Origin of the sequence: Allorhodopirellula heiligendammensis, assembly GCF_007860105.1 — a bacterium.
In the GTDB taxonomy this organism is placed as follows: Bacteria; Planctomycetota; Planctomycetia; order Pirellulales; family Pirellulaceae; genus Rhodopirellula; species Rhodopirellula heiligendammensis.
The window spans coordinates 1-115,343 of sequence record NZ_SJPU01000004.1 but is presented as its reverse complement, the minus strand read 5'-3'; the positions used below and the strand labels follow the sequence as shown (position 1 = coordinate 115,343).

Here is a 115,343-nt window from a genome sequence, read left to right as displayed (position 1 = left end):
CATCCTGCGGGCCCACGCGGACGCTCCCATGCATCACCCACAAACCAAACCCGTGCCTGCGGTCCGCGTTGGCGGTGCTGTACGGGGTGAGTATGTCGCGTTTCAACCAATACTTTCTAGGTGTTCAACCAGGAGTCAACTTCCGCTCGGTCGCAACATGCACCTTGACGTGCAGGACAGAACGTGTACCTTTGTGTGCAGATATGCGGTTTCACTACATTTCAGGTACAAGGACACTGGACGCAATGCTGAGCGAAAAAACTATCCAAATTGTTAAGGAAATCACCCCGGTAGTGGCCGCGAACGCGGAGGCCATCACGACGCGGTTTTATCTGCGGATGTTTGAAGGCGACCCCGACGTGCAGTCATTCTTCAATCAAGCCCACCAACACTCCGGTGGGCAGCAGAAGGCATTGGCCGGTGCAATTTGTGCTTACTTTACCCATATCGACAATCCTGCCGTGCTGATGCCAGCGGTGGAGTTGATCGCGCAGAAGCATTGCTCGCTCGGCATCAAGCCAGAGCATTACCCGATCGTGGGCAAGCACCTACTGGCGGCGATCAAGGACGTGATGGGCGATGCAGCGACCGATGAGATTATCGCAGCAGTCGCGGAGGCCTATGGTTTTCTGGCCGATATTTTTATTGGGCGAGAGGGTTCGATCTACGAAGAACAAGAATCCGCCCCTGGAGGCTGGAATGGCTACCGCACCTTCGTGGTCGATCGCAAGATTCCCGAGAGCGATGTTGTGACTTCGTTCTATTTGCGTCCTGAGGACCAAGGGCCACTGCCACCCTTTCGACCGGGGCAATACATTACGGTTCACATCGACCATCCTGTCACACCCACGTCTCCTCGCAACTACAGCCTGTCGGATCGGCCAGGCGTCGATCACTTTCGGATCAGTGTCAAACGTGAAACGAGGCTACATCCTGAGGCGCCCGATGGTTTAATTTCCAGTCATCTGCATGATGAGGTTGAAGAAGGTCATCGACTGAAAGTCGGGCCACCTTGCGGCGAATTTACTGTGGATCTGGAGAAATCCAATGGACGCCCCATCGTGCTACTCGCCGGAGGAATTGGAGTAACACCGCTGCTGTCGATGGCCAAGTCGATTGTGCACGCCCATCCAGATTCTCCGGTGTACTTCCTCCAAGCTGCTCGCAATAGCACTGTGCATGCCTTTGCCGACGAGATCAAGAGCTTGCAGTCACTCAGTTCGAACATGCACACTAAGGTGCTCTACGACGCGCCCCTCGACGGTGATCTGGAGAATGGCCGATGCGACGGGACTGGTTTTGTCACCACGGACCTGCTGCGTCAATGGACGCCCTACGCTGAGGCGGAGTTTTATTTCTGTGGACCCAAACCGTTCATGCAGAACATCCATGCTTGCTTACGCGAACTCGGGGTCGACGAGCATCGCGTTCGTTACGAGTTCTTCGGACCGAAAGAAGAACTATCGTGTCCTGTTTGAGTTCGCGGCGGCGACATCAGAATCGCTATACTTCGGTTCGCTTGCTACAGAATTACCTAGCCCGGTGTCGCAATTGAGCTTCAAACATCTCGCGCCGACTACCCGAGTGACGTAGACTGCCAGGGGGTACCGGTGCTGCAACAGGCCTCAATTTTCGAGTGACCTAATATTAACGGTAAGGGAGCACGAGTTGAGGAAACGAGAAATCGACCAAAAGGCGGCAATCATGATCGTCATTGAACACTTCGGAGACGTTTTGCCTGGCACCAAATGTTCCGCGGTGTTCTTTGACGAGGAGAAGATTCGCCGGGAGAGAGAGTTTTATTCAAAGCTTTACAGCGAAAACGGTGTCCACGATCTCGATGTCCTTCGATCAATGGTAGCCGCCAATGTGCCTGCTGATCCTTACTGGTTAGTGTCTCTGAAATCGGGTGGTGGCGCCCTCGGAGAAGTCACTCGCCTCCACCGCGTGGACGATCGCACCGGTAAGGTGCTGGCCGATGACTTGTCCAGGCCAAGACGAAACGATTTCTGACTGGTGGTGGTTTGCGGGCATCTTCCCGTAGGCCCGTTCGATGCCCACTTGGCGCAGCGGTTCCAGTCTTCCGAGTACCTCGTTCTCGGTTGCCAACCCATGGTGTCCCATGAATCGGTAAACGGTTGGTCCAGCTCCGCCCGTGCCGCCGACCGAGTGCCTGGCCCACGTTAGACTTTGGCGGAAGTATCAGAGTGCAGTTACAACACATACGGCCACCAACGGACGGAAGTGTGGACGGACTTCGCCAAGCTAATTCTCGACGCCGCTTACGAAGCCACGCTGCTCGCCGCAGTCCTCAATGCATCCCGCACCGGCGTCAACGTTATCTACCTCACCATGCTCGGCGGCGGTGTGTTCGGCAATGAGGATGCTTGGATCCTCCAATGGCTCGCTTAAAAAGAAAGTTGTGGTGGAGTTCACTGGTGATCGTTGCGACGCTGTTCAGCGGCTTGATAGAGCTTTGCTAATTGGATCATCACCGGTTCGAGTTTGGCTCGGTAGGCGGCGGCGTCGAGAGTGAGTTTTTGTTGACGTAGCTGCTCAAGTTGAGCCTCCAGGTCGTCGCGCTGCGCTAATTCGGACTGGGTAAAGGGGAGTCTGGTGTTGGAGGGGGCAAGGGTTTGGCGAGATGCGGCGCGGCCATCCAGAGGTGTATTGTCTTTGGCTTTGGCGATGGGGCGGGTGCCGCGGAACATCGTAGCGGGCGTGCCACGGGCGTCGGCGTTGTCATCGATCAGGGCGTGTTCAGTGCTGATTCGGCCAGCGGTTTTATAGAACTGTTGGGTTTCGGCACTCGCTCTTAGAAACGCTTCTTGGATTGATACCTCGTCGTCATGGTCCAAGTCGGAGTCTGGTGAAGCAATCGCTTTGGCAATGAATTCGCCGAAGCGAGCAAAGTTCTGCTCGGTGCCGCTCTTGGTCGCGGTGACGATGATCCGGTTCGGACCTGAAAGTTGATTGATAAACGGACCACTGGACGACGCGCAGTTGATAATGACCACGGGGCGTTGGGCGTCTTGCAGCCACAAGGCAAAATCAGCGGCGGACACATCGGGGCCGCGGAGGTTGAACTTGGCAGTGTTCTGCGAGAACGTTCCGTGACCGATGAGTACTACCCAGAGGGGTTGATCCGATTGAGTGGACGCGGTTTTCATCGTTTCATGCAATAAAGTTCGGTCGTCCGAATCATCAAAACCGGATTCACCGATCGTGATTGTCGATGCGGCCGCGTTCTCGGATACTTCACGCCAGGTGGCGGCCCAATCGGAAAATTGTTCGCCGTATTCAGGCGTGCCGGATGCGCCCACGACGATGACCATGTCGGCTTGGGGTACGGCTGGCGTTTGTTCCGTTTCAGCGGCATCAGCTCGGTAAGTAAATGTGAGTAGGCAGAACGTAGTGAGCAGCGTGAGGCTGTGTATGGAGATGGCACGGCGCATGGCGGGGTGGTGGGCGGCGGGTTTGGTATGCATGAATCGAGTGTCCAAGTATTAGTCGATCATGGGCGTCGAGGAGTGAATAATTGCAACGCTGATGAAGGAAATATGATGGGTATCAATCAACTAGCCGGTTAACGGCCGCCTCAGGTTTTTTCCTCGGGACGAGAAGTATCCACAGGACTGGAGGTAAAACCTGCCGACTCTTTCGACGTGCCGTGGGTTTGTGGGAAGATTGCGGTATTTCGACCCTGATTGGCTGGGCGGGTGAAGTACGGAGATCATGCCAATCCCTTCCATCGCCGGAGGCCCCATTCGCAGCACAAGCACAGCATCGCGACTAGCATGACCCAAGGGTGGTGCCATATGGGGTAGACGATGGCCTCGGTTACAGGGACTTTTTTCTCGGGTAGCTCGCTGGCGAACTGGTCCAGACGGTCATCGCGTATGATTTCCCCACCGGATTGGCTCGTTATCCTCTCCAGCAATTCGCGATTGAGCTGCAAGTCGCGGAATTCGGCCGCATTGGACTGAGCCGTCCAACCTGCAGTTGCGGAGCCGATGGGGCTCCCATCCGCAGCTTTCAGATTTGCGACGACGCGATAACCGCCTGGTTCGCGCGACCAATACGTCGCGGTGTATTCACCAGCCGCCGAGTCGTTGGCTCGCGCTGCGATCTTGAATGGATCGCCATTAAGGGGCGTGATCTCTAGCTCCACCGTCGCATTGTCTAGCGGGAGATAGTGTTCGTCGCGGGCGGTGGCAATGATCCTCACCGGCTGACTGGGGTCGCGGCTTGCCTCAATGCGGACTTCTGCACGCTTAGGAACTTCATTGACGAGCCAGTGCGTGATCTGTCGCCAGGCTTGCGCGGGGTCATCGCGGTCGCGAGCTTCGCGGTGCATTGACCATCGCCACAGGTCCGCAACGGGAATGGCGGCAGCGCGACCTTTCCCGAAACGGTGAGCGACTAGGGCTGGAGCCGATTGCCCGTCGGTGGATTCGACTGTCGCGAGTGCGGAGGCGCCGGGCTTCACGTCCCCGACCAAATTAAGTGTCGTAAATGGCGGCATCGCTTCGATCCGTTGTCGCTCGGCGGACTCGTTGTCACGAAGGCGAACCCACGGTTGCAACATGCCTTCACGCGTGAAGGCGAGCCGAAAGGCGCCCGAGCGTCCACGCGTCGTACCGCGGGCAGCGTAGACCGGTGACAACTCGCCCAATGGCGTGTCACCGAATCGCTTGTCAGCAAACATCTCTTGTCCGCCCAACATCAACAGCCCGCCACCTCGAGTCGCAACGAATTGACGCAGCAGCAACATCTGATCTTGCGTGAAGAATTCCGGGTCGATGTCGTCCAAGATCACACCGTGATAGGCGAATAACTCTTCTGCGGACTCAGGAAACCCATCGCTGAGTTCCTCGGATTCGTTGACGCCCAATCGCAAGATGACCGGTTCGTCGTACTGAGCCGCAGCGTCTTCGGCGTCGGAGCCCAGGCCCGCAAACAGTGGATTGGTTTCGTTCACGCCACGATCGCGAAAGCTAAATTTGGCTTCCCTGTTCGCAATCCGTAGTAAACCAACGAGCTGGACCTCAGCGTCTTCTTGGAGAGCGCGGCGGATGAATTTGAACTCCCAATTGGGACGGCCGGCAACATACAGGACGCGGTAGGGGCCTGATGCGCGATTCACGGCTACAATTTGCCGGTTGTTAACAAGCGTTGCCTCATCAGAGTCGATCGCTGAGAGTTGGGCAGGGACGCGTTTGTCCGGCTGAGTTCCGTCCTCACGCGGCAGCTCGGCGTCCACCGCAGATTCTGGATTGCCCGACGGAGGGGAAATGGGCTGCTCAAGCGTTCCTCGATCCGACTCGCGAAAAACGTTGACCGTAAAAAACTGCAGTCCGCTCGACTCGGGGCGAAACCGGAAGCGGACTTCCTGCGTTTCGACCTCGGTCGTCGTAGTGACAGTCTGTTCTTCAATCACTTTGTTCGTCGTAGCGTCCCGGAGCTGGACGATGGCTTCGCTTGCACCAAACGCTGAGGCATCAACGTCAACTCGCACTGTCAGCGGGGCCGATTCAAAATCGGTCTGCGCGGCACTGACGTTCGCGATCCGCAAGTCGCGTACTTCCTCGTCCTGCTTGGGAAGCACGGCGTAGATTGGGAACCCCAGTTGACTCCAGTCAAAGTCAGGCGGTGGAGCATCCGTCATGTTCCCATCGGTGAACAGCAGCACGCCGCCGACCGGCCGATCCGCAAACCGTTCGGACAGGTTATTGAGACTGCCGAAAAGCGACGACACATAGCCATCGGCCGCCAATTCGGAGGGGTGATCGATCGCCTCCAACCGGGCGTCGAAAGCGTACGTGCGGACATCGAACGTCTGCGCAAGCCGGACCCGCCACGGAGCATCATCGTGGAGCAAGTCTGCCACCTTCTCGCTACGTGTTTGATTGCTGCCGGTTGGTTTCAGCCGCATGCTTTGGCTATTGTCAACCAGAACTGGTAGGACATTGGCGTGCGGTCGCGGCCGTGTGCCGCTACGCAGCGGCTGTAGCAAACACACCGCCAACAAAATGACTGCCGCCAGCTTGAGCAACCCGGCGACTACACGAATGGATGCCGTGGTATTCCGGTGAGCGTAATTCCAGAGGATCAACGACGCGAGCACCGCGACAATCGCGGCTGCCGGGACAGCCCACCCTGGTGCCCCCCATAGCAGTTGGCCCGGTTCGGCTTCCGCAGTGGCAGCCAGGGCAGTCGTGACCCAAGTCGAGAACGGCACGGCCATTAGTTCCCGCTCCCCAGGCTCTCGTAGTACTGCCGCACCGCTTCGGTAAACTCGGCGGGCACGGGATCCCGATCAATCGGGACTGGCGCGTGTTTCTCTGCCGAACGCCGGACCAATTCCTCGGCGACATCTCGCTTCAGTTCCCGCAGCGGTTCAGCAATCATTTTCTCGACGGTGGACCACTGCGGCTCTTGGGAATGTCGACGAAAATCGAGACGAACCTCTCGCGCTCGATCACGAATGCGAGCCGCCTGCGAACGGAGCTCTGGATCATCAACCATCTCCTCGACGTCCCGTAAGCGATCAGACCAGTCTTGGAATCCATCTCCCGTTAGCGGCGACCCGCCCGGCGTGTTGGCTGCGTACTGGCTCAACGCTCCACCTTCGCCACGACCTTCGGAGTTAGGGCGTGCCTCGTTTTCTCCCTGGGATCGATTTTCACTGCCCCCACCATTTCCGCGCTGCGCCGCCGGCGATGTTTCGGCGGGGTCGCCAGGCGTCTGACCGCTTCCTTGCCCTTGCTCTTGCCCTCGAGCTTGACCCGGTGGTTGGTTATCGCCTGGCGGTTGTCGCTCACCGCTGTCCGAGGCTTCACCTGGCTGAGGCTGTTGCCCCGCAGTGGCCTGACGCTGTCCAGCCTCGCTGGGTTGGCCCGACGGCTCACCCCCTGGCTGCGTCGCCCCGTCGTCGCTGGGTTGTCCGTTCTGTTGGTCTTGCTGCTGCGCGTCGGTTGGACCGGAGCGGTCAGGGGTGGATTGATCGATTTCTTCATCCAGACTCTCTGACAACCGCTCCAACTCCCCGAGTGCCCGTTGGAGGGCCTCGGTTTCATCTCCCAGCACGGACTCGGCGGCATCTTCGAGATCCTTCCGCAGCTCCTCAATGCCCTCGCCCGCTTCACGCTGAAATTCACGAGCTTGAGGGTCGAAACCGCGGTCCAGCAATTCCGAAGTTCCCTGCAATCGCTCTTCAATTTGTCGCTGCTTGGTTCTGCGGTAAGAATCGTAGAGTTTTTGGGCGAGCAGCGGCTCCGCCAATTCGGCCTCCTCGACCGTCTCCTGCATTTGCTGAAGCAATTCGCCGAGGCGTTCCTCTTGGTCCTCCAGTGTATCGAGAATTTGCTCACGTATATCTCCGCTGCGGAGTCCCGGCTGATCGTTTTGATCGACCTCCTGCATTTGCTCGGCGAGTTGTTCTTGTTGTTGACTCAACTCCTGAGCTTCGTTTCGCATTTCGCGAACAGAATCATTGAATTCGCCTGCGGCGCGCTGTCGAAACTCATCCCGCATCTCCTCGAACTCACGCTCGGCGCGTTTGCCAGAGGTCAGGGCTTCGGCAGCGTCTGATTGCTGCAACGCCTCGGCCGCTTGACGAACATTTTCCCGTGTCTGCTCTAACTTTTCAGATGCTTCCTGCATGGTCTCTTGGTTTTCGGGCTGCTGCATTCGTTCGGCTAGTTCATCAGTTTCCCGCAAAAGATCTTGCTGTTGCTCGCGGAGACGTTTCAGTTGACGCTCGACTTCCTCCCGCTCTTGCTCGGTATCGGCCTGCTCCAGTGCCGACTGTAGCTGGGCGAGTTGCTTATTCAGGTCCTCCTGGCGGCGGGCCAGTTCGCGAAGCCGATTGAGTACTTGACGGACTTCCCGCTGTTCCTCTTGAACTTGCGTCTCCTGCGCTTGCTGCTGTGTTTCGTAGCGATTCTCGTCCTGTTCTAGCTCCAGCTCATCGAGTTGTTGCTGGCGTTGCTGGGCGGACGAACTCGAACTGCTTTGTTGTTGCTGTTGCTGAGACTGGACGACTTCAAACTCGCGAGAACGAAGATTCAGCAGCGCCCCGTAGGCGGCTTGCTCGGCCACCATTGCCGGAGCGAGCGGCTCCGGAACGTCGTCGGCTTCTGCCGCGGTGAGCTTGGCCATCGCAGTCTGCATGTGCTTTCGCACGAGGTCTACGAACCCTTCCGATTGTGGATCTTGAATGGTTTCGGCCAAGTCCTCCAGCATCTCGATCGCTTGCGCCTGCGATTCCATGAGGAGCAGGACGTCACTGCTAAAGTCCTTTGTGGGCGGGTTATTACCTTCACGCCGAACGACCGTCCAGGTGGCATTGATGATCTCCTTTTGCAGTTCAGCCAATTCCTGGGCCTGCTCAGCGTTCTGACTTGACTGACTGGCCTGTTGTGATTGAGGGGACTGACCGCCTGGCGGTGGCTCACCCTCACGATAGATTTCTTCGAAGGGGCGTACTTCGGCAAAATAGAGATCAGACTGAGTGCGGCGCGGCTGACCGTCAGGACCGATGTCGTCTGCCCAAAAGTGGTAGGACAAGAGTTGATCGGGCTCAGCGCCGAGCCTCTCGAATTCGACTAGATGATCGACTTGTTTCTTTTCACCTCGACCGATTGATTCTGCCAGAGTAACGTCTTGCGGAGGTTGATCGGCGAACAGATAGGTCAGGCCGATCTGTGTGACGCCAAAGTCGTCTCGAACTTCCGCCGCGATCGGCAGTTCCTCAAGCGGCGAGACGCTCACGTCCCGCGCGACCGCGAGCTTTAAGTCAGGCGGCCGATTGGCCAGGACCCGAGCGATGAGTTCGGGTGGATGCTTATTCTCACGTCCCTCGTTGTCGATTAACTTAACTGTGAAACGCTCTGTCTCCTGAAGGTCGATCTCTGCGGACAGTGCGCCGGGGTTATCTGCGTCGCTGTGTAGGGTAATCCGCTCGCCGTCCTTCGCGACCAGCTCACCGCGGGATTCAGGTTTGTTGACGAAACAGATCCATTTGACACGAGTGCCTTCGACAGCCGAAACGCGGACGGTATCTTCGACTCGCTTGTCAGCCAATCCGGTATATTCGGGGTAGTCGAGATAAGCGTCACTGCGCACGACCGCAGGAAACTCGAACACGTCGACTTGATACCGTTCACTCTGCCAATCAACGCCCTCGATTTGATAGGTGAGCTCCTGATCAACTGAGGCCAGAAAACCGCCCACAACGGGATCGGCCAAGTTCCGTTTCATGGCAATGCGTCGCTCGCTGCCGTCTGCTGCAGTGCAGATTAATTCGGCTTCACTCGGAACTGTGTCGGTTTTCAACCCGCTGAACCGTGCCGTGATGACCAGGCTGCTGCCACGCTCGACTTCAGTGTTTCCTGGTTCAACGACGACCTTCCATACCGGCTCAATTCGTGAGGCAACGGCTTGAGATTGCTGAGCGGGATGCGACGTCATGAGCAAGCCCAGCACGACGGCCCAGATTCCCGTTGCGCCAATTCCTAGTATCCGACTCCATTTCAAGCGTCGTTCCGGGACGACATCGCCCCAAGCGTGACTGCGCGCATGATCACGCACCTCCTTGAACACACGCTGCTGCAAGTAACCCAGTGGTTGCTGTTTGTCTTCAGTCTGGCTCAAGGCCGTGAGCAGCCGCTGATCCAAATCGGGGTAGCGGCTTTCGATTTGCGAAGCAACTTGACGCGGATTGCGGTAGCTCGAGCGTGCCAATAGAGCAACAATGATGAACAGAATTCCTGTGCCGATCAGCAGTCCAAGAGCCAATTCGGTTCCGCTACGTTGGTGCGACTCAGCGTAGCTCAACAGCGCGATACCGATCAGTGCGCCCGTGAATGCTACGATTGCCCCAAGTTGCCAGCGGCGAACGGCGCGTAGGCGTCGTGTCACGGCATTGATTCGGTTGAGCAGCTTATCGTGCATCGTTAAACCTCGCAGCAATCGGCGTAGGGTAGTGGGCCGGCCGCGATTTGCTGAGCAGACCGCCAAGTAACGTTTCTAATCCGAGGAGTGCCAAGGCAGCCACCAGTAACCATTGCCACAATCGTTGCCGCCCCTCCAGTTCAAGGTCACGAAGTTGACGCTCGCTGGCTAACTCGACTGCAGTTGACGGGGTAGACCCTAATTTGATGCCGAAACGCTCCAAGGCATCCGCTCCGATCGTGTCAGTCAGACTCTCGGCGCTCTCAATATTGACTGCCATGCTGCGCGTCGAGTCGCCATCGCGGATCGAGTAAATCCCAGGCTGATCGAAGGTGCTGAAATCAGACGGATTTTGGATGGCGACCATCTGTCCATCCGGCAGTGTGATCTCTGCGGTCGGCGAGGGCTCCAGAGAAAGCTGATCACCCACCGAGAATAGATTGCCACTGTTTGGAAATCCCTTACTGGCGTCGAATAGTCCAAAGATCAACGGAATGAACTTGGTCGACAACGCCAGTTGGCTCGCTTCCGGTTGCCAGCCTGCGGCCAACACCCACATCGTGCCGTCACCGATGGACTGTTCAACCAAGGCGGGATCTCCATCGTCAAATTGAGCCAGGATATTCCACTTTTCCGGAAGTTGCGTGAGTGTCCGATGGGACCAGAAGCGAATCTTCGTGAAATCGTTAAACTGGGGATCTGACATGCTCGCGAACAGGGGATGACGAAAGTTGATTCGTGAAAGCATCACATAATCACTTACCGAAGCTTCATTAATCAGCAATTCATCCACTCCCGCGATTGATCGGAGGGAGACCGTCGACGCCTCGTGCATGTCTTCCCTGGCGAGGACGTACAACAGTTGCCCTCCCGAACGGACGTACTCGCGCAACAACCCTGCTGTATCCGTGGAACAGGGCTCGGTCACCACCACTAACGGTACGTCCTTCGAATCAGGGACTTTCTTCAGGTCATCCGGCGACATCGACTCGATGGACACTGTTCTGCGGCTCGTGTTGAGAGGCACGCGCTGCAGGTAATAGAGCAGGCTACTGCGTGGATTCGGCGTCATCGAACTAGGACGGCCGTCCGAACCGCTGACAGTGTCCGGCTTGCCAGCGTTTGAGGGATCAGCACCCAGATACAGGAGTGACAATGATTCCGGCTGCGGACTGACGATGTACCAAGTGTTGTCGAAGTCGTGGTCGTCGCCTTCCAGCTTCAATGCGGTGGCACCCGGGGCCGGCTCCGGCATCCGCATCACCCGAGACTCACCTGGGGGTACCTGGATCGGCATTCCCGAATCCTCAAGTTCCACGCCCCCCGAATTGGCCCAGCTGACACGAAACGACGATTGATCGGCGCTGGCAGAATTGGACACGCGAATACGAACTCCATCCTTCGTCTCCGGCGCACTGTCTGGCATCGTCAGTACCTGGGCCGATGCGTTGGTTCGCCGATCTGAAAACACTCGGCGAATGTCGAGGCTCAGCTGGTCGGGCCAAGCGAAAACCTGCAGGCTTTCGATATTGCTACCGACCTGCATATCGGTGACGACGATCAGCGTCGCCGGCCCGCTGCGGTGGGAGGATTCGCTGGTTGAGAGTTCCGAAGTATTCTCGCTCAGTAGTTCGCGGTCAGCGGGTTCGTAAGTCACCGCCAAGTCGGCTGCAAACGCAATTGCACGGCCTAGGTCGGTACTGGCCCAGGTGGGGGCGCTCTCAACGAGCGCTGCATTGACCGATGATCGCATCTGAGCGGGCGTCAGGCGACTGGTTTGATCGAATTGCAACAGCGTTGTGGGTTCGTTGTCAAAGGCGACCAAGGCAATCTCGTCACCGGGGCGGAGGTCGGACAAGACTTCGTCGACTTGCGTCTTGGCTTGATCCCAGAGACCTGCACGCTGCATGCTGGCGCTCCGATCCACGGCGATCACCATCCGCCGTCCTGGCAAATCTGAATCGGCGGTTGTTGCACTGCGCAAGTACGGCCGGGCAAAGGCAGCCGCCATGAGTAACAAAGCCAGTGCGCGGATCAAGAGCAGTGGCCAGTTATCCAAGCGGCTCCGCCGCGTTAATTTCGGCGGGGTAGGGCGCAAAAACATCAGCGAGCTGAACTTGACTTCGCCGCGCGGTCGGCGGCGGATCATGTGGAATAGGATCGGCAAGCCGATTGCGAGTGCGCCTGCGAAGTAGAGCGGTGCGAGCAGGCTCACGTGGCACCTCCAGATCGATGGGCGCTGGCCAGCATCCCACCCCGCGCCGTCCGGGCGCTGCGACGTTGCTGCGAATTGACCAGATGAAAAAGTACCTGCTCCATAGGCTGGTCAGTTGTGATGGGGAAATAGTCGACGCCCAGTGCATCACAGATCGCCTGGATCTGCCGTCCGTGCTCGTCAAAGCGTTTCACGTAGTCGCCTCTGGCCGCCTCGGGATCAATGTAAATCTCTTTGCCAGTCTCTAGGTCGACAATCATGCTGGGTGAGTCGAGTTGCAGTTGCGTTTCAGCGGGATCGTTGACCCGCAAGATCATCACCTCGTGCCCGCGTGATCTCAGATAGGCTAGGTTCGTCCGCAGCGACTCTGGCGGAGCGAGCAAGTCCGAGACGAGGATCACCAGGCCACGCCGGCGAATCAACGATGCAATTTGCCGCAATGGTCCATCCAGGTCCGTCCCGCTGCCGCGAGTCTCACGCGAAAGTGCAACAAATAGCTGACGCAGATGACCCGGCCGATTTCTGGCGCTGATGAAGTCGCCGATCGTTTCATCAAAAGTCATCAGTCCAACGCTGTCTCGCTGCAGAGTGAGGTAGTAAGCGAGCGTTGCGACCATCGTTCGCGCATATTCGATTTTGGAGTAATCGAGCGAGCTGAAACCCATCGATTGACTTTGGTCGAGAACCAGATAGCAGCGACGATTTGTTTCATCCTCGAACTTCTTGATGAAATAACGGTCGCTACGGGCAAACAGCTTCCAGTCGAGCCCGCGGAGATCGTCGCCAACGCTATAGGGGCGGTACTCGCTAAATTCAACTGAATAGCCGTGGAAAGGACTGCGGTGCAGACCGTTGTAGAATCCTTCCACGACCGCCTTGGCGCGGAGCTGTAGGTCTTTGATGCGCATCACCGCGAGCGGATCGATCTGGGTGGCACCATTGGTGCCATTGGCACCTCGATCCGCTGATCGCTTACTGTTCGCTTGCTTGTTCGCAACGCGACTGTTCTCGTTGCTTGGCTGACCGATAGTTGGGCTTGCGCTGGCCATGAGAATCCGATCAGGAAGCCGAGGTCGAAACATTCGATAACAATTGGTCGATCACATTTTCGATCGTGATACCTTCAGCTTCCGCCTTGTAGCTGAGTAGCACGCGGTGCCTCAGCGTGGGGTGGGCGAGCGCCCGAATGTCATCCATGCTCACATGTGCTTTGCCATTGAGGAGAGCACGAGCCTTTGCGCCTAACACCAGAGTTTGAGCAGCTCGTGTTCCCGCGCCCCAACTCACCCAGTTGTCGATGAAGTCGGGTGTGCCTTCACGTCCTGGCCGAGTGGACGCTGACAAGCGAACAGCGTACGCACCGACCTCATTTGCAATCGGCACCTTACGGACAGCCTCGTGGAATCGGATCACGTCCTCACCCGTGAACAAGGGCTCAATCGCCTCGGGCCGCGACGAAGTCGTCCGTAGTACGACCGCAAGCTCATCCTCTTTGGGCAAGTAGTCGATCATCACGTTGAACATGAAACGATCAAGTTGAGCCTCCGGGAGCGGGTACGTTCCCTCCATCTCGATTGGATTCTGTGTGGCTAATACGAAAAACGGCTCCTCCAGTTTATGTCGCCTTCCGGTCGCGGTGACTTGGTGCTCCTGCATCGCCTCAAGCAACGCGGCTTGAGTTTTCGGCGGCGTACGATTGATCTCGTCAGCGAGAATCACGTTGGCGAAAATAGGACCTTTGACGAACTGCAACTGGCGGCGTCCATCCTCGGACTGCTCAAGAATCTCCGTGCCCGTAATGTCAGCCGGCATCAAGTCAGGAGTAAACTGGATGCGTTGGAAATGAAGGTGAAATACTCTCGCCACGCTGCTGACCAATAGTGTTTTGGCGAGTCCCGGAGCGCCGGTGATCAGGCAATGACCACCTGCAAACAAACAGATCAACAGCTGTTCAATGACATCCTGTTGACCGACGATCACTTTGGATAGTTCACGGCTAATCTGCTCTCGTCCCGTGCGGATTTGCTCCACAACACGGGCTTCCTCTTCGAGGGACATGGTTTCCACGGTCATCGGCAAAAGAACTTTTAATCGAGGTTTCGGGGGCGTCTCAAGTTTCGCGGCGATCCATACGAGATAACATTGGTGGCGGCTAGCACCGGCGTTTCAGCAGTCGTGGATCGTTCGGACTCGTCCGAGTGGGAATCAGTCGGTGGCCGCTAGCCGCGTTCTACTGGACGCTTAGAACTGCGGCTATCTTGACGAAGGTGAAGCATCGCACGTTGGTATGTTAGTGAGTGTTCCTCGCTGCTGGCGATAGGAAACCGGGGCTAGCGCTGACCGGTTGATTCAAGGTGCAACAAGTTTGTGATGTTTGTCAATGCGTCATGGCATAAGTCACAATATTGATTCCCATGGGATAGGCTTTTTTGACAGAGAACTCTTCGAAGTACCACTGGTCCTCGCCTTCACGCTCCCAGCCGTCACCGAGATCGGTGTTGTGACAGATGAAAACCATGATGCGGTCTTCGTCATCATAGATGGCCCGATAGTGCGGAATCGAGTTGTCACTTCCGTCCCACGTTTGCTCCCAGGTGCCGATGCTGCCATCGTAGCCGCGGCGGGCGGCATTGATGGCAGGCACCTGAGGTTTTTCCTTCAAATCGTAAACGCAGTGAAAAATTTCGTGCGACAGTGGCACTTCCTGGGGAGTGCGATCGGGAAAGACTCGTTGCAGTTCCTGTCTCAGGTTGTCGTACTGCGAGTCACCCCAAAAATCATCCACCATCAAGAAGCCACCGTTAAGACAATAGCGGCGTAGGGCTGCAACCTCGGCCTCATTGAACATCAGCGAACCGGGTTCGATAATGTAGATAAACGGATAATCGAACAGCTCTTCATCTGTCAGTTCCAAGACCTTTGGTTCAGGGTTGACTTTCAAAGTCGTTAGCTGCTGCAGACGAAGTGAGAAGTTAAGATCGCTATCGCGGTAGTCGGTGCGCCAGCCGCCACCACCTCGTCCACGTCCCCGGCCGCCGTAGGACTCGTACCTGATGCGTACAAACGTGAATAGGTCACCTTTGAAATCCTCGTCCACTTCCCAGTCCGGGACACCATTGCGTTCGCTGGAGATCCCGTCGCGCCACCATCCGCGCTGCGCTGCGGCAACACCGGAAAGCAACATCGCCAACACCGCAAGGCCAAGCACCAATTTTCGAGATGGAGTACGTGCGATCATGGGCTCTCCTCGCTGGGATCTGGTGCGGTTTGCTCCTCGGCAGCCGAAGACGCAGGTGTTTCCTCAGCTAAATGTAACAACAACCGATGGGCGTCGCGGTAGCGGGGGGCTTCTTCGAGTGCCCGTAGCACGTGCTGTCTGGCTTGATCGGTTGAACCCATCGTCGCCAGAGCCTGGGCGAGGCGAAAGTCGAGAGCAGCAGGATCGACGGGGTCCATGTTGGCGAGCGCGCGCAAGGATCGCACGGTATCCTTAGGCCGATCAAGTTCGTCAGCCGCCCGCGCCAGTTGTTCGTGGCCGGTTGGCAGCAATGGATTGATCGACAAGACGTCTCCGGCGTAGTTGGACAATTGATCCCATTCTTGGTTTTCGACGGCCATCTCCATTAAACGCCGCAATGCCGGTAAAGCATCGCTGGAAAGTGAAACAATTATTTCGAGTGTTTCGCGTTCTTGCTGTGGCTGGTTGGTGGCGTGATAAACGTCAGCCAACATCTCCAACGGGCCACCTCGCTCGGCAGTCACCGCATCTAGCTCCCGCAGGCGTTCGAGGGGAGCCTGCGCCTCTTCCCATTGCTTTGCTGCGAAATATGCTTCGGCGAGACCTCGTAGAGCCCAATAATTATCAGGATGTTGCTCGCTCCATGCTTGCAGCTGATCAAGCGACGCCTGCTCGGGGAGGTCGCCTTTCGACCAGTCGACTTCCGGAGCAAATGCCTCCGCTCTCTGGCGAGCGAAATCAGCAAATTCACTATCTAATTTCCCAAGTGATCCTGCGGAACGAACAAGCGCATCATTGATGGGCAGGCCATCTCCCAGGTCACCGAGTATCTGTTTCAATGCGTCCATCCCGTGACGCTCGATTAAAAATTCGACGACAAGCGATGACTCAAAGTACGCAAATTGCAGATGTGTCGGTGACGGTGGGCTGAGGAATGCGGCGCTCAGGTTGCTCACCCGCGTCAGTTTTTCATCCAGCAGCATTGCACGATACTGCGGCGTCATTGATTCGCCCCAAGACGGATCACGCTGCCGCTCCTCGTAAACAGAAATCCCCTCGCTGAGCCAACGTGGCATTCGATTCTTGGTTTTCTCCAGCGTGACCACGTGGCAGAATTCGTGCCAGAGCACGCTGCGCCAATTGCTAGGTCGTGGCCCCTGTGAGGCTGGGCTGTTTGCGGTAATAACGCGACCAAAGCAAACGCCTAAGAAACCGGCTCCTCCTGGTAATCCAAAGGTGCGAATAGCGAAGTCTTTTTGTTCAGGAAAGATCTCAACAACGATCGGCGCCGTGGGTTCGACGTCGTACTTGGTGCACAGGACGGACTCGGCTTCGGTCAATAACTCCAGCACCGCGTCACCATAGATCTCAGCTTCCTGGCGATCCATCCGTACGTGGATGTCGCCCATTTCCAAAACACTGAACTTTTGCAGCCGATCGTGAAGCGTGATTAGGTTGTGTGCAATGACGTTGTACTCGTCGTCTGCGGCGACTTCATGGGCGAGCTCCCAACCCACATCGTCATAGCCCAGACGGAGCAGGTCTTGGGCTAATTGAAAACTTGCGGTGGTGTAGTTGGGGTCTAGCTCGAGCGCGGCACGTTGATATTCGGAGCCCTCCTTGAAGCGATACTTTTGAGACAGCTTGAGGCCGATCAGGTGATCCACCTGCGGGTTGGCTGCCCACGTGCTCAGAGCCGAGGCGCGCATCAAAGCCTCGATATCCTCGTTACCCGCTAAGTGAGCCAGCACTGCCCGTAACGCCCAGGCTTGTTGCTCGTGGGGATTAATCGCCAGGATCTCTTGCAGGGTAGATTCCGCCGCGTGGTATTGTTCCCGATCAATGGAACGATCAGCAACGAACAACAAGCTCGGTACGTGTCGCGGATTGAGCGTTAAAGCCTGGGAAATCGCTTTGGCCGCCTTTTCGGCATCACTCGATTCCCAAGCCCGAGCCAACAGATAGTGAACGCGTGGGTCGGTCGTCTCGATGCGTTGGGCCTGCTGCAACGTTTCCGCCGCGACTTTGAAATCCCCTTTCTGCAGCGCTAACTCCGCAGTCGCAATGTATGCCTCGACGAAAGTGGGGTCACTATCCCGGGCGCGATCATAAAACAGTTTCAAGATTTGACGAGCGTCTTCGCCACGCTCAGAGAAATAGCGACCGGCGGCGACTAGGTTATCGCGGCTGGCAAAACGGGCGGGAGCGGTTCGCAAGAGTTGGAGGATGCGAGCTTGAGATTCCTCAGCGAGCACAGGCAGGTTGTTAAACCGCATGACCCCCAGTCCCTGCACACGCAGTGACAGGCTGGTCGGATACCTTTGAATAGCATCCTCGTAGGTCTGCAGCGCAGCCGCATACTCTCCGGTGGTCATCTGGCAGTCGATGAGCAATCGCGGCCACCGCTCATTCCATGTTCCACGTTCGACTTCCGCAGCAGCAACTGCCGCAGCGTCCTCGTACTGACCGGCGAGAAACTGCTGCTGGGCGGCCAATAGATCGGCAGCGGAAACGATCGTAGTTGAGATCAGCGAAGGTCCGACAACTGTCGTCATCAACAGCACGATGCCTTGTAAAACGCATCGAGCGTTCGTGCAAATCGAATCTAAACTCGAACCAAGCATGAGTCTTCGGCTCCCCGTGAGAAGTGTTTCTGCCCTCGACATTCTAGCGTTACTCTGAGCTGACAGTTGCCAAACTCAGCGGTGACACCAAAAAATCATCAAATCTATTGCAACGTCTCAATACGATGATGCTTCACGACGCAGCAACGAGTTTGCGACTCACATTCAGCAGGACGTATCCGACTGGCCGCCGAAGACGGCTTCGTTGAAAAGATAGCAAAACTATTGCCACCCCCTCCGCTGGACTATACGATGCATCCGCTTCGAGGAGGCGTCGTGGAGTTTGAGTGTCTATGAGCACGGTTGGCGTGCATGGCTGAAACGATGCGGTGAGTAGAACGGTGATCGAGTGGACTTCCAACACCAAGAGTCAGTTTGATGGCGAATGAGATCTATGCATTGCTTGTCGGTATCAATGACTACCCATCTCACGTCGGTAGGCTCTATGGCTGCGTCAACGATGTCCAGCACTTCAGCGATTACCTGTTGGACAACTATGATCGCAACCGTTTACATATCGAGACATTGCTGGATGCGGACGCGACGCGTGAGAATGTCATCGAACGATTTCGAGCACATCTCGGCAGGGCTGATAAAGATGATGTGTGCGTGTTCCAGTACTGCGGTCACGGTGCTCGTTCGAAGTCGGCGGTTGAGTTTAGGAAGTTTTATCCTGACGGATGGGATGAAGGTCTGGTCTGTTACAACAGTCGAGACCCTGGTTGCACCGATTTGGCGGACAAGGAGTTAGCCGTACTGTTGGCTGAAGTTGCGAAAAATTCGCCTCATCTCGCCGTTATCTTTGATTGCTGCCATTCGGGTTCAGCAACACGCAGCGCGGATGACTTCACGCAGTTCAGGGCACGGCAGACACATGAAATTCCCCACGAGCGGCCGTTGGAGAGCTATCTGGACGGGTTCTACATCGACCTGTTGAACAAAGGAGAATCACTTGAGATTCCTGTGAGCCGCCACATCCTCCTCGCGGCGTGCGAACGTGTACAGAAGGCTTGGGAGGGGAACGATCACAGGGGCGTGTTCACCAGCACGCTGCTCGAAGTGTTGGAGCAGTCGGGAACCCGGATCTCGTACGCTGACCTCTTCGTCCGCTGCCGCGCGATGGTACGCAAACGGGCTGACAATCAGAACCCGCAATTCGAAACCTATAAGAGTTTCAATGCATACGGCGATTTTTTAAGCGGGGTGGCATCGCAAGCTGCTCGTCGGTACAGCGTCTCCTTTGAGAACAACGGCTGGCAGGTCGCTTGTGGGGCCTTGCATGGGCTCGCTAGTGCACCTGAGCAGCATGTTGAACTCGCCCTGTACTCTGAATCAAGTCCAACGCGACTCGCGGGATACGCGACGACGACTCGAGTCGGACCGCAAAAAAGTGACTTGAAGTTGCTGGACCTCGAGGCAGATTCGTCCGCCCGGTACCAGGCAGAGATCACAAGTCTGCCCGTTCCGCCGCTTGCGGTGAACGTCGACGGGGATGCCGCGGGAATCGACGTCCTCCAAGACTCACTCGCCGCATCAGAAAATCGCGCCGATGGGTTTGCTTTGCTGCATTCCATACCCGCACGAGGACGTTACCTGCTGGTCGCAGACGATGGACGCTACTTGCTGAAGCATCGCGAGACGGGCGAGTTAATCCAAGGAGCCATTGGTTACACGCAGCAAGCGGCCGCGTACATGTTCTCGATTCTCAAACGGATTGCTGCCTGGGAGCGAGCGGTAACGCTCCGGAATGAATCGACGAGGTTAGAGCTGGACGATGTGCCGTTCAAATTTTGCGAGGTTTTCAGCGACACCAAGCAGTACGAATACCCTGGCGCGGAGATCACCATCGGTATTGATTCGCAGGATGGCGATTGGAAGGTCGTTCGCGGTACCCTGAAGGCGGAGAATCGTTCGTCTCAACCGTTGCACATGCTGCTGACCCACTTCTCGGAGGACTACGGCATCCAGGTCTTGTATAACGAACGGATCGAGCCCACGGATGCAGAATTTACCATCACGCTCGATGGCAATGCAGTTTTCAACCTGGCGTTAGAGGAATGCGAGGGTGACGATGCGATACACACCTTCAAGATCATCGTCAGCACCGAGAAGGTTGATGATTTTCTCATTGGTCAAGAGCCATTAAAACTTGGCGAGATCGCAGGTGATTCGGCAACCCGCGGGTTGAGTTTTGGCCCGCCGCGAAAGAAGCTTGCTCACAAAAACGAATGGTTCACGAAGGATCTTCGAGTCAGACTGGTGCGTGAAATTGGCCGTGTGAGCGAACAGGAAACAACGCTTGCTAATCGCCAGATCACGATCAAGGGCCATCCATCTTTCCAAGCTGGTGTGAGTCTTCTCACTCCTGAATCGAAGAGCCGTGGTGTCGTTGCAGGAGCGGGTTTCGAACGAGCTCTCGAGCGACAAGGCATGGAGTTGCTCAGTTTCGCCGGAACCCGTGGCGATAGCGATACAGGAAACGTGTTGGAGTTTTCCGACATTCAAAACCCCGAGACGCTCACTCGTTCTCCCTTGGAGATTGAACTGAATGTCGACTTAGCAGATGACGAGTTTATTTTGCCCTTAACTTTCGACGGCGAGCATATCCTGTTGACAGGAGATCCGACGAAGTGCGAAGGCGGACGGACACAGATCCGAATTAGTCATCTGCCGAATATTCCAGACAATCGCCGCAGTCTCGGAGGCGCTCTGAAACTTTATTTTTTCAAAACATACTTGCGACGGAGCAATGTCAACAAAATCTGCTGGGTCGAGTACAAGTCAGATGGCTCAATTGTGAAGCATCAGCGCGGAGTGGCCGCGCGTGTCGCGGCAGCCAAGAACGTCTTGCTGCTAATCCATGGGATCATCGGAGACACCGATGGAATCGCCCAGGGGTTGACCATGGCGCGAGACGCGAATGGAAGGAGCGTCGATGAACAGTTCGATTTGGTGCTCACCTACGATTACGAAAACCTCAGCACGTCCATTGCGGACACCGCTGTCGCGCTCCAACAGCAGCTGGCTGAAGTTGGATTAAGCGAACACGATGATGTACGCCTGACATTGCTTGTGCATTCCATGGGTGGTCTGGTCTCGCGTTGGTTCATCGAGCGCGAGGGAGGCAATGCGGTCGTCGATCATCTCGTGATGTTTGGCACGCCCAACATTGGATCACCTTTCGGTGCGATCGACTCAGCGAGGCAGCTTTGCAGTGTTCTGACAACGTTGGCGATCAACACCTTCCCAGCAATCACGCCCTGGGCTGGAGCGTTGGTCTACCTGTTGAATCGTTCCAAGAACGTGACCCCAACGCTCGAGCAGATGAACGTCACCTCGGAGTTCATTTATGCGCTCAATTCCAGTCTCGATCCTAATGTGCGATACACAATCATTGCCGGCGACATCCGCGACTATTATGAATCCACCGACCAGATTATGGCGAGACTGATTGCCAAGGTCGGTTCTGGAGTCATATTTGATGCACTCTATCGCAATGAGGGACATGACATCGCCGTCGCCTACGATAGCATCCAAGGCGTGCCTGGCAATCGAACGCCAGCACCTCAATTGCAGTTGGCTGTCTGTCATCACCTGAACTATTTCAGTTCCGACGCAGGACTGAAAGCCATGGCGAGCATTCAATGGTAACGCATCAATGGTGGAGCATTCCTTGATATGTCCGACCTTAATCCCAAGCCCGTTGTCTTTCTGGCCTTTGCCAACAACCACCAGGAGCCCGGTGGATATCTGAGACATTTGTCAGAGGAAGCACGGCAGCTGAGAGCAGCTTTGGAGAGGGCCGAACAGGCGGAGCTGTGTGACGTGGTCGTCCGCGCTAACGCGACAGCCAATGACATCTTCAAAGTTTTCCAGAATCCGCGGCTTCGCGACCGAGTTGCGGTGTTTCATTACGGTGGGCATGCCAACGGTTTTCAATTGTTGCTCGAATCCGCTGAGGGCAACGTGGCAGCGGCAGATGCGGGAGGTCTCGCCGCATTTCTAGCGCAGCAAAAGGGATTGCGTTTGGTGTTTCTGAATGGTTGCTCGACACAGCTGCATACCGATGGATTGCTCGATGCGAATATCCCGGCGGTGATCTCGACATCGGAAGCAATCGACGACAGGGTCGCCACCGATTTTGCTTTTCAGTTCTATCAGGGCTTATCAGGAGGAGCGGCGGTTGGCACTGCGTACAAGGAGGCACAATCGTCGGTGCAAACAGCGACAGGTAAAGACATCCGGGCGTTGTATTTCGGGAGTGATTCTCAGAGCGAAGCGACCACGATCCAAGCGACAGATCGTTGGCCTTGGAATCTCTACTTGCGCGAGGGCTCAGAATCGGCTGACCAGTGGAGTCTCCCGCTGGCGGTGAACGATCCGCTGTTCGGTCTGCCCCCGGTACCCAAACAAGACCTTCCTGCCAGCCCCTACCGGCAACTGAATTGGTTCCGACGAGAAGATGCCGAGGTCTTCTTTGGCCGCGGCCGTGAAATTAGGGGGCTCTACGATCGACTGACGGCACCGGGGAACGCGCCAATTGTGCTACTGTTCGGACAGTCGGGAGTTGGGAAGTCGTCATTGTTGGACGCTGGATTGATCCCCCGTCTCGAGTCTCAATACGATGTCGCGTACGAGCGTCGAGCCGACGAAGGTGTACTCGGCTCGCTTCGCCAGGCATTGCAGCTGCCCCCTCAATGCGGGCTGAGTAAGGATGCATGGAGGGCGAGAGAAACGCAGCTTGGCCGGCCGGTTATCGTAATTCTGGATCAAGTGGAAGAACTGTTCACGAGACCAATCGAGGAGCTCCCCGATGAATTGGAGAGGTTCTTGAACTTCCTCAATGACATATTCAGTGACGTGAATCGCCGTCCACAGGGGAAACTCGTGTTGGCCTTTCGCAAGGAATGGTTGGCCGAATTGGAATCGCAGATCGGCAAATACGGACTTTCTTGTTCGCAAGTCTTCCTAGAGCGGTTGGGGCGGCAGGGAATTATGGAAGCGGTGAAAGGGCCAACTTCAACGGTCCGATTGCAGATGCAGTATGGTCTGCAGATTGATCACGATCTTCCAGAAATCATTGCCGACGATCTACTCGAGGATCGTGATTCCTCGGTTGCGCCAACGCTGCAGATTTTGCTGACGAAACTTTGGAGGCAAGCGAAACAGATCAACTCTGGGCATCCACCGATGACCCAAGAACTCTATCAGCAGCTCAGGCGGAATGGAATTCTATTGCGAGATTTTCTGGATCAACAGATTGAGGAGATCCACCGTCGTCGTCCCAACGCAGTGGATTCCGGTTTGCTGTTGGATGTGATTGCCCTCCATACAACGCCTCTCGGCACGGCGGATCAGTGTTCGCTGAAAGAACTACAAGATGCCTACTCGCATGTATCAACAGTGCTGCCGGATTTGCTTCAGCACTGTCAGGACCTCTATGTGCTGAGCATTGCAGACAATTCAGCCAACGCAGGTTCTCAAACGACGAGACTGGCACATGACACCATCGCACCGCTCGTTCGTCAGCGGTTTGAACAGTCTGACAAGCCCGGTCAACGGGCACGGAGGATTCTGGACGCACGCGTGCGGGAATGCACCGACGGTCGGCGGCTCACCCCGTTGGATCTGACTGACTTGAAGACGGTTGAAGACGGCCAGCAGGGAACTCAAAAGTGGAGCTCTCAAGAAGAGCAACTCGTCCGCAGCAGTCGTGCAGTTCGCGCCCGCCGAAGAGTGACGTGGGGCCTTGTCGCTTCCTCCATCGCGATTCTCGCCGGGGTTGCCGGATGGAAGTGGTATGAGGCGGAAACGAATCTGCGGTTTGCACAGTTTAGTGTGAAGGATCATCTCAGTTTGTACTTAGATTGGCCGCGTTGGGCCAGCGAGATTGCGGCGGCCGAAACCGCTCAAGAGGCTCGTGACGCCTACAATGCGCTGGTGGAATCCAACAATCCCGACACTCTTCGCCTGATCACTCCCGCCATCTCTGAAATAGCCCTCCACATCGATGAGCTCATTCAGGCATGGGAGCAATACGACGGGCCGTACGAAGTTTGGCAGGATCAACATCCTGCGGCGCAGTGCAGGCTGAGGGTCCGCGAGTTAGTTCGACGGACCATCGCGGGTTTAGAGCTCACGTTGGCCGCTGACTCGTCCATCGACAACGCGACCAAAGATCTGCGACGTCAAATGGAACGCGATCTCTTCAACAGAGCCCTTACCGATCGAGCACGTCAAGTCACACGAAACATTGCCAGTGCGACGCCCGATCGAGCAGCAATGAGTGTATGGAGGAAAGAGTTTGAAAGGCTGTATTGGGCCGAACTTTGGTGGGTGGAGCTGCAGCACAACGAGCTCATCCGGGAACGCGACACGACCCTTGAAGTCGCCATGTACAAGTACCGCGAGGAGGGACTTCACAGCTGGGATCTTGATAAGTTGACAGCGGATTCGAGGCGCAAACTCAGCGAGCTGGCAGATACCGTGGGCGAGTGTTGCGACGAGCTGCTTACGAGGTCCGCCGCCACGCGGTGACTCCGATTTCTGTATCCAACCGACCATAACGCGAAGGACGACCATTGCAGTGGTTTCGTATGAATGACACAAACCAAAAACCGATCGTCTTTCTCGCCTTCGCGAACGGCTACCAAAGCAATATCAGCACGCTTAGCCAGTTGCCTGACGAGCTGCGGAGAATTCGCCAGGCATTGAGGCAGACTGGATTGTGCGAAGTTGTCGAGCGAGCCAACGCGACCGCCGAGGATATTTTTAGGGTCTTTCAGGATCCTCAATATCGCAATCGCGTTGCAATCTTTCACTACGGCGGACACGCCAACGGCTATCAGCTGCTGTTGGAGTCCGCCGCGGGACGAGCGCTAGCGGCAGATGCGGGCGGATTCGCTGCGTTTCTCGCCCAGCAGCGTGGCCTACAGCTTGTGTTTCTCAACGGTTGCTCCACTCAGCCACAAACGCAGGATCTGCTCGACGCGAACGTTTCGATGGTGATCTCAACGTCGCGATCGATCGATGACCAGGTAGCCACCGATTTTGCTTGTCAGTTCTACCAAGGATTGGCGGGGAACGCCTCCATTCGTACTGCCTACGAAGAAGCTGCCGCAGCGGTGCAAACCGCGAAAGGTGGCGATCTGCGGTCTCTGTATTTCGGTGAGAACGACGATCAAAAACAGCAGTCGGAGAGAGACCGTTGGCCTTGGAATTTGTATCTGCGTCCGGGCTCGGAGACGGCCGATCAATGGAATCTTCCCGACGCGGCCGATGCTCCGCTCGCAGGTCTACCGTCGCTGCCACATCAGGATTTGCCAGAACAGCCCTACCGGCAACTCGCCTGGTTCGAACGACAGCACGCGGACCTGTTCTTTGGCCGGGGGCATCCGATTCGGGATCTGTACAACCAACTGACCGCTTCTCGCTCCGCTCCGATCGTGCTGTTCTACGGCCAGTCGGGTGTGGGCAAGTCGTCGTTGCTCGATGCCGGCCTTATCCCGCGTTTGGAGCCAAACTATGAAGTCCGGTATTACCGGCGCGATCAACGCCTGGGGCTCTTGGGGACACTGCAACTGGCAATCCAAAATCAGCCTGATGCGTGCGAGATGCCGCTCGAAACTGCCTGGCTCGAACAAGAAAAGCATCTGGATAAGCCATTAATCGTAATTCTCGACCAGGTTGAGGAAGTTTACACACGTCCGCATGCTGAGATGTCGCCTGACGAGGAACTCAACGAGATGCTCGAGGCGTTGAGAGCGACATTCACCGCAGTGGCCACGCGGCCACGGGGCAAATTGATTTTCGGCTTCCGCAAGGAATGGCTCGCTGAGCTGGATGAGAAGTTGAAAGCCTTTCAGCTACCGCGAAAGCTGGTGTTCCTCGAGCCGCTCAGCCGTCGTGGAATTATCGAGGTCGTGCAGGGACCGGCTCGATCGCCGCGACTACGAGACCATTACGGTCTGAAGGTTGACGATGGGCTGGCGGAGATCATTGCTGACGATTTGTTAGAGGACCATGATTCAGCCATCGCGCCAACTTTACAGATCTTGCTAACCAAGATGTGGGAAACGGCCAAGGATGAGAGCTACCAATACCCACGATTCAGCCGAGATTTATATTATCGCCTGAAACGCGACGGCATCTTGCTGCGTGATTTTCTTGACCGGCAGATCGCCCTATTTGGCGAGGAGTTTCCTGAAGACGTGAGCTCGGGCCTGCTATTAGACATGCTGTCGCTGCACACCACGCCGTTGGGCACCGCCGGACAATGCAGTGTTGAGCAATTGCAGGATCAGTATGCTCATCTTGATGCCTTGCTACCGGAGCTGCTTCAGAAATGCCAATCACTGTACTTGCTGACCATCCCCACGGGCAATCAGAAAGAAAGCTCCAAAGCAACGCGGCTCGCGCACGACACGCTAGCTCCGCTCATTCGCGAACGCTTCGACCAATCTGACAAACCGGGCCAACGTGCGCGCCGCATCCTGGACAATCGGTCAGTTGATTGGCGGTCTGTCGATGTGGTTGATGCACCGGAGTGTTCGCAGCACAAGATGGGTCCTGTCCTGGATGACGCTGATCTGACGACGGTAGAGAAGGGACTGCGTGGCACAAGAAATTTGGACAACGTCGAACAGCGAATGCTGAGGCGGAGTCGCGAGGAGCGAACCCGACGGCGTCGAAGCCGTCGGCGACTTGTTGGTGCTTTCGTCGCGATGGCACTGGTTGTACTGGGTTCGCTCGTGTGGGTGGAGGTAGCTCGCGAAAACCTAGCTCGGAAGAATGCCGAGTTGTTGAATCAAACGGCTGTGGCACTCTTGTCACCCATCGGTGATCTGTCGGCCGAGACGACACTTGAGGAGGTCGATTCGTTAACTCAGCTGGAGCGTGCAAGTCTACTCTCGATAGATCGTTCGGACCCGCTGCTACGCGCCGAGGCACTCAAGGTCACGTTGCAGGGAGTACAGGATGATCGGCTCGTCACGAGAATGGAACCGCTGGCAATCGCGATGGTTGGCATTGACCGCGACTCACGTCGCGATGTGATCGACACCTATTTCACCGGCAACGATTTCGGCGATATGAATCAGCGCTTGAAATTAAGTCTGGCCGCGTATTTAGAGCTAGGCTACCCAGCGGACGGTTCTGAACATGGCCTGCACGAACGCGTTCTCATCGAGCTCGCCACACAAATAGTCAACGACTGTCACAGCAAGCATGACGCCCACTTCAACGAGTCAAGACGGGTCTTGTTGAGTTTGTTGTCGAGCAATCCGGATGTAGAAATGAAAATACTATCGAGATTGCAAGAGGAATACTCGAGACTGACCGAGCACAAACCAGTGAGATGGCTCAAGCTACTTAAGGACGTCGCCATGACGCAATCGATTGATGTTGTTATGGCAGAGTGGGAGGCAGCGAGATTGCAGCCAGATATCCATTCCCCGGAAACGGAAATGATCTGCAGGATCGTTGTCAGTGCATTTCCTCCTGCTGCTCTGATCTCGAGCCAACATCACGAGCAACTCAATGAGAGGACGCGGTTCCTCATTGCAAGCGAGACGCAGAAACTCAATCTCACGCCAAATTTGTTTCGCATCTTGGCAGGTCAATTTAAACAGAATCGGATCTTGGGAGACAGCGCCATCGCCACGCGGACTCTATGCAAAGACGAGGCCCAGCGGATATTGGACGGTGCCCGCGCGTCCCCGACCGACTGCGACATTTTAAGCTTCATCGTGCCAGTCTTGGACCCCGAGGATGATGTACGTTTCGATTGTATCCAAGCAATGCTCGCCACCAATGACCGCCCCGTCACCGAGGCCACCCTGCGGCGACTCCTGGGGATTGAGCTTTCCGACGGGCAATGGGCGACGGTCGTTGAGCTCGCTAATGACTGGTTGCTTACTTCAGACACATCCGCCGCTCCTAAGTTCGAGTCGAGCGGAGAATTTTCAACAGCGATGGCGATTGCCCGCGTGATGAAAAGCAGTCCACGTTGTCAGGACCCGAATTGGGAGGGTAATCGATGGTTACGTCAATGCCACGAAGTAGCAGGATCAATGCTGATGACGGGGGCAGCCCAATGGCGGGCCGAACAGTCACAACTCTTTGCTGCCACGTTCACACGCTCAGCGCGGGAATCTGTCAGGGAGGTTCTAAGCCAGGGAGTCCAGAAACTCAATCAGGGCAATCCAATCGCAGCCTGTCACCTGTTTGCTGCGGTCGCCTCACTGGACGATTCGATGAGGGAACCTGAGTTTGGCGAGGTTGAGGCCCCGGCGCAAGCAATCAAGACTTTGGTCGAATCTCCAGAGACGTTTCGCATATTGTGCAATTACGCACCGAAGTTCGCCAATAGCGACTTATTGGCCGAGTCTGGGAAAATGGACTGCATCAACGCGTTTAGGCGTAAATACTCGAAAGGTTTCAATAGTATCCTAACGCCGGAGCAGACTCGCATCCTTGCTGCTGAGTATGTCCTATTGGCGACGTTCGTTGACGGCTCGCATGACCTACTCATCCCGGTAAGGGAACGGCTGCGAAAACAGCTGGAGATAACCGAGTATCCCGAAACATTTGAGATTACTGCGAGAGCGATTTTGGTAGGGGGTACGAGCCTGGATGTCACTGATGTTCTCAAACACCCACTTTGTTTTGGATCGTTTCGTAAGGAAGCGATTGCTCAGCTGCGACGCAAGCTAAAAACCGAGCATGGCTCAGGTTCGGTACGCGACGAACGTGACTCGGTGTGGAATCTAGTTACTGAAGCAACTTCACGGTAGCGACGAAGTTGGGAGCCGCTGGCAACGTACTGATATGAGCGATGTCCGCTGGGCTCAACGCATCGAGATCTACCGTGAATTGCTGACTGTCCTTGCTGCGACGGAGAGTTACCTTGCTCAGCCCCTGCTTGCGTACGAAGTGAGCGAGCACCTGGCGTTCACCATCCGCATGCGTCCAGATTCGGGACCCTGACTGGGCAGTCGGCACGTCGTGCTGAGATTCTGTCCGCTGAGGTTGCAGCGCATCAGATACTTGATGAGATAGCCTATTGAGTTTCTCGGTGGTCGTGGCGCCTTCAACCTCAACTCGCACATCACTACCATCGATGGTGCAGGTCACGGTGTACGTTTCGAGATCGGAAGGATCGTAGGCGGCGACAGTTACCGTATCAAAAGTAAGCTTTTCCTTGGATTTGTCGACTTCACCAACGGTGTGGCTAACAATCTCATTGATTCGATCACGCAATAGTGAAACGTTAATGCCATTCGCACCTTGGTATCCTTCTGCGACTGCGAAACTACTTGCTCCCAGCTTAACATCTTCGTACTCGATGTAGCTTTCGGTACGCACGCGAGTTTCGGGTACCATGATCGCTTCGTTAATCGTCCGGGTGCGCGTTTCGGAGCGATAGCTCGTGGTCGTGACTGGCCTGCCGTTCTCAATTCGCGTTTCCTGATAAGGGACTTCTACGGTGTAGCTCTCTTCTCGTAACTGAGTTTTGGGTACCTGCACGGTGTAGGTAACTTCGCGTGTCTTGACGACAGCCTTCTTTCCAGGAGGCGGTTCGGCGGCTACGAGCGATGGGATGGTCTGGCTGCAAGGTTGACAAAGCGGTGCGGACTGCAAGATGGGAGCGACTGAGTTGAAGGGCTTGCACGGTACCGAACAAGCGCAGGAATGACTCAGCACACCGTGGGGAGAAATCACCTGCTGGCCTGGCAGGATTCCACACCTCTCCCAGGCAACTACTGAACCGGAATTTAGGAGCGATGGGACCACGACGACTGCGGTGAAGACTGATAGTCGCCACATGATGATTCTCCGGGTAAACGCTAGTGTTTCGCCATGATTGGCAGAAGTAACCTTAATCAGATGACGGATACGGAACAAGCAAAAACGGTTGGTCGTTCGCGACAGCAAGCAAATTCCGTTGCGTGGTTTCGAAGGATGCTGAGCGGCATTCATCGAGACATCCACTTCGAGGGAGATTTCGGTTGGATTGCTGAGGCGTTCACGTTGGTGGGCTCGGGCGTGTCTAGAAAATGAGTCACGAAATCGAACGGGTGTCGATCTGTCATGGAAGCTACTCGGTGATCGTGGAACTCGATGGGATTATTGACATCCGAGAGTCTCCAGTACTTCTCAGTCCTACCGATTGTGTAGAATGAACCTCCCGCCTGTGAATGGCTCCTGCCTCACTTCCCACCTAAAACCCGCCTTTCTGGGTAATCTCCCATGCTCAAGCCTGTCTATGGATCGGATCGTCGAGGAGTGCTGCGCGCCGCAGCGGCGGGTGTCTCGTTGTCAATCTATTGGATCCAAGGTCCTTTGACGGGGCCCGGTCAGCATTCAGGGTTTCTGGGTGCGAAACATGAGCCATGACAGTTCAATATCAATCCAAATGACCAAGATTCGCGTCGCGAAGTATTGCCTGCCAGCGTGCAGGAAACTTTGGGAGTTGAATCTTAGTCTGGCACGTTGCGTTCCTGACCCTCGACCGCTCGACTACGAATTCGCACATACGCCCGCATTCTGGCAAGCGAACCGTTTGCCGCCCGGTCGTCCCCACCGTCCATTCCCACCTAGCAAACCATGTCAGATCGAGAAACAAGTACGAGTTCGGGCTGCCGCGAATTCCGCCGAAGCAGTCGCTTGAGTCGCCGCCAAGTTCTACAGGCGGGGTCCCTTTCCGCGTTGGGGCTTGGCTGGGGGGAGCTAGAAACTCGCTTGGCTTTGGCACAATCAAGCAGCCAGAACCTGCCTCAGAAACGTGCCAAGGCTTGCATCTTTCTATTTATGTGGGGTGGGCCAAGCCAGCTCGACACATTCGACTTGAAGCCCAACGCTCCGGCGGAGGTTCGCGGCAGCTTTAACCCGATTTCAACGAAAGTGCCCGGGACTCAGATTTGCGAGCACTTTACAGGGCTTGCGTCCATGACAGACAAGGTCGCGATCATTCGTTCGCTCACGCATGACGATCCCGCTCACTTGTCTAGCGGTCATGCAACCCTGACGGGCCAGCTCGCACCGGTTGTTAAGAGCGATGCCGATCCACCCAGTGCCAAGGACTCGCCCCATCTAGGCGCAATCGTCTCGAAGCTTCGCCCCAGCACCAACGGCTTGCCTTCGTTCGTCGCCATGCCGTGGAAAGCGTATCATCCTGCCGCCCCAGGCGGCGAAGCCCCTGGGCAACACGGTGGTTGGTTGGGTTCGGCCCACGACGGTATGTTGCTCAACGGCGACCTGAATGATCCGAACTGGCATCCCCAGGGATTGTCTCTGCCAGCGGACATCGGTCTCGACCGCTTGGAGTCGCGAGTGGAACTATTGAAGACGCTCGATCGGCAGCGTGCGACGTTGCAGCACTCGCTCGGCGCATCATCCTACGGGAGCCATCAGTCGCGAGCGATGGAGATGATTGGGTCGAGCAACGTGCGCTCAGCATTTGATTTGACCCAGGAAAGCGACGCAACTCGCGAGCGTTACGGCCGGAATATTCATGGCCAGTGCATTTTAATGGCGCGAAGGTTGGTCGAGCACGGCGTACCGCTGATTTCAGTGAATTGGCATAACGATGGGAAGAACTTCTGGGATACGCACGGTGACAATTTCAATCGTCTTAAGAACGACTTGATTCCTCCAGCGGACAGGGCGTTGTCGGCGCTTCTAACCGACCTCGAAGAACGTGGTCTCTTGGATGAGACGATTGTCGCTTGGGTCGGTGAGTTCGGTCGCAAGCCACAGATCACGGCCGCAAATGCGGGGCGAGAGCACTGGCCGTTTTGCTACAGCGGGCTCCTCGCCGGCGGCGGAATTCGGCCCGGCATGGTCTACGGATCCAGTGACAAACATGCCGCTTACCCTGCCTCCGATCCAGTCACACCACAGGACTTCGCCACCACCATTCTGCATGCGATGGGATTGCCCACTGAAACCGCACTGCTTGATCGAGAGGAGCGGCCTCACCGCATCACATCAGGGAGAGTACTGCATGAATTGCTCGTGTGAGATCGCGCGAACTGTCACGGATATCTCTCCTAACAATCGAATGGATTCCATGCGAAATCGAATACTCACTGTCTGCACCACGAACGTCCTGTGGCTATGCATGGCATCGTTGGCGTCGGCCCAAACGATTACCGCGGTTCAACCGCGAACCTGCCAGCCGGGGCAAACGATCGAGTTAGTCGTTCGGGGAGCCGACTTAGATGATTCGCTGCGGTTAGCATCGAGTGACCATTCGGTGCACTGGACAGTCTCGCGGGCGGAGCCAACAGAAGTAACCGTTGCGTTGACGATTCCCAGCACTACGTCATTGGGCCCGAAAAGTCTTTGGTTGGCGACGCCGACGGGCGTCGTCTGGGAACACACCTTATTTGTCGATGATTTGGATATGGTCATCGACAGTGGCAGCAATCATTCGATCGCAACCGCCCAGGAGCTCACGCTGCAATCAACGGTCGAAGGCGTTTGTGATCAATCGGCAAGCGATTTTTATCGGATCCGCGCGAGCCAAGGTGAGCGAGTTTCTGTTTCAGTCCACACGCAAGCACTTCGCTCTACGATGGATCCGGTACTGCGATTAATCAACGCCGCAGGAGAGACCCTTGCCCAAGTCGACGACACATCGGTCGGCCCCGACTGTCAGTTCAGCTACGAATTCTCTGACGCAGGTGACTACTGGCTAGAGATTCACGACAGTCGTAACTCGGCCGGTGGCGCATGCTACCAATTGCGGGTCGGTGATTTCCCAATCATCAATCAATGTTTTCCTTTGGCTGTTCGCGGTGGTGAGCAGACAGAGGTTGTCTTCACGGGCCCCGATGGGAAGAGCTTGCCGCCCCGCGAAATCGAAGTTCCAGGAGACGGAAGTAAGGTCCTACAGGTTCCTGCGAGATTCGACGATGGTCAATCGTCGAGTTGGGTGCCGATCTAGCGCAGCGCGTACCCGCAATTCAATGAGTCCAAAGCGACTGACAGTCTGACCTTGCCGATTGGCATCAACGGCCGGTTGGAGCAACCGTTAGAAGTTGACAATTATCAGATTCGCGGTGCCAAGGGGCAAGTCATGCGTATCGCGGCGAAAACACGAAGCCTGGGCAGCCCCTCGCTCGTGCAGATGCAGCTATTGAATTCTCTCAACGCCAGAGTCGGCGGGACGAACGTCACCAACGAAGACGAGTGGAGCTTTGAAGTGACATTTCCTGAAGATGGTGAGTATCGATTGGAGGTGACTGACCTGCTCAAACGCGGCGGCGAGGAATTCACTTATTACATTGAGTGCGTTCCGTCGGGAACGTTCACCGTCGCGATGAAGGCGGACGCCACCACGAAGGAAGATTTTCTAGTGGAGCCCGGCCACGGCGCCTTCGCTCTGGACGTGCAGGTGTCGCGTTTTGGTTACGACGGAGAAATCGAACTGGGACTGATCGACCCCGCGTCAGGGTTGCAGATTTTGAATCCTCGAATCCCTGCAAACGCCGTCGAAGCCAAAATCTATTTGGCTGCCAACGACAGTTGGACAGCGGAGGGTCTGGAGGTTCTGCGAATCAGAGCAATCTCAGTTGATAGCGCGGCGCATAGCTGCTGTGTCGACAGTCGTGCTCTGCGCCGCATCCAGGAACCATTCGTGCTGGCTCCGGCAACGCGGGTTGATGGCGAGATTCTCGTGGCCGCGACAATGACAACGGAGGCACCTTTTATGATGGAACCAATCGCCCCTGTGCAGTTCGCGCGACCCGTCCTTTCCCACTCAGCGGTGCTTACGACCAAGCGGCTTCAAGAAGCTTTCAAAACGCCCGTCACCCTACTGCCAGGTCCACTGCCGTCGGGTTGGACCGTGGGCACGGCAATCGACAAGGGAGCACATACACTGAGTCTGACTCGTAGCGTCGTTAACGCGGAGGACCGTGGAGGACCTGTCGAAGCTGAGCAACTGCCGCTGCTCGTCTATGGCGAGTTCAACGGTCACGGCCGCATCGAAACCTACAATTTGCCCATTGCATGGATAGATCCGGTTCGCGTCACGACTCGGTTCCCTGAGCCATTTGTTCGGGGCGGGCGCGCTAGCGTAGAGGTTAATTTATTTCGTGAGGGTGGTGATCCGCAGCCTGTAATGATCAGCCTGGCAGATCTGCCTGTTGGCATCTCAGCTCCTGAGGCCGTCACGATTGCGGCAGACCAAACGAAGGCAACATTCGAATTGCAAATTGCTGGTGACGTGGATCTTGGCGACGTGAATCTCGAAGGGGCTCACGCGTTCACGCTTTGCGCCGCCAGCACATATGAGGGACACGACTTCACCGTTGCATCGACACATCCACTTCCCGTCCTGTTAGATAGTCCCACCAAACTGGTGGTGTACCCGAAAGCTGTTGCTTTGACGGATTCTCGGGGCCGGCAGCAGATCGCAGTTTCCGGCATCAACCAGCAAAACCGTCCGCGCGATTGGACTCGTGACGCTCGTATGACTTCAGCCAACCCCGAAATTGCCGTAGTGCGTGCTGGAGTCGTTTATCCGATCGCCGATGGTGAAACCGAAGTCATTATCGAGGTTGGCGGCAATCGACATGTGATTCCGACGCTGGTTTCGAGCCTAGCAACGCCGCGTCCGGTCGAGTTCGAATCGGAGGTGTTGGTCGGGCTATCCAAGCAAGGTTGTAATTCCGGAGCCTGTCATGGATCGCCGAGCGGAAAAGGGGGCTTTCGCCTGTCGCTTCGTGCCTTTGATAAGAATCTCGATGAGCTGACGTTGATACGAGAGGACTTCGGTCGCCGTACTAATCCGATTGATCCCGAGCAAAGTCTACTCCTGCTTAAGCCCCTGATGAACGTGGCGCATGGTGGTGGCAAGCAATTGCATAAGAATGACGTCGCGTACACGATCCTGCGAGATTGGATTGCCAGCGGTGCCGCCGCGGATCCTAGGGGAACCGCGCGTATCACGAGACTCGAAGTCTATCCAGACGCAAAACAGATACTAGCTGTTAGAGACGGTGGGCAGCAGTTGGTAGTCACGGCGCATTTTGCCGATGGCCGTCAACGGGATGTAACCCATCTCGCAGCCTACGAGACTTCTGACACTTCGGTCGCGACGGTAAATGCCAATGGCTTCGTGACACCCCATGCTCGAGGCGAAGTGGCGATTTTGGTGCGGTTATTAGAGTACATCGAATCCGTGCCAATGATGTTCGTCGAGAACCTGGAAGACTTTCAGTGGCAGTCTCCATCGCCAAACAACTACATTGACCAGCTCGTCAATGCCAAACTGCAGCAATTACAATATTTGCCCGCTGAGACTTGCAGCGACGACGAGTTCCTACGCCGGATAAGCCTTGACCTGCTTGGCATCCTGCCGTCCGTCGAGGAGACGACCGCGTTCTTGGCCAATACTGGTGAAGACAAACGTACGCGGCTTATCGACTCTCTGCTTGAGCGGAAAGAGTTTGCTAAGTTTTGGGCGTTGAAGTGGGGCGACCTGCTCAAGATGAACCGTAAATTGGTCGGTGATGAGGGAATCTACAAGTACCATCGCTGGGTCGAGCAGTCCTTGCACGATAATACGCCTTACGATGAATTCGCGAGACAGTTACTTACCGGGTCCGGTAGCACATTGGCAAATCCTCCGGCCAATTTCTACCGTACATCCGCCGATATGAACGAGTGTGTCGAAACGATCTCCCAAGTCTTCCTCGGTGCGAGACTGCAGTGCGCGAAATGTCATAACCATCCTTTCGAGCGTTGGACCCAGGATAACTACTACGGTCTGGGGACATTTTTTAGCCGAGTGCAGCGCCGAAACACCGGGCGCCCCGGTGAGATGTTCGTCTATACCAGTTCCTCTGGCGATGTCACACAGCCGCGGACCGGCGAGGTGATGTCTCCCTGGCTGCCTCAGGTGGGCAGTATTGAATCGCCCAATGACACCGATCGACGCACCGCGTTCGTGGCGTGGCTAGTGAATCCCGGCAATCCCTACTTCGCGCGAATCGAAGCTAATCGCATCTGGGCTCAGCTTTTCTCGCGTGGCATCGTTGATCCCATCGACGACTTTCGCGACTCGAATCCTCCGTCCAATGCGGCCCTATTGGATGCGCTGGCGACTGAGTTCGTGGAAAGTGGCTATGATCGAAAGCACCTGTTACGACTCATCCTCAACAGCCGCACGTATCAGGCGAGTTATCGCACGACTAAGTTCAACCAGGATGACACCAAGTATTTTTCGCACCAAGAACCCCGTTTGCTGGGTGCGGAACAACTGCTCGATGCGATTAATCGAACGTTGGCACTGGAGCAGCGGTTCGGCAGTCTCCCCGCCGGTACCCTGGCTACGCAGCTGCCGGCACCCGATGTCGTCAAAGTCGATTTCCTGAAAGTGTTTGGACAACCTGAACGCAGCACTGTTTGTGCTTGCGAGCGGACCGACGATTCCACGCTCGGCATGGCCATCGAGCTGTTCAATGGTCCGATGATCCATGGGAAGTTGCGCGACGAAAACAATCGCTTTCGGAAATCTCTGGCCGAGGGGGAACCAGTTAAGGACGTCATTCGAGATATCTACTTCGCCGCCCTTTGTCGCCTGCCGTCGGACATCGAGTTAAAGGCAGCGCTCCAGCATTGCAGCAAGAATCCAGACCTCGTAGTTGGCGTCGAGGACGTTTGCTGGGCGTTGTTCAACACCGATGAATTTCTGTTTCAACACTAAGGCTGATTCATGTTACGTAGCTACATTTTGGCCGCCATCGTGTTGTGCAACGACAGTATTGGATCCTATGGTGATGAAGTCACGCCAGTTAGCTTTCGCAGGGACATCGCTCCGATATTGCTAGATAGTTGTATCGCGTGTCACGGTCCCAAGAAAGCTGAGGGTGGCTATCGCGTCGACACGTATAACGAGTTGCTCAAACCAGGTGACTCAGGTGAAACGCCGATCGCGACGATGCCCGATCAAGTCAGCGAGTTCCTTCGCCGTATCACCTGCGATGAGTCCGAGCGAATGCCTGCAGACAATGATGCTCTTACGCCCGATCAGATCGTCTTGATCACGAGTTGGATCGCTGCTGGAGCAAAGTTTGACGGCCAGAACCCCGGCGAGTCGGTGGGGTTGGTCATTCCACCGGTTCAGTACCTGGATCCGCCAGACGTCTACAGCCGAGCGGTGCCGATTACGGCGCTGACGTTCTCGCCCGACGGAAAGCAGATTGTTACCAACGGCTATCACGAGCTGGTAATCTGGAATACCAAAGATGCAAAACTGGTCCGGCGGATCAAGAACGTCGGGCAGCGAGTTTTCGCCTTGGCATTTGCACCGGACGGGAAGACATTGGCAGTCGGTTGTGGTCAACCGGGGCGCAGTGGCGAGGTACGGCTAGTGGATTTTGAGTCCGGTGCGATCAAGGCAGTCGTCGCACGAACAAGCGATGTCGTTTTGGACCTCGCGTACCGGCCCGGAGCCGATGAACTTGCCATCGCTGCGGCGGATAGTACGATCCGTATTCTCAATGTCGACACTCTCCAGGAAATACAAACCATCGCGAGTCATGCTGATTGGGTTACCGATATCGCTTGGAGCGACGACGGCGTACGCCTAGCTTCCGCCAGTCGAGATAAGTCAGCCAAGGTATACGACGGCGCTACCGGTGAACTACTATCTAGCTACCTGGGCCACGGGGCTGCCGTGCGAGGGATATCCATTTTGGCCGACAACCAGCAGGTCGTCTCCGTGGGCAGTGACAACAAACTGCATCGCTGGAACGTCGATGGTGCCAATAAAGTAGCAGAGATCGGCGTCGGCGGCGAAGGTCAAAAACTGCTTCGCGTGGGAGCCAATCTTTACGTGCCCTGCTCGGACACTCGTCTGCTGCGAATTGATTTAGCGACCAACAAAATTTCGCAAGTCTTGAAAGGGCACCGTGACTGGGTGCTGACAGCATGTTCCCAACCGACGACATTGGGTGATAGCGACATTCCTTCGATTGCGAGCGGTGCTTTCGACGGCGAGGTTCGCATTTGGAGTATTGCTGACGCGGCAACCGTCCAGGCGTGGATTGCCAAACCGTAGCCTCGCGGGCAAACGATCATGCACATCTGTTATGCTTCGGCGATGGCAATGCGAAACAGGACGCTTGCCAGTTAATTCAAAGGATACGTGATGACCACCGTACAGCCCTGCGTCGTTGGGACGAAAGCCCCACGATATCACTTGCAATCCGCGACTCCAGATCTGCACCACTGCGATATCGAATCCGACCACTATCGTGGACGCTGGCTCGCTCTCCTCTTCTATCCACGCGACTTCTCATTCGTGTGCCCGACAGAGCTCACGGGATTCAGCGCAGAGAAGCATCTCTTTGATCAACGAGGTTGTGAGCTGTTAGGGATCAGCATCGACTCCGTCGATTCGCACTTGAAGTGGATGCAGACGCCCACAAGTGAAGGTGGAGTGGAGGGACTGCGTTTTCCACTCGCTTCGGATCCCCAAGGCGATCTGTGCAGGAGTTTTGGCGTGTGGCGAGACGACGATGGTCTCCCGAATCGAGGACTATTCTTGATCGATCCCAAGGGGGTGCTTCGCTACGCAGCGAGTTACGACTTGAGTGTGGGTCGCAACGTAGAGGATGTCGTGCGAGCGCTGGACGCTTTGCAATCGGGCGGCCTATGCCCCGCCAATTGGAAGCGAGCCGATGGCGTTCTGGATGTCGCATCAATGTTAAAACCTGGTAGAGTCCTCGGGCATTACCGGATTGTGCGAGAACTGGGAAGAGGTGCTTTCGGGCACGTTTTAGCAGCCGATGACTTACGGCTCGAACGCAAAGTGGCGCTCAAAGTTATCTTAAAACAGGATGGCCAAACGGAAACCAATCTGTTGAGAGAGGCTCGTTCTGCGGCTCGCATTAGTCATCCTAATGTGTGCACCATCTACTCAGCGGACGCCGTTGACACGTTACCTACGATTGTCATGGAGTATATCGATGGCCGTTCGCTCGCTGATTTTATGGGTAAAAAGTTTACAGATCACGACTTTCGCCAGCTTGCCCAACGGATCGCGTTGGGGCTGTCCGCCGCTCATGCACAAGGGATTGTTCACGGAGATTTAAAACCGGCGAATATACTCCTGCGCGAGAGTGGCGATCCCGTTCTCGTTGATTTTGGACTCGCACAGTCCCTGCCTCGTCGTCGCGTTTCCAGAGCAACCAGCGACGCGGCGTCGCCGGCCCCTGCTTTAGTTGCTGACAACGGAGATGCCGCAACCGCATTGGACGAGTCGATGGGGGAACCGGACGAGACGCTGGAACTCGACGTTCGAAATGCCGCGATAGTCGCAAACTCCGGATCAGGAAAAATTTGCGGAACGCCAGCGTACATGTCTCCCGAACAAGCCAGTGGCGAGGGTCTGACTGAATCAAGCGACATTTTTTCACTGGGCTTGATTTTCACGCAAATGCTGTCTGGGGACTCGGTGATGACCGATCTTTCGGCAATGGAGATCATAACCGGTCTTCGACGCAGGGAATTTGTGAGGTCCGTCGCTGACCGAATTCCGGAAGAATATCGTGACGCGCTTGCTGACACGCTTGCCATGGAGCCACCGAAACGGCCTAGCGCTGACGAATTGTGTCGCCGTCTAACATCATCGAACTGAGTACGCTGCCATGGCGAGGTATCGCTACTGCAAGGGCGGTGGGCGGTGTGGTACATCAGCGGAGCAGCGTGCACAGCTGAGAATACGGCAAGTTTCAGACGTTGGCGACAATTCCAGTGCTGTCGGCGAACGCATTGGTGGTGACGCCGAGTCGCTGGAGCATAGTGACGTATAGATTCGACAGCGGCATGTCCTCTCCTTTCGCTTCATCTTGCCATGGCTCACGCTTGCCGAGCCAGGGGCCGCCTTGGAAATTCATTCCTGCATGGTTGAGATACTGTCCGTGCTTGAATCCCATGTGTTTTCCACCGGCGAGAATCAGCGGGTAGTTTCGCGATAAATGGAAGGCGCTCGATGCAGATCCAAAGAGCAGCAGCGAATTGTCTAGCATGCTCCCTGTGCCGGCTGGTTCGGGTGTCGCTTTGAGTTTCGCGATGAGTCGCCCGTACTCTTCATTGAGGAACTGGCAGTAGACGCCGAAATTCTTCCAGCCACCAGGATTCTTGGTCTCATGCGACAATTGATGAGCAAGATTGAAACCGACCGCGCGAGCGAGGTGATCGCTACGGCCGACACCGTTTTCCCGACCGATTTGATATGTCGCCACCCGAGTTGAGTCGGTTTTGAATGCCAGGTAGATCAAATCGAACATCGTGCGGAGATACTCACGTGGCTCATCGGTTGTTAACTCAAGATTCAACGGGTCCCCATCGAGCTGTGGCAGGGGGGCGTCGAGCCAGCGTTTAGCCTTTTCCACCTTGACTTCGGCCTGACGTACCGAATCCAAGTATTCGTCCAAATTCTTGCGATCGCTTGCCGATAATGTTTTCCGCAACGACCTCGCGTCGGAGAGCATGTCATCGAGCGCACTCCGGCTCATCGCGAGACGCCGAGAGGAATCACCATCGCTTTTGACAAACAACTGATCAAAGATCTGCTTGGGCCGGTGCTCCGCTGGAATGGGACGACCGTTGCGGTCGAACGAGATTGTGTGAGTACCCCGAGCCGTCCCCGTGCCCCCGTCGGTCGACATGACCAGGGATGCGAATCGTGTCTGATCACCTACGTGTTTGGCATACTCTTGGTCGAGAGAAATTGAGTTACTGTACTCACGGTCTCCGCCCCCGGTCGCCGCGCCGGTTAGAAATTGGTCCGCGTTATTGTGGCCGTGCACATCTCGCGCGTTGATGTGCGAGAATCCCGACAACACCGTGAGGTCACTCTTGAGCTGTTCGAGCGGTTCCATGCACTTGGTGAATTCGAACTCGGAGCCATTTCCATGAGGAAACCAAGCCCACTCCTGATAGGCAGGGTCCTCTGGCAGTGGCATCGGAACGCCATCGGGAAAGTAGAAACAGCCAAGGCGTTTGGGATTGTCAGTCGCTCCGTTAGCACAAGCCTTCGAAGTCGCCAGCGATCCGAACAATGGCAGTGCCAGAGCAATCCCGCTGCCCCGCAGGAATCGCCGCCGGTCGATATGGTTCAAATTCGCTTTCATCTTCCTGCCTTCATGTGAGGGTCTCGTTCAGGGTGGCCGACCACCGTGAGAACGCTATCTGGTTTGAAACAAATCACTGTGTACGATTTCTCGAACCACAGTCTTCAGCCCATCGCCTTGTATACGCACTTCCGCGGTGATGGCATCCATGTCCGCTTGGTCGGCAAACGTGAGTGTGCGTCCCAATGCGTACGTCGTCAGTTTGTGCACGATTGCCTGCACGAACTGATCCTGCCGATGTTCAAGCAAGAACCGCTTGAGCCCTTCCATTCCATCGAGTGTCTGATGATTAAACAGCTCGCTCGATGCATCGACAGGCTTCCCGCGGATCTCGTCGCGCCACTGCCCTAACGCGTCATAATTTTCGAATGCGATGCCCCAGGGATCAATCTTTACGTGACAAGACATGCAAGCGGCGTGATTGCGATGATCCTCGATTCGTTCCTTCAGCGTCATTTTAGCGATCTCTGGGTCGGCCAGGTCGATCTGCGGCACCGCTGGCGGAGGCGGCGGTGGAGGATCATTCAGGAGGCTCTCCAACACCCAAATCGCGCGTTTCAAGGGATGCGAGTCGGGCCAGTCGGAATTCATCGCCAACAGTCCGGCCTGCGTCAATAGTCCACCACGTTGATACTCGCCGTCCAACTTCACACGGCGAAACTCGTTACCGAAAACGTCATCGAGACCATAGTGTTCGGCGAGCCGCTCGTTGACCATCGTGTAGTCGCTGTGAATGAAGTCAAGAACGCTCTCGTCCTCACGCAGCACCTCATTGAATACGGCGATCGGTTCATGCTGCATCGCTTCCTTCAGCAGTGGATCGAAATGTCGGATGTGCTGGTTGAAATTCATGAAGTCCAGCAACTGCATGTCGAGCCATTGATGCACGAAGTGTTCGGCAAAACGCGTGCTCCGCGGATCGGTCAACATCCGCTCGACTTGAGATGCGAGCACGTTGGGTTGAGCGAGCTGGCCAGATTCCGCCAGCTCTAACAGCTCCTCGTCGGGGATACTGCACCATAGGAACATCGATAGTCGGGATGCCAGAGCGTAGTCGTTCAACACCGTTCGCTGGGAGGTTTCAGTGGGAAGCTCCGAGGTATCATTGGTGACGTACAGGAACTGGGGAGACGCCAGCACGGCCGCGAGTACCTCAATCACCGCTTCTTCAAAACGATCGCATTGGGGGCGGATCTTGGAAAAGAGCGTCAGCTTGCGATCAATCTCGTCATCCGTCACTGGGCGACGCCACGCGCGCACCATGAATGCCCTCAGGATCTGCTCCGCGTAGACAGATTCATCGTTGGCATCGTCGCTTTCCAGAAAGATTCGCCGGTGTGATTCAGGTGGCCATTGGTCGTAAACGGGTGCAGCAACGCTGACATAATTCACTTGGATCTCGGCGGGAGATGCCGAACTGTTCGCCAGACGGATGTACTCCGACGGACTCGGGGTCGCGCCCATCGGAGATGATTTTCGAACCGAGTTGCGTGGATAGATCTCACCCAAAGGCACGTCCCACTGAATCAGTTGTGGTTTTTCGGGGCCGGCAGTGACGGGCGTGTCCATCTCACTGACTCGCAGCAGAGCACGCCCCTCATTGCTCGCTTGCCATCCGAACAGAAGCTGCATGCTCGGAACCCTGTTGCTGTCGCCATGGACGCGTGACGCCTGCACTGTTACACGCATGGTCCCTTCGTCAGGCAGCTGATTGCCAAGTTCGACAACTAGCTGCTGTTGGCGACCGGCTGGCAAGATGGCGACGCAATCGAATGAATCGGGAATCTCAGGGGGAATGTCGGTCGGACTGAATGCGTAGCGTGCGCCGTTGTACTGCCAGCGTGTATCAACCGTCCGGCCGCTTGAAAGTTCTTTAAAGTAAGCCGTGCGATGTGGTTTCTTAAAACTGGCCTCGAGCCGATCCAGTTCGGCTTTCAGCTGCTCGGGCTCATCTTTAAGCTCCTTCTTGGCCTTGTCGAGCTGCTCGTCCAACTTCGGCCATTCTCGCTCGGCTGCGTCGGCCATCGCGACGCCCCAGTAATGCGTCGGTGGGCGATCGCCTGATACAGTTGCCCGGTTGAGCGCGGTTCGAGCAATGCGATGATACGTCTCAAGCTGCGAGACGGTGAGGTGCAGCAGATCAGAACTGTTTTGAAAGCCCTCTTCGGTATGCGATTCTGGTGGCAGGTCTTTGGCAAAGTCCCACGGCAAGCCCAATAGGTCTTGGAGCGCATAGTTGTACTCGTACCGCGTCATGCGACGGAACGTAGTATGTGCACCTGTATTGCGACGCACGGTCGACGCGATCTGTAGTTCGTTTGCCAACCAATTCACTAGTAGCAGACGATCGGCCTCTCCTAGCTCGCTGTCGTCTGGAGGTGGCATTTCGCCTTTGGTCAGGACTGCAAAGACTTCGGACCACCAGTCTGTGTCCGGTCCCGACAGGAGATCAGGATCGAGCGTGTCAATTCTAAAATTGCCCTCCGATTCATAGGGACCGTGACAATCAAAACAATTTTCTTCTAGTAGCGGTTTGATCGTCGCTTCGAACTGAGCCAAGTTCGCTTGCGGTGGAGACTGGTTCCCCCCATCGGCCGGCCGGTGTGCGTCGCCTGCCCGCCCGACTTTAAACCGCGAACGCTCGTACCCATTGGCCTTCAATTCCTCGAGACTGGTGGCCGTGTCAGCGACCTCCGCCTCGGACGAGTGATTCGGGGATGCCGCGTTATGCTCGCCTCCGTAGGCATTGAACGCCGTTGCGAGGATGGCGATAGAGCACAGTGTCAGCGGGAGGCGACGCGCATTTTGGGCGGGGATCAGCATAAGGCGGGCAGACCTATTTTCTCAGGTCGAATGATGCAGGCGGGATCCAAACATGAATTAACCATGCTCGGACGCTACCATCATAACAACTACCCGGGGCGACCGGTGTCGACTGCAGCAATGCTATCCGCGACAAATCGATCCGCGGCTCACTGCGGACGAATATGCGACGTCGCATGTCTATAGCGGGTACGAATCCAACCTAGGGGCGTGTCTCGTAAATGTGACTCAACGTCGGTGCTCGCATTATCGTCGACCCATTCGGCCCGCATGCACGCTATCAGTTGATTACTGAACCCGCTGTTGCTCTTTGCCGGCATTGTAGGTGTCATGCGCCGCGCCGCGACTCCGACCGGCATCTATTCATTGACAGGGAAGGTGTTGGTGGAAATCCGGGGGAGTCTTCGTGCTAGTGGGAGGGTTGATTGTGCTCGTTATCTCGGTACAGTCGGTAGCGATTTTCCTCTGACATTTCCGCATTTTGTATGAGTAACTCTTCTCCTGTTTGCATCGATCGCAAACGAAGATCGACTGACTTTCCGGGAGCGTGTCCCTTCGTCCAGAGGATTTCGACTAAGTCCTCACTCAAACGCTTCTTCCATTTCTCGCCGTAAAGACGTTGAGCGTGTGGGACGAGTTCGTCAATGGAGATTGCGTCGATTTCGAGCCATTGATACGCCTCCGCGTTGAAGTGAACGATGACCTGTTCCTCGGCAAACTCCATACGTGTGAAAGGTGAGCGTTTCGGTGGGCCAAGGAGTGAGTTCTCAGTTGCCAGCGGCGCTCGGAGATTATGGGCGTCCAGTTCAGGGCCAGCGGGTGCGGCTGCGTGATCGACCTCGATTTTCGCAACCCATTTGCCGCCCGCCTCAATGATTACTTGGTCGCCATGCAGTTGGATGTGCATGCCTTCCGCTTTCGCTTCGACCGAGTACTTGCCTGCTCGCAGCCGCGCCGTATTACCTTCTTGGCTGACTGTCAGCTCGCGGACGATCTTGCCGTCCTGCTTGATTACAACGGGCACATCGCTGCGGGCGTTGTTTTCGATACGAAGTGTTCCCGTAGTCGTTTCCAGAATGACGACAGCACCCGCAAACAGGCAGAAGCCCAATGTCGCCGTCGCGACGAGCCAACGCAGCAGTGGGGTGGTTGGTCGTCTGGCACAGGACGGTTTCGAAACTGCGACCCGATCCTCGTAAGATGGAGCGGCAACCGTTGCCGGTTGCTGCAGATGCCCATGCCACGCCTGCAATACGTCCGCAACTTCTTCGGCAGATTGAAAACGTCCCGCGGGTGACTTGCACAGCAACTTGGCGACAATCTGTTCAAGCCATTCGGGAACCTCTGCGTTGATGCTTCGGAGGGACCGGGGTTGGTCATGGACGATGCGATTGAGCACACCCATGGTCGTCTCGGCGCGAAAGGGACTGCGTCCGGTGAGCATGAAGTACATAAGACTTCCCAGAGAAAAGAGATCGCTACGAGGATCAATCGCATCGCCGTGAGCTTGTTCCGGCGACATGTACTGCGGTGTTCCGGCAATCACTCCCGATCGTGTCATGCTCGCGTCATCGATGGCGCGAGCCAAGCCAAAGTCGGTTATTTGCACCCGTTCGACGCCGTTTTCCAAAAGTACATTGGCCGGTTTAATGTCCCGGTGAACGAGTCCTTGTTCGTGAGCGGCAGACAAACCTTGAGCGACCTGGAAGGCAATGCGGACGGTTTCGATATTACCGATGGGCCCCGAGTCACGGACCCGAGTATCGACGCTTCTGCCTTCCACTACAGGCATGACGAGATAGGGTATGCCCTCATATTGGTCGACGGTTTGAATCGGAACCACGTGGGGGTGTACGACGGCAGCGGCGCTTTTCGCCTCGCGAGAGAATCGCTTTCTCGCGGCGGCGCTGCAGGCGAGTTCGGGGGCGAGCATCTTGATCGCCGAGTGTCGATTCAGCGAGGTATCAAAGCCTCGCATCACAACACCCATACCGCCACGTCCAAGGATTTCCAAAATCTCGTAGCGTGCGAAGCGTCCTAACGATCCGGGATGATCGGTGGGTTGAAGAGCCGGCGATTGATTTGGCTCCGCTGCGTCATGATCGAGGACATCAGCTGGACACATTGACTCGACTCGTAACAACTCAGTGGCCTGGTTCCAATCGAAATTTGACTCGGCCAAGGTTTCGAGTTCAGCCTGGCACTGACTGCATGATTCGAGATGCGTTTGCATGTCCCTGGACTCTAGCGACGAATCCTCGTCCAAGAATCCTTGCAGTTGACGACGGTCATAATGGAAACTTGCGATCATCGGATTCAACCTCTTTTTTAAGGCGGGCCATGACGCGGCAACGGGCGACGCGAATGGAACCTGGGGATTTCTCCAGTTGCGCAGCCGCAGCCGGGATGGACAGACGTTCGATGGCAGTCAACCAGAAGGACTGCCAAACCGTTTCGGAGAATTGATCGCGAATATGGTCGCATGCTCGCAGCAGCTGCTCCCGTTTGACCTCGACGTCCCATAGAGTCGCTGTGTCTTCGGTAACGAAGTGTTGTTTCAATGCCCGCAGCATCTGGCTACCTCCAGCACCCAGGTGGTGCGCGGGCTGTCGAAGTCGGTCGATGGCAGTATCGCGGGCTAGTTTGTGTAGCCAACCGCGAAACGAGCCCGGCTGGGCACAGTCGAAGCCGCCGACCTTGCGGCTGACGATTACAAACACTTCCTGTGTAACGTCTTCCGCATCGGCAGCTTGCAGTCCGCGAGCTTGTGCGACGCGAAAAATGATGTCGTGGTACAGACGCACGAATTCATTCCAAGCCTGCTCAGCCTCGGGATTGGCGAGCATGCCAACGAGAGTCGATCGTGTTTCTGGACCTTGCAAATCAGTGTTCTCCTGGCAGTAACCCGAACGCCAACTTCAATTGTTACAGGAAATCTTCAAAATTCACGACTTTCCGCCCCGGGCGGAAGCCTTAGCAACCCAGAATACTGGAAAGAAGATTGGCAATTCGGGAGCAAGGACTCTCTCGGGATGAATCCAACTCGCTGTAATGCCATAGAGCTGCGCAACTACCTTGCTCACAATGTGATAGAATCTCACGCTGGATATCTCTGACGTGGATCTTCCGTATCATCGCAAACCCATCCGACTGTCTGATAAACAGGGCTGCTGGGCGTCGCTCCGCAGTCCCATGTCAGGACGCCGACAGACTTTCCACCGGAAGCGCCCCGCGAACGCGATGCGGCTGTCCACCTCAGCGGTGCGCGAAAGCACCGAATTTACATTTACTGGAAACGCAGTATGCGAAGACGTTCGGCCTACTTTTGTCATCTTCTTTTGATCGGGATTCTTCTGTCGCCCGGGCTCAATTTGCGTGCGTCCGCTCAGCCACAGTCGAGGCCATTACAGGACCAACTCGCCGAATTATGCCGCAAGCATGATGTGCCGGGTATGACCGCTGCAGTTGTCAACGCTGAGGGGCTGGTGCAGGCAGATTGTTTCGGCGTTCGCAAACGCGGAACGTCCGACAAGATTGAGTTAACTGACCGATTTCCAATTGGGTCTAACACGAAGTCCATGGTAGCTACTCTAGCAGCCGTGTTGGTGGAAGGTGGAAGGATTGATTGGAACACGACCATCGGCGACGTGTGGCCCAACGCCAGCGACGACCATCTCCATCCGAAGCTGCGTGCTGTTACGCTCGATCAATTGTTGTCTCACCAAAGTGGGCTAGCTGGCAATATCTCTGATATTTCGAATCAGGAGTGGGCGAGTTTCTTCGAAGAAAGACGCACACCCGTGTTGGAACGCCGCCATCTACTCAAGCTCGTACTTGCCAAGGCACCTTCGCAGGCGCAGGGAACGTTCGTCTATTCGAATCTCGGTTACGCAATTGCTTCGGCGATGATGGAAACGCGTGCCGGTAAATCTTTTGAGTCTCTTATGAAGGCACATGTCTTCTCGCCGCTGGCGATGCGTTCGGCAGATTTTCGCACGCTAGCAGCAGCAAAGCAGCTACAGCCGCCATTGCTGTGGGGACATCAGGCTGAAACTGGCGAACCCGCTGATCCGAGAACAGCGGGAGTCGAAAATCCCACCGTGTACGCTGCCGCAGGTACCGTTCACGTATCCCTCGAAGACTACGCGAAGTACGCCCAGTGGCAGTTGGCAGGAAAGCCTTCGCCAGTGCTGCGAACGCAAGATGCATTCGACCATCTTCACACGCCGCAATGTGACTATACGAGTCCAGGAGCGAAGTATGGAGCTGGTTGGATCATGATGGATACGCCACTCGGTCCTGCTCTGAACCACACGGGCTCCAATACGAATGCATTCGCATTAATTTGGCTGTTTCCAGAATCAGATTTAGGGGTGATTGTGTGTACGAACTCAGGCCAACCCCAAGCGTTTACAGCTTGCGACGAAATGGTTGGCTTTTTGATGAAGAAATATGCACCCGCGAGCGATTCGCGATCGGACGCCAACGCCATCACACCGGAACGTCTGGTTGGTCGCTATCAACTCACACCCAGTTTTGTCTTTGACGTTCGTCTTCAAGACGGTCACTTGATGGTGGGTATCACCAACCAGCCAACGCAGGAAGTCTTTGCGGATTCGCCGACGAAGTGGTCCTACCGCGGGGTCGATGCGCAATTGGAATTTCATATCCGCGCGCAAGGATCGTCCTATGCGCTGACGCTTCACCAAAACGGCGCTGCTCAGGTAGCGAAACGCGTTCGTGACTGATCCCATCTCAAGGCATGAATCGAATCTCGGAGTTTCTAGTCGGTGAGACTCCTATACTTGTGTTTGGGATCGTTCGGGTCTCATCGTCAAAATGCGGGCCGGCGAGCATTCCGTCAAAATTCTCTCGTCACCCTGTGCGATGGAACAGTAGCAGCCTAACCTTGCCCACTCCGCAATCCAGCTTGCCCGTGGATCGGCGGAGCAATTCACGACTATGAAAGTTGCCAAATGAAGAAGATCCAGCGCATCATTCGCGATGTCCAGCAACACTGGGTAGGCGATGGCTTTCCAGTGCGAAGCCTGTTTTCTTACGGAGGTGGGAATGATTTTGATCCGTTTCTGTTACTTGATTACGCTGGCCCACATGAATTCGCCGCGGGCGAAGCTAAACGCGGCGTTAGTGAGCATCCGCATCGTGGGTTCGAAACTGTAACGATTTTGTATCAGGGCGAATTGGAGCATCGTGACTCCAGTGGCAGTCACGGGACGCTCGGCCCGGGTGACGTGCAGTGGATGACGGCGGCTTCGGGTATCGTTCACGAAGAGTTCCATAGTCGCCAATTCGCCGAGAGCGGCGGTACGCTCGAAATGGTCCAGCTTTGGGTCAACCTCCGCAGTGGCGACAAGGCATCGCCACCGAAGTACCAAGACCTGAGAGATAGTGAGTTTCCGCGTGTCGAACTACCTGGTGGTGCGGGAACGGCACGCGTGATCGCGGGTCAGTTCGGAGACACTCGGGGAGTTGCCAGTACATTTTCACCTATCAATGTCTGGGACCTTCAACTAAATGCCGGCGCCAGTTGCACCGTTAATGTCCCGGTCGGCCACACGACTGTGCTGATCGCACAGGCAGGACGTGTGTCCGTCAACGAGACAGCGATGAACGCGGTCGAGCTCGCTTTGTTCGAACGCGACGGAGACGCGATTGCCATTGAATCTCAGACAATATCCCGACTACTGATCTTAACAGGCGAGCCGCTCGGCGAGCCAGTCGTCGGTCAGGGCCCATTCGTCATGAATTCCCGGGAAGAAATCCATGCGGCGATCCGGGACTACCAATCCGGTAAGATGGGACATCTCAGCTGAAATACTCCGACCACGGTCGAGCAATGATGGTCGAAGCGAACCGAACGCATGCCTAAGAACGTCGTTGTGACCTCAGGCGAAGATCTCAGTTACCACTCGGCTCGGGTTCACCCCGGTGAGTTTTTGATCGAGTCCTTGGTAGGGAAACGTTAAACGTCCGTGATCGATCCCCAGCAGGTGCAGCATGGTCGCGTGCAGATCGCGAACGTGTACGGGGTTCTCAACGATGTTGTAGCTGAACTCATCCGTTTTCCCATATCGCATTCCTCCCCGGACACCGCCGCCGGCAATCAAAGCGGTAAAGCAGCGTGGATGATGATCGCGTCCGTAGACATCGTGAGTGAGCGTCCCCTGGCAGTAGATGGTGCGACCGAACTCGCCCGCGAAGACAACCAACGTATCTTCAAGGAGCCCCCGGCGTTCGAGGTCGGCCAACAAGGCACTGGTTGGTTGATCAACGTCACTGCACTGAGCGATCAGGTTCGGCGGCAGCTTGCTGTGATGGTCCCAACCGCGGTGGAACAGCTGAATGAACCGCACGTCCCGCTCGGCCATGCGACGGGCGAGCAAACAGTTTCTGGCATAGGACCCCGGCTTGTCCACATCGGGACCGTACATTGCCAGCGTTTCCGCTGACTCGTCTGAGATATCGGTCAGCTCCGGCACCGACGTCTGCATCCGAAATGCCATCTCCTGTTGAGCGATGGTGGTTTGTATTTCAGGGTCACCAATCTCAGCAAAATGTTTTTGGTTGAGCACGCCGAGACTGTCGAGCATCCGTCGACGAACGTCTGCGTTAACGCCGCGTGGGTTGGATAGGAATAGAACGGGATCGCCCGCCGTTTGGAAACTGGTGCCTTGATGCTTCGAAGGCAAAAACCCGCTCCCCCACAGCCGCGAGTACAGACCTTGCACGTTTACTTTGCCACCCCAGAAGGCCGAGGGCATGACCACATAATCGGGCAGATCTTTGTTGAGGGTCCCCAACCCATAGCTCAGCCACGCACCCATGCTCGGCTTTCCAGGAATCTCCGATCCTGTGCTGAACAGCGTTTTGCCAGGGTCATGGTTAATCGAATCTGTATTCATCGAGTCGATAAAGCACAGCTTATCAACCTGTTTTGACAGATGCGGCAGTAACTCGCTCATCCACAGTCCCGACTCTCCCGCCTGAGCAAACTTGAACTTTGTCGATGCGATCAGCTGGGTTTGCCCCTTCGTCATCGCTGTGACACGCTGTCCTTGGCTGACGGATTTCGGCAATTCTTGTTTGAAGTACTGATCGAGATTGGGTTTGTAGTCAAACAGATCCATCTGGCTTGGCCCGCCTGCCATGAACAGGAAGATGACACGTTTGGCCTTGGGAGCATGATGGCATCCGGGGGGCAAACCAGTTTCCTTCGCAGCGGACGCACTTTCCGCATGGGCTGATCGAGACAGCAGCGAAGCCATCGCGGTGGTGCCCAATCCCATACCCGCATGGGTGAGGAAGCGACGTCGGTTCTCTAAATCAGCCAAGTCCTGGGGGGTACTCATGTTTCAATCCTTGGTCTTGGTAATGTCGAGGTTGTAGAGGGTGCTGGTAAGCATCGTCCAAGCTGCCAGTTCTGCCTGCGCAGCGGCGTCCGTACGATCTTGCGTTGACGGTTCCAGCACCACGTCACGATAAACATTCGCTGCCAGCTCGGGTGCGGCGCGATACTTGGTCTGCAAGTCGTCGAGCAACGCCTGCATGACCGACTGCTCCTGTTCGTCAGGTAGTTGTGCGGTAACAGTCTCCCAGAGGTAATCCAACCTAGATTCCGCTGGCTGTTGGAGTGTTCTTACCGCCAGTTGTCCGGCCGCCTTGAGATATTCGGGTTCATTGAGCAACAGCAAGGCTTGCAGCGGCGTGTTCGTTCGCTCCCGCCGGGCGATGCAGGCATCACGATTGGGAGCGTTGAGGATCGTCATCTGGGGCGGTGGCATCGCCCGTTTCCAGAATGTGTAGACACTGCGGCGGTAAATGGCATCGCCTGCGTCAGGATGGAAAACTTCGCCGGTCATTGATACCGCTTTCCATAGCCCGGCAGGTTGAGGAGGTTTGACCGCTGGACCATACATCTTGTCGCTCAGCAGGCCGCTGGTGGCCAAGATTTGATCTCGGACCATCTCCGCATCGAGGCGATAACGGGATCCGCGAGCCAGCAGTCGATTCTCAGGGTCGGCTGAGAATACCTCGGGTGACGCCTCGGACGCTTGACGATACGCGTGCGACATCACGATCTGTTTCACCAACGCTTTGACGTCCCAGCCCGCCTCGACAAACGAAACGGTGAGGTAGTCCAGTAACTCCGGATGACTCGGCACGCCGCCCTGGTTTCCGAAATCTTCCGAGGTCTTAACGAGGCCGACTCCGAATAACTGTTGCCAAAATCGATTGACGGCGACGCGCGCGGTCAGCGGGTTCCTGGAGTCAACGAACCATTCAGCCAAGTCCATACGGCTGGCGACGTCTCCAGACTTTTCTAACGGTGGCAAGAACTCAGGTGTGTTCCGCATGACTTGCTCACCCAATGCGTCATACAGTCCGCGATTTCGTATAAACGTGGGGCGAACCTCGCTACGTTCCTTCATCACCATCGCTTGGGTGACGTTCTTGGCGATCTGCTCACGCTGAGAGCGGAGTGCGTTCAGTTCAGCGGTGAGGGGTTTCGCTGGCTCTTCATCCTCCGCGTTCTCAATCTGCTTTTCTACTGAGGCAATTTGCTGGTCAAGCTGCTCGAGACTCTGTCTTTGCGCTGGAGTGGGCAGTGAAACGAAGGGGGGCTGCAGCCCATTTTGGGGTCTCGCCTTGGTTTCGGGCTCAGCATCGATGTTATCGAAAAACGCATACAACGCGTAAAAATCTTTCTGTGTGATCGGATCGAACTTGTGATCGTGGCACTGGGCGCACTGCACGGTCAGCCCCATGAACGCAGTGCTGACGGCGGTGATGCGGTCGACCACGTTTTTGAATTGGCTCTCTTCGGGGAGAGCCGTGCCGACGTCAATGATGAGGTGCAATCGATTGAAGGCTGAGGCAATCAATTGGTCGTCCGTCGGATCAGGATACAGATCACCCGCCAGCTGGTATCGGACGAAGTCATCATAGGGCAGGTCATCATTGAAGGCCCGGATCACCCAGTCACGGTACGCTACATTATTTCGATAAAAATCTTTGTGCATACCGTTGGTATCAGCAAATCGGACCAAGTCCAACCAGTATCTTGCCATGTGTTCACCGTACTCGGGACGGCTAATCAATCGATCAACGCACGCTTCCCACGCATTCTCAGGCGATTTCTCATAAGCGGCTAAAAACGCGTCAATTTCCGCCAACGTAGGTGGTAGACCGGTCAAGTCGAAAGTGAGGCGTCGAAGCAGGGTCCGCGGGTTTGCTTGTGCGGCCGGCTGCATGTCATCTGCTTCGAGCCGGCTGAGCACGAAGGCATCGATGGGCTGGTCACTCCACTCAGATTGCTGCGTCGCGGGGACCTCTGGCATGACCGGCGGCGAGAAGGCCCAGAATTCCTCGTAGTGACCGCCTTGCTCGATCCAGCGACGGATCAGAGACTGCTCTTCTTGGGTGAGGGGTTTTAGGTGCGAATCGGAGGGTGGCATCCGCAAATCGTCGTCTTCTGTGCTGATTCGGTTGAAAACCTCACTGTCGTCAGGCGATCCCGGTTCGATCGCATAGTTGAGCGCCCCCTCGTCTCCATCTGGACGATCCAATCGCAGCCCTGCTTCGCGGGATTCCTCGTCGGGGCCATGGCAGGCAAAGCATTTCTCAGAAATCAGTGGACGAATGTCTCGACCGAACGATATGTCATCCGCTGCCGCGTCGCGTCCAACGAGCGTCGCCAAAATCGGCAAGAGGGCGGCGACGCGCCAACTCGAGGCGGATGATTTGTGTAGAAACGAGATGATGTTCATGCCGTAATTCTAATGGTTATGTTTTCGATGTGCACGCAAAATCGATCGACGTGCCCTCACGCTCAGAGCGTCCAGCCGAGGCTGTACCACCACGCGAGAGTCACCATTGTGGTGGCAAATACGATCAAGCTGAGCGGGAATCCGAATGCGAGGTAGTCGCGTAGCTCGTAGCCACCAACACTGTACACCATCGTGTTGGTTTGGTATCCGAAAGGCGTCAGGAAACTCGCCGACGCGGCGATCATCACGCATAGTACCAGTGGTGTTGGGTCCATTTGCAGTCCGGTGGCGGCGGACCATGCGATTTGAAACATGATGACAGCGGCAGCGCTGTTGGTAATCAATTCGGTGCAGATGACGGTCGCCAGGTAAACCGCAGCAAGCATTTTGAGAGGGCTGCCACCAGCGAGTTGCAGGAGTCCATTGGCAATCATTTCCGCCGCACCGCTCAGTCGCATCGCTTCCCCGATCCCGATTGCAGCACCGATAATGATCAGCACCGACCAGTCCACACTGCGCCGGGCTTCGCCGGAGGTGCAGCAACGGAAAGCGATCATGGCGATGGCGGCAAGCATGGCGGCTGTCAGGATTTCCATCCAGCCCAGGGCTGCGACGATCACCATGGCCGCCGTAATCGTGATGGCCAAGACCGCCTTCTCGTGACGGCGGACCTCGCCACGCTCCACGCGACTCACCAAGTAAAAGTCTCTGGAACTACGTTGCCGGTGTACGAACGAGGGGGACGCCTCGAGTAGCAGTACGTCACCAGGCTCGATTCTCACATCACCCAATTTTCCCATCAGCCGCCGTCCACCGCGCGCGACTGCGACAACGGCAGCGTTGTAGTTGGATCGGAATTTCCCTTGGCGAATCGTTTTACCAATCAGAGAGCACTGGGTGCTGACAACGGCCTCGATCAAAGTCCGTTGCCAGGCGGGAACTTCGAGTTTGCGGGCTTGGCCGTCGGGCGTCGTCAGGCCACGAATCTTGCGTAGGTCGACGACGCTTTCAAGCGCGCCGACGAGAATAAGAATATCATCCCCGTAGATTCTCTGCTCGGGCTTGGCCGCCTCGATGCGGCCGTCGGCGCGCTGGATCTCGGCAACATACAAACCTGGCAGAGCGCGCAGGCCAGCTTGTTGGATGGTCTTTCCAACGAGGGGGCCGAGCGGCACAACCTGCATCTCGACGGTGTACTTCTGCGGATCATCACTGATGCTGACCGGCGGTTTGCGTTCAGGCAGTAACCAGGGCGAGGCATAGATGATGTAGATCAAACCGAGGATGGTGGCCGGCACACCAGCGAGTGCAGGTGCGAAGAAGCCCAGCGTCTCGCCGCCGACCTGTTTCTCCATGAACAAATCACGCACAATAAGGTTGGTACTCGTGCCCATCAACGTGCACATTCCCCCCAAGATTGCAGTGTAGGAAAGTGGCAACAGTAGCCGACTCGGGCTGGCACCAATCCGTTTGCTGACATCGTGGACGACTGGCAGCAACGCTGCCACGACCGGGGTGTTGTTGAGAAAACCTGACAATGCTGCGACGGGCACGAGGATCCGAAGCAGCGCGCTGCGCAGGCCTTTAACACCACCCAACAACCATCCCGTGGCGTATTCGGTCCCACCGGTCAGTTCCAGCCCTGAGACGATTGCGAACAACAGCGCAATGGTGACGAGCCCCTTGTTGCCAAAGCCAGAAACCGCGTCAGCTGGTGTTGGCAGTTTAGCGGTGCCGGAGAGGTCTTGCGCGAGGACAAGAATTGCCAGCCCAGCCAGAGCGAGCAGATCCGTCGCAGCCACACGCATGGCGAGACTCAATAACAAACCGGCCGCGACCGCCAGGGTCAACCACATCTGCCAATCGGCCGGGAGCATCATGAAACAAGAATCTCAAAGCGTAGGAGTTAGGCAACCTAGAGTGAGGCCACCCAGAGTAATTCATCAGACCGATATCGTCGCTCCTGAATTGCCATTAAACTAGCCCCCGTCCGCTCCGAGTCGAACTCGCTGCCACTCCTTCCCCTCCACTCTCCCAATCTCCCGCCTCATGTCTGCCACATCACCGCCGCCTGCGCCGGCTCCACCGCTCGCTTCCAATGCGGCACACGCGTCTCGGCCCGGTCCATGGATCATCGCTGGACTTGTCGTGCTGTTGCTGATCTTGCATCAGGACAATTGGTTTTGGACCGACGGCCGCCTCGTATTCGGTTTTATCCCCATCGGTTTATTCTGGCACGCCTGTCTCTCGATCGCCGCCTCGTTTACGTGGTTTCTGACGACCAAAATCGCATGGCCGATCGAGCCTGAATTTGAGGCTGCCGTTGACGCCAACACTGGCGATGAAGATGTATCGGGGGAGGTGGTTCAATGATGTCCATAAATTCAATTGGTACGTTGATCGCCCAGGCACCTGGCCCCGCTGCCGATGGCGGTTGGCTGACGCATCCTGGGTTACCGCAGTTCGTCATCATCCTGATTTACCTATCGCTGCTACTGCTCCTCGGCGTGTTTTCGAGTCGCTTGTTCAGCGGAACCAAAGAGGACTATCAGGTCGCCAGTCATTCGATCGGACCGTTCCTGCTGTTGATGAGTATTTTCGGCACGACGATGACCGCATTCGCGCTCGTTGGCAGCAGCAGTGAAGCGTTCAAGGAAGGCATTGGTGTGTACGGGATGCTCGCCAGCAGCAGCGGGATCATTCACTCAATGTGCTTTTTCCTCATTGGTGTGAAGGTCTGGAAGGTCGCCCGGGTGAGAGGATATACCACACAGATAGAGTTTTTCCGCGATCGCCTCGATAGTGACTTCATCGGCCTGCTTCTGTTTCCGATCTTAGTCGGGCTGGTTATTCCCTATCTACTTGTGGGCGTGATTGGCGGCGGCACGGTCGTACAGACACTGACGGCGGGACTGTCACCGGATTGGTTTCCAGCATTGCTCCCTGACGGATCTCCCAACCGTGGGCTGCACGGAGGTATTCCACCGTGGCTCGGGGCATTGTTGATATGCGGCGTCGTGTTGGTGTATGTATTCATGGGTGGGATGCGTGGGACAACCTGGGCGAACACGTTTCAAACGATGGTGTTCATGATTCTTGGTGTCGTCACGTTTGTCGTGATTGCCAATCGTCTCGGCGGGCAGGTTAGCTTCCTCGACAACCTGAAGGTGCTCGGCGAATCGATTCCGGTCAACCGTGCGACGCGAGTCGATATGAGTAAGAGTTTGTTCTTCACGTATCTGTTAATCCCCTTATCGGTCGGCATGTTCCCGCATCTATTCCAACACTGGATGACTGCGAAGAGTGCGGCATCGTTCAAGATTCCGGTGATCTGCCATCCGCTCTTCATCATGATCGTATGGGTGCCGTGCGTGCTCGTCGGTGTGTGGGCGACAGGTGAGTTCGCCCCGAAACTGCCGCTGATTCCCGGTACCGACAAGGTCAATGCGAATGCGGTATTGCCGTTTTTGGTGAAGACACAGACTGGCCCCATTCTTGGTGGTTTTCTCGCAGCTGGGATTTTGGCTGCGATTATGTCGAGTTTGGACAGTCAGTTTTTGTGCATTGGCACGATCTTCAGCAATGACATTTACACGCACTATCGTGGAGCGGAAAACGTCAGTGATAAGCAACAGGTATTTACAACGCGGATGTTCATTATCGCCATCGTGGCGGTGACCTATTTTCTGAGTCTCGACAATCCGACGAGTGTGTTCGCTCTTGGGGTGTGGTGCTTCAGCGGCTTTAGCGCTTTGTTCCCGATCGTGTTCCTGGCGCTCTATTGGCGGGGGCTCAGCGCGGCAGGGGCGATCAGCGGTGTGTTCGCGGCGATCGTGAGTTGGAGCATCTTGTTCTATCACGGCATCAATGCTCCCGAGGGACTGCGTGAGTTCAACCTCCAACTGCATCTGGGCGGTGAAGTGTATTTGATCATGCCGGTGGTTGTGATGTTCTTCAGCTGCCTGATCACGACGGTAGTCGTGTCATTGGTGACACCGAAGCCCAAGCCTGAAACACTGGCGAAGTTTTTCTAGCTGTTGCTTCCGAGGCAATCGTTGTGGCTTCCAGATGACCAGACCGGCCGGAAGCTACAACGAAGGGGCCTGGAATTAAGCCTGACAGGGTTGCGAGATTGCCATTGCGCGGGCGTTAAGCTGCCCGTAGTTCAAGTGCCCCCTCTTGATCCTAGGACTTCGGCCAGACGGCCGCGTGGATGGGCTACTGGTCCATTTTGCGCGGAGCGGGTAGATTTTCGCCCTACTCAACCGCTGCATAACCGACCGGGAATCTACTGGTGAACTACGAAACGATCGTCTCCGCAGAACAACTCGCCGAGTTTTGCGAGCGAATTGCGACGGAGCCGGTAATCGGATTCGATACCGAGTTCGTATCTGAAGACTGTTATCGACCCGAGTTGTGCTTGATTCAAGTTGCTGCTGGGGAGCATCTCGCGATTATCGATCCATATCCCGTCGGCGATACGCAGCCGTTCTGGGATTTGCTAGTGACCCCAGGCCGTACCGTCGTCGCGCATGCGGCACGTGAAGAGATTCGGTTTGCCTATCGTTACACCGGCAAGCCGATTGCGGGCTTGTTCGATACCCAGTTGGCCGCGGGTTTCGTCGGTATCGAATATCCTGCCTCGCTGGGCACGCTCGTCCAGAAGTTGGTCGGGCTGACGCTCCCAAAGGGCGAGACTCGTACGAATTGGAGGCATCGTCCGCTGACCAGCGAGCAGCTCACCTATGCGTTGCACGACGTGACCAATCTGTTTGAAATGTTTGAGAAACTTCGCGGCGAAATCGATCACCTCGATCGGATGTCCTGGGTCGTGGAAGAAACACAGCGACTGCAGCAAAAGGTGATGGACGCGGAAGAGTCAGAGAACTGGCATCGCGTCAGCGGCAGTTCAGGACTGAAGCCCCGCCAGCTTGAGATTGTCCGTCAGCTCTGGCGTTGGCGTGAAGCGATCGCCAAGAGTAAAGATCGTCTGCCACGCCGCATCATGCGCGACGACCTCATCGTCGAACTGGCCAAACGCGGTTCTGCCGACGCGGCCAAAATTCGCAGTATACGCGGGCTCGAACGCCGGAATTACCACGACCAATACGACGATATTGCCGCTGCCATTCAAACGGGACTCAACGCTCACGAAGATGATCTTCCGCGGCGCTCACGCGGTCGATCTCGCGCCGCATCGCCGATGTTAAGTCAATTTCTATCTACCGCAATCGCTTGCATCAGTCGCCAGCATAAAATTGCTCCCGCAATTGTGGGTAACTCCGACGATGTGAAGGATCTGCTCGCCTATGAATTGACCCCGCGGCGCGGTGCGGCGGTACCCGCCCTGCTGCAAGGTTGGCGGGGCGACATTGTGGGTAAAAACTTCCGGAAGATACTCGCCGGAAAATTAGCGATCCGCGTTGCCGATTTAACGGAAGATCAGCCACTCGAATTTTTCAATTGCGAGACGACTCAGTAGCGCATCGCACAGCATTGAAACACGCGACGAAAGCCACCGGCGATTGTTTACGTCGCAAGAAAAATCTCTTCCGGGTAATGCACCTGGACGAGCGTCAAACCATTGGCGGGGGCTGTGGCCCCAGCACGTTTACGGTCTCTCGACTCCAGGACGTCATCGATCCACCGCAGCGGCTGGCGACCGCGACCAACCTCCAACATGGTGCCGACGAGGTTGCGCACCATATTGTAAAGAAACCCATTGCCTTCGACTTCGTAGTACCAACGTTGGCCGAGATTGGCGACCCCGCCCAAGCGGTCGCCACCGACGTGGCGTGGGTCCGCCACCCACGCGCTGTGCGTAATCGTTCGTATCGTGCTGGCCCGAGGCGCACCCGTCGCCTGAAATGCTGCGAAATCGTGCTCGCCGATCACACGTTCTGCCGCCGCCTGCAACAGATCGGTATCGATTGCCGTGTGCACCCGGAGGTGAGTTCGGATCGCGAAAGGATCACGCTGGCCCCCAAATTGTACCTGGTAGCGATATCGCTTGCCGATTGCGTTGGCGATGGGGTGAAAGGACGGAAGGGTTTCACGGACCGCTAAAACGGTAATGTCGGGGGGCAGGCGTGAGTTCAACCCCCGCAGTACCGCTGTCGTATCAGCCCGCCATCCCGGCAGCACGCAGCGGGCAACCTGCCCCCATGCATGCACCCCAGCATCGGTCCGACCGCTGCCGAGAATCCGCAGGGAATATGATGAGGGATCCCGGGGGGATTCACGGTCGCCTGTTCCGATCCCCGACGGATCGGAAATTTCGTCGCTCGTGTGGGCGTTATCCGCTGCGGACTTACCCAAGAGTGTCGCAGCGGCCTGTTCCAGTTCCCCCTGAATCGTGCGCTGCCCGGGTTGTACCTGCCACCCGGAATATTCCGTTCCATCGTAAGCGATTGTTAAATGAAACGTGCGAGACATGAAGTCGGGAGAGGAGAAAAGAGGAGACATTGCCGAAGTAGAATATTGTCCCCACACGATACATTCTCACATCGAGAGCGTGTATCCTAGTGCATGTTTGCCGCATCTGAGGTTCGATCCTGGGGATTGCCAGGAGCACATGTTGGATGCGGCTGAACGCGGGATACTCGATCGATATCTCGACGCGAGCGATTCGTTGAACCGCATGTCCGAAAGGTGGCAGTTTTGCGACTTTGAGCGAGCGGAGATGGCGTTGGAAACCATCGGTCACGCGGTGAGATGCCTCACGTGAATAAACATGCACGACCGCGAGGTGTTGCCCACGCAGTATCAATGATATCGATATTAATATGTTTTGTTGTACGAAATCAAGAAACTTACCTTCTCACCCACCCAGAGCTATGCACACACTGCCACGCCGTCATTTTTTGCAAACACTTGCCGCAACCGCTGCGGTGACCGGACTGTCCGCCAAGTCAGCGTTGGCGCACGACGGTGAACATGAGCACGCACCGTTCAAGATTTCGCTGGCCGAATGGTCATTGCACAAGGCTCTGCGGAGTTCGGAGTCAGGAATATCCAACCTGGACTTTCCACGAATCGCGAAAGAAGAATTTGGCATTGATGGCGTGGAGTACGTCAATCAGTTTTTCAAGGATAAGGCGCGTGATCAGAAGTATTTGACGGACCTGAAGAGTCGGTGCGATGACCACGGCGTGACCAGCGTGCTGATTATGGTTGACGGCGAAGGCCAGATAGGCGATCCCGATCAGGCAAAACGTAAGAAGTCAGTTGAGAATCATCATCAATGGGTGGACGCGGCCAAGTTTCTGGGATGTCATTCCATCCGTGTCAACGCAGCGAGTGGTGGTAGCTACTCCGAACAGCTTGACTACGCGGCTGATGGATTGCGTCAGCTAAGTGAGTATGCGGCCCAGCAGGACATCAATGTACTCGTAGAAAATCATGGCGGTCTGAGCAGCAACGCGGCTTGGTTGGCAGTCGTTATGGAGCGAGTCGGCATGGACAACTGCGGCACTTTGCCAGACTTTGGGAATTTCCACATCCGGCGTGGAAAGGATCCAGAATCGTTTGATCGCTACTTGGGCGTGCAAGCATTGATGCCTTACGCGAAGGCAGTCAGTGCCAAAACGTACGACTTCAACGAGGCTGGTGATGAAACGTCAATCGACTACTTCAAGATCATGAAAATCGTGACGGACTTTGGCTATCACGGTTACGTTGGGATCGAGTACGAAGGTGGCCGGCTTGACGAGTACGCCGGGATTCGGGCGACCAAGGCATTGCTCGAACGTGTTCGCAAAGAGCTAGCATGAACTTGACGCACTCCGACAAGTCGCCCAAAAAGATTCTGCTCGGGATCGCAGGTGGGATCGCAGCGTACAAGGCTGCTGACCTATGCAGCAAGCTTGCCCAAGCCGGATATCACGTGCAGGTCGTCATGACCCAGGGCGCGTCGGAATTCATCGGCGAGGCGACGCTGGCCGCTCTGTCGGGGCGGCCAGTGGTGATCCATGGGTTCGATACGAGATTCCCTCTCGGCCCACATATCGAATTAGCTCGCGATTTGGATGCCTTCGTAGTCGCTCCGGCGACGGCGGCGACTCTGGCTCGCCTAGCGCATGGACTGGCCGATGATCTACTCAGTACACTTTATCTGCAGAATACCTCCCCAGTTCTGCTTGCACCGGCGATGAGTGACCCGATGTGGAATCAGGCGAGTGTGCAGAGGAATGTCGAAATTTTGCGTGGTGACGGTTGTCACATCGTCGGTCCGGAAAAAGGTTGGCTGAGTTGTCGTGTCCAGGGTACCGGTCGGATGAGTGAACCGGCTAAGATCATCACAGAAATCAACGCACTCGTTTTGTAACGCCAGAGTCACTCATGACCGTCCATGTTTTCGGACACCGTAATCCTGACACCGATGCGATTTGTAGCGCAATCGCCTATGCGGATTTTTTGCGGCGAACAACCCGCCCCGATGCGGTGGCGGCGTGCTGTGGCGCACCGAATGAGCGGACGGAGTTTGCTCTTCGTCAGGCAAAAATCGGAATGCCGCGGATCATCATGGACGTTCGCCCGGAGCTGAAGGACATCTGCAATCGCGAGATGGTCTATGCTCGCCCTTCAGACGTCTTTTACGACGTTTATAAACGGATGAACAAGCACGGCCTACGTTCGATTCCAGTGCTTGACGACAACGATTGCTTGATCGGCCTGGCGACACTGCTAGATCTGCTCGACCTCGTCTTTCGCGGGGGAATGGAGTCTGGCCAATCTCGGGGCGTCCGCTCCACGCTCCGCAATGTGGTCTCGGTACTGGGCGGTGAGTTCCAGCACGAGGTGGATCCTGATCGCACCGAAGACATGATCGTCACGGTGGGCGCAATGAGTGCGGGGGGGTTCACCGACCGGCTCAGCGAGTTCCCTCCGGAGCGATTGTTGGTCGTCAGTGGCGACCGCCCGACGATTCAATTGCCCGCCTTGGAGATGGGCGTTCGAGCGTTGGTTGTCACAGGTGGATTTGAGCTGTCGAGCGGGTTAGTGGAACTGGCTCGAAATCGTGGCGTGGCCGTGATCCGCAGTGACTTCGATACCGCCTCGACGACAACGCGGATCAAAGCGGCGCAGGTAATTGAGGACGCGATCGATCGAGATTGCCAAACTCTGTCTGCCAAAATGCCGGTGACGACTGCGAAGCAACAGATCTACCGATCATCGCAACCCATGTTTCCCGTCGTCGAGGGCAAAAAACTGGTTGGGGTGCTGAGCAAGAGTGATCTTGTCCATCCGCCACGCCCGCAGTTGATCCTGGTGGATCACAACGAACTCGGCCAAGCCGTTGAGGGAGCTGACGAGGCAGACATCATCGAGGTCCTGGATCATCACCGGCTCGGTGGCTCATTAAAGTCAACTGGTCCAATCCGTTTCACCATGGATCCGGTAGGCTCCACCTGTACTCTCGTTGCGCGGATGTTCCGTCAGGCGGCCATCGATCCTGAGCCGGGCATGGCACTGTGCATGGCGTCGGGAATCATCAGCGACACGCTGTACCTGCGCTCACCGACGACGACGGACGTTGATCGCGACATTTTGGATTGGTTACAGACCTTCTGCAAAATGCCGATGGAACAATTTGCAACAGATTTTTTTCAAATCGGCTCGGCGCTGCGATCTTGCCCGCCCGATAAGGTCGTGCGAGAGGATTGCAAGCAGTTCGAGGAAGGCGGAAAGCGGTTTTCGATCTCGCAAATTGAAGAAATCGGCTTCGATCTGTTCTGGCAGCGTCAGAGCGAATTGGCAAAGGCGCTCGAGGGATTGGCATCGGAGAATTCGCTCGACTTCTCCGCTCTGATGGTTACCGACATTTCCAGTAATGGAAGTTTGCTATTGATGAGCCGCGAGCCGGACGGTTGGGATGAGATCAATTATCCGCAACTCGAGGATATGCTTTACAAACTCGATAACGTCGTCAGTCGCAAGAAACAGTTGCTGCCGCTTATCAGTAGCTTGCTCGAATCGGCTGCGCTGCCACAATGAGCTCGCCTGACGCGTGAATACCCGCTTTATCCTGGCAATGGGATGGATCTCTTGGTCGGGTGGATCTTTATCGACGGTGCAGGTCGTATATGTCCCGGTCGCCAATGTAGCATTGAATGCACTCGTCAACACAATATGGCCGCGGCCAGGGAGATGAATACTTGAACGAATACACCGATTTGCAGTGGTGGGATGACGATCTTGCCGACCGTTTCGACGGTTTAATTTTCGATTGCGACGGCACTCTCTCTGATTCCATGCCTCTGCACTATGTCGCGTGGCGGGATACGATGTCGCAACGTGGGGTCGAGTTCACCGAAGAGCGGTTCTACTCGATGGGCGGTATGCCCACGGAAAAAATCATTTCGCTCTTGTGCGATGAACAGGGCGTCCGTGTCGATATCGACGCGACTGCAACGGCAAAGGAAAATGCCTTTGAGACATTGATGGATGAGTTGCAACCGCTCGAAATCGTTTGTGAAGTTGCGGCACGACATCGCGGGCGACTGGCGATGGCTGTCGCCAGTGGTGGTATTCGTCCCATCGTCTCACGGCAGTTGCAGCAACTTGGGATCGCCGATTGGTTTACTGCGGTTGTCACGAGTGAGGACACGGTTGGCCATAAGCCTGAGCCGGATGCGTTTTTGCGGGCTGCTGAGCTGCTCGACGTGTCGCCAGCACGCTGTCTCGTGTTCGAAGATTCACCTTTAGGATTCGAGGCCGCTGTCCGGGCGGGGATGGAGTTTGTCGACGTGCGTACCAAAATTGTGCGGTAGCCGTTGGCGGCAGTTTGATAAATTGAGCGATTTCGACGACTTGCGGAACTGGGCATCTCACGTGATCCCCAATGAACTCGCTGGGTAGGAAATTCCTTGACAGCAGAGTTTGCTTCCGCTTCTCCGGGCGAAGCGATCCTACCACAGTTGCATCAGCGTGACAAAAATTTCTGACGCCGCCGCCATGCCTTGAAAATCTCGCACACCTAGCTCACCGCTGCGAAACCCACCACAAACCCGGATGGACCATAACTTCGGCACCGGCACCATGAGCGGACGCACCACCCCACGCGCTCTGACTGAGTCTACAATCACTATCTGTCCTGAATTCGATACAAACTTGAACACCTTCTGAATGCAATGATGCAATCGACAACGACATTCAGAGTATGCCTGGTTATCGGCCTCTCGCTGGCGACGGTTTCTAACGCTGCAGCCAAGGTTGAGCGGCCAAACATTATCGTGTTTTACACTGATGACCACGGCTACGCGGATATGTCCTGCCAAGGAGTGATTGATGACATCAGTACACCCAACGTCGACGCCTTGGCAAGAACCGGTGTGCTCGCGCGGCATGGCTATAGCACCGCGCCGCAATGTGTGCCGTCCAGAGCAGGATTGTTAGTTGGTAAGTTTCAATCCAAGTTCGGCGTTGAGTCCAACGGCCACTCGCTTGCGGGTTTTGATCGCGAACTGACAATCGCTGAACGTCTGCAGAAAGCGGGATACATCACCGCTCAATTTGGAAAGTGGCACCTTGGCCCAGGGTCGCAAATTGTCGAACACGGGTTCAAGCATGTTTTCAACCAGAACTCTGGCGGGCCCTTCGTCGCCAACATCAATCTTGATGGTAGCGATCGAGAACTGTCGACTCAGCGGCAACAGATGTACCACATTGATGCATGTAGCCAAGCCGCTGCTTCGCTCATCGAGCGTTATCGGGATCATCCATTTTTCCTATACGTCGCGTACCGCGCGCCACACGTGCCCTTGGACGCCCCGCAACAGTATCTCGATCGATTTCCCGGCGAAATGCCTGAACGGCGACGGCAAGCACTCGCCATGTTGTCAGCCGTCGATGATGGGGTCGGATTGATCACTCGCACGCTGGCCCAACACCGCTTGAGAGAAAATACATTGATCTTCTACATCGGTGATAACGGGGCGCCGTTGAAAATTCATAAACTTGACGCCCCCGGAGGCGGCCCCGGTTGGGATGGATCTCTGAATGATCCACTCAACGGCGAAAAAGGCATGCTCTCTGAAGGCGGCATGCATGTCCCGTTCGTCGCCTGCTGGCCGGGAACGATTCCAGCCGGACTCGTATTCGAACACCCGGTGAGCGCGCTCGATGTCGCTGCGACCTCCGCTGAGCTCGCCATGCTCGAGTCAAAGCCAGAGGACTTCGACGGAGTTAATTTAATTCCGTACTTTACCGGTGCAAGGAAGGAAGCCCCCCATGAGTTTCTCGCTTGGCGTTGGTCTGCCCAGTCGGCGATTCGTGAGGGTGACTGGAAGCTGCTCCGCGGCGGCGATCGAGAGTATCTGTACAACTTAAAAAGTGACCTCGAAGAGCAACATAATTTGGCGGATGAACATCCCGAAATTGCTGATCGGCTGCGGGAGAAGCTATCGCATTGGGCCAGTAAACTTGATCCGCCCGGGCTGGCAAACGGTGACATGTCCAAGGCTGCAACTGACTATTTCGATTTCTATCTCGACGGCAAACCGGCATCACCTGCACCAAAGAAGTTCCTGCCGAACTCCGATTCGGCGGAGTCCAAGTCTGAGATGCAGAATCTCGCATCTCCGTGGACCATTCGAGGCGGCAAAATGACAGTCACTAGAGAAGGATTGCGATTAGAACCCCACAGACCCGATGCGCCACAAGCACCGTTCATTACCAGAAACGGCTTAAACTTGGCCGGCCCTGTTTCCGTCCGAATGGTTGTCAAGACGACAGCGTCAGGGGCACTCGGTGTCTCCTGGCGAACCTCCATGGACGAGAGTTTCGTCGAAGGCAATCGAGTCAACTTCGCCGCAGAGAAATCGGACCAGTGGCAAACCATCGAGACACGCATCCCCATTGAGTTAAAAGTCATCCACGTCCGTATTCACCTTCCGCCTGGAACGACCTCGGTCAAGTCCGTCGAACTGATTCCGACCACCGGTCCGGCCATAACGCTGATAAAGTAGCGGATCATCATTGCTGGAAAGCCAAATTCGGTGCTCACCGTTGCGGACGATCAAGCGTGCTCAGCATGCCAGTGGAGCAAAGTTTGATTCGTTTTAGCGGGAACAGAGACTCTATCGATCAGTTGTAAGCGCCGGACGAGGGGAAGTCGTGGTTTATTCACGGGTATCTAGCGCGCGGACTCACCTGCCAACGCTTTTCGACTGGCGATTTCGATTAGGCCTGGAGCCGGACTGGACATGTTTCGCTACAATGGACGCCGGCGTTCGGATCGGAAGACACCGGCGAACTGCTGTTTAGCAACCCACGAGGAAAACTATGTTGAGGCTTGGCCCGATCGCGTCGTGCACCCTAGCATTCTGCCTGATGGCGATCGCTGCAAATGCAGCGGAACCCCAATTGCTGTGGCCCGATGGGGCCCCAGGAGAACGAGGTGATATTGGTGAAGAACACGATACGACGAGCGCCGAGGAAACGACCAATCGCGTCATCCGGCTGGGAAATGTCTCCGAACCAACAATGACGCTGTATCGTGCCTCCGACAACTCCGAGACAGCGGCGACTGTAATTGTATGCCCCGGCGGCGGCTATCACATTCTCGCAATGGATTTGGAGGGCACCGAAGTCTGTGAATGGCTCAACTCGATTGGCGTCAACGCGGTGTTGCTGAAGTATCGTGTGCCACGGCGTGAAGGCTTGCCTGCTCACGCGGCACCTCTGCAGGACCTGCAGCGCGCCTTGGGATTGGTTCGTGCTCAGGCGGATTCATGGAATCTCGATCCGCAGCGGATTGGTGTGCTGGGTTTTTCAGCAGGGGGCCACCTGTCGGCGGCTGCGAGCACCCAATTCGACAAGCGGACCTATGAGCCAATCGATGACGCCGACCGAGTGAGTTGCCGGCCCGATTTTGTGATTTTGATTTATCCTGCGTATTTGGCCCAGAAGCAAGCGCTGGAGTTGCCGCCAGAGCTGAAGGTCACCGAAAAAACGCCCCCCACGTTCTTGTTCCAGACCGAGGATGATGGCACCCACGTCGAGGGAACTTTGATGTATTACCTTGCTTTGAAACGCGCCCAGGTCCCCGCAGAAATGCATCTATTTCCCAGTGGTGGCCACGGCTACGGACTACGGGGATCTGAGCGAGCTCCCGAGTCATGGCCGCAGTACGCCGAGGCTTGGATGCGAGATTTAGGCGTTCTGAACTAAAGCGTTGATCCCCATGCTTGTGCTCGTCACCGCCGTCGTCACCGCCAGTCTCTTAGGCAGTATGCACTGTGTGGGGATGTGTGGTCCGCTGGCGATCTGGGCCAGCGGTGCGGGCGAAAGTGCGTCTCGACGGCGAATCGTTTGGTCAACGTCGCTCTACCACTTCGGCCGCTTAACCACTTACGTGATCGCGGGTTTGATTGCCGGTGGGATCGGTAGCCTCGTTGATATCGGTGGCCAAACATTCGGGTTTCAATTAGCTGCCGCCCGCGTGGTCGGCATGCTGATGGTATTGATCGGGGCTTGGCGACTCATGGGATTGGCGTGGGCGATGCGAGGCGCGGGGAGAATGGCATCGGCGCCAAGTCGAGTTGGTGGATTGCTCGTTAAGTTGCGGCCCTATGTATTTCAGTTGCCGGCCAGTGCTCGAGCGTTGGCGGTGGGTATGCTGACAACGCTGTTACCCTGTGGTTGGTTGTACCTATTCGCGTTGATTGCCGCGGGGACAGGTAGCGTTCTGATGGGTGGTGTCACCATGGCGGCGTTCTGGGTAGGAACAGTGCCTGCACTGACCGCGTTAATTGCAGGAACACAAACGCTCTCACGCGAGTTCGTGAAAGTCGTGCCTGTCGTTACGGCCATTTTATTGATTGTCGCTGGCGGGTTCACAGCAACCGGACGGGGTTTCGCTGGCCTGAATTCGATGTCGGATCTAGGTGGGGGCGGTTCCCTCGATCTCATGGGCGATCGAAATGGTCAAATACCCACGGAATTCTGTAATGGCGGCGTGGGGCAGCGGGAACCGGGATCGCTCCCGTTCGCAGTCGATCAGCGGAGCGCTCCGCCGGCGGGTACCAGCACATCAGACTGATTGATGTTTAAACTATGACGCCAACTCAATCTCCTGCCATTACACCAACGCGCATTTCGCGGCCCTGTATCCATTGCGGTGAACCAACCGATAGCTACCCTGACCAACCGTCCGAAGAGATATTCTGCTGCAACGGCTGTCGCGGTGCCTATGAGCTGATTCATGGTTGGGGCTTGGAGTCCTATTACGGACTGCGTGATCAGCTTGGACGTGGAACGGCGACGCGCGTTAATGAAAAATCGCACCGCTATGATCGGTTTGATAGCGAGGAGTTTCTTGGTACTTCCACGCCGCGACGCACTGACGACGGTTTGCTGTGCAGCGAGCTTGCAGTGCATGGCCTGCACTGTGCCGCGTGTGCATGGTTGATCGAGAATGCGGCACGACACACCCCGGGTTGGAATGCGGCGCGAGTCAAGATGAGCGATCATACGGTAAGAGTTGTGTACGACCCAGCCACAACTGCGCTGAGTCAGATTGCTCGTTTGCTCGACCGACTAGGCTACGAGCTTGCACCACTCTCACCAGAGCGCGATTCTCACTTTCAGAATGAGAACCGACGTCATTTGATTCGCATTGCGGTCGCGGGGTTCTGTGCAGCCAACGCGATGTGGATCGCGGTGGCACTCTACGCAGGAGATCTGCAAAGTGTTGCGGTCGAGCATCGCTCTTTTCTAGCGTTGACCGGTACCCTGTTAGGCGTCGCATCGGTGCTGTTCCCAGGACGAACGTTTTTCGTCGGTGCTTTTGCATCGCTGAAGTCACGCGTGCCGCATATGGACCTCCCGGTTGCTCTCGGTTTGGCGGTTGGTACGGTGGCAGGAGTTGTCAATGTGATTGTGGGCGGTAATCAATTGTATTTTGATTCGCTCGCGGTGCTCGTGTTCCTACTGTTGATTGGTCGTTGGATTCAGTTTCATCAACAGCATCGGGCCGCCAAGGCTGTCGATCTGTTACTTCGTATCACGCCTCGACATGCCGCTCGCGTGAATTCCGACGGCACAATCGATACGGTATTGGTGGATATTTTGAAGAGTGGCGATTGTGTTCGTGTGGATGCGGGCGAAAGCATCCCTGTCGATGGCGAAGTTGTCCACGGCGAATCCCTACTCGATCGGTCCCTGTTAACCGGTGAAAGTGTTCCGGTTGAAATTTGCGAAGGTGGTGAGGTTTCTGCCGGTACGCTGAACCTGCAGCGGCCCCTTGATATTTGCGTACACTCAACTGGCCGCGAAAGTCGCATCGGTCGTGTGATGCAATCGGTCGAGGAAGCCATGAGTGACAAAATTCCGATCGTGCAGTTTGCGGATTCGATCGGGGGCGTGTTTGTCGTGGCAGTGACGCTGCTGGCCATTGTCACGTTTCTGTGGTGGCTACCGCAGGGGTGGGCGATGGCTGCATCCAATGCGACGGCGTTGTTGATCGTGGCGTGCCCCTGTGCATTGGCGTTGGCCACTCCACTGGCGATTGCGGTTTCTCTCGGCCGTGCCGCCAAACACCGCGTGTTGATTCGCGACGGCACCACCCTGCAACAACTCGCGCGAGGCGGACGTATCTGGTTTGATAAGACGGGAACGCTGACGACGGGACAGCCCGATGCGTGGGTTGTATGGGGAGCGTCCGACGTGATCGCTGCCGCTGCAGCGGTGGAACAGCATTGCCGGCATCCAGTTGCTGCCGCACTGGTCCGGCTAGCACGCCGCACCGGCGTCCACACGCTACCTGACGCCCAACTCGATGCGGTGTATCGCCAAGGAGTGTTGGGGCACGCTGACGAGAGTGAAATTCTGGTCGGTAGCCCATCGTTTTTACGAAACCAAGGGTTCGGATTGGGCCAGGTTGTCTTGGACGCGATCGGTGATTGTACCGGACAGGCGGCCAGCCCGATTGTCATTGCCCGTGACGGCATCGTGGAGGCCGTGGTTGCGATCTCGGATGCAATCAAACCGGAAGCCGCTGAGACCCTGACACGATTGCGGCAACGTGGCTGGGAGGTTGGTATCCTCTCTGGCGATCATCCCGAAATCGTTAATCATGTCGCTGATCTCCTCGGGGTAGACCGAGAACTCACCTTTGGCGGCCTCAGTCCTGAGGAAAAACTAGCTGCGGTGCGGGGCGACAAGCGGTTTACGACTGCGGACGTGCCAACAACCGTCATGGTTGGCGATGGGGCAAACGATGCCGCTGCCCTGGCAGCCGCAGACGTGGGGATTGCCGTCCGCGGGGGCGTGGAGGTGAGCCTGCAGGCCGCCCCTGTCTTCATTGCCGACGATCACCTCCACCGGGTGGATGATCTCATTGACGCCTCGAGGCGTACGGACTGGCTAATTCGGACTGCCCTCGCCGTTTCCCTGCTGTATAATCTAGTCGCCGTCGCATTGGCAATGAGCGGCAAAATCAGTCCGCTCGTCGCCGCAATCCTAATGCCTCTGAGCAGCGTCAGTGTCCTGGCGGTAACATTGATGTGGCCCACCTACCCGTCCCAATCACTTCCAGCCCCTCGGGAATCATTGCGGTGAGCGTTCTGTATGTCGCACTTCCACTCGCATTACTCCTTGGCGGCGGCGGATTGCTCGCCTGTGTGTTGTGCATTCGTAGCGGTCAATATGACGATCTTGATACTCCCGCAGTGCGGATGCTAATCGATGACGAGGACGCCAAACGCTAACGCTCATAGACGCTGGCCTGGCGGCGGCTCATGCTCTGAGACGGCTGGTGCGCGTCAACGACGTCCACTGCTCACTCCAGCGGACTGATACCGTCAAAGTCTCGGGGAGCCCTCTTAGCCTGACACGTGGCGGACTGTTAAGGCGCTCATTCAGTTGGGCTTTCGATTGTTGAGCAAGAACCGCACGCAATCGTTACCCAAAATTGAGCCTCGCAGCACTATCTCACAATTAAATTGGTTAGCGAGTTCTCGGCTGCAAATTCCCAATCCACCATAGCCCGCTTCGTTGACAACGACTTGATTGGCACCAAAGGCGATGTTTCGAATTCCCGCAATCACGGCAGCGGAAAGACACATCGGACAAGGCTCCGCAGTCGCTAGCAACCAATATCCACCCAGGTCGGATCTCCCGAGTGAACGACTGGCATCGGCAATCGCATTCACCTCTGCGTGTGCCGCAGGATTATTCGTCGAATTCACAGTATTATTAGCGGCAACGACCTGCGTGCCGTCGACCGCGAAAATAGCCGCCCCGAATGGATTCTCCCCTGCCTGCACGCCCGCCGCCAACGCACTTTTCATCCAACGGGTTAACTGCTGGGTGTCGACTGCATTCAGGTGGAGCGTATGATCGCGAATCATTGCGGACTTCCAATGAGATGTTTCGGAACAGGCGGGGCTTCGTGCTGTGGGTTTTGCGATGCTTCCGCAGAGCAACCTTTCCGTACAGTTGCTACTGCATGGCCCCGTCATCTGACTCTCGCCAGATTTCGTTAACTGACGGACGAGCCCATGTTACGGAACGAGAAATCCCTCGCAATCCAAATGTCAATCACGTCGCTTCTTGGGAGTAAATCAGCGCCGTGTAGGGCGGCAGTTCTATTCGACCACTAAATGGTTTTCCGTCATATGCGGACGACTCTGCTTGGATGTCGCCACTCGCTTGCCCGGCAAAATCCTCGCTATACATTCGCCGATCACTGCTAAATCGTCGGCGCCACATCCCGCTCGCAGGCAAACCAAACTGATATTGTTCGAAGTGTTGGTTTGCGAAATTCGCAATCACAACAACATCGTCTCCAGGACCACCGTCGAAACCTCGCTGAAATGCCACAACCTTATTTCGGTGATTGATATGAAACACCTCGATTCGTTGTCCGGTGAGTCCCTTCGTGTTGCCATCGAGATTCCGGCGCAAGCGAATTAGTTTCTCTGTCAGCTTGATGATGCCGCCGTGTTCGCTCGCTTGGTCCCAGTCAAGTTCATCAGCATCTTGGAACCAGCCGTCGACCAGGAATTCTTGGCCCTGGAACAGCATTGGAATCCCGGGGGCGGTTAGAACAAGTGCCAATCCGAGTGTCGACCGCTTTTGAGCGAACCAGGCGTCGGGGTCATCGGAATCAATTTCGCTGGGCACACGTGCCTTGCCGTTGGCGACCTCATCGTGTGATTCGGTATAGACGACACGTCGAAAGGCGTCGCCATCGTACGCATGATAAAGTGCGTCTCGAACTTTGTTCATGTCACGGCCCGCATCATCCGACTGGGTGATGACGTCACGAATGGGATGCACGAACGCAGCGTCCCATTGAGTCGAAAACCCCGCACCACCTTCGCTGTCTGGCTTCGTAAGATAAGCGTTATCTTGGAGGTCCTCGGCAATAGTGATCGCCGAGGGCTTGTACGCATGCACTTCTCGATTGACCCACTGTGTGAGGCCCCACCCTTCAGGAATCTCCTGCTGACCGCTGGCGTCAACACTGCGAATGTAAAGGGTCATGTCGTAGCGGAGACCATCGACGTGGAAGTCTTCGAGCCACATCATCGCGTTATCGCGGATATAGGAACGCACTTCGCCACGACCATAGTCTGGTCGCGTGTCACCCCATGGTGTGGATGAGCGGTAGTCATTGTAAAAGTAGATACCGCCCTTGTCATTTTCGCTCCAACCATCGAATTGCCATAAATCGAGATCGCTGGGACCAAAATGGTTGTAAACGACGTCGAGAATGACAGCAAATCCGGCGCGGTGCGCCTCACGCACAAATGTCTTGAATCCAACCGGCCCACCGTAGGCGGTTTCAATCGCGTACGGATGCGCGGGATTGTATCCCCAGGAAAAGTCGCCGGCGAACTCGGCGAGCGGCATGATTTGTAATGCGTTCACACCGAGCTCCTTCAGGTAGTCGAACTTGCTGATGTAGTCCTCAAAGGTCCCAACGCTGTTGTCGTCGTTTCGGCAAAACGTTCCGATATGTGTTTCATAGATAACCAGCTCATTCCACGACGCCATTTGAAATGCGTCACCTTGCCAGTCAAATTGCGGGTCATGAATGATCCCGTTACCGACGGAATTGGTCACCTCTCGAACACGCGGATCAATCCGTTGGAACGTGCGCTCGCCATTTGAAATTTCGTATTTGTATTGATCGCCAGGCTTGGCGGCTTCAATGTACGTGTACCAACAACCTCCTTGATCCCGCTCCATCACATTGGCTTTCGATCTCCAATCGTTGAAGTCGCCGATGACCGATACGTTGTCCGCATGAGGTGCCCAAACGCGGAATGCAACACCGCGATCGAGCACGATCGGCCCCATCCCAGCCGCCTGGGTTGCATCGACAGCAGATTGAGCGGGTTCAAGCGAGGGAGTTGCTGGCATTTGAAAAAAACCTAAACGGAGGTTAGCTGAACTGAAAATTAAATTGAGGAAAGGTGATGGTTTGACGCTTAATTAGCATCGTCGACGTCCACCGTGACTGCCCCTGTGTCAAGGTTTCGCTCGACTTCCACACCACCACCACTCGATGTTTCAACGTCGAGAACCTTCTCTTTACGCTCACACCCGCTCGTGATAAGTCCAAAAGTAAGAATCGCTGCTGTCAGCACAATGTTTCGTGAATGAATTCGGGAAAGCATCAGTAGATATCCTAAAGGTGGGTGAAGAGCGTCAAAGAAGTCGATGCATTGTTCACGAGCCGTGAATTTTTGCCGTTATTTTGCGTGTCACGAATCTCGGCAGGAAACCAGCTGAAGTTTGCAAAGCTCGGTTCTTCCAACCCGGTATCACGACGTCAGTATTGTTACGATAAGCTTTGTATCCTGCTTTGGCTACGTTCTCAGCAGACATGGCTTGCGATTGGAATATTGGCAAACTCGACATTCCCGAATCGTCACCGAACCCGGTTGAAGTCGGGCCGGGCTCTAAACACGTAACGTGGAGCCCAGTGCCACGCAGTTCCTCATGGAGAGCTTCGGTGAAGGATAGAACGTACGCTTTGCTGGCGTAGTAGACGCACATGTTCGGCCCTGCCTGGTATGCTGCGATCGAGCCGACGTTGAGCACGCCCCCGTGGCCGCGTTCTAACATTGATGGCAACAGTAGGCGCGTCAGGCGTGTTAGCGAAACCACGTTTAACATCAGCATTTCTGTCTGACGATCAGGCGACAGCTCAGCAAATTTCCCGAGCGCTCCAAATCCCGCATTGTTGACCAAATTATCCACTTCAATGGATCGCGTGACCAATTCTTCATGCAATTTGTCCGCAGCATGGGGCTGGGCGAGATCACAGACGATCACCATCGCATTAACGTGCCACGCACGTCGAACTTCGTCGGCAAGGTTATTGAGCTCCGACTCGCTGCGTGCGGTTATGACAATGTCGTCCCCGCCAGCAGCGAACTGTTTCGATAACTCCCGCCCGATACCCGACGAGGCACCTGTGATTAATGTCGTTGCCATGCCAAGCACCCCTGAGCAGATTTTGAGTTAAAAATAAGATCGGCTCTTCACGCGATCCCAAGCCGACGGTGCTGGCTTCGATCTCATTAGCAGGGCCGTAACGGTGACTCCTACGACGACACCCGCAAAGAACCCGGTAAGCACCGATTCGGTTGGCCGTTCTGAGATGCACTCATCGGCCCGCATGTACGCGAACTGTGCCGCCTCGCTCGCCCGCTGCACCTGATCCGAAGCGGAGTGTGCGACCTTGTCGACGATAGACTCTTGCGGGGCGAACTCGGAGACAACGGACTCGATCTCATCGTGCCCCTCACTGACACGCTCTTTGACGAAGTCCACTAATCGACAGGTCTCGTTCTTGCATTCCGCCAGTTCATCACGGTTGATGTGTGGCCAGCGTTCGGTAATCGCGTCCCGGACACTCGCCCATGCTGCGCCCTCGTCGGTACCTCGCTTCGCTTCTACTTGATTAGACATTCTGAAATTTCCTGGAGTGTGTTTGACGCAACGCGATTCTTAAATATACCTTCGGCTCTATTAGCATGTAGTCGACGCCAACAGAGCCTGACAGCTAAATCCAAACGTGCTGGTTAAGCAACTGGACCGCGGCGTCCCATGATCAACCCGATCACGAACAGTACCAGGAACACGACGAACAGGATCTTGGCAATCGAGGCGGCAGTACCTGCCAAGCCGAGGAAGCCGAATGCACCCGCAATCAACGCGATGATTAAAAAAGTTAAAGCCCAGCCTAACATGGCTATCTCCCAGTAGTAGTGTTGAATTCCGCGTAGCTGTGAACATCACGTCTCACGCGATCGAGAGAGGTGTACCCGCATTTGCCGTGCCAGAACTTAACCAACCATCAAGATTATATAATAATCAGGCAAATGATCGCAGTTTCACGAGCTCCCTAGAATGATCTTTGGTCTTGATTCTGCCCATCACATAATTCGTGCGTCTGAGACCGTTCGCGTCGATAGGACGCGTGATCGAATCTCCATCAGATTGTTCGCCCGGGCACCAATCTCACTCTACCAAGAGAACTTTTACGTCAGGCTCGCGTCGTTGTGGCGCTGACACCGCTGCGGTATTAGAACGGGTTATAGATTCAATCGCCCTTAGCAACGCCATCGTGAGCCGAGTGTCGCGAGGCACCGGCAGCGTCGCCAACCCAGCCGACAACGCGTCTCGACAGCTTAGCCCACCATGGTTGTCAAAAAAACGCTGCTCAGACGCATGCAGCTGCAGCCCGATATCCATGGTCAAAGGCTTCCTCGAACAAGGCGATACCACTCAGGTCGGTACAGGCAAAATGCACGTTTCCAATCGATCGCAGTGCCGCTGCGCGAGCAGGATGGAAAATCGCGCCAACATGCGGTTGAGGCATCGCATGTCCCCATATCATGGCATCGAGTCGCGTGATCAAGGGGCGGATATCTGGATGGGCGAGCTCAAGATCCATAATCACTGTTTCTGCGACTTCGGACCAGGTCCGGGTAAGTAGCTTCTCACGGATGATGTTCGATTGGCCGTCCGTTAAGGCTTGGTACCACGTCAGTACCGTAGGGCCGTGATCCATGCCTAACTGATGTGTCGCGTTGACGTATCCCAACGACCCCGATGGTGAGATCACATTGTCCCAACTCATTGGAAATCCAGCTTCCTCAGGCCGATCGCGTAAGTGGATGTTTGCCACTACCCATGATCCGTACGAGAAAACCTCAGTGGGGATGTCGCGTGTCTCATCTCGTGATTTCATCCAGGCCGCGTCAAGCATTCGTGTCGCCACAAATTGTGGTACCGCCACAATCACATGCTCAGCTTCCATGGTCGTCATGGCGAAGGTCTCGCAATTCATCACATCGAGCATGAGAGAGGATCGCTCGAGATTTCGATTGGACGGTGTGACCCTCGCGACTGCTTGGTTGAGTCGCAAGCGATCTCCTAATGGTTCGACGAGTTTTTTGACTAGGAATCCATTGCCCGTTGGCCAGGTCATCACGCTTTGTGACTCACCGGATTGTTCATCGAGTCGAGCGGCGAAATAGAACACGCCTGCCCACGCACTGGTTTGATCAGCACGGAGGCCGTAATCATCTCGACAAGCATAGTCAACGAGCCATCGCAGGGGCGGCGAATCGAATCCACGATCGCTCATCCACTGCGCCATCGAAATCTGGTCGAGCTTCTTGGCAAGTTCAGCTGATGAACTTTGACGCGTCGGCAAGGCAAACATACGTTTCCCATCTTCACCGACTGCAGCTGACATTCGCTTCATCTCGTCCAGGAACCGCTGCAGTTCATTTCGATCCGCTGGAGTCGCGATCGCATCAGGATACAGCCCGCCCCACCACTGTTGCTGCGCGAAGACTCGCTCCTCCGGCTCACGACACAAATACTGCTCGCTGACTTCAACCACGCCATTCTCATCAACGCGCAGCACGTCGCACTGCGTTAAAAACTCAACGAGCGGCTGATTGTCGGACTTCGGAACCGGTAGGTAGTGCGCTCCCCAAGGGAACTCGAAACCATTGGCGTTGTCGCACCGCGAGGTACCTCCGGGGACCGCCTCCAATTCCAGTACCAATATGTCCTCGATGCCCATTCGCTCTGCATGCCAGGCTGCTGATAAACCCGATACGCCGGCCCCAATGATGACGCACTGATGCTTCTCAGAAGCTGCTGGGGCTGCCTGCGATGGCGCTGTGAAATCTCGGATTCGATGACCGACGCGGTGATTCTGAAGAATCAGCTCACCTTTACCAGGCAACGGATCGGAAACCATTCTGGAAAGCCGGTCACATCCTATCGCCGACGCAAACAGACCTGCGGCGGCAGAGCCGAACGCCATTTCGACCAACTCTCGCCGTGAGTACCGCAGGGGATGCTTTCCCATCTCACGCCGCGTCCAGCAAGAGATAGCTTACATAGCCGACGTACAGTAAGACCATCACAACGCCCTCGACCCGCGTCACTCTTTGATGAGTTCGGAGAACAATCCAAGTCACGATCGCGGCACCAATCATGACAGGAATGTCGAACACTTCGATGGAGCGCAGAACATTGAGGCCGACCGGTGAAACGACGGCCGATACACCAAGCACCGCGAGTATGTTTAGGATTGTACTACCGACCGCATTGCCAATCGCAATTCCACGCTCACCTTTCAAAGTGGCCGCCACGGACGTCACCAATTCAGGCAAGGATGTACCAACGGAAACGATCGTCAGGCCAATCACGGCTTCGGACAGCCCAAAGAACCGCGCGAACGTCACCGACCCAGCGACAAACCATTCGCATCCTAAAATCAATCCACCAACACCGAGGGCCAATATCAGCAACTGCAATGATGCAGCTCCCACCGTACGGCCCCAGGATGCTTCTGGCATCGGCTCTCCTGCGACATCGTCGACGAAGTCTTCGATCGATTCAGGAGCCTTACGTTTGCCCAACTTGTACGAAATTCCGAAGTACACTAACAACGCGACGAGCAGTCCGACTCCGTCAACTTTGTCGATTTGGCCGTCGTATCCGAGTACCCCCATCGCGATACACGTCGCCACCATGAAGGGCGCGTCGAAGGATGTGATCTGACGATCGACGGGCAGCGTTGCCACGATCGCGCTGAATCCTACGATCACCAACATGTTAAACAGATTGCTGCCGACCACATTGCCGATCGTAATATCAGCCTGGCCTTGCATGGCCGTCGCCACGCTGACCGCCATCTCCGGTGCGCTGGTGCCCAGCGAAACCACGGTCAATCCGATGAACAGCGGGCTCAGACGAGCTAAAATTGCCAGCCGTGACGCCCCGCGTACCACGCCCTCGCCGCCCAAGAGCAATAGCAGTGCACCTGCCACAAGTTGTCCGACAGCGAAAAGCATGAGATGCGGCTAGCGAGAGTAAGGAGATGGGGCGAATCGCGGACACACCTACCGTCCGGCACACACCGGCCTACCGTCCGAAACACACCCGCGGTCCAGCGTGACTAGCGGTGAGATTACCAGAGCCGATTCTACTCGTCACCAGCTGATGAAAAGTTTCACTGACGCTTCCGCGACACCTGCTTACAAAAAAACCACGCTATTTTCAAATAACGTGGCCTTTTAAACATAGCGGGAGTCTCCTCCCGCGACACTCCGTCAACGTAGATCTAACTGGGATCGTGCGAATCGTCCCAGAATCCTCCGAGTTGATGGATCGCTGAGTGCAAGCGGCTTTTCACCGTACCGACGGGAATCCCAAGGACTTCCGCAGCTTCGCGATACTTGAGACCGCGATAGTACACCAGCTCGACGACCTGCTGCATGGGTTTCCCCAGCTGGGCGACAGCCTCGTGTACCCATCGTCCGTTTTCTTCACGAGCGGCTTCGGCGAGTGGATCAGCGCTCGCCCCAACCAGTTTCTCCGACCAACTTCCGCCCCGGTCATCGTCCTGCCATCCCCCAGGGCGATCCAAACTTACCATCCGGTGACGCTTGTTCCGTCGCTGCACGTCGATTGCTTGGTTAGTGGCAATCGCATACAGCCACGGCCGGAAACGACGTGTCAGATCGAATTGTTGACACTTCAAATGCACTTGCAAAAAAGTGCCTTGGAACGCATCTTCCGCCATTTCGGCATTTCCCATGTATCGACGCAAGTATGCGTAGATCTCACGTTCATAACGCCGCATCAAAGCCTCATAGACCGCGCGGTCGCCCGATTGGCGATACCTCGAGATGAGTTCTTCGTCAGTGATCTCGTGTTCCGAAGAAGCCGAATCGGTTCCGCTGCGGATAGAATCCGTTTTGCGCGGCGAGACGTTGATCGGCTTTTCTGGAGCGAGAGTGCTCATTGAAAAGTTCATGGGTTCCGTCTGCTTAATAAAAAGGAATGAAAACAGTCACAGCCGCTCGTTCGTAGTAGCTACGAATCCGCGAAAAATGTCCGAAGAAGGCTTGCTTCTCAATCAATAAATGCTCATTAGGTGAGATAACCCGCCGACAAAAACTTCTGTTTCGGCATTTTGACTCAAGATTTGGCGAAATGACGCCGCGTCAGGTATGAAAAATCGAGTGAGTCGTGGATCGCGAAATGCGGAGGCAGTCCACACAACATTATCGCGTCCTCTGACCGGTAAGTCAACCATTCCCCCCGCGCCGGCGCGCGTTAGCAGACCTGGGCGCCCGACCAAATTGCCCCCGCGGAACAATCGCGCCCAGCGCATCGCAGAGCGGCCTATTTGCTGGGCTCGACGAGCTTCCCTTCAAGCAATTGCTCTGCGTCCGCAATGGCTGCTTTCATTACCTCAGCGATTTCAATCATACTGCCGCCGCGATGCTTGCTCGCGAACGCAGCCTGCATGAATGCGTAAATTTCGATCGTTTCCTGGGAAGATACGGGCGGCTCATGGGAGTGAAAGAACTTAGCGACCTCGATGAACAGCGGTTCGTAACCAGCGTAGGAACCGACGTCCATAATTGCCTTATCGCCGAACGCGGTGCCACCATACCCGGAACGCCCTGACTGAATCCCACGGAAGGTACCCACGCGTCCGCCATCCCACGTACCGACCGAAAACTGACACGTTTCCGTTTCAGTGTGCTGTACCGAGAGACAGCCGGTTCCCATGCACGTAAAGAGCGTCTCGACACCGTGGATACCGTACCAGAAGAGGTCCACGTGAGCTGGCTCGAGAGAGCATGGGCTGTAAGTGCTGCATCCAAGGACCCGCCCGATCTTGCCCGCCCGAATTGCTTGAGCTCCCTCGGTGTATCGCAGCGATGATGCGGAGAACATCGGCACCTGGTAGTGCTCGGCGGCTCGAAAGATTGCAATCGTCTCGGCCAAGTTTGAGCCTGTCGGCTTGTCGATGAAGACGGGCTTGCCCGCTTGGAACACTTGCAACGCCTGCTCCAAATGAAGTTGCCCGTCGTTGGTTTCCAGAAACACACAATCGACCTTGCTCAGCAAGTCGGCAATCGAATCAACGATCTCGACCCCCTGCTCTTGAGCCTCTGTCGTGTATTGAGGGATCCGACTAGCGCTGGACTCAATCGTTTGACTACCAAAGGGATAGGCGGCAACCACGCGGAACCCCGCGAAGATCTTGTCAGTCGGTTCCGGATTATTGAAGGTCTTGATAATCGCGGGCGAGTGCGAAGTATCCAATCCAATGATACCCAGCCGAATCTCAGGTGCTGTTTGTTCGGAACTCTGGGCCTGAAGTGGGGAAGATGAAAATCCTGTTGCCACCAACAGACAGGGGAGGACGCAGCAACAGAGGACAGAGAATTTCAAACGCATATCAAGGCTACCGAGTCGAAGTTGAAGGACAGTGCAGGAGTCAACGTTAGCATTCACCCTGCGGAAGTTATCGCGAGGCATGGTCAACGCATCGTTTCGCTCACCCGAAACAAATTGTTCCAGCGATTGGCAGGCGCTACCTGGGATGTGCCGCGAGAAATGGAACTGTGCCCAGCACAAGCCTTTCCCCACTTGGGAGCCCCAGGGCCAGCGGGCGTCCACGGTTCTGCCGGTCGCCGTTGGACGCCGGTTCACCGGCGACAATAGTCTACTAAGTTTTAGACAGCAGACTGCTCTAGCGAACGAATTGGCGACGAGAATTTCCCGCATAAATGCAATACGGCCAGCGAGAAAGTGGAAAAAATCCTCGCTGGCCGGCTGGCTGTGAAAATCAATGGTCCTCGGAGCCATACAGCATAAAATCGTATCCAGACCCCGATGAACGGTGCTGCTAGATACGGTCTCGTCGGTGCTTGGCGGCAGAGCGTTAGACGACCGCTAGAGACGTTCCGAGCGTTACACCGGGGGCTGGCAAGCGACTTGAGCCTTGTAGGTAGGTATCAATCGCTCTTGCTGCGCCGCGGCCTTCGTTAATCGCCCAGACGACTAGGCTTTGACCACGTCGGCAATCGCCAGCGGCAAATACGCCCTCAACGCTCGTGGCGAATTTCCCATACTCGGCTTGGAAGTTACTGCGGCCGTCGGTCTTCATGCCGAGCGATTCCGCCACGTATTGTTCCGGGCCTAAGAATCCCATGGCGAGCAAGATCAACTGGGCGGGCCAGTCCTTCTCGCTGCCGGCGACCTCGCTCATTTGCCAACCGCCTTCGTCGTTCTTGGTCCACTCAACGGCAACGGTTTGGATGCCTCGAAGCTTCCCAGCATCATCCAGCAAGAACTTCTTGCTCAGGATTTGGTATTCACGGGGGTCCTTACCGAATTTAGTTTCGGCTTCCTCGTGCCCGTAATCGACGCGGAACACGCGTGGCCACTCGGGCCATGGATTGTCCGCAGCGCGATCTTCGGCTGGCTTTGGCAATAATTCAAAGTTGACTAGCGAGCGGCAACCGTGTCGGATGCTGGTGCCGATGCAGTCCGTGCCGGTGTCACCACCTCCGATGACGATGACGTCCTTGCCTTCGGCGCTAATGAAATCGTCATTGAGCTTATCGCCGTGAACGCTTTGCTTCGTATTGGCAGTCAAAAACTCCATTGCAAAATGCACGCCCTTGGCCTCGCGACCATCAATCGGCAGATCGCGGGGCTTGGTGGCGCCACAGGCGAGCAGGACGGCATCGTACTGCTCTTGCAGTTCATCGGTTGTAATGTCTTTGCCAACATTCACCCCGGTACGAAACTCGATGCCTTCGGCGACCAGTTTGTCGATACGCCGTTGCAAGACTTTCTTGGATAACTTCATATTGGGAATGCCGTATTGCAGCAGTCCACCGAGCCTGTCGGCCCGCTCGAACACAGTGACGAGATGGCCGACCTTGTTAAGTTGGTCGGCAGCGGCTAGACCCGATGGTCCACTTCCAACGATCGCGACTTTCTTGCCCGTGCGAGACTGAGGGGGTTCCGGCTTAATCCAACCTTCTTCCCAGGCACGGTCGACAATCGCATTCTCGATGTTCTTGATCGTGACGGGAGGATTAGTGATTCCCAGCACGCACGCACCCTCACAAGGGGCGGGACAGGTCCGTCCGGTGAACTCGGGGAAGTTGTTCGTCTTGTGTAGACGCTCGATCGCCTCTTTCCAACGGTTGTTGTAGACGAGATCGTTCCACTCGGGAATTAGGTTGTCTACCGGACAGCCGCTGGCGGATTGGCAAAATGGAACGCCGCAATCCATGCACCGAGCACCTTGGGTGCGCAGTTGGTCGGTCTTATGCTCGGTATAGATTTCGTCGTAATCGTTGATCCGTACGACTGGCAAACGCCATGGCACTTTTTCGCGGTCGAACTCGGTAAATCCGGTGATCTTGCCCATGGTATTGATCCTGTGAAGAGTGATATGCTTGTGGGGTGCGGCAGGTTGAGCAGGCGGGTCTCTGGGAGACTCCGATGCGAGTCTCGGAGAGACTCGCCTACTCATGATCTCTCGGAGAGACTCGCCTACTCATTTGTTGGAATGTCGGAACGTCCTTAAACAGCTGCGGGAACGGATCCGGCGGCTTGTTTCTTCGCGTGCTCCTGCAGAACTCGCTTGTAGTCGACTGGCATGACCTTGACGCATTGAGACAGGAACGTATCCCAGTTCGCCAACGCTTCGGCAGCGACATCACTACCGGTGAAGTCCTGGTGACGTTGGATCATGTCCTTGACCATCGCCTCCTCTTCACCACCCTCGATCTTCTCGAGCTCCACGGTGGCAAGGTTGCAGTTCAAGTTGAAGTCGCCTTGGCGATCCCAGACGTAGGCGATCCCGCCCGACATGCCGGCGGCAAAGTTACGTCCGGTCCAGCCGAGCACGACGACACGTCCGCCGGTCATGTACTCACAACCATGATCCCCGACACCTTCCACGACGGCATTGGCACCGCTATTGCGGACGCAGAACCGTTCGGCAGCACGACCGCTGAAGAATGCGTCACCACTGGTGGCCCCGTACAAACACACGTTGCCAACGATCACATTTTCTGATGAGGAGAAAGTGCGTTCGCGCGGTGGATAGACAACAACCCGCCCACCCGAAAGTCCCTTGCCGACATAATCATTGGCATCACCCTCGAGTTCGATGGTCACACCATGTGCGAGGAACGCTCCGAGGCTCTGTCCGGCGGAGCCGGTCAAATCGATATGGATGGTGTCGTCGGGCAGCCCTTTCTGACCGTGCACCTTGGCGATCTCATGGGACAAAATCGTCCCCACGGTGCGGTTGATGTTGATGATGGGTGAGACGATGCGAACCGGCTCGCCCGTATCAATAGCGGATCTGGCTTCGCCGAGCAGCTTGGTCATATCCAAAGACTTCTCAAGACCATGGTCTTGCTTGCGAGAGCAGATGACGCCCACGTTTTCATGGGGCTTCGCCGCCGGCTTGAGCACTTGGGTGAGGTCCAATCCGTCGCTCTTCCAATGCTTAATTGCCTCGTCTGTCTTCAGCACATCGCTGCGTCCGACCATCTCATCGATCGTCCGGAAACCCAGTTTCGCCATCAGGCGGCGAGCATCTTCCGCAACCATGAACAGATAATTGACAACATGCTCCGGCTTGCCGGTGAACTTCTTACGAAGTTCGCGGTCTTGCGTTGCGATACCCACCGGGCAGGTATTGAGGTGACACTTCCGCATCATGATGCAGCCCAGCGTGATCAGCGGCGCGGTCGCGAAACCGAACTCCTCCGCACCAAGTAACGCGGCGATGACAACATCACGTCCGGTCTTCAGTCCACCATCGGTTTGCAGAACCACCCGACTACGCAGGTCGTTGAGTACAAGCACCTGATGCGTCTCGGCGATCCCAAGTTCCCACGGCAGTCCAGCATGTTTGATGCTCGTTAGCGGTGATGCACCCGTGCCGCCGGTATCACCAGCGATCAAAATGTGATCGGCGTGTGCTTTGGCGACACCCGAAGCGATCACGCCGACGCCAACCTCGCTGACGAGCTTGACACTGACGCGAGCCGAAGGATTGCTGTTCTTCAAATCGTGGATCAGTTGAGCCAGATCTTCGATCGAGTAAATATCGTGGTGCGGCGGAGGACTAATCAGACCAACGCCAGGCGTGCTGTAACGAATGCCGGCGATATAGTCATCAACCTTCTTGCCGGGCAACTCTCCACCTTCGCCGGGCTTCGCCCCTTGGGAGACTTTGATTTGTAACTCGTCGGCGTTGGCGAGATATTCGATCGTAACCCCAAAGCGACCCGATGCGATCTGCTTGATGCTCGACCGCTTGGAGTCGCCGTTTTCCATCGCTTTGAAACGAACGGGATCCTCGCCACCTTCGCCGGTGTTGCTCTTACCGCCCATGCGGTTCATTGCGATCGCCAACGCTTCGTGCGACTCCGCACTGATGCTGCCCAAGCTCATCGCGCCGGTGCAGAATCGTTTGACGATTTCCTTGGCACTCTGCACTTCATCGAGTGGGATGGATGGCCCGGCAACGCCTTCACGGAAACCAAGTAGCCCACGCAGGGTGCAGCGGTTCCGGTTTTCCTCGTTGATCGTATGCGCGAACTGCCAGTAGGCATCTTCGTTGTTGTTGCGTGCTGCGAGCTGCAAACTGGAGATTGATTGTGGACTCCAGGCATGCTTTTCGCCTTCGGCACGCCAGTGATACTCACCGAGGTTGGGTAGCGATGGCAACCGGTCATTGGCCTTCTCGGGATAACCGAGTTCATGTCGACGCAGTGTTTCTTCGGCGAGGATGTCAAACGTAACCCCCTGAATTCGACTGGCGGTGCCCACAAAGCAGCGTTGGATGATCTCGTCTCGCAGGCCGAGAGCCTCAAAGATCTGAGCACCCTTGTAACTCTGCAACGTACTGATGCCCATCTTGGCCATCACCTTTAACATGCCCTTGCCAACTGATTTGCGATAAGCCGCAACGACGGCGTCATCGTCGTAGGCCGGAGGCAGCAGCCCGTCGCGATGGGCCTGCCACAGGGACTCAAATGCAAGGTAAGGATTGATCGCATCAGCGCCATAGCCGATCAACAAGCAATGGTGGTGCACCTCTCGTGCCTCACCCGTTTCAAGCACCAGGCCCACACGGGTCCGCTTGGCTTGAGAGACAAGGTGATGGTGAACTGCACCGGTCGCCATCAAAACGCTGACGGGCACACGATCATGGGATACCGCGCGGTCGGTTAACACGATCAATTGGATGTTGTCATCACAGGCAGCTTCTGCTTCGGCGCAAATCCGATCTAGCGTGTTCTGCAGCCCGGCTTTGCCTTCGCTGCGATCAAAAGTGATGTCGATTGTACGACTGTGCCAGCCTTCGTAATTAATGTGCTTGAGTGTGGCGATCTCCTCGTTCGTCAAGATCGGATGGTCAACCAACAATCGGTGGCAGTGCTGCTCCGTGGCGGCAAGCAGATTCTGTTCCGGGCCGATGTAACACTCCAAGGACATGATCACCTCTTCCCGAATCGAATCGATAGCGGGGTTGGTGACTTGGGCAAATAATTGCTTGAAGTAGTCGTAAATCAGTCGCGGCTTATCCGACAAACATGCTAGCGCCGAGTCGTTCCCCATCGATCCGACTGGATCTCGGGCCTGCTCGACGAGTGGGCGGAGCATGAAGTTCATCGTTTCGGAGGTGTACCCGAACGCTTGCATTCGTGGGAGCAGGGTCTCACCCTCAAAACCATGGGGTTCTTGTTCGGGGTGCAAATCCGCGAGTCGAATGCGCTGCTCCTTGAGCCACTTCCCGTACGGTTTCCGGACCGCAAATTCGCGTTTGAGCTCCTCATCGGGGATCAGACGGCCCTGTTCGAAATCGATCAGGAACATTTTGCCCGGCTGCAGCCGTCCCTTCTCTCGCACGATCGAAGGATCAACGGGCAACACGCCGACTTCGCTCGCCATGATCACACGGTCATCGTGCGTGATGTAATAGCGGCTCGGGCGAAGACCATTGCGGTCGAGCGTTGCGCCGATGTAGTGCCCATCGGTAAACACGATCGATGCAGGACCGTCCCATGGTTCCATCAGGCAGCTAAAGTATTCATAAAACGCCCGCTTTTCCTCTGGCATCGTCTGATGCTTCTGCCATGCTTCCGGCACCATCATCATGATCGCTTCCTGCAGCGTGCGGCCGTTCATCAGCAAGAACTCGAGCACATTGTCGAACGTGCCTGAGTCACTCAAGTGCGGTTCGATGACAGGGAACAATTTCTTCAGCTCATCGCCAAAAATCTCGCTCTCGGCCATCCCTTCGCGTGCACGCATCCAGTTGCGGTTGCCACGCAGCGTGTTGATTTCGCCATTATGGCTCATGAAACGCAGCGGCTGAGCACGGTCCCAACTCGGAAAAGTATTCGTTGAGAAGCGACTGTGGACCATCGCCAGATGGGTTTCGAAATCGTCGTCGCGAAGGTCGGGGAAATACGGCATGACCTGCGCCGGCGTCAACATCCCCTTGTAGATAATCACCTTCGTCGAAAGTGAGCAGACGTAGAACACGAGTGCCTGTTCGAGAGTTTCGCTGCCCCGCAGCGCGTGCGACGCCTGCTTGCGAACCAGATACAGTTTTCGTTCGAATTCCTCTTCGGAGAGGCCATCGGCGGCAGCGATGAACAACTGCTCGATCACCGGTTCGCTGAGGCGGGCGGTCGGTCCGATATCGGCCGCGTCCGCTTGCTGGGGCACATCACGCCATCCGATCAGCTTTTGCCCGGTTTCGGCAACGAGTCTCTCGACAGTGTCTTTGCAGATCTTGCGCTCGGCATCATCGGGCGGCAGAAAGATGAGTCCGGCGGCGAACTTGCCCGCCTCGGGCAAATCTACCCCCAGGTCTGCCTTGGCAACCTTGCGAAGGAACTTGTGCGGCAGTCCGCACAGGATCCCCGAACCGTCGCCGGTATTCGGTTCGCACCCGCAGGCACCGCGGTGATCCATATTCTGCAGAATCGTGTCTGCATCAATGACGGTTTGGTGGCTGGCAACGCCTTTAATGTGAGCGACGAAGCCGACCCCACAGGCATCCTTTTCCATTTCTGGATCATAGAGACCTTGGGCCGATGGTAAATGATATCGATTGAGTGGATTCATCGTCGTTGTGTTGCTGGCTAGAGTGAAGAGATTTTAATCGGAACGAACTAAATCAGCACGGATGCCGCACGATCGTTCGATTCGCATTTGTCGCGGTCCGCCTTGGCCGCCTCCGTTTTGGTGAGCAGGTCATGCTCCATTTCGTGGCCCAGCAAGAGCGAGCCGAATTCAGTTGCCGCGCGGCTCAATGTGCCGCGTTTTCGAAAGATGATTCCTAGTGGACGAACCATCTGAATTTCGCGGCACGCAATGACGCGCAAAGTACCGTTGGCTGTCTCGCGCCGCACCGCCGCCTCCGGGATAATCCCCAGTCCCCGGTTGGCCTGGATCGCACGCACGATCGAGTCGCAATTATCGAACTCCATCGTCGTCACCACCGAGATGCCCGCTGCCTTGAGGCATTGATCGATCGCTTGTCGCAGGACCAGCCCACGTTCAAACCCGATCATATCGACGCCTCTTAATCGCGAAGCGGGAATCTCCGTTTCGCTAGCGAGCACATGCTCTGCCGAGCAGACCAAACGCATGGGCTCGGACTGCCACGGGATTGTACCGAGAATCTTGGTCGCCCGCGGGAAGCTAACCAATCCAAAGTCAACTTTGTTTTCCAGGACCAGTTCGACAACCCGTTGGCTCGAACCGAACTCGGTTCTCACACAGACATTGGGGTGATTTTCCTCAAATGCCTTCGTCGCCTCCGGCATGTAACTCAGGCCTACCGAGTACACCGTCCCCACCGTGACCGTGTCACTGCGCCGCCGATCGTGGTTCTGTACCTGCTCGACCAGTTCCTTGTACTGACCAACGATGTTTCGGACACCGCGCCAATAGATCTGGCCCGCCTCAGTAAGCGCTAACGGCCGCTTGGAACGATCAAACAACTTGGTACCCAACGAATCTTCCAGATGTCCGATCGATTGACTGACCGCACTCTGGGTGACACCGGCCGCCTCGGCAGCTTTTGAGAAGCTCCGCTGGTCGGCAACGTGACAGAAAAGTTCGAAGGTTCGTAGCTGCAAATGTGTGCTCTATTAGATAATTTGATAGCGACGGTTTGAATCGTAAGATCGGCTAATGAGAGAAGATTAGCTAGCAAACTGGCCGTCGTCAAGAGTGACGAGTTTTCCAGATGCGCCCGCGGTCCAGAGCCGAGGTTGGGAGCGGTCGCCAGGCGGCGATCACTCCCGGAGCAGGTTCGCTGTCGCCTGTCGCAGTCGGTCCCATTCGGTGGCCTTCACACCTGGGTATTGTGACGTGCCCGCATCCGCCTCGTGCGTTTGGACGACGGTGGCCGCGAGCCCCACAAATTGCTGGACAAATGCGCTCCGCTGCGTCCGTGTCCAGCCCTTTCGGGCCTGGAGTAGATTCAGATACTCGATCAATTGCTGGGCGTCCCGGAACGCTTTTAAACGCATCGAGTGCCGGATCTCTGGTATTCCCTGGTCTCCCTGATCGAAAATGAACAGCCCAAATTGGTCTGCCTCAACCAACGCCTGACCATCTTTGTTGATCGTCTGCCACGGGACGACACCCGTGGCCCCGCCACTCCACGCATCGAGCGACCAAGCCTGAATGTCGCGGTTGCTCTGGTGCACATGGTTGGCGCTGCCGTACACCCACACCCGCAGGCCATCGCGATCCGCCCGATCGGTCAATAATCGTCGATATTTTTCAAAAGCGGAGGCGGAAACCACCCACAGGTCATCTCGCCCGTCGAGCTGACCTCGGCAAAACTCCGGTCGAGAAATGTCGATACGAAAATCGATCTTCACCCCTGGCGTCCACTGGGAACTCTCCCGCTCGCGCCCCACATCGGTCAGTCCGCCATAGTACCTCAATGCCCGATAGTCCCAGTAACTGGCGGGCTCGTCCAAGATCCAAGGAGCCTTGGTAAGTTCCTCGCGAGAACCCTTGTTGTTAAAGTAGATTTGGAATCCGGTGTCGTTCCAGCCCCTCGATTGGGCGAGCTCCACAAAATCGCTTAGCACATTGACGTAGGTGTCCGCGTACTCTGGCGTCGCTTCGAAGGCACGGTAAGCATCAGCATCCCCGTTGTAATAGGCACGGCAATTTAACGGCCAACTCTCATGGAAGCTGAGATAGAATCCTGGCGCGGGAATCGGCCCACGATGTCCATTCTCGAACAGCGAGCCATCGAGATACGGTCCGAATGCGGTGGCGAAATCGTCCCAATAAGCGTGTTTTGCTCTCGGCTCGATGTCGTCGTATCGCCGATTGTCCATCCGGCGTCCAGATCGCATCCGCATGTCGAGATTGGTTTTGTGGGCACCCGGTGCGGCGGTGTGGTGCGAGTAGTGCAGGATATTCACGTGCACCCGGTGATCATAAGCAATCTGCTGGAGTGCCTCGTATTGTTCGACGGAGTCGGGCAGTCCATACCCGTTCATTTCACAAAAGAAACTCGCGGCACGTGGGATCGCAAATGGCAGGATCTCAATTTCGATCGGGATGACGCGACCATCTGAGACCTGGACCGTGCCTCGCTGCATACCCGGCTTGGCATCAAAGGGAACGTAGATATCCGCCACGATGGTGCTGTCCTGGTCGGGCGTCAGCGTGATTGAATCGCCGACCGGTAACAGCGGATCGGGGATGCGGCGGCCATGGGCTGAGACATAAACCGCTTCAAACCAATCGACCCGAGGTTGCAACGAATCCAACGCGAGTTCAAGCGAGACAGTCCTTTCGCCGCGGAGTAGCATTTGAAAGCTGATGACCTCGCCCGCCGCCGCGGATAAGCGAATCCGCTCACCATTGAAGGTCGAATTGCGGTGGCGGTACCCCTCAGGCAGATCTCCAACGGGTTGCCCTTCGATGTCATACTTGTCCGCGACCGGAATGACACTCACCCGTGAGATCGACGCGTCCGCCTTCGCGGGTTCCCCGGTGTCGTTGATCGCTCCGCCGATCGGACTGCTCATCCGACGCAAAGGAATCCGCACCGCCTCCGCTTCACTGTGCTGCCCCGTGCAACTGCGTGCGATCACCTTCACGTCAAGATGATCACGCCCCAAACTGCCTTCCGGTAGATCTCGAATCAAGATCGTCTGCTGCTCGCCTTGCACGGCAAGCGGAATGTTGTGTCGCCCCAGTGGTTCGCCATTGATCGAAACACCGTAGGCAAAGGAATGAGCCGAAGGTGTCACCAGGACTTTCTTGGTTGCCTTGAACACAGACCAGCGTTGCTTTCTCAACGCGTTTGCCTGCGAGTTCTCGCATATCGAACGCCATCGCGACGATGTGCTGGTTACCTTTTATGCGAATTCGCCCCTGCGTGCCGGCATTCTCCTCCCACTCACCGTCGACCATCACGATGGAATTGTCTTGCGTCACCGGTAAACGAATCGTCTCCGCTGGTGAGGCGCCCGCCGCAATCAACATGGCGACGAGGCAAGAATACAGACGCATTGACGAACTCCAGTGAGACGCTGCAGGAGCACCATTGAGTGCCCCGTCTCCTTGGCGAAGGAGGCTGCGAGGCATTGAAGTGCGTGTAAGTTAACGAGTTACTTCGCCCTCCCAGCGAACCTGGGCTGGGTAAAGGCGAGGAAACACGTGCCCACGTGTAACTGAAAAGCCGCACAACCTCAAGCGTGGGGAGAGTTTGGATTAATATTCTTTCCAGCCGCAATCGCATGCCGGCTCACTAAGCAGCATCGTCCAGAATCAAGACTTCGTTCTGAATCGGCCGCTGCCAATCCGCGCCGCAGTGTTCACAGGCAAGCATATCGACTCGGCGTTGTTTTCCGCAGTGGTCGCAACCACGTCGATGCACACGGCGATAAATAGCCAATATCGCTAGTGGAGCAATCAAACTCAGCAGTAAGGCAGACACCGACCACAACGTGGTCTGCTTGCGTGATAGTCCGCGCTGAAAAGATACTCGCCGCGTGAGCCAAACCGCTAGCACCGTCACTAACGCGAAGCTGATCGCAAGCGTTGTGAATTGGATCGGATATGACAAGAGGCTATTCCAAGTCGGACTTGAGTTCCCGCCTACAAGGGTGCCCCACGTTGCCAATCCCGCAATCACAACTCCCAAGGCGCCCGGCGTCAGTCCCAGGCAAACAAAAGTCCACTGAAAACGATCGACATCGGTTTCTTGAATGGGCAGGGACTGCGATTGGAAGTTGATTGCAACAAAATCTCCCTCAGCAGGGATGCGGTAGATTTCCTTCGTCCTGAACGTGTGTGTCGACAAATACAAAACGTTATCGGCCAGTCCCACTTGTAGATTGACGCTCGGTACGAGTGATTGAGGAACGGTGTATGTATTGACCCGTTTTGGCGTGATCGAGCCAGCCGTGAGCGGTTGAAGAATGTTGTAACTTTGCATCCGTTCAACGTCTCCGGGTTCCTTATACCACGTGTCTGCTCCCGACTCGTCGACAAACTCGTACTCCAAGATCTCGTTCCCGTCGCGTAGCAGCAGCCGTGGTGCTCGTGATCTGCCAATGCTTACCAATGCTGCTGAGTCAATGGGCTGGTCAATGATCTGCTGGATTGACTCCAGCGACCCATCGAGCACATACACACCGTGGCCGTCGATCAGCGGCACGCTGTATCCGGCACTACGAAAATCACTAAATACCGAACTACCAATCTCCGGGTCAGAGGTGAACGGGACGCCTGCGATCGTCCCCGCCCGATGGATGCCGTCCGTCGCAATCGTATGGCTCCAGCGAGAACCGATGCTCAAATCGTATCCGACTAAATAGCGTCGAGTGTCGTAGAAGTACCACGTCGAACTTTGGTCGAGATTGCTGGGCCCCGCGAAGAATCCGTCGGACTGACGGTATGTATTTTGGAGGCGTACCATCGACGCGAAACGCGTAAATTCGTCGTTGATATTAAGTTTTTTCAAAGCGTCCACGGTTCCGCCATTTCTAATCGCTGATCCGCCGATAGCACGCTCTGCGTATCCTCCACTTTGCAAGCGATGATCCTGCAGGTAGGTCACTACCCACGGTTCGCCCGTCTGCTGGTTGACCGCCAGCTGTGCAAATGGACGTGGTACATACTCCCGCGAACGCTGGTTAACCTCGAGTATCGTGAAACAAAGAGTGAGCACGAACGAGTAGCACACCGCGGCGGAGATAAACAAATAGGACGGAAGCAACCACTGACCGCGCAGCCTTGAGTTCGTATGTGCAGAAGGCGGCGCGGTAATTGAGCCCCGCCAATTTTGTCGCGACGTCGCAATCAACCATGCCAACAGTATCAGGGTCAACCAAGTGGAAGTCGCTGACATCGATAGTCCGCCACCTTTTAGCACATGGAAGAAAACGAACAGAACTCCGGCAGCGGGCAATAGCGGAAACACCCGCGTCTCCCACCACGAGGCACTTCGCGACATCATCAACATCGCTGCAGGATGCATCGCGAATGCCGCCATCGCAAAGACAAGGGACGGGACGACTTGGGCTGGACGCATCGGGTACCGACTCATCCCCTCGTACCACACCCAGGCCGCCAAGATCACTACAGGTATGATGACAGAGATCGCGTAGAGTGCGAAACCAGCAACTGTTTTGGCGAGAAAGATCTGGCTAGACGTGATACCGCGATGATTCAAATAAGCGGCAGCACCAGGTTGCAAATCACGGTAGGACTGCACGATACCTAAGGCAAAGGCGAGCAGCGGGGTGACAATCGCTAACTGCGTCAGCAGAACATTCGCGAGCAAACCACTGGGGTTGTGCAAATCAGGATGAGCCAGCCAGCAGGCGGAGCCGATCACGAGCAGTCCCACGGGTAACCAGCGGACGTTCTCTCTCAGTTCTTTCCAAAGAATTGGTTTCATGATGCGTCCTCGGTATAGAACGAGTGATAAACTCGGGAACGAGATAGATAGGCGAGTACCGCGTCTTCGAATGTTACTTCGACCGGCTCGATGACACTGTTCTCAATAGCTGCCAAAGCAGCGTGCGTATCGTCGCCCGGGTCGACCACTGTCAGTTGCCAGCGTTCGCCCACCGGGCGGCAATTGACAAACCGTGGGATTGGAATCGGCGTGGATAGGGCTTCGGAGGTCGTTGGCGAAGCCGGCGCCTCGATGACCCAAGACGCGATCCGGTTGCGGAAGTCATCGATGGTGGTGTTGACGACCATCATGCCGTCGACCATCAGAGCGACGCGGTCGGCGACCCGTTCGACATCGTCGAGCAAGTGACTGCTCAACAGCACCGAGCGCTCGCCCGATTCGCAAAACTCGAGAATGGTTTCGTTGAGCGCCCGGCGACTGACTGGATCCAGCCCAAGGGCGGGGTCATCGAGAATCAGCAGCACGGGATTGCTCGCTAGAGTCGAGGCCAACGAAACGCCCGCTCGCTGGCCACGGCTGAGCCACGCGACTTTGGCATCGCTATCAATTCCGAATCGGCGTATCGAACGTTCGAAGAAGCCACCGTCCCACTGAGGATGGGTTTCACGCCCAAACCGCTCGCACTCGCGAACCCGCATCCAGGGATAGAGGAAGTGCCCCTCGACCGTATGTCCAATCCGCGCTCGATCGCTCGGGGTCAGCTCGCGGCTGTCTGTGCCGAGTACTTCACAAGAGCCTCGCGTTGGTTCCAGCAGTCCGAGCAGCATTCGGATCGTGGTGGTTTTCCCAGCCCCGTTGAGTCCGAGCAGACCAACGATTTGGCCGCGTGGGACGGCAAAGTCGAGATCGTGGACAACCGGTCTGCTGCCGAAGTAGCGGGTCAGCCGGTGCGTGCGAATGACGTCAGTGTCAGACATTTTCGTTACCTCGAGAATTGAATTGATCGAGTTTGCCACGCATCCGATCGAGAATCTCGTCGCTGGAGAAATCGAGCCGGATTGACTCGTTGATCGCGGTCTCGAGAGCTTCATCGAGTCGTCGGAGCCGCTCGGTATGCGAGTACACGTTGCGACGCTCGGCCACGAACGCGCCGCGGCCGGGCTGCGTTTCCAGCACACCGTCGCCAGCCAATTCTGCATAGGCCTTGGCCACGGTATTGGGATTGACGACCAGTTCTTTGGCCAGGGCCCGAACACTCGGCAGCGGATCACCAACGGACAACTCTCCCGCTGCGACGGCCCGGCGAACCTGGTCGGCAATCTGACGATAGATCGCGGCACCACTGCCTGGGATCACTCGAATTTGCATCAACCACCCTCCGCCGAAGTCGGACACACGCCTGTACTGTAACACATAGTACAGTTAGGTCGGTGGATAGTCAATCGTGTGTGGTTGAAAATTGCCGAGCGCGTCGATCCGTTCTCCACCGGCTCGTGTCTGGGGTGTTCTGAATTGCATTGCGATTCAAGAACTCCTGGTATCATGAGAGCCATGAACAGTAAGAATGGATCCCGCGTCGCCTGGCAGATTGCCGTAATCATCATCGTGATGGCAACTTGTCTTCGCATGATGGGGCGACAGTGGTGGTGCCGTTGCGGGACTTGGGTTCCCTGGTCATGGGACATCCAAACGAGTCACAACTCGCAGCATTTGCTCGATCCCTATTCCTTCACGCATGTTTTGCACGGAATCATCTTTTTCTGGTTGCTGACATGGTTATCTCCTCGGATTTCTCAGAGTGGGCTTGCCGCACCGACCCGTCTACTCATCGCTGCGCTCATCGAAGCGGCTTGGGAGATTCTCGAGAACTCGCCTTGGATCATTGATCGCTACCGTGAATCCACAATTTCGCTGGACTACTACGGTGACTCGATTGCCAACTCCATCAGCGATGTTATCGCGTGCCTGCTCGGTTATTTTCTGGCCTCAAAATTCCGACTTCGTTGGTCACTGGGATTCATTCTGCTTACAGAAGTTGTCCTGCTGTTGACGATCCGAGATTCCCTCCTACTCAACGTGATCATGCTGGTTTGCCCAGTCGAGGCAATCAAACAGTGGCAGTCGGAAAAATAGCTGCGGGTTGAAACTGTTCTCGCGTTCTCCCACAGCGCACCGATCCCATGGTGCCGAGCATGATTGCTATTGCCGTGGTGAGGGGGCATACTGTGAGGTTCTGGTTCGCAGGTCGAACCAGCCCCGCCTCAACATCCCACCTCAGTCGAATCGGTTCTGACGCCATGTTCCATTGGTTGTCCTCACGATACGCAACTCGCCTTTCCTCAGCAGTCGTGCTGCTAGGGCTCTCGAGCGGCTTCGCGGCTGCCACCGAACCGCCATACTTCGAGACTGAGATCCGACCAATTCTGCGTGAGTTTTGTTTCGATTGCCATGGAGCGGTGGAGGAACTTGAGGGCGGCTTGGACTTGCGGCTGGTTCATCGAATGGTTTCCGGAGGCGACTCGGGCGAAGCGGTGGTGCCTGGTGATCCCGACGCGAGTTTGTTACTCAGCCGTGTGCGAGACGGTGACATGCCACCCGGCGAAGCGCACGTTCCCGAGGCGAAGATTGCTATTCTAGAAGATTGGATTCAGCGGGGGGCAGCAACCCTTCGCGATGAACCCACAGACCTTGCGCCGGGCATTCCGATCACCGAGGAAGAGCGAAACTATTGGGCGTATCAACCGCTCCCTGAGGTGGTCGTTCCCACCGATGCTGACGACGCGGCCATCCACTCGCCCATCGACGCGTTGATCGCTGCTGAGATGCCCGCCGGCTTATCCTTTTCGGAAGACGCAGACCGCTTCACGGTGATTCAGCGGGCGTACGCTGACCTGTTGGGGTTGCCACCGACCGTGGAGCAGCTGGATGTGTGGCGACACGATCCCGATCCGCGATGGTTTGAACACTTGGTAGATCAGCTGCTGAGTTCGCCACATTATGGCGAGAGGTGGGCGCGACATTGGCTCGACGCGGCCGGGTACGCTGACAGCGACGGCTACACTGCGGCGGATACCAACCGCGATTGGGCGTGGCGTTACCGGGATTACGTGATCGCATCGTTCAATGAAGACAAACCGTTTGATCAGTTCATCGTGGAGCAACTGGCTGGTGACGAACTTGCTGGGCCAAAAGTGGGTGACTGGACGGACCACCAAATCGAGTTGTTGAGTGCGACCGGATTTTTGCGAATGGCTGCCGACGGTACGGGCAGCGGTGACGATAGTCCCGAAGCGAGAAATAAGGTGATCGCCGACACGCTGCAAATCGTGTGTTCGACTTTACTGGGTTCGAGCGTTCATTGTGCTCAGTGCCATGACCACCGCTATGACCCGATCTCCCACGCTGACTACTTCGCATTGCGGGCGGTCTTTGAGCCGGGATTGGACTGGCAAGCTTGGAAGCCGCCGGCGGCCCGTCTGGTTTCCCTGGCAACCGAACAGGATCTCGTCGATGCGGCGAAAATTGAGAGCGAGGTTGGCATCGTCGCAGCAGAGCGGGCGAGTCAACAAGCTGCTTTCATTGAGGAAGTGTTCGAGCAGGAGTTGATGAAGTTCGACGAACCACTTCGCACCCAATTGCGCACGGCCTATGAGACCGCGGACGACGAGCGTGATGCCGACCAGAAGACTCTCTTGGCCAGTCACCCGAGTATCAACATCACGCCCGGCGTCTTGTATCAATACCGTCCGGACGCGGCGGCCAAGTTAAAAGAATTTGACGCCAAGATTGCTGAGTTGCGTGCTGGCAAGCCGGTCGAAGAGTTTATCCAGGCCTTCGTCGAGCCACCGGGGCATGCGCCGGTAACCTACCTCTTTCACCGCGGCGATTTCAATCAGCCGAAACAGGAGATTCAGCCAGCGGCATTAACCGTTGCAGCTGCCGAGGGCGCGCGGGTGACGTTTCCGCTCGATGATCCGAAGTTGCCCACAACGGGGCGCCGGCTGGCGTTCGCCAACTATTTGACCGATGGCGGCAATCCACTGACCGCGCGGGCGATCGTCAACCGCGTTTGGATGCACCACTTTGGTCGCGGCATCGTGGCGACGCCGGGAGAGTTTGGTCGTTTGGGCGACGAGCCCTCGCATCCCAAATTGCTTGATTGGCTGGCGCGAGACTTCGTCGATCATGGCTGGAGCTTGAAACGCCTCCACCGACAGATCCTGACATCGAAAAGTTGGAGACAAAGCTCACTGCGTCGACCGGAGGGCGAAGCGCTCGATCCTGAAAATCAGTATTACTGGCGAAAGTCACTGCAGCGCGTTGACGCGGAAGTTTTACGTGACTCGGTGTTGGCCGCGGCAGGGACACTCGACCTAAAATTGTTTGGGCCACCGGTGGAGATCGCCGAGGACGAAACCGGCCAGGTCCGTGTGGATGCCGACCAACCGCGACGTAGCGTTTATGCGCGAGTGCGGCGGAGCCAACCGGTAGGCATGCTGCAGGTATTTGACGCGCCGGTGATGGGAGTCAATTGTGAGGTGCGAACAGTATCGACCGTCGCGCCGCAATCGTTGATGATGCTCAATGGTGACTTCGTCCTCGAGCACGCTGGTCTTGTGGCTGAGCGAGCCGTCCAACGCGCCGCAGATAATGCTGACGCGCTCGATGTGGACGCCGCATCATGGTTACCGAACATGCCCACGCCGACGTGGTGCTACGGGTCGGGCACGATCGATGACGAGAACGGACTGCTGGGCGAGCTGGTAGAGTTGCCACACTTCACGGGAACGAGCTGGCAGGGCGGCCCGACGGCACCGGACCCTCAATTTGGCTGGGTGATTTTGAACGCTAATGGTGGTCATCCCGGGAATCCATCGCAGCCTGCAATCCGCCGTTGGGTGGCACCCGCAGAGGGTCAACTCAGCATTGCGGGAACGCTGCAACACGGGAGTGACAATGGTGATGGCGTTCGCGCCCGGGTTTTTTCCGCGAACGGACTGCACGGCACGTGGCAGATCAAGAAGGGATCAGTCGATACGCCGGTGAGCTCCTGGGCAGTCCACGCGGGAGATTCGATCGACTTCGTTATCGACTGCTTGGAAAATGAATCATCGGACTCCTTCACGTGGCCGTTGAAATTGACCTTCACGCGGACCGATGGAGAGCTGGTGCTTTATGATTCCGTAACTGGTTTTCATGGTCCTGAAACCGATCTCGCTCTCTTGCCGGCGCAAATCAATGCCGCCTGGGAAATTGTTCTATCTCGCCCCGCCAGCACTGCGGAGTTGGAGTTGTCGCTGCAGTTTGCTGCCGATCAGTTGGCACTGATGTCCCGCGATGCCACCGGCACTTTATCTGGCCGATCACGCGCGCAGCAGGTGCTCGTCAATATTTGCCAAATGCTGCTTAATTCGAACGAATTCCTCTACACCGAATGACTTTGGAACGCCCGAATATGGATTCCTATCAACCAGCTGATACGCGCCGCCGATTCCTGCAACAAACCGGAATGGGCGTGGGAGCATTGGCGCTGCAGTGGATGATCGCCCAAGAGTCGGCGACGGCCATGCCTCCCATCTTGAAAGACAAGCCGCCGAGTGATCTGCATCCCCGCAAGCCGCATTTTGCGTCGCGTGCGAAGGCCATGATCTCGTTGTTCCAACATGGCGGGCCTTCGCACATGGACCTGACCGATCCCAAACCAGAGCTGACCCGCTTCGACGGGACGGACTACTCCGGCGAAATCCAATTTTCATTTGTCAATGAGGCCAGTAAGAAGTTATTGGGTAGTCCTTTTCATTTTCAAAAGCACGGGAAGTGTGGCACTGAACTATCGGAGCTGTTGCCGCACACTGCGGGCGTTGTCGATGACATCTGTTTGATTCGCAGCATGCACACAGGGGCGAATGGGCACGAAGTTTCCATCCGCTACTTTCACGGTGGTATCCCGGCGGTCTTGGGGCGGCCCACGTTCGGTTCGTGGCTGACCTATGCATTGGGTAGTGAGTCGCAAGAGCTACCAGCGTTCATGGTCTTGGCGGACCCCGGCGGGCCCCCGGTCGATGGCGCAACGAATTGGAGTAACGGATTCATGCCCTCGATGTTTCAGGGTACGGTCCTTCGTCCGACGGAGCCGAGAATATTCAATTTGCAACCACCATCGCATTTGGCAGGCGCTTACCAACGCCAGAACCTTGACCTCCTCCAGCAACTGAATCAACAGCATCTCGAGTCACATCCGGGTGAATCCGATCTCGAGGCACGTATCGCCAGCTACGAACTCGCCGCCCGCATGCAAACGGCGGCAACAGATGCACTGGATATCTCACAGGAAACCGCCAACACGCACTCGATGTACGGCTTGGATCATCCCGAGACTCGCGAGTACGGCACTCGCTGCTTGTTGGCACGGCGATTGGTCGAGCGGGGCGTTCGGTTCGTTCAACTATTTCACAGCGGCCAGCCCTGGGACAATCACAGCAGCATCAGAAGCGGTCTAACATCGATCTGTCGCAAGACGGACCAGCCGACGGCGGCGCTGGTTGCCGATCTGCGACAACGCGGGCTGCTTGACACCACACTGGTCCATTGGGGCGGCGAAATCGGACGTCTACCCGTCACTCAAGATCACGGCGCCGCCGAAAAGGCGGGCCGCGATCACAATGGTCAAGGCTTCAGCATTTGGCTCGCCGGCGGCGGCATTCGTGGCGGCATGACGTTTGGGAAAACAGACGACTTTGGACACCATGCGATCGAAAACATCGTCACACCGAACGACTTCCAAGCTACCGTCATGCATCTGTTCGGTTTGCACTACGAGCAGGTCGTCTACCCACATGGCAACCAAGAACAAATCGTGACTGCTCACCGCCCCGCCCGAGTCGTTCACGAAGTGATTGTCTAGCGTCAGTCAATCGGCTCATCCTCTTTCGAAAAATCCGCCATGACGGCCCCCGATATTAACTGCAATTCCACAGCATGGGACACGGCTAGTAGGGATGCGTCGAATCGACGTGTTCACAGTGAACGCGGTCACCGTCGTGCACCTCGTCGGCTGCGCTCGCCTTGGTGGTGCTGCCTGTTGCTGCTGGGTTGTCTGTGCGCAGTCCATGTTTCACAGGTCACGGGCCAAGACGAAGTTGTGGGGAAACCGATCATTTCACACTCAGACCTGACGGTCTATCAGGCTGATGATGGGACGATCAAACCGATTCAGTCCCTTGACGACTGGAGTAAACGACGGTCGCAGATCATTGCTGGAGCCGAGGCAGCGATGGGAAAGCTCCCGGCACCAGATACGCAGGCAGACTTCGATGTCCACGTCGACGAAGATGTTTCCATTGGCGATGTGAGACGCCTGATGATGACGATTGCAGTCGGGAAATCCGATCGTTTACCTCTCGACCTATACTTGCCAAAGGGTGTCGCCGATCGTGTTGATGTCCGAGATATTTTTCTTGCCGGATCAGCGAACCAATTGCCAGCGATCATTGCGTTGCATCCGACCGGTGCCGCTGGCAAACGCATCGTGGCGGGTGAAGGAGGTCGCCCGGGGCGTCAATACGCCATTGAACTGGCGCAGCGTGGATACGTTGTCATCGCGCCAGACTATCCGTCCTTTGGCGCGTACGCCGACTACGACTTCGGGGGCGACGGATATGACTCGGGCACAATGAAGGGGATCGTCAATCATCGCCGCTGCGTCGATCTACTTTCGCAGTTACCATTTGTCGATGCCAATCGGATCGGTGCGATTGGTCATTCGCTCGGCGGGCACAATGCAATTTTTCTTGGCGTATTTGATCAACGTGTAAAATTGGTCGTCTCCAGTTGCGGTTGGTGCCCCTTCCATGACTACTACGGCGGTGACCTCACGGGCTGGACGAGTGACCGCTACATGCCTCGGCTTCGAGATCGCTTTCACTTGAATCCTGATGAAGTTCCTTTCGACTTTTATGAGTTGATTGCCGCATTGGCGCCACGTACCTTTGTTTCGGTGTCGCCCCTGCGTGATTCAAACTTCGATATCGCAGGCGTCCGCAAAGCGATGCCCGTCGCCGGTGGTGTGTATTCATTGTGGGGCGTGCCGAATGAACTGATCCTGATCACACCGGACTGTGAGCACGATTTCCCAACAGAGACTCGACAACAGGCTTATGACGTGATCGATCGCGTGTTGCAGCACAACTGCTCACTGAAAACTCCGCTATTTGGAACAGATGGATGAACCGAAGACTTATGTTTGCCGCCGCAACGTTTCTATTGCTAACCACAGTGGCAGTCGGCGACGATCTCGCGTGGAGAGCTGGTGCCGCGAAGGTCGCGATCACCCCGACTGAGCACGTGTGGATGGCGGGCTATGCTTCTCGGACACGTCCCGCCAAGGAGAAACTGACGGATCTGTGGGCCAAGGCCGTTGTGCTCGAGGACCCTAACGGCCACCGCGCGGTTGTTTTGACAATGGATTTGGTGGGCATCGGTCGCGAACTCTCACAGCAAATTTGCGTCGCATTGCAGTCGCAGTATGGTTTGGAGCGTGAACAAATTGCAATTTGCTGCTCGCACACTCATAGTGGTCCTGTGGTCGGACGCAATCTTGCCCCGCTGCATTATCTGCTGCTCGATGATCGGCAGCGACAAGCGATCGATACATGGGTCGCAACCTTTCAAACTCAAGTGGTTGCCGTCGTCGGCGAGGCGATCGACAAGCTCGCCCCGAGCGAGCTGACGTGGGGAAGCGGCACGACATCGCTGGCGGTCAATCGCCGCGAGAACCCAGCGGCCGATGCGCCGCACCGGCGAACCAAGGGTATGCTGCACGGGCCCCGCGACTACGACGTGCCCGTGCTCGCGGTCCGCGACGCCGAGCATCAGATCACCGCTGTGCTATTCGGTTACGCCTGTCACGCGACCACCCTGAACGGTTATCAATGGTCGGGTGACTATCCTGGATACGCTCAAATGGACTTGGAGTCCCAACACCCGGGGTGCATTGCGTTGTTCTTCGCAGGATGTGGTGCTGACCAAAATCCACTCCCCCGCGGCACTGAGGATTTGGCGGTGCACTACGGTCGTCGATTGGCAACAGCTGTGGATTCCGTGTTGTTGACCACGGAAATGCACCCTGTCGAGGGCCCGCTGCGGACGACTTTCGCGAACGTTGATTTGCCGCTGGACACATTGCCGACACGCGAAGACATCGAGTTGAACCTAACGTCAGAAAACCGATACGAGGTCGCTCGAGCGAACCTGCTCCTTGAGCGACTCGACCAGGGCGTCCCGTTGAGTCAAACATACCCCTATCCCGTGAGCGCCTGGTCCATTGGCGATGACCTTCAGTTTGTAACGCTCGGTGGTGAAGTCGTCGTTGACTACGCCCTTCGCCTCAAGAGCGAGTTGGCGGGGACGCAAACCTGGGTAGCCGGCTACGCCAACGATGTGATGGCGTACATCCCGTCCCGGCGGGTGCTCGCCGAAGGCGGCTATGAGGGTGGAGAAGCAATGGTGTACTACGGGTTGCCCACCGTGTGGTCGCCGGAAATCGAGAATGTGATTGTCAATGAAGTGCATCGGCAAGTTGAGCTTGTGTCCACATCACCTGAACCGATGATCGCTGGAGCCTCAGAGAGCACACCTTTAATCGCTTCGATTACCAAGCAAACGTTATGGCGCAACCGTGATAATGAAAACCAAACTTGGTTTCATCCCCGCGCTTGCATGATGCCCGACGAGGACGGACACCCAGTGGCGATGATGACGCTCCAGCCTATTGGAGGATCCGACTACTTTGGCCAAGTCCACTCATCGATTTCGAGAGATCTAGGCAAAACGTGGAGCGATCCAGAACCGATCGCGGCGTTCGGACGCGAACCGATCCCTGGACGGGCGGATGATCTCCGAGCGGCGGTGTGTGATGTCGTACCGCAATACGACCCCATCTCCAAATCGCTGCTCGCGATGGGGCATGTTGTGTTCTATAAGGGTGAGTATTTTGCGAGGAAGGAGCAGCTGTCACGCTACCCCATCTACGCAACCTGCGATCAAGATGGAGTTTGGTCCCCGCGTAAGATCCTCCAATGGGATGACCCCCGCACCAAAAATATCTACTCGAATGGTTGCGGCCAACGCGTCGTACTGCCCAACGGAGACATCGCGATGTCATTCACATTCGGCCCAGAGGAGGTCAACCGGATGGCGTCGGGAGTACGCGCCTCGTTCGATGGTGAATTGTTGAAAGTTGAAGAGGTGGGGCCGCCAATCCACAACGACAAGGGAAGAGGACTTCTGGAACCGAGCGTGACTCAATTCGATGGCGAATTCTGGATTACGCTGCGAGCGGAAGATAATCGCGGATATGTTAGCGTCAGCGATGATGGACTCAACTATGACGAAAAAATAGCTTGGGCATGGGACGATGGAACACCGATTGACATGTCAACGACCCAACAACACTGGTTGACGCACAGCGATGGACTATTCTTGGTCTACACACGCAAAGATGACACTAACGAAAACGTGATGCGTTGGCGTGCGCCGCTGTGGGTAGCTCAGGTAGATACCAACAAACGCTGCCTGATCAAGGCAACTGAGCAGGTCGTGCTGCCGCTCGTGGGGGATGGAGTCAGCGACCCCAATCAAGTGGCGTTGATGGGCAACTTTCATGTTACCCATGCGAGTCCCGATGAGTCGTGGGTGACCGTCGGCGAATGGATGCCGCGTGACGGCTATCGGGGCGATGTGCTGTTGGCTCGAATCCGTTGGTCCAAACCGAATCGCTTACCGCTGTGGTAGCTCCGGACGCTCGGAAAGGTACTCTTTCACCGCGGCGGCTAGGTTAGTACCGACCGCTCGGTAACCAGTTGTCGTGCTGTTCGGCGAGTTCCAAATCGTCTCGAGGCATAAACTCACGGTGTCCGGATTCCCATTCATGCAGACCCAATTGGCACTGATCTGCCGCCATAAAGGATGATAGCTCGACCCCGTCTCCTTGGGGCGGTTGCTCATCGGAATCATGGGTTTGATCTTACTAATCTTTGCATAGGCCAAGTCAATGAAGCGGTCACGCAGGCCAATCATGGGCTCCTGCAAGAGTGCTGCGGGAAGGATATAGAAGAAAGTGGGATCGCCAGGAGCCGGATTGTGTAGGTCTAGAAAGACACTCATCCGATTTTCAGCGATCATGTCGGCGACCCTCCGCTGCGCCGCCATGGTTTCATTCCAATGCGGCTTCGGTGACCAGTCGCGATTGTGGTCATGAGGGATCGCATTCTTGCCTCCATTGCCAGTCGCGACGTTGTCCACGTCCATGATTGGGACGATGAAAATCTCGGCGCGCTGGCGTAGCCATGCCGCGTTCGGATTATCGCTAACGATCCAGTCCGCGAATCCTTGTGCCACCCAACTTGAACCACTCTCCCAGGCATGCTGGCGAGCCTGAACCCAGACACCAAAGCGATCTTGCGATTCTCGGTCGCCCTCGCGCACATGGAGCATGGGTACGGCGCGGCCCGCCCGAGATCGACAAAGTTCAGTGGCAGTCGCGTAAGGTGACCGATCGGCTATCTCGTTCATGAACTTCTCTGCTGTCTGAGGCGTGTATGGCGGGCCCCAGGCTACGTAGAGAGACGAGGCATTTGGTTTGACTCGATAAACCATCCACTCGCCTTGACGTTCCCCAGGGGCTGTCGGTTGCCAAGTCTGGCCATCAATCGAATAGCTTGCGCGAGCCGGCATTGCCCACGACGCTCCCAATGGTTTCTGCTGACCGACGGTGGCGTCCGAACCGTGCAATCGCAATGTGATTTCTTCATCGGCTGTGAGCCCATCTATTCGGAAGTACCACCAGCAGGGCCATCCCCGCGTGGGATCACCTCCCGGCATGAAGCTGACCGAGCGTCGCTGCTGGTCAATCTCAACATTCTTTACCGACGCTCCTTCAAAATCGGCAGTCACCTCCCATTCCGCAGCCGATGATACCTTCATAAAGACGACTTCGTGACGAGCGCGAACGATCCCCAACAAGTTGCCCGGTTCATCACGATCCCATGCAATTCCCTGGCCAGAAATCGGTGCAGGCACAGTCGAAATGTATTTGAGTTCGCCACCGTCGCCCGGCACATCGAGAACATACAGTTCGGCATGGTCGTGTCCGGTCACAAACAGTCTTCCGTCTTTCCCAAACGCGCCACCTGAGTTGCTATTAGGCAGAAAACGCTGGACAACTGACTCGGGAAACGTCCACTCTCCCGTCGGATTCCAATCGTCATCGTAGCGAACCAGTTTGGTGCGACGAACTTCAGCGTCGCCGTAGAATGCAAACACGATCCACCACGCACCTCGATGCCGATCGATCCAATTGATAGCTCCCTGCGTTTCCGAGAACGGCTTTGATTCGAGATGCTTCAACGTCTCGGCGGAAAAAATCTCGACGGTATTCTTGAGTGGCTTAGTGGGCCAATCCGAATTCGCACAGTACAGCCGCCCATCGACCACGATGCCACTATTGAGATGCTTGATGTTGGAGTGTGCCGGTGCTTCCCAGCGAACAAGGCATTCCTCAGTTTGCTTGTCATATCGAACGACGGCCCTGTTGGAGATCGCGTAAAACGATGACTCATCCACCGCCACGGCCTGGTGCGCCTCAGCGGCCTTCACGCGTCGAAGCGGCTGAACCGAGATATCCAATGCGGCGAGGCTCGATTGGATGATGGCACCGATGATCGCAAAAACAATCGTCGTTCGGTTGTTCATCTCTCTAAACCTGAGTAATTGTAGGTGCGATTGGAAAATGAGCGGATGGCTCGTGCTTTCGGCATGATAAGAATTCAATGTTGCTACGATCCTCTATCAGATTTCCTCAAACAGAAAACCAAGCCGAGCAGGCCCAGGACCAAGCCGCATGCAGAGAGGAACATCGACGTGTCCGAGTGGTGGTGATATGCGCCCGCAATCAGCAGCGCAGTTGAACACAGAATAAGCGTTGGGCTGACAAACGGGTTCATAGTGATCTCTGTGTGGAGCGAGATTTGCTCATCGCACGGAATGCGGCACGTCGCTTGACATCAATTGGGAAACAGCGCGGCAACTTCATCGGCCGAAAGTGCCCGGTCGAAGACGGCAATCTCATCCAGACGGCCTTCCCAATTGGAGTCATTGTCGCAGCGACCACCGAAAAACAAGCGGTCGAATCCAATCGGAAACTCAGCGGGCGATTCCGTGTCAATCTCCGGCTGCGAGTTCCCGTTTAAGTAGATTCGCACTTGGTCTCGATCCCGCACGAACACCATTTGATGCCACTTCCAGCGTTGAATTTCCGTGCTGCCTGCGGCCGGGCTTGCCCCCGCAGTATCGGCACCATGCTGGAAAATGAGCCGCCCTGGTTCGTTCCCTCTTCCCCCGATGCCAACATGATCTCCAGCGGGTCCAATCCCGTTGTCATGGTCTCGCGAGAACATCCAACCGGCGACGTCGCGGCCATCGACAGGCATGCCGTTCCAAAACCATAGCGAGACCGTGTACTGATCCCCTAAATCGCTGATCCGTGCTCGCATTCGCTCACCTGCGAAATGTGTGGCGCGATTGGTCTCGCCGGCATCCCTGCAAAAAACATCCGAGCGGGCACCTTCTAGGAAATACGCGACCGCTCGTTCATAAATCGCATCTCGATTCTGACCGCTGGAGTCAACCGCCCGAGGACCAGCCATTTCGTCCATCCGCCAGTAGGCTGCCGGTCGTGCGTTCAAGATCGCTTCGCTAGCCGGTCCCTTGCTCTGTTTGAAATTGCGTCGAGGTTGGCCAGCTACCTTCTCCAGAAGCCCAAGTGCGGCGGCGGCGATTTTCGGCTCCGCCTGTACCTCCAACCCCGCGGACCGTGCCGCCCACGTGTTGTAACCACCTAGCAAGTGTTGTTCGGGAGGTGGGATGTATCCATCGCCACCATTCGCCAACTCGATCACCATGGTGTTCTTCAGAGGACTCTGCAGTTTGAGTTTGAGCCCCGTCAGTGCATAGGTCTCAGTAGGTGTGCTGGCGATTCCAATATCGTCGATCCGAAGTGCCTGAACGACAACCTCCGTAGCCTGTCGCTCATGCAGAAAGACCTGTTCCCGCGCGTAGATCTCTTGCGAGGTTTTTGGCAGCCGATCGCCCATCTCGTCAACAATCCGTTGTGCCCACTCAAGCCGCTGTTTGCTCGGGACTCGATAGTTCAGCGGAAACCTGATCTCTGCCATCGCCAACTGTTCCGGTTCGCGGTGATTGATCGAGGCATAAGTCTCCATCGCGACGTCTAACAAACCGTCGGTGTAGCTCTCGATTGTAGGCTCTTTCCTCGAGGCGGCCGGCACGGTGTAATCACGCCGCCAAATATCCCCACTGCAACCATGAGACATGATCGTGACAAACGGCGGATCGCCATCGTCCTGCGAGGGAGAAACACGTGATTGCAACCCTTCGCAAAACAGCCCGAAGTAGTCTGAGCTCAACGCTGGCGGGCCACTGAAGTAATGCATCGAGAAATTGGCCAGGACAGCGATTGGGCGTCCATTTTTGGATTGCAATGAGATCAGCGACAGGTCTGGATCCTCTGGGCCCGATTCTCCCGTCACGTCATCCCAATTGCTACCAGCATGCATACTTGCTCGTACGGTCGGGTTGCCGAACGGATCCTCGACGATGCGATCGGGGCGGCGAATCCAACGTCGCAGCGCTGTAAAGTCAGCGGCGTTTCCGACTCCCCAGCCCACTTGAGCAGGTTCGAGGTTGGTCTCTGCAGCCACCAGAGCTTCGACGATCCGCTCACGAAGTACCGGTACGTAGCTGGGGTCGGCATCGGTTCCCAAACACCCCATCGACGCCGGAGCCGTATGGGTGTGCGTTGCAGAGATCAGGATGCGGTCGGGCCGGAGCTTGGTCCGCTGCGCCGCCAGTGCTTTCGCCTCGTCCAGCAGGGGGCGTGACATCATGCAACTGTCGACGACAACGATTCCAATCCGCTCATCGCCGTCGTCGACCACGATCGCTCGCGCGGTGATGGGAGTGAACACTTTCTCAGCAGTTCGACTCGTCATGCCGCCATTGACGAGCACAGGGAACTGCGTCGGCGAAGCATCCACCACCGCCGCGCCGGCTCTGAATTCAGCCACCGCGTCAGTCGTGCATGTGAACAGCAATGCACACAAAAAGCATACACTCGATATCGATTTCATAGAAGACTCTGCAGGGAACTTGTCTGGTTATGAGTTTCAGGTTCACAGCATTGTATACTTCTTGACCCTACCCAGTGCGGCATTGATGACGACATCGGTCGCCCACTATCAACACTCAGCCGCATCGAGATGCCACCAGCCATTTTTATTGGTTCAGGCGACGTTCCGCCGGGATGAAACGGTGATGCCGCACCAAACCATCGCTGGTGTAGTCAGACAGACACGAATGCACAGCGTTCCGGTGATCTCCCTGGAACACCTATCCTGACGACATACCGCTCAACGTTGATCTTCCCTGGTTCGTCGTGTCAGTTCTCGCGATCAGTGAACACGCCCCATCGCTCGCTTAATCTCATGCCCAGTCCGTCTGGACACCCTGCTCCTGAATAAATTTCTGAAAATCGTTCAGTGCTCGCGCGTCCGCTCGCACCGTCTCAGGCGTTTGATGGTGCTTCAACGCATAGCTCACCAGACATCCGACGGCCTCGCCGATTCCCCACTCGACAGGGTGCAGTCGGTAACAGCCGCTAGTCAAATGTGTGGTCCCAATGTTCTTGCAAGCGGGAAGCAGATTCCGCATTCGAACGGGCAATAGCGATCCGAGGGGAACCTGGAAAGGAAACGTCGTAAAGTCGATGTAATTATCACCACACGAAGTCGGATGCAGGTCGATCGCATAGTTTCCCACGCCCACGGAATCCGCAAACGCTGCGGCCCGAATTTCCGAGATGGGTTTGCCCGTCACGATGCTGCGATTCTCGCGGCCGACATGTTCTTCGAGGACGGTGAATTGTGCTTGGATGCGGCGTGACTCACGGACATATGGCGCTTTGGCCAGCCCATCAGTTGTGCCCATCAGGTCAGGGCGAAGTCGCAAGCCGGGAAAGCCGGTTCCGCCGTCGGGACGAGGTGCGTCTGTCTGCAACCAATACAACAGTGAGAGGCTCAGCTGTTTCGCACTGGCGATATGACGGGACGCTTCATCCTCCGACACCCCAACCAGATTGCCGAGTAGATAATCGTTCTGTGGCCAGTTGATCAGACTGATGTCGCCTGCGAACCGGCCCGGCTCGAACTGCGATCGGTCGATAATCCGACGATACGTCCAGAGGTTCAACGCTCCGTCGACGGAGTGACCGCCAGAAGGGGCGAAGCCGAGTCGCTTGGGCGTCATTGATCTGGGATGCGTGTACGTGAAATCCATCAACGGGCCGGGCCAGGGCGGTGTGAGCTGGGGAACGAAGTCTCGCCAGAATCCATATGCCTCCGGTCGGTCGATGGTGTGATCCTCGCCGCGGAGATGATCAACAGCGAAGCACATGGTGAACGCTTGATGGTTTTCGGGATTCGCTGTCTCACCCGCGTGCAGTTCCTTGGTCACGCTGCGTGCTTCCGAACCGGTGACGTACTCGGTCTTTGTGAGTGGTAACAGGTCACCGAGTTCGGTGGCGTCGACGAAGTACTTGCCCCGCAGTACCGGCGAATCGCCAGTTTTCTTGGAGCGAACGGTGATGGCGCGAACCTGATCGCCGTCCACATCCGCCGTCGTCGCGATGTGTTCACGGAGCAGCACAAGTTGCCCGGATGCTTCGAATGACGCCAGCCATTGTTCCAGCACAGCCAACGAGACACGCGGCTGAGCACATAGCCGCGAGACACTCCCGTTGCCGGGGTTGAAGTGCGAACTCTGGCGTGCGGTGTCGGTCAGCGGAAAGTTGTCGCGATAATATCGCCGGATCCGAGATCGCAGTTCACGGTAGGACTGGTTCGCACCGCTTGTCTCAATCAGAGCGTGTTCGTCCGGCGGAACGCCTTGGCTGGTAGGTTGCCCGCCGATCCAGTCCGTCTCCTCGGTCATCACGACCTTGAGCCCGTTTCGCAGCGCAGCGATTGCCGCAGCGCAACCTCCCAAGCCACCGCCGATTATCACGACATCGGTGGAATACTCTTGGCCAACACCCGCCCAGGATGGTGAGCAGATACCCGCGATCGCACCGCCGGCAACCGCTCCGCAGAAGCGGCGTCGTGTGGAATGATGTTGACTTATGCTCAATTTATTTCACTTTCAAAATGCAGAAGACACCGTTGAAACGTGCAACGGACGAACCCTTGCGCTTCAAGTATCTGCATTCCAATCTTACGGAGGATTTTCATCGGCACGCGGACCACCGGCTAGACAGGGGCATCTCCGAGCCTGAGACCATCATAACAGACGGCGAAGTGAGTCATTCGACCATCAAATCAAGGGTCTTCATCGTGAGCATTCGTTCAAACCGGCTGAGCGGAAGCAAAATGGGGGAGCCAAGTCGGCGGTACAACTTACCTTGGCAATCTCGTGGTACCAAACCACCGCCAGATAGCTTGGCACGCAAATGTTCACTAAACTGACCAACAAAAACCTCGACTCCAAGGACCCAAATTCGAATGTGGCACTGCTTTACTAGTTGCATGGTGTTGTTGTCGCTTGCACAACTCGCCTCAGGACAAAATCCATCTGCGGCGACACCGAATGTGGATGCGTTTTACAAGTTAGGCCCCGACTCGTTGGAGCAGGAAGGCGTCCCCCAAGGTGAAATTACCGGGCCGCATGTGATCGCGTCGGAAGCCTACCCGGGGACGCAGCACACGTATTGGGTGTACGTCCCTGCCCAGTACGATCCCGATGTGGCGACCAGCCTGATGATCTTCAACGATGGTCAAGCCTTCATGCAAGCCGATGGTTCGATTCGCGCGCAACACGTCTTGGACAATCTGATATTTCGCCGGGAAATTCCCGTCATGTTGGGCGTGTTCATCAACCCCGGCCGAACCCCCGAGCAGCCCGAACCTTCGCCCAGCAATTGGGGTGACAAAGATACCAATCGGCCAACGGAGTACAATTCGCTGGATGATCGCTACGCTCAGGTGATTGTCGATGAACTCCTACCAGCTCTCGCAGCCGACTACAATATCTCCGAGGATCCCAAGCAGCGCGGGATCGGTGGAGCCAGCTCCGGCGCAATCGCAGCTTTCACGGTAGCCTGGCACCGCCCGGACCAGTTTCACAAGGTGCTGAGTCTGATTGGGAGTTTCACTAATATCCGCGGCGGACACGCCTACGCCGACATCATTCGCGAGAATGACCTAAAAGACATCCGCGTCTTCTTTCAAGATGGCCGAAACGACAACCGTGGCCAGCGGAGGGGGCAGTACGATGAGAAGTGGGACTGGTACAGACAGAACGTCCGACTGGTCGAAGCGATGACGGAGAAAGACTACGACATCAACTACACCTGGGGCATCGGCAAACACAGCCCACAACACGGCGGAGCGATCCTGCCCGACATGATGCGCTGGCTGTGGCGCGATCATGGCACCAGCACCGATCCAGACGACTCAGTCGAACGCAGTTTTCACAACGCACGACCGTAGCCACAGCTGCTGTCATCCATATTTATTTAGCCGAGTCCCGCCAGCAACCGGCAGCTGCGCTCGGACCAGTGAACATGCGCAGAAAAACCCTGACGATTGCATTAAGTCAAGTAATAGTGCAGCGCCTTTGTATAGCGAAACCTAATCTAGTCTCGTCGATGGAATACACTAGCGCCAAGTACGTCCGCTTGTAGATCTGTCTGAGGAATTCCAAGCATCGCCCAAATCGGCCCCGCCAAACGCCTATACAGAAATTCAACTTTATAATCTTTGACACCCCCTCCCGCGAAGTATAAGCTGGTGGTCCCTTGACACCCCCTGGTGGTTTTCGAGGCAGCACGAACTGTGCGCTGAGATTTAGCCGGTAAAAAGATGCGGGAGACACCATGATTGCTGAGAACAGGCATGAGCTCACCATTCTCGACGATTGCCGCAGAGCGATTGCAGACGCGGACGATCTCGATGAACTGTCCGACCTGCGAAGTCGGGCGGAAGCCATCCGGGTCTGGGCCAAGAGCGCCAACGAGAGTCTGGACGTACAAAACCGAGCAGCCGAGTTGCGTTTGCTCGCGGAACGGAAAGCCGGCAAGATGCTTTCTCAGATGGGCCTGAAGGGCGGCGACCGAAAATCAAGCGGTCACGAGGACCGTTTGAAACTCAGCGACTTGGGAATCACCCAGAACCAGTCGAAGAGATGGCAGCGAGCAGCAACCATTTCCGACCAACAATTCGCCGACTACGTCAAACGCTCCTCCACCCTAGGCGAGGAAATCACCGGCGCCGGCCTCCTCCGCCTCGCCACCCCTCGCCCCAGCAAACAATCTAACACCACGACCACCCGCCCACTCAAATACGCCGACCCAGACGTACCCCATCGGCGTTTCCAAATTCCCGAGATCAAAACCGACGCACCCAATAGCGGTGCGCTCGCAACGGAACAGCTCCAAGAAATAAGCAATCACATCAACCTGCTGCAACATGTTCTCACTCCCTACGCGAATGGGGAGGCGAACGACTTGTCGAAAGGCGAGAAGCGCGCAGTGCTTTATCTACTATCCGAGGTAAAGATGTTGCTCCAATCGCCGGCCGGAGAGGCAAACACTCACGGATAGATTCCTTGTGGTAGCACCGTCTACCCGGAGCCTTTGAAATAGGCAGAAAGACATCCAACACGCCTTTCGTCCCCGTTTTCTGCATTTCTTCCCCCGGCTGCGAGCATTCTTTGCACAATTGGGAACGGTCGAGTTCGCAGAAGTATGATCCAAAATAGATGGCATTTATGTCTCAGCGCCGTACATACTCTTTTGCCTGAATTGGTTTCCAACTAAATCGTATGAACAGTTTCAAATTCACACCAACGTGGGAGGGTCGATCATGAATGACTTAGTGCTACGGAAATTCTCGAATACCATTTTCAAAGTACTGTTCGGGAGCGCAGTGGTCATCTGGCAGCCATCGTATGCGGAAAGCCAGCAACCAAGTCCACCTGACCAGAAAGTCCGCGCCGCGAGAGCGGTTAAGACGCAGGAAATTCTTCAATCCAATCCGGCATCAACGCAGCAGAGTCAACGAGACATTGGTAGCTTTCTAAAACAACTAAACAAACCAGAGTTCGCTAGGGAAGCCCGTAGCGCAGCGGAAGCCCGCGAGATCCTTGATCAAATCCAGTATCAGCGTCCCTACTTCCATTCGGGTGAAGAGCGGCGATCCCTGCGAGGCGTCTTGAATACATCGTTGGCGATCGTGTACGACCAACGAAAAATTTGGCGTCCTGATACGGTCGAAGTCGATGAAAATGGTGAGCCGTTAATTGTCAATGATAATCCAGTCGTCCTGGCGAAAGCAGGCGTGATTGACGCCCGTTTACGTTCTTACGAAGGTCGACCAGTGGGACCGACGTTGCGCGTCAAGCCAGGGGAGATCCTGCGAGTCCGATTGAAAAACCAACTGCCCCCAGAAGATCCGTCGGAGCATCCGGACGATATAAACACGCCTCACGAATTCAACACAACAAATCTTCATACACATGGGCTGCATGTGTCGCCGGTAGGAAATGGTGACAATGTTTTACTGTCGGTCGGACCAGGCGAAGAATTTATTTACGAGATCACCGTGCCTGAGGACCATGTGGCAGGTACCTTCTGGTATCACGCGCATCGCCACGGTTCCACTGCGATCCAGGTATCTAGTGGTATGGCGGGCGCGTTAATTGTGGACTCGCCAGAAAATGATCCGGGCGCGGTTGATAACGTTCCAGGAATCAAGCAGGCTGATGAAAGAATTTGTGTCTTTCAGCAAATTTCCTATGCGCCACCGAAGTATGCGTTCACGTTGCTAGAAGCTATGGATAATCCAAGTGAAATGCCAACCGAAGGCGAGAGCCTAATTGTAGTCGGACGAACCCATGCGGGTACGCCAGAAGAAACGCTGTACTTTCGCGTTTTTGACCATGACGGTGAACTCATCAAGGAAATTACCGATTCTGAAGTGTTAGCAGAGAGGGCTGTTGAACTTCAACATCTCAAGGAAAAGATCGATCGAATCTTGTAACTGTTCACGGTTTTAAAACTGATATTCGCGGATTCGGCGATGTCGGTTAGAATTCTACGCCATGAGCACTGGGAACGGATGTCCGGAATGTGAACGCTGGGAGCAACGCTTCAATGAGTTGGA

General features: G+C 56.1%; 71 protein-coding genes. 34 read left to right on the top strand and 37 right to left on the bottom strand.

Annotated elements, in window-relative coordinates; all coding sequences use genetic code 11:
- The first annotated feature begins 245 nt into the window (after positions 1-245).
- From hmpA to Poly21_RS23880, 3 genes are all read left to right on the top strand, one after another.
- The gene (hmpA, locus tag Poly21_RS23890) at positions 246-1,478 is read left to right on the top strand and encodes an NO-inducible flavohemoprotein (protein ID WP_146409596.1); all 1,233 of its coding nucleotides are present in this window, start codon (positions 246-248) and stop codon (positions 1,476-1,478) included.
- A 226-nt stretch (positions 1,479-1,704) separates the two neighbouring features.
- Entirely contained in the window at positions 1,705-2,013 is a 309-nt protein-coding gene (locus tag Poly21_RS23885; protein WP_302120424.1) for a hypothetical protein, read from the top strand.
- Positions 2,014-2,190: 177 nt separating this feature from the next.
- The gene (locus tag Poly21_RS23880) at positions 2,191-2,412 is read left to right on the top strand and encodes a hypothetical protein (protein ID WP_146409594.1); all 222 of its coding nucleotides are present in this window, start codon (positions 2,191-2,193) and stop codon (positions 2,410-2,412) included.
- Positions 2,413-2,432: 20 nt separating this feature from the next.
- On the opposite strand, the gene Poly21_RS23875 is transcribed toward Poly21_RS23880, so the two are convergent.
- The 8 genes from Poly21_RS23875 to Poly21_RS23840 all read right to left on the bottom strand — a co-directional run bounded on the left by Poly21_RS23875 (position 2,433) and on the right by Poly21_RS23840 (position 17,965).
- Entirely contained in the window at positions 2,433-3,488 is a 1,056-nt protein-coding gene (locus tag Poly21_RS23875) for a hypothetical protein (RefSeq protein ID WP_302120422.1), read from the bottom strand.
- Positions 3,489-3,733: 245 nt separating this feature from the next.
- Positions 3,734-6,241: a glutamine amidotransferase gene (locus Poly21_RS23870; protein WP_302120421.1), complete on the bottom strand. Its 2,508-nt coding sequence runs from the start codon at positions 6,239-6,241 to the stop codon at positions 3,734-3,736.
- A gap of 5 nt (positions 6,242-6,246) precedes the next feature.
- The gene (locus Poly21_RS23865) at positions 6,247-9,957 is read right to left on the bottom strand and encodes a hypothetical protein (RefSeq protein WP_146409592.1); all 3,711 of its coding nucleotides are present in this window, start codon (positions 9,955-9,957) and stop codon (positions 6,247-6,249) included.
- Positions 9,947-12,172, bottom strand: a complete 2,226-nt coding sequence (locus Poly21_RS23860) for a BatA domain-containing protein (RefSeq protein WP_146409591.1) — start codon at positions 12,170-12,172, stop codon at positions 9,947-9,949. Before Poly21_RS23860 ends, Poly21_RS23865 begins: the two co-directional genes overlap by 11 nt.
- The gene (locus Poly21_RS23855; protein ID WP_302120418.1) at positions 12,169-13,221 is read right to left on the bottom strand and encodes a DUF58 domain-containing protein; all 1,053 of its coding nucleotides are present in this window, start codon (positions 13,219-13,221) and stop codon (positions 12,169-12,171) included. Before Poly21_RS23855 ends, Poly21_RS23860 begins: the two co-directional genes overlap by 4 nt.
- A gap of 10 nt (positions 13,222-13,231) precedes the next feature.
- Positions 13,232-14,230 carry an AAA family ATPase gene (locus tag Poly21_RS23850; RefSeq protein ID WP_146409695.1) on the bottom strand — a complete coding sequence of 333 codons (999 nt, stop codon included), beginning with the start codon at positions 14,228-14,230 and terminating at the stop codon, positions 13,232-13,234.
- Between the two features lie 319 nt (positions 14,231-14,549).
- Complete coding sequence (locus tag Poly21_RS23845) at positions 14,550-15,356, bottom strand: DUF4159 domain-containing protein (protein WP_436967522.1); 807 nt, start codon at positions 15,354-15,356, stop codon at positions 14,550-14,552.
- 50 nt (positions 15,357-15,406) lie between these two features.
- Positions 15,407-17,965 (bottom strand): tetratricopeptide repeat protein, encoded by a 2,559-nt coding sequence (locus Poly21_RS23840; RefSeq protein WP_146409589.1) that lies wholly within the window; start codon positions 17,963-17,965, stop codon positions 15,407-15,409.
- A gap of 447 nt (positions 17,966-18,412) precedes the next feature.
- Here Poly21_RS23840 and Poly21_RS23835 point away from each other — a divergent pair, with 447 nt between their 5' ends.
- From Poly21_RS23835 to Poly21_RS23825, 3 genes are read left to right on the top strand one after another with little or no spacing between them, the layout of a single operon-like run.
- Complete coding sequence (locus Poly21_RS23835; protein WP_146409588.1) at positions 18,413-21,685, top strand: DUF7379 domain-containing protein; 3,273 nt, start codon at positions 18,413-18,415, stop codon at positions 21,683-21,685.
- 27 nt (positions 21,686-21,712) lie between these two features.
- Positions 21,713-24,571, top strand: a complete 2,859-nt coding sequence (locus tag Poly21_RS23830; protein WP_146409587.1) for an nSTAND1 domain-containing NTPase — start codon at positions 21,713-21,715, stop codon at positions 24,569-24,571.
- 59 nt (positions 24,572-24,630) lie between these two features.
- Positions 24,631-28,827: an nSTAND1 domain-containing NTPase gene (locus Poly21_RS23825; RefSeq protein ID WP_146409586.1), complete on the top strand. Its 4,197-nt coding sequence runs from the start codon at positions 24,631-24,633 to the stop codon at positions 28,825-28,827.
- Here the strand turns inward: Poly21_RS23825 and Poly21_RS23820 are convergent.
- On the bottom strand, positions 28,805-29,860 hold the full coding sequence (locus Poly21_RS23820; RefSeq protein WP_146409585.1) for a hypothetical protein: 1,056 nt from the start codon (positions 29,858-29,860) through the stop codon (positions 28,805-28,807). The two genes, Poly21_RS23825 and Poly21_RS23820, sit on opposite strands and share 23 nt — an antisense overlap.
- 423 nt (positions 29,861-30,283) lie before the next feature.
- Here Poly21_RS23820 and Poly21_RS27885 point away from each other — a divergent pair, with 423 nt between their 5' ends.
- The 6 genes from Poly21_RS27885 to Poly21_RS23795 all read left to right on the top strand — a co-directional run bounded on the left by Poly21_RS27885 (position 30,284) and on the right by Poly21_RS23795 (position 39,689).
- Positions 30,284-30,430, top strand: coding sequence for a hypothetical protein (locus Poly21_RS27885; protein WP_302120416.1), 147 nt, complete (start codon positions 30,284-30,286; stop codon positions 30,428-30,430).
- A 210-nt stretch (positions 30,431-30,640) separates the two neighbouring features.
- Positions 30,641-32,056: a DUF1501 domain-containing protein gene (locus Poly21_RS23815; RefSeq protein WP_146409584.1), complete on the top strand. Its 1,416-nt coding sequence runs from the start codon at positions 30,641-30,643 to the stop codon at positions 32,054-32,056.
- A complete protein-coding gene (locus tag Poly21_RS23810) occupies positions 32,040-32,984 on the top strand; it encodes a hypothetical protein (protein ID WP_302120414.1) in 945 nt (314 codons plus the stop codon). Before Poly21_RS23815 ends, Poly21_RS23810 begins: the two co-directional genes overlap by 17 nt.
- A 51-nt stretch (positions 32,985-33,035) precedes the next feature.
- Positions 33,036-36,752 (top strand): DUF1549 domain-containing protein, encoded by a 3,717-nt coding sequence (locus Poly21_RS23805; protein WP_146409582.1) that lies wholly within the window; start codon positions 33,036-33,038, stop codon positions 36,750-36,752.
- Between the two features lie 9 nt (positions 36,753-36,761).
- On the top strand, positions 36,762-38,108 hold the full coding sequence (locus Poly21_RS23800) for a c-type cytochrome domain-containing protein (protein ID WP_146409581.1): 1,347 nt from the start codon (positions 36,762-36,764) through the stop codon (positions 38,106-38,108).
- Between the two features lie 90 nt (positions 38,109-38,198).
- Positions 38,199-39,689, top strand: a complete 1,491-nt coding sequence (locus Poly21_RS23795) for a protein kinase domain-containing protein (protein ID WP_146409580.1) — start codon at positions 38,199-38,201, stop codon at positions 39,687-39,689.
- A gap of 94 nt (positions 39,690-39,783) precedes the next feature.
- On the opposite strand, the gene Poly21_RS23790 is transcribed toward Poly21_RS23795, so the two are convergent.
- From Poly21_RS23790 to Poly21_RS23775, 4 genes are all read right to left on the bottom strand, one after another.
- On the bottom strand, positions 39,784-41,187 hold the full coding sequence (locus tag Poly21_RS23790; RefSeq protein WP_146409579.1) for a DUF1552 domain-containing protein: 1,404 nt from the start codon (positions 41,185-41,187) through the stop codon (positions 39,784-39,786).
- A 54-nt stretch (positions 41,188-41,241) separates the two neighbouring features.
- Positions 41,242-44,010 (bottom strand): DUF1592 domain-containing protein, encoded by a 2,769-nt coding sequence (locus Poly21_RS23785; RefSeq protein WP_146409578.1) that lies wholly within the window; start codon positions 44,008-44,010, stop codon positions 41,242-41,244.
- A 409-nt stretch (positions 44,011-44,419) separates the two neighbouring features.
- Positions 44,420-46,321, bottom strand: a complete 1,902-nt coding sequence (locus tag Poly21_RS23780; RefSeq protein ID WP_146409577.1) for a serine/threonine-protein kinase — start codon at positions 46,319-46,321, stop codon at positions 44,420-44,422.
- Positions 46,299-46,892, bottom strand: coding sequence for an RNA polymerase sigma factor (locus Poly21_RS23775; RefSeq protein ID WP_302120408.1), 594 nt, complete (start codon positions 46,890-46,892; stop codon positions 46,299-46,301). The genes Poly21_RS23780 and Poly21_RS23775 overlap by 23 nt, the downstream gene beginning before the upstream one ends.
- Positions 46,893-47,312: 420 nt before the next feature.
- Here Poly21_RS23775 and Poly21_RS23770 point away from each other — a divergent pair, with 420 nt between their 5' ends.
- Both Poly21_RS23770 and Poly21_RS23765 read left to right on the top strand, forming a co-directional pair.
- Positions 47,313-48,758: a serine hydrolase gene (locus Poly21_RS23770; protein WP_146409575.1), complete on the top strand. Its 1,446-nt coding sequence runs from the start codon at positions 47,313-47,315 to the stop codon at positions 48,756-48,758.
- 228 nt (positions 48,759-48,986) lie between these two features.
- Positions 48,987-49,844: a pirin family protein gene (locus Poly21_RS23765; protein WP_146409574.1), complete on the top strand. Its 858-nt coding sequence runs from the start codon at positions 48,987-48,989 to the stop codon at positions 49,842-49,844.
- Positions 49,845-49,916: 72 nt separating this feature from the next.
- Here the strand turns inward: Poly21_RS23765 and Poly21_RS23760 are convergent, their stop codons facing one another.
- The 3 genes from Poly21_RS23760 to Poly21_RS23750 all read right to left on the bottom strand — a co-directional run bounded on the left by Poly21_RS23760 (position 49,917) and on the right by Poly21_RS23750 (position 55,678).
- A complete protein-coding gene (locus Poly21_RS23760) occupies positions 49,917-51,380 on the bottom strand; it encodes a DUF1501 domain-containing protein (RefSeq protein ID WP_146409573.1) in 1,464 nt (487 codons plus the stop codon).
- Between the two features lie 3 nt (positions 51,381-51,383).
- Positions 51,384-53,798: a PSD1 and planctomycete cytochrome C domain-containing protein gene (locus tag Poly21_RS23755; protein WP_146409572.1), complete on the bottom strand. Its 2,415-nt coding sequence runs from the start codon at positions 53,796-53,798 to the stop codon at positions 51,384-51,386.
- 62 nt (positions 53,799-53,860) lie between these two features.
- Positions 53,861-55,678, bottom strand: coding sequence for an SLC13 family permease (locus tag Poly21_RS23750; protein ID WP_146409571.1), 1,818 nt, complete (start codon positions 55,676-55,678; stop codon positions 53,861-53,863).
- 169 nt (positions 55,679-55,847) lie between these two features.
- On the opposite strand from Poly21_RS23750, the gene Poly21_RS23745 reads away from it, so the two are divergent.
- The 3 genes from Poly21_RS23745 to Poly21_RS23735 all read left to right on the top strand — a co-directional run bounded on the left by Poly21_RS23745 (position 55,848) and on the right by Poly21_RS23735 (position 59,280).
- A complete protein-coding gene (locus Poly21_RS23745; protein ID WP_146409570.1) occupies positions 55,848-56,171 on the top strand; it encodes a DUF3311 domain-containing protein in 324 nt (107 codons plus the stop codon).
- On the top strand, positions 56,168-57,832 hold the full coding sequence (locus Poly21_RS23740; protein ID WP_146409569.1) for a sodium:solute symporter family protein: 1,665 nt from the start codon (positions 56,168-56,170) through the stop codon (positions 57,830-57,832). The genes Poly21_RS23745 and Poly21_RS23740 overlap by 4 nt, the downstream gene beginning before the upstream one ends.
- Positions 57,833-58,092: 260 nt before the next feature.
- Positions 58,093-59,280: a ribonuclease D gene (locus Poly21_RS23735; protein ID WP_146409568.1), complete on the top strand. Its 1,188-nt coding sequence runs from the start codon at positions 58,093-58,095 to the stop codon at positions 59,278-59,280.
- A 47-nt stretch (positions 59,281-59,327) separates the two neighbouring features.
- Here Poly21_RS23735 and truA read toward each other — a convergent pair whose 3' ends face one another.
- Complete coding sequence (gene truA / locus Poly21_RS23730; RefSeq protein ID WP_146409567.1) at positions 59,328-60,233, bottom strand: tRNA pseudouridine(38-40) synthase TruA; 906 nt, start codon at positions 60,231-60,233, stop codon at positions 59,328-59,330.
- Positions 60,234-60,634: 401 nt separating this feature from the next.
- Between truA and Poly21_RS23725 the strand changes: the two genes are divergently transcribed.
- The 9 genes from Poly21_RS23725 to ccoS all read left to right on the top strand — a co-directional run bounded on the left by Poly21_RS23725 (position 60,635) and on the right by ccoS (position 71,509).
- Positions 60,635-61,570: a sugar phosphate isomerase/epimerase family protein gene (locus tag Poly21_RS23725; protein ID WP_146409566.1), complete on the top strand. Its 936-nt coding sequence runs from the start codon at positions 60,635-60,637 to the stop codon at positions 61,568-61,570.
- A complete protein-coding gene (locus Poly21_RS23720) occupies positions 61,567-62,124 on the top strand; it encodes a flavoprotein (protein ID WP_146409565.1) in 558 nt (185 codons plus the stop codon). Before Poly21_RS23725 ends, Poly21_RS23720 begins: the two co-directional genes overlap by 4 nt.
- 14 nt (positions 62,125-62,138) lie before the next feature.
- Positions 62,139-63,794 carry a putative manganese-dependent inorganic diphosphatase gene (locus Poly21_RS23715; protein ID WP_146409564.1) on the top strand — a complete coding sequence of 552 codons (1,656 nt, stop codon included), beginning with the start codon at positions 62,139-62,141 and terminating at the stop codon, positions 63,792-63,794.
- A 116-nt stretch (positions 63,795-63,910) separates the two neighbouring features.
- The gene (locus Poly21_RS23710) at positions 63,911-64,570 is read left to right on the top strand and encodes an HAD family hydrolase (RefSeq protein ID WP_302120387.1); all 660 of its coding nucleotides are present in this window, start codon (positions 63,911-63,913) and stop codon (positions 64,568-64,570) included.
- Between the two features lie 360 nt (positions 64,571-64,930).
- Positions 64,931-66,766, top strand: a complete 1,836-nt coding sequence (locus tag Poly21_RS23705; RefSeq protein WP_302120385.1) for a sulfatase family protein — start codon at positions 64,931-64,933, stop codon at positions 66,764-66,766.
- A gap of 364 nt (positions 66,767-67,130) precedes the next feature.
- Positions 67,131-67,970 (top strand): alpha/beta hydrolase, encoded by an 840-nt coding sequence (locus Poly21_RS23700; RefSeq protein WP_146409563.1) that lies wholly within the window; start codon positions 67,131-67,133, stop codon positions 67,968-67,970.
- 13 nt (positions 67,971-67,983) lie between these two features.
- Positions 67,984-68,841 (top strand): sulfite exporter TauE/SafE family protein, encoded by an 858-nt coding sequence (locus Poly21_RS23695; protein WP_146409692.1) that lies wholly within the window; start codon positions 67,984-67,986, stop codon positions 68,839-68,841.
- Between the two features lie 14 nt (positions 68,842-68,855).
- Entirely contained in the window at positions 68,856-71,360 is a 2,505-nt protein-coding gene (locus tag Poly21_RS23690) for a heavy metal translocating P-type ATPase (protein ID WP_146409562.1), read from the top strand.
- The gene (ccoS, locus tag Poly21_RS23685) at positions 71,357-71,509 is read left to right on the top strand and encodes a cbb3-type cytochrome oxidase assembly protein CcoS (protein WP_146409561.1); all 153 of its coding nucleotides are present in this window, start codon (positions 71,357-71,359) and stop codon (positions 71,507-71,509) included. Before Poly21_RS23690 ends, ccoS begins: the two co-directional genes overlap by 4 nt.
- Before the next feature lie 150 nt (positions 71,510-71,659).
- Here ccoS and Poly21_RS23680 read toward each other — a convergent pair whose 3' ends face one another.
- The 17 genes from Poly21_RS23680 to Poly21_RS23600 form a co-directional block, all read right to left on the bottom strand.
- Complete coding sequence (locus Poly21_RS23680) at positions 71,660-72,151, bottom strand: nucleoside deaminase (RefSeq protein ID WP_146409560.1); 492 nt, start codon at positions 72,149-72,151, stop codon at positions 71,660-71,662.
- A gap of 190 nt (positions 72,152-72,341) precedes the next feature.
- Positions 72,342-74,171, bottom strand: a complete 1,830-nt coding sequence (locus tag Poly21_RS23675; RefSeq protein ID WP_302120382.1) for an alpha-amylase family glycosyl hydrolase — start codon at positions 74,169-74,171, stop codon at positions 72,342-72,344.
- A 68-nt stretch (positions 74,172-74,239) separates the two neighbouring features.
- On the bottom strand, positions 74,240-74,428 hold the full coding sequence (locus Poly21_RS23670; protein WP_146409559.1) for a hypothetical protein: 189 nt from the start codon (positions 74,426-74,428) through the stop codon (positions 74,240-74,242).
- A 52-nt stretch (positions 74,429-74,480) separates the two neighbouring features.
- Positions 74,481-75,251, bottom strand: coding sequence for an SDR family NAD(P)-dependent oxidoreductase (locus tag Poly21_RS23665; RefSeq protein WP_146409558.1), 771 nt, complete (start codon positions 75,249-75,251; stop codon positions 74,481-74,483).
- A gap of 27 nt (positions 75,252-75,278) precedes the next feature.
- A complete protein-coding gene (locus tag Poly21_RS23660; RefSeq protein ID WP_146409557.1) occupies positions 75,279-75,728 on the bottom strand; it encodes a hypothetical protein in 450 nt (149 codons plus the stop codon).
- 113 nt (positions 75,729-75,841) lie between these two features.
- A complete protein-coding gene (locus tag Poly21_RS23655) occupies positions 75,842-76,009 on the bottom strand; it encodes a DUF1328 domain-containing protein (RefSeq protein ID WP_146409556.1) in 168 nt (55 codons plus the stop codon).
- Between the two features lie 473 nt (positions 76,010-76,482).
- Positions 76,483-78,150: an FAD-dependent oxidoreductase gene (locus tag Poly21_RS23650; protein WP_146409555.1), complete on the bottom strand. Its 1,668-nt coding sequence runs from the start codon at positions 78,148-78,150 to the stop codon at positions 76,483-76,485.
- 1 nt (position 78,151) lies between these two features.
- Positions 78,152-79,141 (bottom strand): calcium/sodium antiporter, encoded by a 990-nt coding sequence (locus Poly21_RS23645; RefSeq protein ID WP_146409554.1) that lies wholly within the window; start codon positions 79,139-79,141, stop codon positions 78,152-78,154.
- Between the two features lie 269 nt (positions 79,142-79,410).
- The gene (locus tag Poly21_RS23640) at positions 79,411-80,106 is read right to left on the bottom strand and encodes an RNA polymerase sigma factor (protein ID WP_146409553.1); all 696 of its coding nucleotides are present in this window, start codon (positions 80,104-80,106) and stop codon (positions 79,411-79,413) included.
- A gap of 371 nt (positions 80,107-80,477) precedes the next feature.
- On the bottom strand, positions 80,478-81,545 hold the full coding sequence (locus Poly21_RS23635; RefSeq protein ID WP_146409552.1) for a Gfo/Idh/MocA family protein: 1,068 nt from the start codon (positions 81,543-81,545) through the stop codon (positions 80,478-80,480).
- A gap of 487 nt (positions 81,546-82,032) precedes the next feature.
- Complete coding sequence (locus Poly21_RS23630; protein WP_146409551.1) at positions 82,033-83,535, bottom strand: glutamate synthase subunit beta; 1,503 nt, start codon at positions 83,533-83,535, stop codon at positions 82,033-82,035.
- Between the two features lie 155 nt (positions 83,536-83,690).
- A complete protein-coding gene (gene gltB / locus Poly21_RS23625) occupies positions 83,691-88,268 on the bottom strand; it encodes a glutamate synthase large subunit (RefSeq protein ID WP_146409550.1) in 4,578 nt (1,525 codons plus the stop codon).
- Between the two features lie 47 nt (positions 88,269-88,315).
- The gene (locus Poly21_RS23620; RefSeq protein ID WP_146409549.1) at positions 88,316-89,287 is read right to left on the bottom strand and encodes a LysR family transcriptional regulator; all 972 of its coding nucleotides are present in this window, start codon (positions 89,285-89,287) and stop codon (positions 88,316-88,318) included.
- Positions 89,288-89,446: 159 nt separating this feature from the next.
- Entirely contained in the window at positions 89,447-91,483 is a 2,037-nt protein-coding gene (locus Poly21_RS23615) for a hypothetical protein (RefSeq protein WP_302120374.1), read from the bottom strand.
- Between the two features lie 452 nt (positions 91,484-91,935).
- The gene (locus tag Poly21_RS23610) at positions 91,936-94,092 is read right to left on the bottom strand and encodes a hypothetical protein (protein WP_146409548.1); all 2,157 of its coding nucleotides are present in this window, start codon (positions 94,090-94,092) and stop codon (positions 91,936-91,938) included.
- Entirely contained in the window at positions 94,089-95,030 is a 942-nt protein-coding gene (locus Poly21_RS23605) for an ABC transporter ATP-binding protein (RefSeq protein WP_302120372.1), read from the bottom strand. Before Poly21_RS23605 ends, Poly21_RS23610 begins: the two co-directional genes overlap by 4 nt.
- Positions 95,023-95,421, bottom strand: a complete 399-nt coding sequence (locus Poly21_RS23600) for a GntR family transcriptional regulator (RefSeq protein ID WP_146409546.1) — start codon at positions 95,419-95,421, stop codon at positions 95,023-95,025. The genes Poly21_RS23605 and Poly21_RS23600 overlap by 8 nt, the downstream gene beginning before the upstream one ends.
- Before the next feature lie 183 nt (positions 95,422-95,604).
- Between Poly21_RS23600 and Poly21_RS23595 the strand changes: the two genes are divergently transcribed.
- From Poly21_RS23595 to Poly21_RS23575, 5 genes are all read left to right on the top strand, one after another.
- A complete protein-coding gene (locus tag Poly21_RS23595; RefSeq protein WP_302120370.1) occupies positions 95,605-96,186 on the top strand; it encodes a DUF2585 family protein in 582 nt (193 codons plus the stop codon).
- 164 nt (positions 96,187-96,350) lie between these two features.
- Positions 96,351-99,491 carry a PSD1 and planctomycete cytochrome C domain-containing protein gene (locus Poly21_RS23590; RefSeq protein ID WP_146409545.1) on the top strand — a complete coding sequence of 1,047 codons (3,141 nt, stop codon included), beginning with the start codon at positions 96,351-96,353 and terminating at the stop codon, positions 99,489-99,491.
- Positions 99,488-100,957 (top strand): DUF1501 domain-containing protein, encoded by a 1,470-nt coding sequence (locus Poly21_RS23585; protein WP_302120368.1) that lies wholly within the window; start codon positions 99,488-99,490, stop codon positions 100,955-100,957. The genes Poly21_RS23590 and Poly21_RS23585 overlap by 4 nt, the downstream gene beginning before the upstream one ends.
- Positions 100,958-100,996: 39 nt before the next feature.
- Complete coding sequence (locus Poly21_RS23580; protein WP_146409544.1) at positions 100,997-102,280, top strand: alpha/beta hydrolase; 1,284 nt, start codon at positions 100,997-100,999, stop codon at positions 102,278-102,280.
- Complete coding sequence (locus tag Poly21_RS23575) at positions 102,277-104,844, top strand: neutral/alkaline non-lysosomal ceramidase N-terminal domain-containing protein (RefSeq protein ID WP_146409543.1); 2,568 nt, start codon at positions 102,277-102,279, stop codon at positions 104,842-104,844. The genes Poly21_RS23580 and Poly21_RS23575 overlap by 4 nt, the downstream gene beginning before the upstream one ends.
- On the opposite strand, the gene Poly21_RS27880 is transcribed toward Poly21_RS23575, so the two are convergent.
- The 3 genes from Poly21_RS27880 to Poly21_RS23560 form a co-directional block, all read right to left on the bottom strand.
- Positions 104,830-106,803, bottom strand: a complete 1,974-nt coding sequence (locus Poly21_RS27880; RefSeq protein WP_302120364.1) for a M14 family zinc carboxypeptidase — start codon at positions 106,801-106,803, stop codon at positions 104,830-104,832. The two genes, Poly21_RS23575 and Poly21_RS27880, sit on opposite strands and share 15 nt — an antisense overlap.
- A gap of 311 nt (positions 106,804-107,114) precedes the next feature.
- The gene (locus Poly21_RS23565; RefSeq protein ID WP_302120363.1) at positions 107,115-109,196 is read right to left on the bottom strand and encodes a LamG-like jellyroll fold domain-containing protein; all 2,082 of its coding nucleotides are present in this window, start codon (positions 109,194-109,196) and stop codon (positions 107,115-107,117) included.
- 415 nt (positions 109,197-109,611) lie between these two features.
- Positions 109,612-111,312 (bottom strand): FAD-dependent oxidoreductase, encoded by a 1,701-nt coding sequence (locus Poly21_RS23560; RefSeq protein ID WP_302120362.1) that lies wholly within the window; start codon positions 111,310-111,312, stop codon positions 109,612-109,614.
- Between the two features lie 401 nt (positions 111,313-111,713).
- Here Poly21_RS23560 and Poly21_RS23555 point away from each other — a divergent pair, with 401 nt between their 5' ends.
- From Poly21_RS23555 to Poly21_RS23545, 3 genes are all read left to right on the top strand, one after another.
- Positions 111,714-112,670, top strand: a complete 957-nt coding sequence (locus Poly21_RS23555; RefSeq protein WP_302120361.1) for an alpha/beta hydrolase — start codon at positions 111,714-111,716, stop codon at positions 112,668-112,670.
- A gap of 386 nt (positions 112,671-113,056) precedes the next feature.
- Complete coding sequence (locus tag Poly21_RS23550; protein ID WP_146409540.1) at positions 113,057-113,782, top strand: hypothetical protein; 726 nt, start codon at positions 113,057-113,059, stop codon at positions 113,780-113,782.
- 262 nt (positions 113,783-114,044) lie between these two features.
- Entirely contained in the window at positions 114,045-115,220 is a 1,176-nt protein-coding gene (locus Poly21_RS23545) for a multicopper oxidase domain-containing protein (RefSeq protein WP_146409539.1), read from the top strand.
- The last annotated feature ends 123 nt before the right edge of the window (positions 115,221-115,343 follow it).

What these genes read in the sequence shown, in the direction of transcription:
- Poly21_RS23580 (WP_146409544.1), top strand. Translation starts at nt 100,997, where the DNA reads ATGACGGCCCCCGATATTAACTGCAATTCCACAGCATGGGACACGGCT.
- Poly21_RS23725 (WP_146409566.1), top strand. Translation starts at nt 60,635, where the DNA reads ATGCACACACTGCCACGCCGTCATTTTTTGCAAACACTTGCCGCAACC.
- Poly21_RS27880 (WP_302120364.1), bottom strand. Translation starts at nt 106,803, where the DNA reads ATGAACAACCGAACGACGATTGTTTTTGCGATCATCGGTGCCATCATC.
- Poly21_RS23835 (WP_146409588.1), top strand. Translation starts at nt 18,413, where the DNA reads ATGGCGAATGAGATCTATGCATTGCTTGTCGGTATCAATGACTACCCA.
- Poly21_RS27885 (WP_302120416.1), top strand. Translation starts at nt 30,284, where the DNA reads ATGCTCAAGCCTGTCTATGGATCGGATCGTCGAGGAGTGCTGCGCGCC.
- Poly21_RS23865 (WP_146409592.1), bottom strand. Translation starts at nt 9,957, where the DNA reads ATGCACGATAAGCTGCTCAACCGAATCAATGCCGTGACACGACGCCTA.
- Poly21_RS23760 (WP_146409573.1), bottom strand. Translation starts at nt 51,380, where the DNA reads ATGAGTACCCCCCAGGACTTGGCTGATTTAGAGAACCGACGTCGCTTC.
- Poly21_RS23705 (WP_302120385.1), top strand. Translation starts at nt 64,931, where the DNA reads ATGATGCAATCGACAACGACATTCAGAGTATGCCTGGTTATCGGCCTC.
- Poly21_RS23650 (WP_146409555.1), bottom strand. Translation starts at nt 78,150, where the DNA reads ATGGGAAAGCATCCCCTGCGGTACTCACGGCGAGAGTTGGTCGAAATG.
- truA (WP_146409567.1), bottom strand. Translation starts at nt 60,233, where the DNA reads ATGTCTCGCACGTTTCATTTAACAATCGCTTACGATGGAACGGAATAT.
- Poly21_RS23595 (WP_302120370.1), top strand. Translation starts at nt 95,605, where the DNA reads ATGAACAGTAAGAATGGATCCCGCGTCGCCTGGCAGATTGCCGTAATC.
- Poly21_RS23720 (WP_146409565.1), top strand. Translation starts at nt 61,567, where the DNA reads ATGAACTTGACGCACTCCGACAAGTCGCCCAAAAAGATTCTGCTCGGG.
- Poly21_RS23710 (WP_302120387.1), top strand. Translation starts at nt 63,911, where the DNA reads ATGCACTCGTCAACACAATATGGCCGCGGCCAGGGAGATGAATACTTG.
- Poly21_RS23660 (WP_146409557.1), bottom strand. Translation starts at nt 75,728, where the DNA reads ATGTCTAATCAAGTAGAAGCGAAGCGAGGTACCGACGAGGGCGCAGCA.
- Poly21_RS23770 (WP_146409575.1), top strand. Translation starts at nt 47,313, where the DNA reads ATGCGAAGACGTTCGGCCTACTTTTGTCATCTTCTTTTGATCGGGATT.
- Poly21_RS23790 (WP_146409579.1), bottom strand. Translation starts at nt 41,187, where the DNA reads ATGAAAGCGAATTTGAACCATATCGACCGGCGGCGATTCCTGCGGGGC.
- Poly21_RS23655 (WP_146409556.1), bottom strand. Translation starts at nt 76,009, where the DNA reads ATGTTAGGCTGGGCTTTAACTTTTTTAATCATCGCGTTGATTGCGGGT.
- Poly21_RS23840 (WP_146409589.1), bottom strand. Translation starts at nt 17,965, where the DNA reads ATGACGACAGTTGTCGGACCTTCGCTGATCTCAACTACGATCGTTTCC.
- Poly21_RS23645 (WP_146409554.1), bottom strand. Translation starts at nt 79,141, where the DNA reads ATGCTTTTCGCTGTCGGACAACTTGTGGCAGGTGCACTGCTATTGCTC.
- Poly21_RS23585 (WP_302120368.1), top strand. Translation starts at nt 99,488, where the DNA reads ATGACTTTGGAACGCCCGAATATGGATTCCTATCAACCAGCTGATACG.
- Poly21_RS23780 (WP_146409577.1), bottom strand. Translation starts at nt 46,321, where the DNA reads ATGATCGCAAGTTTCCATTATGACCGTCGTCAACTGCAAGGATTCTTG.
- Poly21_RS23690 (WP_146409562.1), top strand. Translation starts at nt 68,856, where the DNA reads ATGACGCCAACTCAATCTCCTGCCATTACACCAACGCGCATTTCGCGG.
- Poly21_RS23740 (WP_146409569.1), top strand. Translation starts at nt 56,168, where the DNA reads ATGATGTCCATAAATTCAATTGGTACGTTGATCGCCCAGGCACCTGGC.
- hmpA (WP_146409596.1), top strand. Translation starts at nt 246, where the DNA reads ATGCTGAGCGAAAAAACTATCCAAATTGTTAAGGAAATCACCCCGGTA.
- Poly21_RS23675 (WP_302120382.1), bottom strand. Translation starts at nt 74,171, where the DNA reads ATGCCAGCAACTCCCTCGCTTGAACCCGCTCAATCTGCTGTCGATGCA.
- Poly21_RS23695 (WP_146409692.1), top strand. Translation starts at nt 67,984, where the DNA reads ATGCTTGTGCTCGTCACCGCCGTCGTCACCGCCAGTCTCTTAGGCAGT.
- Poly21_RS23765 (WP_146409574.1), top strand. Translation starts at nt 48,987, where the DNA reads ATGAAGAAGATCCAGCGCATCATTCGCGATGTCCAGCAACACTGGGTA.
- Poly21_RS23630 (WP_146409551.1), bottom strand. Translation starts at nt 83,535, where the DNA reads ATGGGCAAGATCACCGGATTTACCGAGTTCGACCGCGAAAAAGTGCCA.
- Poly21_RS23745 (WP_146409570.1), top strand. Translation starts at nt 55,848, where the DNA reads ATGTCTGCCACATCACCGCCGCCTGCGCCGGCTCCACCGCTCGCTTCC.
- Poly21_RS23670 (WP_146409559.1), bottom strand. Translation starts at nt 74,428, where the DNA reads ATGCTTTCCCGAATTCATTCACGAAACATTGTGCTGACAGCAGCGATT.
- Poly21_RS23715 (WP_146409564.1), top strand. Translation starts at nt 62,139, where the DNA reads ATGACCGTCCATGTTTTCGGACACCGTAATCCTGACACCGATGCGATT.
- Poly21_RS23605 (WP_302120372.1), bottom strand. Translation starts at nt 95,030, where the DNA reads ATGTCTGACACTGACGTCATTCGCACGCACCGGCTGACCCGCTACTTC.
- Poly21_RS23610 (WP_146409548.1), bottom strand. Translation starts at nt 94,092, where the DNA reads ATGAAACCAATTCTTTGGAAAGAACTGAGAGAGAACGTCCGCTGGTTA.
- Poly21_RS23815 (WP_146409584.1), top strand. Translation starts at nt 30,641, where the DNA reads ATGTCAGATCGAGAAACAAGTACGAGTTCGGGCTGCCGCGAATTCCGC.
- Poly21_RS23810 (WP_302120414.1), top strand. Translation starts at nt 32,040, where the DNA reads ATGAATTGCTCGTGTGAGATCGCGCGAACTGTCACGGATATCTCTCCT.
- Poly21_RS23640 (WP_146409553.1), bottom strand. Translation starts at nt 80,106, where the DNA reads ATGAACTTTTCAATGAGCACTCTCGCTCCAGAAAAGCCGATCAACGTC.
- Poly21_RS23850 (WP_146409695.1), bottom strand. Translation starts at nt 14,230, where the DNA reads ATGTCCCTCGAAGAGGAAGCCCGTGTTGTGGAGCAAATCCGCACGGGA.
- Poly21_RS23855 (WP_302120418.1), bottom strand. Translation starts at nt 13,221, where the DNA reads ATGGCCAGCGCAAGCCCAACTATCGGTCAGCCAAGCAACGAGAACAGT.
- gltB (WP_146409550.1), bottom strand. Translation starts at nt 88,268, where the DNA reads ATGAATCCACTCAATCGATATCATTTACCATCGGCCCAAGGTCTCTAT.
- Poly21_RS23785 (WP_146409578.1), bottom strand. Translation starts at nt 44,010, where the DNA reads ATGCTGATCCCCGCCCAAAATGCGCGTCGCCTCCCGCTGACACTGTGC.
- Poly21_RS23800 (WP_146409581.1), top strand. Translation starts at nt 36,762, where the DNA reads ATGTTACGTAGCTACATTTTGGCCGCCATCGTGTTGTGCAACGACAGT.
- Poly21_RS23820 (WP_146409585.1), bottom strand. Translation starts at nt 29,860, where the DNA reads ATGTGGCGACTATCAGTCTTCACCGCAGTCGTCGTGGTCCCATCGCTC.
- Poly21_RS23575 (WP_146409543.1), top strand. Translation starts at nt 102,277, where the DNA reads ATGAACCGAAGACTTATGTTTGCCGCCGCAACGTTTCTATTGCTAACC.
- Poly21_RS23875 (WP_302120422.1), bottom strand. Translation starts at nt 3,488, where the DNA reads ATGCATACCAAACCCGCCGCCCACCACCCCGCCATGCGCCGTGCCATC.
- Poly21_RS23600 (WP_146409546.1), bottom strand. Translation starts at nt 95,421, where the DNA reads ATGCAAATTCGAGTGATCCCAGGCAGTGGTGCCGCGATCTATCGTCAG.
- Poly21_RS23845 (WP_436967522.1), bottom strand. Translation starts at nt 15,356, where the DNA reads ATGTTGCTTTCCGGTGTTGCCGCAGCGCAGCGCGGATGGTGGCGCGAC.
- Poly21_RS23680 (WP_146409560.1), bottom strand. Translation starts at nt 72,151, where the DNA reads ATGATTCGCGATCATACGCTCCACCTGAATGCAGTCGACACCCAGCAG.
- Poly21_RS23550 (WP_146409540.1), top strand. Translation starts at nt 113,057, where the DNA reads ATGATTGCTGAGAACAGGCATGAGCTCACCATTCTCGACGATTGCCGC.
- Poly21_RS23755 (WP_146409572.1), bottom strand. Translation starts at nt 53,798, where the DNA reads ATGAACATCATCTCGTTTCTACACAAATCATCCGCCTCGAGTTGGCGC.
- Poly21_RS23885 (WP_302120424.1), top strand. Translation starts at nt 1,705, where the DNA reads ATGATCGTCATTGAACACTTCGGAGACGTTTTGCCTGGCACCAAATGT.
- Poly21_RS23665 (WP_146409558.1), bottom strand. Translation starts at nt 75,251, where the DNA reads ATGGCAACGACATTAATCACAGGTGCCTCGTCGGGTATCGGGCGGGAG.
- Poly21_RS23590 (WP_146409545.1), top strand. Translation starts at nt 96,351, where the DNA reads ATGTTCCATTGGTTGTCCTCACGATACGCAACTCGCCTTTCCTCAGCA.
- Poly21_RS23700 (WP_146409563.1), top strand. Translation starts at nt 67,131, where the DNA reads ATGGCGATCGCTGCAAATGCAGCGGAACCCCAATTGCTGTGGCCCGAT.
- Poly21_RS23825 (WP_146409586.1), top strand. Translation starts at nt 24,631, where the DNA reads ATGAATGACACAAACCAAAAACCGATCGTCTTTCTCGCCTTCGCGAAC.
- Poly21_RS23795 (WP_146409580.1), top strand. Translation starts at nt 38,199, where the DNA reads ATGACCACCGTACAGCCCTGCGTCGTTGGGACGAAAGCCCCACGATAT.
- Poly21_RS23635 (WP_146409552.1), bottom strand. Translation starts at nt 81,545, where the DNA reads ATGCGTTTGAAATTCTCTGTCCTCTGTTGCTGCGTCCTCCCCTGTCTG.
- Poly21_RS23830 (WP_146409587.1), top strand. Translation starts at nt 21,713, where the DNA reads ATGTCCGACCTTAATCCCAAGCCCGTTGTCTTTCTGGCCTTTGCCAAC.
- Poly21_RS23750 (WP_146409571.1), bottom strand. Translation starts at nt 55,678, where the DNA reads ATGATGCTCCCGGCCGATTGGCAGATGTGGTTGACCCTGGCGGTCGCG.
- Poly21_RS23545 (WP_146409539.1), top strand. Translation starts at nt 114,045, where the DNA reads ATGAATGACTTAGTGCTACGGAAATTCTCGAATACCATTTTCAAAGTA.